Here is a 112,022-nt window from a genome sequence, read left to right as displayed (position 1 = left end):
TGCGCCCCGGCGCGAACAAACGAAGACACATGCTGACACATTGACGAGACGAACCTCATGGGCAGCCCCAGATCACAAGGTTTGGTTGCAGCATAATGCGACCTGCGCCTCTCTGGATAGGCGCGGCGTGACCGATCGGTTCAATGTTGAAGCTTTGACGTTTGGCCGTTCAGCGGCATATAGGGGACCTGCTCAGTGGGGAGACCTCCCCTCAACAGGGACTATCGCAGTATGGCGCAGATGGATTTGTTCGACCGGAACCTGTTCGCACAGCGCCGCCAGCGAGCACTTGCCGCCCGGACACAAGGCGCGGACTTTTTGCTGGCTGCTGTTGCGGAGGAGCTGGGAGACAGACTGCTGGCCGTCAAGCGGCAGTTTGATCTGGCCGTCGACCTCGGTGGACACACCGGGCGCCTGGCTGCGGCACTGGCGGCAAGCGGCCGTGTTGATCATGTCCTGCGCGCAGATCTTTTCACCGCTGATCCGGGCCTGCCTGCGCCAGATCTTGTCTGTGACGATGCCTTGCTCCCGCTGAAGGACGCATCGGTCGGCCTGATTGCCTCCGCCTTGTCGCTGCAACTGGTCAATGATTTGCCTGGCGCGCTCATCCAGATCCGGCGCGCACTTTCGCCCGATGGTCTGTTTCTCGGCGCCGTATTGGGCGGCGAGACCTTGAGCGAACTGCGCGACTGCCTGATGCGGGCTGAACTGGAGCTGACGGGCGGTGCCGGCCCCCGCGTTGCCCCTTTCGCCGACACGCGTGATCTGGGTGCCCTGCTGCAACGAGCTGGATTCGCTCTGCCGGTGACCGATACCGACAAGCTGACGGTTCGCTACGACAATCTGTTTGGATTGATGCGTGATTTGCGGGCGATGGGCGGGACGTCCATTCTCACCGAGCGCAGCCGCAAGCCGTTGTCACGTGCTGTCTTCCTGAAAGCAGCCGAGCTCTACGCCGCCGATCACGCCGATGCGGATGGCCGGATCCGGGCGACATTCCAGGTCGTCTATCTGTCGGGATGGGCTCCGCACGAGAGCCAGCAGAAGCCGCTGAAGCCTGGCTCAGCCAAGATGCGCCTGGCCGACGCGCTCGATCCGATGCGAATGGAACCTGAGAGCTGAGGCAAAACAGCTGCGGCAGGCAGCATTCCAAAAAACGTTCGGATCAACTGCCCCGACGAAATGCTTCGGAGAAGATGGCAAAGTCGGCTTTCATTTCCTCGCCGATGGCCAAAAGAGTCCCCATGATCGCGGCGGAGATCAACGCCACCAGCAGGCCGTATTCGACCATCGTTGCTCCGGAATGATCAGCAACGAAGCGCTTCACCAGCGCCTTTGCGCCCGCCAGAAGGGAATTTTTGCCACCCGTCGGGATCATGCCAAGCTCCTCGCGGCCAGTCCTTGGCCGTTCCGTCATCCGTTTCAGGCACCGACCAGCCCGATGAGATGGGAGATCAGCGGTTCGTCGGCAGGAGGCATCGGGTAGTCCCGCAACTTGCCCGCGCGGACCCATTTCAGGGCCTGTCCTTCCAGCGGCTGCGGTGTGCCTGCCCAGCGACGACACACATAGAGTGGCATGAGGAGATGAAAATCTTCGTAAGCGTGGCTGGCGAACGTTAATGGGGCAAGGCACGCTTCCTTAACGCTGATCCCAAGTTCTTCGGACAGTTCACGGATCAGGCTCGCCTCAGGGCGCTCACCGGGCTCCAGCTTTCCGCCCGGAAACTCCCACAAGCCTGCGAGATTCTTCCCCTCTGGCCGCTGCGCGATCAGGATCCGGCCATCGGTGTCAACTAGAGCACAGGCAACAACCAGCACAATACGCATCAACGAGTGTTCCAATTCTGGACAACACCGGACGTCTCTTTTAGGACGTCCGGCTTTTTTTCGCGAAACTCCGGATCAGCTCCGGTAATCACCATTGATTTCGACGTAAGCCTTCGTCAGGTCGCAGGTCCACACGCGGGACGTGCCTTCGCCAAGGCCCAGGTTAACCCGGATGACGATGTTCTCCTGCTTCATGGCCGCTGAAGCGGCAGCTTCGGAGTAACCAGCGTCACGTTCGCCCTCGACGGCAACGCGCACATCTCCGAACCAGATCGCAAGACGGTCGCGGTCGGCCGGTTCACCGGCCTTGCCAACGGCCATGACGACGCGGCCCCAGTTGGCGTCTTCGCCGGCAATTGCCGTCTTCACCAATGGGGAATTGGCGATCGACAGCGCAATCCGCTTGGCCGATGCGTCATTGACCGCGCCTTCGACGCGAACTTCCACAAACTTGCGCGCGCCTTCGCCATCCCGGACGATATGGTGCGCCAGCTCCAGCATGACTTCGCCAAGTGCGACGCGGAAAGCGGCAAGGCGCGGGTCGGCCGCATCCGTGATGCGCGCAGCGCCGCGCGATGCGGCCTTGCCGGTCGCAAACAGCAGCGCAGTGTCCGAGGTCGACGTGTCACTGTCGACGGTGATGGAATTGAAGCTGCCGCCGACAGCCTCAGAAATTAGCACCTGCAGCACCGGCGCGGCAATCGGGGCGTCGGTGAACAGGAAGGACAGCATGGTCGCCATATCCGGCGCGATCATGCCCGCGCCCTTGGCAATTCCGTTGAGCGTCACCGGAGTGCCGCCAAGGTCTACCGTCCGGGTCGCGACCTTCGGGAAGGTGTCAGTGGTCATGATCGCCTTGGCCGTCTCCAGCCAGGATCCCGCCGCCGCACTGCTGACGAGCTCGCCGATCACGCCGGAAAACTTGTCGGCCGGCAGCGGCTCGCCGATGACACCGGTCGAGGCGAGATAGATTTCAGACGCAGCGCAACCGACGGCCTTGCTGACGATCTCAGCCGACAGCTCGACCGCCGCCTTGCCCTTCTTGCCGGTGAAGGCGTTTGCATTGCCGGAGTTGACCAGCAGCGCCCGCGCGGTGGCATGGGGAAGGTTCGCCCGGCACCAGTCCACCGGTGCCGACGGGCACAGCGAGCGGGTGAAAACGCCGGCAGCTTCCGTGCCTTCGTCCATCAGCACCAGCAGCACATCGGTGCGGCCCTTGTACTTGATCCCGGCGGCGGCCGTGGCAAAGCGCACGCCTTCAATCACCGGCATTTCCGGGTAGGACTTCGGGGCCAGGGGAGAAATCTCGGTGGACATGAATGCCTCGTCAACGGGGAGGAAAGTGCCGCAGACTTGCCCGACTGCCCGGTCGCACGCAACCGGTTTTGCGAGGCGGCCCGAGCCTGCGCACAGGCGCGGTCACAGCTGGGGGCGGAGCGCCGCGGCAGAACCAGAAATCAGGGCTCCGGCGGCAGCGAGCGTGAGCGCCCTGCCACCGCCGGGGCGGTCAGGCTCTTACTGCTGCGCCGGCTTCGCCGGATCGGCGGCCGGAACGTCCGGCTTGACGATCTCGACCTTGTGGGCAGCCTTCAGGTCCGTCATCAGCTTGGTGTACCGGTCACGCATCAGCTTGTTGCGCAGGCCGTCCTGGACATCCTCGAAGGCCGGAGCCGGCTGGATGCGCTTTTCGTCCAGCTTGAGCACGTGCCAGCCGAACTGCGACTGAACCGGCTCCTTGGTGTACTTGCCCGGCTCCAGAGCAAAGGCAGCGGTTTCGAACTCGGGAACCATACGGCCCTTGCCGAAGAAGCCGAGGTCACCGCCGGCGGCGGCGGAACCATCACTGGAGTTCGCCTTTGCCAGCTCGGCAAAGTCTGCACCACCGTCGAGATCCTTGATCAGTTTCTCGGCTTCTTCCTTGGTCTTCACCAGGATGTGCCGCGCACGGACTTCTTCCTCGCCCTTGAAGTTGGCGAGTTCGGCGTCGTAGGCGGCCTTCAGCTCGGCTTCCGTGATGCTGGCTTCCAGCTTTTGCGAGACATAGGCGTTGCGAAGCGCCTGAGTCGTCAGGAACTTCACCTGGCGCTGGAAGTCTTCGTCCTTCTGCAGGCCTTCCTTTTCCGCTTCCTTGGCCAGAAGCGTCATGTCGACCAGAACGTCCGTCAGGATCGAACGCCACTGTGCCGGCGGGAACCGCTGCAGTTCCTGTCCCAGATCACGGGCAGCAAAGGCGATGTCCGCCTCGGTGATGACAGTATCGCCCACCTTGGCGACCACGTCGCCGGGTGCCTGGGCGGAAAGGGACGCTGCGGAAAGCGTCAGCGCGGTTGCTGCAATCAGGGCAGTGCGCAACGGCTGGCGCAGGAAGGAACGGAACATGAGGTGTCCTTGTGTATGAACTCGTAAGCCTGTGCCTCGGGAGAACGAGGTCGACGGCGCTGCAAACTTGCGCAAACCGGCGGCGTTGACAAGCATTCGACCCCCTCTTATCTGTCGAACGGCGCGTCAGTCCCCTGACGCAAAACCCGTGGTCCTGCCCTGTCCATCGCCGCCTCTGGCTGGCGGTTGGATCCTGGATCGCAATTGAGATTTTTTTGAGGGCTGCGCCGGATCACTCTGTTCGCGTCGCCCGGCATCTGGAAGGACCGCCACATGGCCGGCCTTGGCGCACTAGCACGTAAGATTTTTGGCTCCTCGAACGACCGCAAGATCAAGGCCTTGCGGTCAAAGGTTGCCGCCATCAACGCCCTTGAGGGCGAAATGAAGGCGCTCTCCGACGACGCGCTGCGCGCAAGAACCCAGATGTTCCGCGAGGAACTCGCCAAGGGCACTCCGCTCGACGATCTGCTGGTTCCCGCCTTTGCAACGGTGCGCGAAGGCGCGCGCCGCGCTCTGGGACAGCGGCATTACGACGTGCAGCTGATCGGCGGCATGGTGCTCAACTCCGGTGAGATCTCGGAAATGCGCACCGGTGAAGGCAAGACCCTGGTGGCAACCGCCCCGGTTTACCTCAACGCCCTGTCCGGCAAGGGCGTGCATGTGGTGACGGTGAACGACTACCTCGCCCAGCGCGACGCGCACTGGATGGGCAAGGTCTACCGTTTCCTCGGCCTTTCCGTCGGCGTCATCGTGCATGGACTCTCGGACGAAGAACGCCGCGCGGCCTATGCGGCCGACATCACCTACGGCACGAACAACGAATTCGGCTTCGACTATCTGCGCGACAACATGAAGTATGAACGCGCGGCCATGGTCCAGCGCGGACATAACTATGCGATCGTCGACGAAGTGGACTCGATCCTGATCGACGAGGCGCGTACGCCGCTGATCATTTCCGGCCCGCTTGAGGACCGTTCCGAGTTCTACAACACCATCGACGCCTTCATTCCGATGCTGGACGCCGGTGACTACGAGCTCGACGAAAAGCAGCGCAGCACCTCCTTCACGGAATCGGGCAACGAGAAGCTCGAGGCCCTGCTCGGGGCAGCCGGTCTGCTGCGGTCCGAATCCCTTTATGACGTCGAGAACGTCTCCGCCGTGCACCACCTGCAGCAGGCGCTGAAGGCGCACAAGCTGTTCCAGCGTGACCGCGACTATATCGTTCGCGGCGGCGAAGTTGTGATCATCGACGAGTTCACCGGCCGCATGATGCCGGGCCGGCGCTACTCCGAGGGCCTGCACCAGGCGCTTGAAGCCAAGGAAAAGGTGCGGATCCAGCCGGAAAACCAGACGCTGGCCTCGATCACCTTCCAGAACTACTTCCGCATGTACGAGAAGCTGGCCGGCATGACCGGTACGGCCTCGACCGAGGCGGACGAGTTCATGGACATCTATGGCCTCGAAGTGGTCGAGATCCCGACCAACAACCCGGTCAAGCGCATCGACGATGACGACGAGGTCTACCGGACCGTCGACGAGAAGTTCAACGCCATCGTGGAACTGATCGACGATTGCAAGTCGCGCGGGCAGCCGATCCTTGTCGGCACCACGTCGATTGAAAAGTCGGAATTCCTCGCAGAGCGCCTGAAGAAGCACGGCTACCGTCAGGTCGACGTGAACGACCCGAACGCCTTCGTTCCCCTGTTCGACGGCGACGATGGCAGCCCGCAGGACAAGATCTTCGCCGTTCTGAATGCCCGCTACCACGAGCAGGAAGCTTTCATCATCTCGCAGGCCGGCCTGCCCGGCGCGGTGACGATCGCCACCAACATGGCCGGCCGCGGCACCGACATCCAGCTCGGCGGCAACGCCGAGATGCGCATCGAGCGCGAACTGGCTGACATGCCGGAAGGCGAAGAGCGGGCTGCCCGTGAAGCCTCGATCCGCGCCGACGTGGAAATGCTGAAGCAGAAGTCGCTTGCTGCAGGCGGCCTCTATGTGATCGGCACCGAGCGCCACGAAAGCCGCCGCATCGACAACCAGCTGCGCGGCCGCTCCGGCCGTCAGGGTGACCCCGGCCACTCCAAGTTCTTCCTGTCGCTGCAGGACGACCTGATGCGCATCTTCGGCTCCGACCGGATGGATTCGATGCTGCAGAAACTCGGCCTGAAGGATGGCGAGGCGATCATCCATCCCTGGATCAACAAGGCCCTCGCCAAGGCGCAGCAGAAGGTCGAAGCACGCAACTTCGATATCCGCAAGAACCTCCTGAAGTTCGACAACGTGATGAACGACCAGCGCAAGGTGGTGTTCGATCAGCGCGTGGAACTGATGGATGGCGGCGACATCAACCAGACCGTCGCAGACATGCGCCACGACGTGATCGAAGACCTGGTGTCGCGCCATATCCCCGAGCGCGCCTATCCCGAGCAGTGGGACACGGCCGGCCTTCAGGAAGAAGTGCGCAAGCTTCTGGCCCTGGACCTGCCGATCGTGGACTGGGCCAAGGAAGAAGGCATCGCCGAGGACGAGGTCAAGGATCGCCTGCACAAGGCCGCTGACGAGATCATGGAAAACAAGATCGCCCGCTACTCGCCGGAGATCATGACCCAGGTCGAGAAGGCAATCCTGCTGCAGACCCTCGACAACCTCTGGCGCGAGCACCTTGCCAACCTCGACCATCTTCGGTCTGTCGTCGGCTTCCGCGGCTATGCCCAGCGTGATCCGCTGCAGGAATACAAGACCGAGGCCTTCTCGCTGTTCGAGACGATGCTGACCCAGCTGCGTCAGGTCACGACCTCGCAGCTGCTGCGCGTCGAACTGGTGACCCAGCAGGCGCCCGAGATGCCGCATGAGCCGAGCGAGATGCATCCGCATCACATCGACCCGCTGACGGGCGAAGATGAGGAAGCTCCGGTTCGCGGCCGCCCCGCTGTGGGCGCGGCCGCGGGCGGCTTTGCCGCAACGGGCGTTGCCCGCGACCCGAATGACCCCGCCACGTGGGGCCAGGTTGGCCGCAACGAGGCCTGCCCCTGTGGCTCAGGCAAGAAATACAAGCACTGTCACGGCGCCTTCGTCTGACAGATCTGAGCAAAGACAAAAAAGGCCGGCCTTGCGCCGGCCTTTTTTTGACCGCTGACAAACCTTCCTCCGTCATCCCGGCCCAGCTGAGCGGAGATCCGGGACCGCAGAGTCAAGGTCTCTCCGGGTTTAACGAATTGAATTATAGAGGCCTCGACTCTCCGGTCCCGGCTCGGCGCTGACGCTTGGCCGGGATGACGACGGTGAGGTCGAGGTTTGTCAGCATTCTGACGCCGGCCTTTGACTTTTCAGGCTTTGGCAAGCAAGGCTGGTGCCGCCGGTCCGTTCACAGAGAGATTGCGATGCAGACAAATGAAAAGCTCGAGGCAATCGAAGACTGGCTGATCACACTCGCGCTTGGCAGCCCGACGATGAGCGCCATGTTCGATGGTCTGTGCCAGCGCCTGTGCGACATCGGGGTTCCGCTGGACCGCGCCTTGCTCGGATGGACAACGCTGCATCCGTTGATCCACTCTGAGACCGTTTTCTGGCGCCACCAGCAGCCTGTCGAGCATGACCGGTTCCACCATGCCATGGAGGAAACAGAAGCCTGGCAGAAAAGCCCGATGCGCTGGCTTTGGTCGAGCGGGGAATCGATGTTGCGCCGGCAGCTGGAGCGGGCCAATGCGGAGAGCGAGTTCCCGCTTCTCGATCAGCTGAAGGCAGATGGTTTCACCGACTACATGGTGGCATCCACCGCGTTCGAACTGCCAGCAGTCGCGGAGAATCTCGGCCATACAGGCCTGTTGGCCAGTTGGGCCAGCAAGTCACCGGGCGGCTTTTCGGACGAGCACCTGTCCGCCATCACCTACCTGCAGAAGCGGCTCGCCCTGGCCGTGCGTGCCAACGTCCAGGCCCAGATCACACGCACGGTCGCGGAAACCTATCTCGGTCGCTGGGCGGGAAGCCGTGTGCTGAACGGTCAGATCCGCCACGGCGACGGACAGAGCATCGATGCCGTCATCTTCTATTCCGACATGCGCCAGTCGACAGCCCATGCGGAGGCGCTTGGCCCGGACCTCTATCTGCGTCTGCTGAACCGTTACTTTGACGCGACAGCCGGAGCCGTCGAGGCAGAGGGCGGCGAGATCCTCGATTTCATCGGAGACGCCGTGCTGGGCATCTTCCCGATCGAGGCCTCCGATGTGGCCCCTGCGGCCACACGCGCCCTTGCCGCTGCCAGACGCAGCGCCGCACGGCTGAAGGAAACCAGCATCGGCGATCTCATGGATGGCAACGGACCGCTCCAGGCTGGCATCGCCCTGTCGGTCGGACGCGTGATGTTTGGCAATATCGGCATCGCCAACCGTCTGACGTTCTCGGTGATCGGTCAGACCGTGCATGCGGCCGCGCGCATGGAAGCGCTGACCAAGGAACTGGGCCAGGTCGTGCTGCTGACGGAGGACATTGCCGACCACGCCGGCGCCGAGGCCGTTCCCGTCGGCGATTTCCATCTCGCCGGCTTCCGTGAGCCGCGCCCGATCTTCGCGCTCAAGCTGGCCTGAAACCGGACCTGAAATCGGAAATGAATACGGGCCGGTCAATGCTGGCCCGCAGGATGCTCAGCGGATGACGACCTTCGCGCCAACCGGCACCTGACTGTACAGGTGTTCGACGTCCTCGTTCCACATGCGGAAGCAGCCGGAAGAGACGGCCTGGCCGATGCTCCAGTCCTCGTTGGTCCCGTGGATGCGATAGACAGTGTTGCCGAGATAGAGCGCGCGCGCACCCATCGGGTTTTTCGGGCCGCCCGGCATGAAGGCCGGCAGGTTGCGGCCCTTCTTGCGTTCCCGCACGATCATTTCCGGCGGCGGCGTCCAGCCTGGCCATTCCGCCTTGCGGGTCACCTTCTGCTCGCCGCGCCAGGTGAAGCCGTCGCGGCCGACGCCGATGCCATAGCGCATGGCGGTGCCGTCATCGAGCACGTGATAGAGGAAGCGGTCTTCGGTATCGACGATGATCGTACCGGGAGCTTCGCTGCCATTGAAATCGACCACCTTCCGCTTGAACTTGCGCCGGGCAATCTTGCCGGCAACTTCCGGCGTCATCTTCAGCTCGACCCATTCACGGGTCAGCGGATCGTAGAACTTGTTGTCGTCGAAGGCGAGAGCGGGGGCCGAGGCCAGCGGGGGCACGGCAAGGCTCGCGCAGAGCGCAAGAAGAGAAAGGCGAAGTCGCAGCCGCATGAAACGTGCTCGCAAATTGTTTGTCCAAAACCGGATGACCCGGAAGACAGATTAATGGCCACCGTGCTGATTGTACGGTGGCCTGATCTGCCTATCTTTTCTCGGGTTTTATGGTGAACAAACCGTTACGCTTCGTCAACTGCCCGGCAGATAACCCTCTTGTGACCACCTCAAGACTGCAGGAACCGCGCGACATCAGCGCGAGAGGGAAGCGGGGCAACAGCGCCGTAGCCCGTGACCGACAAGGCCGCTGCCGCATTGGCGTGACGGGCTGCGGCGAAGGCATCGCCCGTCATGAGGTACTCAGCCAGGAATGCGCCGTCGAAGGCATCACCTGCTCCGGTCGCATCAACTGCCTTCACCTTGTGGGAGGCGATCCGCTCCCGGCGCTCGCCAGTTGCCACCAGAACGCCGTCGCTGCCCATGGTCAGGGCAACGATCCTCGCGCCAAGACCCAGCAGTTCGTCAACGATCCCGTCCGCATCCTGCGCCTCACACAGTTTCTGCGCATCATCGAGGCCGGGCAGGATGATGTCGCTGAGACCGATGGTGGCGCGGATGACGGCGCGGGCCCGCGCCAGTGGCCACAGCGCGAGACGCAGGTTGGTGTCATAGGAAACAAGCCGGCCAGCCGCACGCGCGGCCTCGACGGCTGCAAACGTGGCATCACAGGCTGACGGCGAGATCGCCTGGCTGATCGCCGAGAAATGCAGGACCTTCGCGCTGGAGATGAGATCCAGCGGCAGGTTGCGCGGGCTCATCCGGCTCGCCGCCGAGCCGGCGCGGCGGTAGGAAAACGTATGGCCGGCAGGGCCATGGGTGACGAAATAGAGCCCGGTTGGCGCGTCCGGATCCGCTGGCACGGCCGAATGATCGATGCCTTCCGCCGTCCAGAGACCGCGCAGGCTGTCGCCGAACACGTCAGCCCCGAGCGCCGTGGCCATGGCAACCTTGAGGCCTTGCCGGGCAGCCGCGACCGCGGTGTTCGACACGTCGCCACCGAAACCGGGGTGGTAGGGGCCACCAGCCTGGTGCTGGTTGAGTTCCACCATGGGCTCGCCAAGGCAGACGAGATCGATCGCAGCGGTCATTTGAGGTTCCAGATCATGACAGGACAACACGGCTCACAGCCGGAATGGCCAGACACAGCCATTTAAATCGATTTAGTCCAGTCCGACCCCGCTGTCCATCCGTCCTTTTGCCGGGCAGGACGCACAGCTTGCGTAAGTCGCCGTGGCTTTTCTTTGCGTGGCGCGGCAGCTATCAGTGTCACCACATGAATGCGACAAGGACCCCGCCATGTCCAGCCCTGCCACGCCTCTCGTTCCTGCAGCCAATGCCCATCTGCCCCATCACGAGCAGGGTGACGGGTCAGGGGCACCCATCGTTCTGCTGCATGGCTTCGGAGGTGATCACCAGACCTGGCTGAACATCCAGACCGGGCTGTCACCGCGCCGGCGCACCATCGCTTTCGATCTGCCCGGTCACGGCAAGGCGCTCGCCTGGCCACGGATCGGCAATGCCGGCGTTTCCGCCAAGGCCGTGGTGCAGTCGCTGGAGGCAATGAACCTCGCCCCCGTGCATCTGGTCGGGCACTCCATGGGCGGCGCAGTGGCCGCGCTGGTCGCCATGCGCGCGCCGGAAAGTGTGGCGAGCCTGACGCTGCTGGCACCGGGCGGCTTTGGCCGCGAGATCAATTACAAGCTGCTGCGCCGCTACGCCCGGACCGACAGCGAGGCAGAACTGGAACCCCTGCTGGAGCAGTTCTTCGGCTTTGGCTTCCGCATGCCGCGCCTGTTCGCCCGCCATGCGGCAGAGCTGCGCCAGAAGCCGGGAGCCGTCGAGGCCCTGACCACCATCGTCGAGGAAATCCTTGATGGCGATGGCCAAAAGACCATCGAGAAGGCGGCACTTGCCGATCTGGGCATGCCGGTGAAGCTCATCTGGGGCCGGCAGGACCGCGTGCTGCCGGTGCATCAGGCTGGCGATCTGCCGGGCACCGTCGCCTGCCACCTGTTCGACGATATGGGCCACATGCCGCATCTGGAAAACCCGCAAGCGGTGATCCGGCTCATTCTCGAAGCCAGCGCGGCGCGATAGGGGCATTGACGATGAGCAACCAATCCGCCCTGCCCGTGCCCACCGTTCCGGGCTGGCACAGCACCCCGGTCGAACCGATCCGCTCCGACTGCCCGCTCGATGCCATCGTCACGGCCGTCTCCGGCTACCGGCCGGCCGACATGGCGGTCTGGTTCAACTCGCTGAAAGCGACCGGGTTCACCGGGCGGGTTTTCGTCGTCGCCTATGACGTGGAGGCCGAGCTGGTGCGCTGGATGGAAGCGCAGGGCGCCGTCGTCTTCACCTATCGCCAGGATGGCACGCGCTACCGTTACAGCCAGCTCGACGAGGAACTCGCCGATCATCTCGACGGCCGCAAGCTCAGGGTCGACAGCCGCTGGACCTGGACGCGCCGCATCCTGCGCTTCCGCGACAAGATCCACGACCGCCGCTTCTTCCACTCGAGCGAGCTCCTGCGCGATCACGCAGAACGCACCGGCGAGACGTTCCGTTTCCTTGCCTTCTCCGACGCGCGCGACGTGGCGTTTCAGGGCAACCCGTTCGACTGGATCGCCGCCAACCTGCCGGCGGACAAGGACCTGATTGCCTCCGTGGAAGGCATCACCCATGCGGACCCGTGGAACCACCGCATGACGATCAAGGCCTTCGGCAAGCACGCGTTGCGCCGCGTCGCGGGAAAGCCGGTGATCTGCTGCGGCTTCTTCGCCGGCCGGTTCGAGGCCATGCTGGAGCTGATGCTGGCGAACTACTACTTCGACCAGAGCAAGCGCATCGGCGACCAGATCGCCTTCAACCAGCTCCTGTCCTTCGGCGCCTTCGGCCGGATTACGCTGCTGACCGACTGGCAGCAGCCGTGGACCCTGCACGCCTGCACGCTGATGGAACCGTCAAAAAGCCCCGGCGCCTTTGCCGATCCAGCGACGCTGCCGCGCTTTGAGGACGGCGTGGTCCTGACTCGCGCCGGCGAGCGCTTCGCCGTGATCCATCACTATGACCGGGCCCCGGCGGTCGAGGCCCGGTTCAAGTCGCTCTACGGCACGCCGTGAGCCGTCAGGCTGCGGCGGGCAGAAGATCGGCGCGCCAGGGCTCGCCGATCGCCTTGCGGGCCATCATGTGCGAGCGGGGCGAGTTGATGCTGTCGACGGCAATCAGCCGGCCCTGCCGCAGGTAGGCGACGTAGAACTTGTCCTCGGCCGGTTCGCCCACGGTGACGACCTCGTCATAGCCTTCCGACAAGCCGGCGATCTGCAGCTTGACGTGGTACTGGTCGGACCAGAACCACGGCAGCGGATCATAGTCCACCTCCTGGCCCAGGATCGACTGGGCGACGACCTTGGCCTGGTCGATGGCGTTCTGCACGCTCTCCAGCCGCACCGAGCGGTCATAGCGCGGCAAGAAAAAGCGGGTGCAGTCGCCGGCGGCATAGATGTCCGGATCGCTCGTCTGCCCGCCGCCATCAACGAGGATGCCGTTGTCGGTTTCAAGTCCGGCCGCTTCGGCCAGCGCGTCATTTGGCTCCGCGCCGACGGCCATCAGCACAAGACCGGCCGGCACCAGACTGTCATCAGCCAGCCGCACGCCGGACACCTGACCATTCACGCCCTCGATTGCCGACAGGCCGGTGCCGAGACGCAGCTCGACGCCCTTGCCGCGATGCAGGGATTCGTAGAAGGCAGAGATGGCCGGGGAGACAACACGTTTCAGCACACGGTCCTGCGCCTCGATCACAGTGACCGTCTTGCCCATGGCCCGCGCAACGGCTGCGACCTCGAGGCCGATGTAACCGGCGCCGATCACCGCCAGGCGATCATGCAGGCCAAGCGCATCCCGGATCCGGTCCACATCAGCGATGGACCGGAGCGTCAAGACACCGGCGAGATCGGCTCCAGGCACGGGAATGCGGCGCGCCCGCGTGCCCGTCGCCAGCACCAGCTTGCCGTAGGAAACCCGCTCACCACTAGCCAGGACGACAACGTGTGCGTCCCTATCGATTGCAGCGACCTCGCTCCCGGTGAGGAGATCAACTGACTGTGTTTCGTAAAAGGCTGAAGGCCGCAGCCAAAGGCCTTCTGCGTCCGTTTCACCGGCCAGAAACTTCTTGGACAGCGGCGGGCGTTGATACGGCGGATGAATTTCCTCTCCGATCAGGCGGATCGAACCGGTGAAGCCACCCTGCCGCAGCGACTGGGCAACCTGGGCGCCAGCCTGACCGGCCCCGACGATAACAATGCTGTCCTGCATGACCACTCCTGTCATGGGTAAGACCAACTCTCGATGAGCCTGACTCACCGAGAGTTGGTCAAGCCCGTGCGGCATTTGAGCATTTTCAAGGCGTGATGCGTCAGCATCTCAGCGCCTTGGTAGAAATTCGACATTCGAAGCCGCAAAGGGATAGCGGAGCCTTGAGCGCATGGCAAAGTCGAAGATGCGCCAGCCAATGATAAGGTCTGCAGTCTGACGCTGCAGCGGCACGAGCAACAGACAAGAAAACGGCGCGCGACGGTTGGTCGCGCGCCGGTCTGCATTCATAAAGCGACGCAATGCTGAAAAGTCCGGCGGCCTCACGCCGCGCGGACGCCCTCCAGGAACCCGCGCACCTCACGGCGCAGCAGGCTCGCCTGTTCGGACAGGACTTTCGACAGCCGATCCACTTCGTCACCGGTCGCGCGGGCATGGCCCGTCGCCGCGACCACGGAGTCCATGCGGCCGGCACCTTCGTCCGAGCGATGCGACGCATCTGCCACGTTGCGGGAGATGCCTGCAACCGCGCGCTCCTGCTGCTCGACCGCCTGGGCAACAGCCGAGGCAAGACCATCCATGTCGGCGATGATGTCGCGCACTTCGGAGATCGCCGAGACCGCGCCGGCAGATGCGCTCTGGATCGCCTCGACCTGCTTGGCGATATCCTCGGTTGCCTTTGCCGTCTGGTCGGCGAGCTGCTTCACCTCCGCCGCGACGACGGCAAAGCCCTTGCCGGACTCACCCGCGCGGGCGGCTTCGATGGTGGCGTTGAGCGCCAGCAGGTTGGTCTGGTTGGCGATGTCGCGGATGAGGCTCATCACCGCGCCGATGCGGTCAGCTGCGCTCGACAGCTCCTGCATCGTCGAGAAGGTGCTGTCCGCGCCGGCAACGGCACGCTTGGCAACCTGGGTCGACCGTCCGGCCTGCGACGCGATTTCCGTGATCGAGCTGGCCAGTTCCTCAGTTGCACCGGCCGCCGATGTCACGTTCTCGGCCGCCACGCGCACGATGCGTCCGGCTTCATCAGCAAGGGTCGCAACCTCGTCGGAGGCGTTTTCCACCGCGCCCGAAGCGTTGCCAAGATCGGCCGAAGCCCGATCAAGGCTATCGAGCGACCGTTGCACCGCCGCTTCGAAGCTCGAGATGATCGCCTCAAGCCGTGCAACCCGGGCGTCGCGTCCCTCGTTCTCGCGCGCCTGCTCGGCTGCAAGACGGTTTCGTTCGGCCGCGTTGTCGCGGAACACGCGCACGGTCCGGACCATTGCCGAAATCTCGTCTCGTCCGCTGGACGCCGGAAGATCAATGTCGGTCTTGCCGGCCGCAAGCACTTCCATCGAGCCCTGCAGCTTGGCCAGCGGACCCGCGATGGAGCGGCCGATCATGATGGCAAGAGCGGACAGAACCACAACCAGCCCCCCGATCACGCCATAAACCACCTTGGACGACACCGAGCGGATGTCTGCCAGCTCGCTTTGCGCGGCAAGATCACCTGCACGCGCCGCATCAAGCAGGGCATCGATGTGTGGCGGCAACAATGTGAACAGGTCGTCGGTGAGCCCGATCTTCGCTGCGCGGGTCTCGAGCGAGCCGGCATACTGGTCAAAGGCGGCCTTGTAGGCCGTCATGCTGGTTTCGATCTCGGCCTTGATTTCGTTCGGGATGTAGACACGCCCGATCAGCTTCTGGAATACGGCATAGGACTTGGTGAAAGCCGCCAGTGTCTCTGCGCTTCCGCCCGACTGGGTAAAGCGGCTCTCCGCGAGCTGAACGTCCATCACGGTCCGCGCGAGCTTCTCGAAGTCGGAAGCACCACCGAATTTCAGCTCGTCGTCAATGCGCCCCTTGGCTTTGCCTGACAGTTCGCCGAGTTGGCCCCGCAGCCCGGAGGTCGGATCGAAACCGATTGCCTTCTGCACGGCATGCAGCTCATTGAAGGATCCGACGATGCCATCCAGTGTGTCGGCAATATCGGCTGTCTGCGCAGACAGGGCCTGGGCGGCTGCATTCTGCTGCAGTGCTTGAAGCAACCTGACTGTTTCCGCGTGACCTTCGAGCAGCGCGGCGTGGGACTGGTCTGACGGCGCAACGAGATACGCTTTCTCCGACAGTCTGAGATTATCTGCTGACTGCATCAACTGATAGGTTTCGCGCGCCAGTGCAGCATTGGCTTCCGATGCCCTGAAGGCCGCATCGACGCTGGACTGGCTCCACCAGAACACGGTTGCAACAGCGATAAGGCCGAGGGTCGAGATCAGACTGAGGACAATGATCCGGAAACGAACCGTCATCCCGGCCAGCAAGCCAGCTCCAGCCGGCGACGAATGGGATTGCAAAGCGTTGCTCATTGGGCGAAACCCTACTGGCCTGCCGTTTTCGGCAAGCGTTCACATGTCCCCGACCATGGCGCGAGACCGGTTAACACCGGATCAACACGCTACGTCAATTTAAAGACCTGAAACGCCCAAATTCTATTCAGTTTGGCTACAACTCAGGCAAGAACGAGCGAACCCGCCCGTGAGCAAACCAATTCTTGCAACAATTGCGCCAGGTCTGTTTGTTTTGCTTTGGTCTACGGGCTTCATTGGCTCCAAACTTGGCGCTCCTTACGCCGATCCATTTGTATTTTTGTCACTCAGATACATTGCTGTTCTTCCATTCCTTCTTCTGATTGCAGTGGCTGCACGAACGCGTTGGCCCTCCAATCCTGCCGCCATCGGGCATTGCATTGTAACGGGCATGCTTGTGCATGGGATTTATCTCGGCGGAGTCTTCTGGGCGATCGATCGCGGCATGCCGGCAGGGGCCAGCGCGCTGATGGTCGGATTGCAGCCGGTCCTCACCGCACTTGCCGCCGGCTGGCTGTTGCGCGAACGCATCGGGCCACGCCATTGGGCGGGAATGGGGGTTGGATCGATAGGCCTCGTTCTGATCCTGGGGCCCAAGCTCGGCCTGGATGGGTCAGGCATCACACTGGCCACAATCGGCGCCATGGCAGCGGCCGTTCTCGCCATGAGTCTCGGCACTGTTTACCAGAAACGGTTCGTGCCGGTGACGGATCACGTGCCGGCAACGGTCTGGCAGTATGTTGGTGCACTGGTCGTCTCCCTGCCTTTCACGCTTGGCGAAAGCTGGAGCATCGAGTGGAGCGCCCAGTTCATCTTCGCCATTGCCTGGCTGGTGCTGGTCCTGTCGATCGGCGCGATCCTGCTGCTGATGTACCTGATCCGCGCCGGGGCAGTCGCAGAGGTCGCTTCGCTGTTCTATCTCGTACCGGTGGCAACCACGATCGAGAGCTACTTCCTCTTCGGGGAGCGGCTGGCGCTGATCCAGATAGCCGGCATGGGCCTCGTGGTTGCGGCGATCCTGCTTATTCGCCGGAAACCGGCAGCCGTTCCGCCAGCCGACGCTGTCTGATCCTGCGTGCCCGCAGAAGCGAGGCGTTCAGTTCGCCGCCAGCGAGCAGCGCAAGAGCAATCATGTAAAGGAACACTAGGGCTGTCATGACGCCCGCGAGCCCGGCATAGGTCGAGACATAATTCGCGTAGCTCGCCAGATAGTAGCCGAAGACGGCACCTGAACCGATCCAGAGCACCAGTGTCAGAAGGACGCCGGGCAGAATGTCGACCAGGCTCCTGCGGCCTGCCGGCAGGACCACATGCACGATCAGCAGCCCGGCAATGCTGAGCACGCCCGCAACGACGTAGCGGGTCAGGTGAAACTCGTCGAACAGCGGCGCCAGCGCCGGGGCAAAGCGCAAGGTGGCCGCGATGACCAGCGGCGCCAGAACGATCAGCAGCGTGAACGCGATCAAGGCAACCGACCCCAGGACCACGACGACCAGCGCCTGCAGCCGCAACAGCAGGAAATTGCGCGTCTCCGTCACCCGATAGGCCCGGTTCAGCGCAACCCGGACGGCACTCACGCCGTTCGAAGCAAACCAGAGCGCGGCAATTACACCAAAGGTCAGCAGGTCGCCGCGCGGAACAGTCAGCACCTTGTTGATCTCACCTGCGACAGGGGCAGCAACCGCATCTGGCCAGGCGTCAAAAATCAGCGCAGAGACTTCCTGCGCCGCATCGCCGAGGCCGAGGAAGCCAGCCAGAGCAGCGATGAAGATCAGGAACGGAAACAGCGCAAGCAATGTCGACAGGGCAACATGGCTCGCCATCGCCCAGCCATCATCGGTATTGAAATGCCCGAAGGCATCTGCAAGCACACGCAGAGCCTCGCGCAATGGGCCGTACAGTCCTGGCATCGACATCATGCCTCGTGTGTCGCCCGTTGCAGACGGCGGCGTCAACCCTGAAACCGCCCGGACTTTGCCGCGTTCGGCCCGTCAGCCGAAAGGCTTACATCCAGAGCCCTCGACAAAGCGTAATGTGCAACGCAACATGCTTGCCGAATTGCGACGCAACAAACAACAAATGCAAAGGGACAAACCATGACGGCAGCCCTGAACCTCGCCGGGATCAAGGCCAGCGCCTCGGACAACCTGACCGCCCTGACGGCGGAGGCCGTGAGCGCGATCAGCACGCTGGTGGACAACGCCACCCGGCATGTCCGCGGCAAGGTCAGCAGCAATGGCCGGATTTCGTCAGAGCTGATGGATAGCGAGCAGCGGGCGACCCACGGCCTTGCCTGGGTTGCCACCTATGGTGAGGCCCTGCGCCAGCTCGACGCCTATGCAGCGCGCCTTTCCACTGAGGGCCGTTACGGCGAGATCGAGGAGCTGATCGTCCGGTTGGGCTTTGCCGAGTATCTGGCCCAGCTTTTTGGCGGCGTGCCGATGAACCAGGGCGAGTTCGTCCGCCTGTCAGACCTCGGGCTCGACGAAGCTGAAATTGCGGCGGCCCGGGTTCCGGCGGTTGAACAGCTCATCCGCGACGGCAACACGCCAGCCATTCGCGCCCGCCTTGCCGAACTGATCCGGCAACAGGCCGGCCGCTCGACCTTCGGCGACTGTGGCCTCGACGAGACGCTGGAACAGATCCGCGGCGAAATGCGCCGCTTCGCCGAAGACAAGGTGACGCCTTTCGCTCATGAATGGCACCTGAAGAATGACTATATCCCGCTGGACGTCGTCGCCCAGATGGCGGAACTCGGCGTCTTCGGCCTGACGATCCCGGAGGAATACGGCGGGCTCGGCCTCGGCAAGGAGAGCATGTGCGTCGTCTCCGAAGAGCTGTCGCGCGCCTATATTGGCGTCGGCTCCCTCGGCACCCGCTCCGAGATTGCAGGCGAACTGATCCTGTGCGGCGGCACGGAAGAGCAGAAGCAGAAGTGGCTGCCGCTGATCGCCTCCGGCGAGATCCTGCCGACGGCCGTCTTCACCGAGCCCAACACCGGATCGGACCTCGCCTCCCTGCGCACCCGCGCGGTGAAGGAGGGGGACGTCTGGAAGGTCTCCGGCAACAAGACCTGGATCACCCATCCGGTGCGCGCAGACATCATGACCCTGCTGGCCCGCACCAACCCGGACGAGGCGGGCTACAAGGGCCTGTCGATGTTCATCGCGGAAAAGCCGCGCGGCACCGACGAGGACCCGTTCCCGGCCGAGGGCATGTCCGGCGGCGAGATCGAGGTGCTCGGCTATCGCGGCATGAAGGAATACGAGATCGCCTTCGACGGCTTCGAGGTGAAGGCGGAAAACCTGCTCGGCGGCGAAACCGGCCAGGGCTTCAAGCAGCTGATGCAGACCTTCGAGGGTGCCCGCATCCAGACGGCGGCCCGTGCCTTGGGTGTCGCGCAGGCCGCCCTCGATCTTGGCCTGCGCTATGCCGAGGAACGTATCCAGTTCGGCAAGGCCCTGATCAATTTCCCGCGCGTCTCGGACAAGCTGGCGCTGATCACGGCCGAGCTGATGATTGCCCGCCAGCTGACTTACTTCTCCGCCTGGGAAAAGGATTCTGGGCGGCGCTGTGACCTCGAAGCCGGCATGGCCAAGCTGCTGGGTGCCCGCGTCGCCTGGGCAGCCGCAGACAACGCACTGCAGATCCACGGCGGCAACGGCTTTGCGCTGGAGTACCAGATCAGCCGCGTGCTGTGCGACGCCCGCATCCTCAACATCTTCGAGGGCGCAGCGGAAATCCAGGCCCAGGTCATCGCCCGCCGCCTGCTCGAAACCCGCGCCCTCGACTGAGGCGTCCCCTTACCCCGCGCCAAGCGCACCTTCGGCCGCCGCAGGACACCCTGCGGCGGCATTTTTACAGCCGTTGCCCTGTCAGAGGAGGCGCGCCAGCAGGCCTTGCATCAGCGCGGTCTGCTGCGCTTCATCGGGAATGTGGCACAGGTTGAACCCGACGATGACGTGGTAATAGAAGGCCATCACACCCTGGGTCAGCAAGGCGACCTCTGTTTCTGGCCGCAGAGCGCCCCGCGCTGCCAGAATGGAGAGTGCCCGGCTGACTTCCGCCTCCATACCCGAACAGGCCTCGATGAACTGCCGCGTGTGCAGGCCATCCTTCAGCGTCGACTGGATCAGGAACAGCCGCGCGAAATCCGGGTCTTCGCGGTAGAGCGCAAGCCAGGGGGCGAGCAATGCCTGCACCTCCCCGAGGGCATCCTTGCGCAAAGGATCAGCGGCCAGCGCATCGACCATCTGTCGCAGACCAACAGACAGTTCTTCCAGCTGGTTCAGGCGAAGAGCGATCAGCAGGCTGGTCTTGTCATCAAAGTGGGCAAAAACCGTAGCCTTGGCAACGCCCGCACGCATGGCGATGGTCTCGACGCTGGTCGCCTCGAAACCCTGTTCCGCGAGCAGCGCCTGTGTCGCCTCGAGGATCCGCCGGCGTGTTTCGAGTGTGCGCTGCTGCGGCCGTCCTGCCATGCCTGTCCTGCCAGTTCGCTTGGGTACAAAAAGTCTGGCCAGATCATTCATTGACCGCGGTCAGAATATCATCTAAATAAATTGACCATGGTCAATAAATGGCAGGCATGACACCTGCGGGCAAGGGAGCGACAGGTGGCAAAGCGGATCTTCATCCTCATCGGACATCCCGGCACGGCCAGCTTCACGGCGGCGCTGGCAGAGGCCTATGCCGAGGGAGCCAGAACAAAGGGCCATGAGGTCCGCGTCCTTGACCTCTCCAGGATGCAGTTCGACCCGAACCTGGCTGAGGGCTACCACACGATCCAGCCGCTGGAGCCCGACCTTGTCGCCTTTCAGGAAGCAGTGACCTGGTGCAATCACTTCGTCCTTGCCCATCCCCTGTGGTGGGGGATGATGCCTGCGAAGCTGAAAGGCCTGTTTGACCGGGCCTTTCTGCCCGGTTTCGCCTTCAAGTACCTCGAAACCAGCCCCTTTCCGGCACAGCTTCTGAAAGGGCGCAGCGCCGAAGTTCTGGTTGCGGCGGACACGCCGGTCTGGTGGCTGTACCTGATCTATCGCGCCGGCGGCTATCGGGCGATGAAGAGCCAGATCCTGGGGTTTTGCGGCTTCAGCCCGGTGACGTTCCGCAGCTTTGCGCCTGTGCGTGGGTCATCGCCGCAAAAGCGCCAGTCCTGGCTCGACAAGGCCCGAAAGCTCGGCGGGACGGCCTGACGCCGTTGCAGGCGTCACGACAGCTTCCCATATGTCTGGCAAGATATGCAGGTCACAAGAGCCGGCAATCGGGCGCAGGACGGGTGAAGTCCCGGACATGCTGGCCAGGCAGGAGGTGCCATCGTGAGTTCACGCGTAAACGACCTCGGTTTTGATCCCGAGATCCTTGGACCGGAGCTTGGCTCCGACGAGAACAAGATCCGTAGCCTGCGGCAGCGGCTGCTGGCGACGGCCCGCAAGGCTGCGCGTCAGGTGCCGTTCCTCGAGGATGTCATCGCCGGTTACTATTGTGCCATGGACCCGGCAACGCCGACCAAGGTGCGCGCAACCACGCTGGCGGCACTCGCCTATTTCGTGCTGCCTGTCGACATGGTGCCTGACTTTCTGCTTGGCATCGGCTTCGGCGACGACGCAACCGTCTTGATGGCCGCCCTTGCGATGATCGGCACGCACATGCGTCCGGAGCACAAGGAAGCGGCGCGCGCAGCGTTGCGCGACAAGGACACGCTCTGAAGGATTGAGACCGGCTCAGGCGTCGCTGCGCCGCCAGGTGCCCGACGACCGGCCTGCGACCAGCCAGTAGATCGCCCCGGCAACAAAACCGGAGGCGAGCGCAACCGTTGTGCCGGGCCGCAGGCTTGAGCCGCCAGACGCATCATCCGGGATCGGCCCGATGTCGCCGAGCCCCCACAGCGCGAAGGCGATCAGTCCGCCCACGGCCACATGGTAGAACAGGCTGCGCCAGCGAAAGGCCTCCGCCAGCACGATGGCCAGCGCGGCCGGAACGAAAGCCAGCGCACCGATGAGCGCGGCCGAGACGACACCGGTGGCGACCACAGCCCCGGCAATGCCCGGCTCGGCCGTCTCCGACAGGCTCTGGAAAAAGCCCCAGGCGAGGAACACACCCGCCCCCATGAGCCCGAAAATGAACCCCAGGACAATCCGAACCGCCTGGAGAGCAAGACCTGCACCGCTGACCATTCCACTGCTTCCTGTTTCAAGCCGGACCTTGCGCCGCTTTGCAGACCACCGTCTAGCCCCTCAGGCCGCAAGCGGAAAGGCTTCCTCGACCAGATAAGGTCCGCCGCCGATGCTGGCGCGGGAGGAATACAGCACGAACCGGCCAGCCTTGAAGGCAGGGGCCTGGAAGTCGCCCCGCTCCATCAGCCAGCGCGCGACCTCCTCATTGCTGGCGGTCTTGCAGCGCGCGATCGTGACGTGGGGCATGTATTTGCGCCGCTCCGGAGCAAGCCCCAGCCGCTGCAGGATGCGCTCCTGCTCGGCTTGCAGCTCGGCCAGTTGCGGCGTCGGCTGCACCCTCGCCCAGACCGCATGCGGCTTGCCGTTGCCGAAAGACCCCAGCCCGCTGAGACGGATCTCGATGGGCTCGCGCCGCACACGCGACAACGCATCGGCGACTTCGTCTGCCGTCCGGTCGTCGATGTCGCCGATGAAGCGCAGGGTGATGTGATAGTTTTCAGGATCGATCCAGCGGCTGCCTTTGAGGCCACCGCGGAGCATCGACAGGTACATGCCCGTCTGGGCGGGTATTTCGAGACCCGTAAACAAGCGCGGCATCGGGCGGATCCTCCGCTGTCGCTGACGGGAACATTCAGCCCGCATCTTGCCGCAGTGCGCAACAAAAATCGCAATGCCTTGAGATCACTCAGACTTTGCAGTCAAAGCCGGCTCTGACGCAGTGGACAGAGCCAGCTGATTCGCGGCAAGCGCATCGGAACAGCCCCCCCCCGAAGACCGGCCTGTGCGCGAAGCGTTACGGGCAGGGATTGCCGTAAAGCTGATGCAGATCGTCAATCCGGCTCAGGACATCAGCCGGCAGGCGCAAGTCCGCCGCGCCCAGTGCAGTCTCGAGCTGGGCAAGGCTGGTCGCGCCGATGATCACGCTGGTGACGAAGCTGCGCGACAAGGCAAAGGCAATCGCCATCTGCGACGGATCAAGGCCAGCGTCGCGGGCAAGGTCCACATAGGCGTTGATCGCCACCTCGGCTCCCGGCTTTTCATAGCGCTGCAGGCGGTTGAACAGCGCCTTGCGCGATCCCCCCGGCAGCGCCCCGTTGCGGTACTTTCCAGTCAGATAGCCCTGGCCGAGGGCGGAATAGACCAGCAGCCCGACCTGTTCGCGCAGCGCCACCTCGGCAAGGCCGGATTCGAACGTCCGGTTGACGAGATTGTAGGCGTTCTGGATCGACACCACCCGTTCCAGCCCGCGCAACTCCGCCGCCTTCAGGTAGGACATCGTCCCCCAGGGGCTTTCGTTCGACAGGCCGAGGTGGCGCACCTTGCCAGCCTTCACCAAGTCCGTCAGCGCCTCAAGCGTCTCCTCGATCGGCGTTTCGTCGCTCAGCGGCTCAGGATCGGCCCAACGGTTCGGGTTGGATCCGAAACCGGAGACGTTCCGGTCCGGCCAATGAACCTGATACAGGTCGATGTAGTCGGTCTGCAGATTGATCAGGCTGCGGTCCACCGCTTCGTTGATCTGGGCTGCGGTCAGCCTGCCTTCAGACCCGTCCTTGCGGAAATGGGTCATGTCCGAGCGGCCAACGACCTTGGTCGCCACGACAACCTTGTCACGCAAGCCCCGCGCCTTCAGCCAGGTGCCAATGATGCGTTCGGTACGTCCCTGCGTTTCCGGACGCGGCGGGATCGGATAAAGCTCTGCTGCATCGAGGAAATTGACGCCAGCGGCAAAGGCACGGTCGAGCTGGGCATGTCCTTCGGCTTCGGTGTTCTGCTCGCCGAAGGTCATGGTTCCAAGGCAGATTTTGCTGACCGCAACATCGGTGCGGCCGAGACGGCGAAGGTCCATCGGTTTGTCCTGGTCAGAGCTGGTGCTGGTCATAGGGATACGGCAGGGCAGAGGCGAGCCGGCCGTGGAAGAGGATGGAACCGCAAGCACACCTCAGCGGGAGCGCCCGATCAGTTCCTCGACAAGCGGTAGCATACCCTTGACGATCACCGAAACCCCCTCACCGGTCGGATGCATTCCATCCGACAGATTGAGTTCCGGCTTCATCGCCACGCCCTCCAGAAAGAACGGATAGAGCAGTGCGCCATGCGCGCTGGCGACATCGGAGAAAATGGGATCGAACCTGGCCGCATAATCTTCACCGAGATTGCGCGGTGCCAGCATGCCGGCCACCAGAACCTTGACCCCGCGTTGCGTCAGGCGGGCAACGATGGAATCGATGTTGCTGCGGGTGGCGGCAGGATCGATGCCCCGCAGCGCGTCATTGGCCCCCAGTTCGACAATCACCGCATCCGCTGTCGGCGGGACCGACCAGTCGAGCCTGGCAAGGCCGCCGCTCGATGTATCGCCGGACACGCCCGCATTGATCACGGAAATGTTATGCCCCTTCTGCTTCAGCTCGCGCTCCAGCTGCGCTGGAAAGGCCTCGTTCGGTGCCAACAGATAACCAGCCGACAGGCTGTCGCCCAGAACGACAATTTCCATGGGTTCCCCGCCACTGGCAGATGCCGGACCGCTCTGCGCTGATGCGGCGACAGGCAGGGCTAGCGTTGCGATTGTCACAAACAGATACAAGAACGAACGCATGGCGGTCTGGATCACTCCCTGATTTGGCCCCATATGCTGGCACAGCATGCCTCTGCAGATCACCTTTATATAGGGATGACCATGACGTCTGGACCAGCCATCGCCCTCAAGGACGTTCACCTGACCCTTGGCGAGGGAGCCGGACGGGTCCACATCCTGAAGGGTATCGACCTGGACATCCAGACCGGATCCTCTGTCGGACTTGTTGGGCCCTCTGGTTCAGGCAAGTCGACGCTGCTGATGGTCATGGCTGGGCTGGAGCGCGCCGACAGCGGGGCGGTGCAGGTCGCCGGGACGGACCTCTCCCCGATGAGCGAGGATCAGCTCGCCCGGTTTCGTGGCCGCAATGTTGGCATCATCTTCCAGTCCTTCCACCTCGTTCCCAACATGACTGCGCTTGAAAATGTCGCGGTGCCGCTGGAACTGGCCGGCGACCGGCGCGCCTTCGAGAAGGCGAAGGCCGAACTGGAGGCCGTCGGCCTTGGCCATCGCCTGTCCCACTACCCGGCGCAGATGTCGGGCGGCGAACAGCAGCGCGTTGCCGTCGGCCGTGCCCTTGTGGTCGAGCCTGCGATCCTGATCGCCGACGAGCCGACCGGCAACCTCGACGCCGCAACCGGCGAACAGATCATCGACCTGATGTTCTCGGCCAGAACCCGCCACAACACCACGCTGGTGCTGGTCACCCATGATCCGGCCCTGGCCGAGCGCTGCGACCGTGTCGTGCGGCTGCGTTCTGGCGAAATCGAAGGCGAGCGTGCCGGCTCGCCGCGCCCCGTGGGACAGGTCGTGGGGCAACCGGCATGAGCGCCTTTGTTCCGGCCCAGGACAGCCTTGGAACCGCAAGGCTGGCGCTTCGCTTTGCCCTTCGCGAGCTGCGCGGCGGACTGAAGGGCTTCTACATCTTCATCGCCTGCATTGCGCTTGGCGTTGCCGCGATCTCCGGCGTGACTTCCGTCTCCCGCGCCCTGACAGAAGGCATCCTCAGCGAGGGCCAGACGATCCTTGGCGGCGATCTGGCGTTCCGCCTTGTTCATCGCGAGGCCAGCGCACAGGAACTGGCCTATATCGAGAGCCTCGGTGAAACGTCCCGCGTGGCAACGCTTCGTGCCATGGCCCGCCGTGCGGACGGCAGCGATCAGGCGCTGGTCGAGCTGAAGGCCGTCGACCAGACCTATCCGCTTGTCGGGCGCTTCACTATTGAGGGAGGCGGCGACGTCGCAACCCGTCTTGCGGCCGGTCCGGATGGCCTGCCCGGCGCCCTGGCGGACGCAACACTGCTCGCACGCCTTGGCCTGTCCGTCGGGGACACGCTGTCGCTGGGGCGCAGCACCGTTCGTCTGACCGGCGTGATTGCCGGCGAACCGGACAAACTGTCCGAAGGGCTGGAATTCGGTCCCCGGCTGCTGCTCTCCGACGCCGCCCTGCCGGCAACCGGGCTGGTACAGCCGGGCAGTCTGGTCAACTGGTCCTACCGCGTGCTGCTCCCGCCCGCCACATCCGATGCCGACGCTCGGGCCGTGATGACTGCCGCTCGCGAAAAGTTTCCGGATGCCGGCTGGCGCATCCAGTCCCGCGCCAATTCCGCCCCCGGACTTCAGCGCAGCATCGGACAATTCGCGCAGTTCCTGACGCTTGTCGGCCTGACCGCGCTTGTGGTCGGCGGCGTCGGCGTGGCCAATGCGGTGCGAGGCTTCCTCGAGACCAAGCGCGAAGTGATTGCCAGCTTCAAGTGCCTTGGCGCGACCGGCAATCTGGTCTTCATGATCTACCTGATCCAGGTGATGCTGATCGCCGCCATCGGCATCGGCATTGGCCTCGTTATCGGCGCGATCCTGCCGTTTGTCGCCGGTGCAGCGCTGGCTGGCGTGCTGCCGATCAAGCTGGCCTTGTCCATCTACCCGCTCGAACTCGGCCTTGGCCTCCTGTACGGACTGCTGACCGCACTGGCCTTTGCCCTGTGGCCGCTGGGCCGGGCGCATGACATTCCGCCAACCGCGCTGTTCCGCGACCAGGTTGATGCACGCCGCAGCAGCCCCCGCCGCCGCTATCTGGTGGCAACCGGCATTGCGGCACTTGCGCTGGCCGGAATTGCGATCTTCCTTGCGCAGGACAAGCGGATCGCCCTGATCTATGTCGGCGCATCGGCCGGCTCGTTCCTGATGCTGCTTGCGGTGGCGCGCGGCATCATGGCGCTCGCCCGGCGCATGCCGATGGTGCGTTCAACCGCCCTGCGTCTCGCCATCGCCAACATCCATCGGCCCGGCGCGCTGACCCCGTCGGTGGTCCTGTCGCTGGGTCTTGGCCTGACGCTGCTGGTCGCCCTTGCCCTGATCGACGGCAATCTGCGCAAGGAGCTGAACGCGACGATTGCCCAGAAGGCACCCAGCTTCTTCTTCATCGACATCCAGAGCGCCGAGCGTGACGCATTCGAAACCCTGCTGAAGCAGGAAGCGTCCGACGCCAAGATCCAGAGCGTGCCGATGCTGCGCGGACGCCTCACCAAGGTCAACGGCGTGCCCTCCGACCAGGTGAAAGTGTCTTCCGATGCGGCCTGGGTGCTGCGCGGTGACCGGGGCATCACCTATGAAGCCAGCCTGCCGGCCAATTCCACGCTGGTTAAGGGCCAGTGGTGGCCCGAAGGCTACAGCGGCGAGCCGTTGGTCTCCTTCGACGACGAACTGGCAACAGGTCTCGGGCTGAACATCGGCGATACCGTCGCCGTCAATGTCCTCGGCCGCGAGATCACGGCGCGCCTCGCCAACACCCGCACGGTGGAATGGGAGAGCCTTGCAATCAACTTCGTCATGGTCTTCTCCCCCAACACCTTCGCCGGCGCGCCCCACGCCCATCTCATGACCGTCACATGGGATCCGGATGTGAGTTCCGAGCGGGAGCTGGCACTGCTCAAGACCGTCTCGACGGCCTTCCCGACGGTGACTTCGATCCGCGTCAAGGATGCCCTGACGCAGGTCAATTCCATCGTCGAGCAGCTCGCGCTGGCCATTCGCTCTGCCTCGTCAATCACGCTGATCGCGAGTGTACTCGTGCTGGCCGGCGCGCTGGCTGCCGGAAACCGCAGCCGCATTTATGATGCCGTGATCCTGAAGACCCTTGGCGCAACCCGGGCGAGGCTAATCCTGGCTTATGCGCTGGAATACGCCATGCTCGGACTGGCCACGGCCATCTTCGCGCTTGCGGCCGGAGCGTCTGCGGCCTGGTTCGTCATCACCGGCATCATGGACGGCAATTTCACCCTGCTTCCGGCCACCGCCATCGGTGCTGTCCTTGGCGCCCTGGTGCTGACGGTCGGGTTCGGGCTTGTCGGAACCTGGCGCGTTCTCGGCAAAAAACCTGCGCCGGTGCTGCGCAATCTCTAGTCACAGGGCTTCGTGGCCACACATGGACAATCTGTAATGGTTTTTTCGTAAGGGGCGTCTTGTTCAGGTAACGTATTTTTCCCATATTCTATGGCAAACGGGTTCGGAAGCCTTCGCTTCCACGTTACCGAAAAGGGGATAACTGACATGTCGTCGTTCGACCGGAACAACCAGACGCCCTACGCGGTCGCCGGCCGCTACGCCGATGCCGGCATTGACCAGGGCCTGCGCTCCTACATGCTGGGCGTGTACAACTACATGACCATTGGCCTGGCCATCACCGGCCTGTTTGCCCTTGGCATCGCGAATTTTGCCGTGGACAGCTCCGGCCAGCTCACCGCGCTTGGCCAGGCGATCTATCTCAGCCCGCTGAAGTGGGTCGTGATGCTCGCCCCGCTGGGTATGGTGATGTTCCTGAGCTTCCGCATTCAGTCGATGAGCGCCGCCACCGCGCAGCTCACCTTCTGGGTCTACGCCGCCGTGATGGGTGTGTCGCTGTCGTCGATCTTCATGGTCTACACCGGCGGCTCCATCGCCCGCGTGTTCTTCATCACCGCCGCTTCCTTCGGTGCGCTGAGCCTTTACGGCTACACCACCAAGAAGGACCTGTCGGCTTGGGGTTCGTTCCTGTTCATGGGTCTGATCGGCATCGTGATCGCCTCGCTCGTGAACATCTTCCTGGCCTCCTCGGCCCTGCAGTTCGCGATCTCGGTGATCGGTGTTCTGGTCTTCTCCGGCCTGACCGCCTATGACACCCAGCAGATCAAGGAAATGTACTACGAAGGCGACGACAGCGAAGTGGCTGCCAAGAAGTCGATCATGGGCGCACTGCGTCTGTACCTCGACTTTATCAACCTCTTCCTCATGCTGCTGCAGCTCTTCGGCAACCGCGAATAAGCGGGACGAACGAACAGAAAAAGGCCCGGGCAATGCCCGGGCCTTTTGCTTTTGGCGAGCCCTTTTCGTCTTCCCGCACGCGACGCGCAGCCGCGGGCGCGGCCATGAACCGCCCGGCAGGCACACTCAGGCGTCCACGAGCCTGAGATGCTTCTTCTTCTCCAGGACCTTCAGCACGGATGTGAGTTCGTGCCCGCGCTTCAGGATCATCCCTCCGGACGCGACCACGCTGTAGGCGCCCTGCTTGCGGGCGAGCTTGGGATCTTTTTCGATGCGGTAGAGGGGCATTTCGCTCGACCGGCGAAACACGGAAAAGACGGCGCGATCCTTCATGAGATCGATGGCGTAGTCTCTCCACTCGCCATCCGCGACCATCCGGCCATACAGCCTGAGGATCTGGTCCAGTTCACGCCGGTCAAAGGCAACGACCGGCCGGGGGGCGGGAACCTGGGACGCGGCGAGCGGAATCGGATCCTGTCGCTCGCCGCCGCGTTCGGATGCTTCCGGGTCACACTCGTTCATGACGCCTCCGGCTGACGGGCTGTCTGCCCTCGGGAAAATCAAGTCCACTCCGGGACCGCAGAACGGCCCCACGTGCTTGTCACGTCACTGTCATGATGCCCCCATCCGCAAGGCCTTGGCAACCCTCGTCATGCCTTGCCGGCAAAGGGCTGGCACTGCGGCAAAGCAGGCCCAAAAACCTTTGTTTTGCCTCAATTGAGCCCTTCACAAGCCAAATTGCACCCCCATATTTCAATCATTCCCCGTCCGGTCCGGACAGGTAAGGCCCTCGGTACGCATCAGCCCCCCAGCCCCCCGGGGACCAGGCCAATCCGGACAAAAGTGCTCGCGTACGCGGGCGGGGCACCTGAAGGGCCGGCCTTGTCGCCGGCCCTTTTCCTATCCGGAAGCCGGATCGCGTACCGCGCCTGCCCCGATTACCGAAAAATCGCCGTCAGGCTGCCTGGCACGCAAGGTTCCTTTTGCCAGCAGCCGCCGCAGCTGTATCATCGCAACATGAACACACAGCTCGTCGAGACCCGTCCGGCACGCCAGGCGGATGCAGCAGCCCTTGCTGACGTCCACGCTGCTGCTTGGCGCGGTGCCTATCGCGGGCTGCTCGATGGCCTCGATCTGGAACGGCTTGTCACCAACCGCACACCGCGCTGGTGGTCTGACGCGCTGGCACGCGGCGTCAACATCGACCTGCTCGAGGTCAGCGGCGAAGTGGCTGGCTATGCCACGTCCGGACCCTGCCGGATGCGCGGCCTTGCGACGGCGGGCGAGATCTACGAGCTCTACCTGCATCCCCACTATCAGGGCCTCGGCTTTGGCCGGCAGCTGTTCGAGGCCGCCAGACGGAACCTCGAAGACCGGCGAATGCCAGGCCTTGCCGTGCGTGTTCTGGGCGACAACACCCCGGCCTGCGGCTTCTACCGTGCCATGGGTGGCCGCCTCAGCAGCCGCAGCTGGCATACGACCGGCGGCAGGAAACTGGAACTGTTGGTGTATTGCTGGCCCGCGCGCCCGTCCTGATCGAGATTTCGCCGTCAGAGACCGGAAAAACTCCTTCAAGCTGCCAACCACATCGGCTTTTCGTTGCAACGCAACACTTGGCGCTTGCGCGGATCTTCGCGGGCTGCAATAGACCTGCGCACCAACTCAAGGAGCAATCCCATGCGTATTGATGCCGTGCCGATTGGCAAGAACCCGCCGGAAGAAATCAACGTCATCATCGAAGTCTCCGTCGGTGGCGAGCCGATCAAGTACGAGATGGATAAGGCCGCTGGCGCGATGTACGTCGACCGGTTCCTGTACACCCCGATGCGTTACCCGGGGAACTACGGCTTCGTTCCGCACACCCTGTGTGGCGACGGCGACCCGATCGACGTGATCGTCGCCAACCAGCGTCCGATCGTGCCGGGCGCGATCATGAGCTGCCGCCCGATCGGCGTGCTGATCATGGAAGACGAAGGCGGCCAGGACGAGAAGATCATCGCCGTGCCCAGCTCCAAGCTGACCAAGCGCTACGAGAAGGTGCAGTCGGTTGACGACCTGCCGGCGATCACCATCGCCCAGATCAAGCACTTCTTCGAGCATTACAAGGATCTCGAGCCCGGCAAGTGGGTCAAGGTCACGGGCATGGAAGGCCCGGACGTCGCCCGCAAGCTCATCGTCGAGGCGATCGAGCGCGCCAAGGCTGAAGAAGCCAAGTAAGCGCTTCCCCTTTTCGAGCTTCATCGAGGCCGCGCGGTCAGTCCGCTGCGGCCTCGATTGTTTCCATGTCCTCGTCGGACAGGCCGAAGTGATGGCCGATCTCGTGCACGAGCACATGGGCAATCACATCGCCAAGGCTTTCCTCGTAGCCTGCCCAGTAGTCGAGAATTGGCCGGCGGAACAGCCAGATACGGTTGGGTTCCTGCCCGGTAAAGAACGCCCCGCCTGTTTGCGGCAGGCCTGCGCCCTGAAACAGCCCCAGAAGGTCGAAGGGATCCTCCAGCTCGACGCTTTCCAGCATCTCGTCCGTCGGGAAATCCTCGATGCTGATGACAAGGTCACGGCAAAGGGCGCGGAACTCGTCCGGCAGACCGGCATAGGCCTCGGCGGCAATCGCCTCGAAGGTGGCCAGATCCGGTGCGCTGAGGCCGGACCAGAGGGAAACGGGATTGGTCACGTCGAATGTCACCTGTGCTGTGGCCAACGGTCACTTCACATAGGTGACGAACAGATAGATGAGAAGCCCCGCAGCAAAGACGAGGCCGAGCGATCGGCCGATGCGTGTGCCCCAGACTTCGATCCTGTCGTCCTGGTCCTTGTCCGCCCCGCCAAGATGGTCCCGCGCGTGCGACGCCATCCGCCGGGTCGCCGACCCGAGCAGGGTCTCGCTTTCCGCTTGCACCCGTGCCAGCGCCTTGCGCGCTTCCTCGGCCTGCGCCTTTTCCCGCCGCTCCCGCTCGCCCATCACGCCTCCTTCTTTGCCTTGCGCGAAAGGACGGCTGCGATGAGCGCCAGAACGGCAACGCCGCCGGATGCCACCACATTCCAGCCGGCAAAGGACAGCCCCAGCAGCCGCCAGCTCGCTTCCGTGCAGGAAACGACACGCGCCGACTGCAGGGCTTGCAGCATGTTGGCCGCCGAGGACGGTGCGCCGGAGCCGCCGCCGCAATCGCTCGGACCGGCCCAGAACTGCCATTCCGCCCCGGCCTGATAGACGCCAAGACCAGCGCCATAGGCAAAGACGAGGGCGACCAGAACCAGGAGCACCGCCGCCAGCCCGTAGCGACGCGTCAGGAGCAGCGCCAGCGCCGCAAGGCCGAGAGGCAGCCCGACATAGTAAGGAACGCGCTGCTCCAGGCAGAGCTTGCAGGGACTGTAGCCGCCGATGAGCTGAAAGCCCCAGGCAACGGCAATCGCCGCGCCGCCTCCGGCCACGATCAGCCCGTTTGCCAGGAGGGCCAGACGGGCAGCAGAGGAGCCGGATGCAGACATGGAAAACTCCTTCAGAGGAACTTGATCAGGGCAAATCCGCCGAACAGCAGCACCACGAACACGGTGAAAACAAGGCCAAGACGCTTTTCGATGAAGTCGCGGATCGCCGGCCCGAACAGGTACAGGAGCCCCGCCACCATGAAGAACCGCAGTCCGCGCGAGACGATGCTCGCCGCCAGGAACACCGGCATGGACAGACCCGTCGCGCCGGCAGAAATCGTGATCACCTTATAGGGAAATGGCGTCAGGCCGGCGAAGAACACGAACCACCAGCCCCACTCGTTGAAGACGGCGCTGAACTCGTCGAACTTGCCCATGTAACCATAGAAGTCGAGGATCGGTCGGGCGATCTGGTCGAACAGGAAGGCTCCGATGAAATAGCCGGCCACGCCGCCCAGCACCGAGGCGATGGTGCAGAGGAAGGCATACCACCAGGCCTTCTCGCGCTTGGCGATGACCATCGGGATCAGGAGAAGATCCGGCGGGATCGGAAAGAACGAGCTTTCGATGAAGGAAACCGTGCTCAGCGCAGCAGGTGCACGTGGGCCGGAGGCAAGCGAAAGGGTCCAGTCGTACAGGCGTCTCAACATCTCAGGTCGCAATCCCCTTTAAACATGGCTGTCTGCATACTGGTCTGCCCATGATTTGTCACGGCTGCAGCAGTGTGGCACGGCCACTTTCACCGGCGTTTGTAGCACTGCAATCCTCACGGGATAGCGACGGCAAAGCGATTGACGCAGGTTCCTTTGTGGCTATAGTCGCCCACCAACGACACAGGCCCCTGTGGCGGAATTGGTAGACGCGGCGGATTCAAAATCCGTTTCCTGTGAAGGAGTGCCCGTTCGAGTCGGGCCAGGGGCACCAAGCCGGCGAACAGTCTCGCCAGGCGTCCAGTGCGGCAAATCTCTATTCCTAAACGTCTGTTTTGCCTGCGAGCTGCTTGAGCTTGTAGCGGAAATCCTCGATTGTCGCGCGACAAGGCAGCCAGCGCACGGGGGAGATGCATGGGGCAGGCTAAACGCAACAAGGACGCTGGTGCGCGCGTATCGTGGTGCCGGACCTGCACCTATTGCTGCGAACTTCCCGAAATCGGCCCCCTCGACAAGCCCATGTACCGGCCTTGCAGTCACATTGAGGGCGGCGGCTGCGCGATCTTCGGTGCGCCGGAGCGCCCCGAGGCGTGCCTCGCCTATCATTGCGCCTACCTGTCTGCGCGCGTCACGAACTCACCCGACCGCAATCGCATCCCGCACCCACTGGATGCCGGCGCCTATTTCCACCGCGATCCGGTCGAGCGGGTCTACGTGATGTTCGTCGATCCGGCTCGTCCGCTGACCTGGAAAACCAGTGACGCGGTCCCCTATCTGCGCGAACGGATTGCCCAGGGCTTCGAGCTGCTCATCTTCGACCGCGGGCGCCGTATGGTCGTCACCTCCCGGCCCCTCTTTGAGGCAATCCTTGCCCGCGACATCGTCGCCTTCGCCGATCAGGAAGGCCGGCCGCATGACATCGAGAGCTGGACTCAAGAAGCTCCAAGGTATAGCCGACAAGTTGATTGAAACTGGCGACCATTGATTAACCGCTTTTGCAATCAGCAGCTTCATCCAGCCTCCGTTAAACCTGACTGAAATCAGGGTTGTGAGACACCTGATGTCACAACAGGCGCCCGCAAGAGGCGCCAAAGGACATAGACGAGGCGAGATCATGACGATTGCTGAAAACGGCAGCTTCAGCTTTGAGACCAGTGACCAAACTGACCCGAGTGGCACGATCAAGATCGTTTCCGAGCCGCCCGCCTTCGCCTATGCCGCCCTGACCAAGACCTCCCTGCGCAGCGCGCCGATTCGCAAGGAATGGATCATCGACGGCACCCCTCAGGCCCGGCTGGACAGCCTGTCGATGGGCACCAACGGCTGGTCATCCACCGACCACTGGGACTGCACCGCCGGCAAGTTCAACTGGTACTTCGAGTGGGATGAAACCGTCCTGTTCCTCGAAGGCGAGGTGCATGTCACCGACGACAGGGGCAACACCTATGTCGGCCGTCCCGGCGTCAGCATGCTGTTTCCCGCCGGCACCCATGCTGTCTGGCATGTCCCGGTCTATGTCCGCAAGATTGCCTTCAATCGCCGCCCGATCCCCTGGATCGTCTCCATGGCCATGAAGGTCGAAGCCAGGCTCCGGCGGCTGTTCCGTCGCTGACCGCCCCGGAGCGATTTTCTGCCAAACAAAGGTGCACCTGTTGCATCTTTCTGGACAGCGAATGCATGCTTCGCTAAAACCTCCGCATGGTTACGACGAACAGGGAAATCGAGCTGAAGCTCGAACTGGCGCCGGAAGATGCTGCCGCGATCGCTTCGGTCGCGCTGCCATTCGGCTTTGAGGCTGGCAAAAGCAAGACGCAGACCCTGCGGTCTATCTATTACGACACACCGGACACGGCGCTCGCCAAGGCGCGCATTGCCGCTCGGGTACGCCTCAAGGGCAAACAGTGGATCCAGACCGTCAAGCTGCCCGGTGACAGCACCGGCAGCGGCCTGCATTCCCCCCGCGAGTATGAGGTAACGGTCAGCTCGTCACAGTTCGATCTCGCTGCCGTGCCCGATGAAGCCGCACGGGCCGAAATCGAGGCCGTGCTGGCTGATCAGCCGCTCGCACCGCGGTTCGAAACTATCATCAACCGCAACTTGCGGATGGTGAAGACGGCCGATGGCAGCAGCGTTGAAGTTGCGGTCGATCAGGGCGAAGTCGTCGCCGGAGCCTTGAGACAGCCCCTCACCGAGCTGGAACTGGAACTGAAGTCCGGTTCGATCGCTGCCCTTTATGCTGTGGCCCGCCAGCTGGTCGGCCCGCGCCCGTTCCGCTTCTCCAGCCTGAGCAAGGCCGAGCGCGGCGACCGGCTGGCCAAGGGTCTGCCAATCAGGGCAGATGACACCCCCGCGCTGGCTGAAGATGTCACGCTCTCGGCGTCCATCTCGGCTGAGCGCGCCTATCACGCCATCCTGCGGTCCTGCCTGCACCAGATTGCGCAGAACCGCAGCGCCATCCTGTCGGGTCTCGATCCGGAAGGCCCGCATCAGCTACGGGTCGGGCTGCGGCGCCTCCGCACGGCCCTGCGCCTGTTCCGTCCCATCATCAATCCACGCAGCACAGGTCCGCTGGATGATGCGGCGCAGCGTCTTGCCCTTGCCGTCGGCCGCTTGCGCGATCTCGACGTCCTCGCAGCCGATATTGTCGCCCCGCTTCTGGCAGCGGCACCGGCGCGGATCGATCTGGCCCAGCTGGAGCGGTATCTCGAAACACTGCGCTCGGAACGCCGCGAAGAGATCGCAGCGCTCCTCGCCAGCCAGACCTTCAACGACTTCCTGTTCGACCTTGCGACCTACACCGAGACGCGCGGCTGGAATTGCTCCGGAAGACATCAGCCAGAGCGAAAGGCTCGCCGTTCCGGTGACCGACTTCTGCGGTGTGGCGCTGGACGGCCAGTGGCACCGGCTGCAAAAATACGGCAGCCGTCTGTCGAGCCTGACGATCCCCGAACGGCACGACATGCGCAAGGCACTGAAGAAATTCCGCTATGGCCTCGAGTTCTTCGCAGGTCTTTCGCAGAAGACCGAACGGCGGGCCTATCTCAAACGCCTGAAGTCCTTGCAGGATGTGTTCGGCTATCTCAATGACGTCGCCATGGCCGAGCTTCTGCTCGATCTGCCCTTGCCGGCAGGCCAGACCGGGACGGATCTTGCCCAGAGCTGCGGCTTCGTCATTGGCTGGCATGAAGCCGAGGCGCGCCATGCCTGGCGGCTCGCTCAGAAGTCCTGGGAAGAGGCCAGCAAGGCACCGAAATACTGGCGCTGAAAGCCAGATTTCGGGCGCCAGCCTGATCAGTTCGGAACGACGATCTGGATCCGCTCGGCGGCAACCCGAGCGCGGCCATACTGGATGCGGCGGCCGTCCGGATCGAGATTGACGCTTTCCATGATCAGCACGGGCGTGCCCAAGGGAACTTCCAGCAGGCGCGCATCTTCCGGGTCGACCAGTTCGGCACTGATGCGGGTTTCCTTGCGCGTATAATCCTCGATGCCGGCGCGTTTCAGCGCCGCCGTCAACGAATTGGTCTCGGCATAGTCGCGCAGCAGGCTCGGAAACCGGGCCTGCTCCAGCCAGGCGGCGCCAACCATCAACGGCACCCCGTCGACAACGCTTAGCGTATCCATGCGGATCAGCAAGGTTCCGACCGGAACCTCGAGCCATCCGGCCAGCAGCGCATCTGCCTCCTCGACGGCCGAACCGATCAGGCTGCCGCCGGGCTCCCGCGACTGGCTGGTGATGATCTCGGAAAACCGCGTCCGTGACGTGATCGGATAGGAAATCGGCTGGCCGGTCACGAAGGTCCCGCGCCCCTGATCAGCGCGCAGGATGCCCTCCGCCGTCAACGCCGCGATGGCACGGCGAACCGTGTGCCGGTTCACGCCGAAACGGTCCGCAATCTCCGTTTCAGTCGGCAGGCGGCTGCCTTGCTCGAAAGTGCCGGCATTCACCTCTGCCCGCACCCATTCTGCAATCTGCCGCCAGACGGCAATGCCCGCGCCCCGGTCGATGTTCACTCGCTGCGTCATGGGTTCGTCATCAATTTTCGCTATCAGTCAGTCAATCAAAAAATTCGTCTATACAAATAGACAAATCAAGTCTAGAACGATGCCTGCCTGATCCAAGACGCTGAGGAGCATGGCCATGCCTGCTGAAGCCCCGCCGCAATCCGCATCCTCCGACCTTTCCGCTGACGCCCGCCGCCGCATGATGGCCGCGCTGGCTTCCGCCTCTCCCGAAGACCTTGCCACCGCCCTGAACGCCTTGTTGCCCCTGCCCGCCCACGAGATGGTGCGGGCTCCGGAGACCGGCCTCGTCATGGTGCGCGGCCGCATGGGTGGCACCGGTGCCCCCTTCAACCTTGGCGAAGTCACAGTGACCCGCTGCGTCGTCCGGCTCGAGAACGGCGTCGCCGGATCGTCCTATGTCATGGGCCGCTCCAAGCAGAAGGCCCTGCACGCCGCCCTCGTCGATGCCCTCTGGCAGTTGCCGGACATGACCGGCAAGGTCGAAGAGGCCATCGTCGCCCCCCTGGCCGCCAGGGCCGCTGCTGCCGATGCCACCGTCCGCGCCGAAACGGCGGCAACGAAGGTCGATTTCTTCACCATGGTTCGCGGAGACGATTGATGACTGCCCGCCCGCTATCCGCCGCCGCCCTCAGCCCGGGTTTCTCCGATCCGGTGCACCAGGGTCAGCAGGTTTTCCGTTCGGTCATGATGGCGCTGTCGCGCCCTGGCCGCCTGACGGCCATCGACGCCGCCGGCATCCAGCCGCCCGCTCCGCTGACGCCAGCGCTCGCCGCTATGGCTCTGGCCCTCGCCGATTATGACACGCCGCTGTGGCTCGATCCGGCGCTCGCCCGGGTGGACGCCGTCGGCCAGTTCCTCAAGTTCCACACCGGCGCGCCGGTCGTGACCTCCCCGCTGGAGGCGACCTTTGCCCTCGTCAGCGACGCCAGGACGCTGCCGGCCCTGTCTAGCTTCGCGCTTGGCACGCTGGAATATCCGGATCGCTCGACGACGCTGCTGATCGGCGTCGACAGCTTTACGGGCGGCAAGGCCGTCACACTGACCGGTCCGGGCATCGAGACGACGCAGCCGCTGCGCGTCTCGCCCGTGCCCGTCACCTTCTGGGACCAGGCTGAGGACAACACCCGCCTGTTCCCGCGCGGGGTCGACATGGTCTTTGCCGCGGGCAACGAGATCGTCGGCCTGCCCCGTTCCACCAGCATCACCCGGTCGGAGGCCTGAACCATGTATGTTGCCGTCAAGGGTGGCGAGAAGGCCATCCGCAACGCCCATCGCCTCATGGCCACCAAGCGCCGGGGCGACCGGTCGGTCCCCGGCCTGACGCTGGAACAGATCGCCGGTCAGCTCGCCATCGCCGTGGCCCGTGTCATGGGCGAAGGTTCGCTTTACGATGAGGGTCTGGCAGCGCTGGCCATCAAGCAGGCGCGCGGCGACCTGATCGAGGCCGTGTTCCTGCTGCGCGCCTACCGCACCACGCTGCCGCGCTTCGGCTACAGCGAGCCGGTCGACACTGGCGCAATGCTGGTCGAACGCCGCATCTCGGCCACCTTCAAGGACCTGCCGGGCGGCCAGCTGCTCGGCCCCACGTTCGACTACACCCACCGTCTGCTCGACTTCAAGCTCGCCGCCGATGGCGAACTGGACGCGCCGCTGACGGCCGAGGTGACCGAGACCGCCATGCCGCGCGTCACGGATCTCCTCAGCGGTGAAGGCCTGATCGAGGAAGACGTGCAGCCGGAAGAGACCGCCGCAGTTGGCGACCTGACGCGCGAACCGCTGTCCTTCCCTGCGGGCCGTGACCTGCGGCTGCAGAATCTTGCCCGAGGCGACGAGGGCTTCCTGCTGGCGCTGGCCTATTCCACCCAGCGCGGCTACGGCCGCACCCATCCCTTCGCCGGCGAGATCCGCTATGGCGCGGTGGAGGTGGAGTTCTTCGCCGAGGAACTGGGCTTTGCCGTGCCGCTCGGCCGTATCAACGTGACCGAGTGCCAGATGGTCAACCAGTTCAAGGGCTCGGCCAAGGTCCCGCCGCAGTTCACCCGCGGCTACGGCCTCGTCTTCGGCCAGGTCGAGCGCAAGGCCATGTCCATGGCCATGGTCGACCGGTCGCTGCGCTGCGAGGAGCTGGGCGAGGAACGCACCGCCCCGGCGCAGGACGAGGAATTCGTCATGTCCCATTCGGACAACGTCCAGGCAACCGGCTTTGTCGAACACCTGAAACTGCCTCACTACGTCGACTTCCAGGCCGAGCTGGATCTGGTTCGGCGCATGCGCGGGGAGTGGTTCGACCGGCAAGCCGCAGACCAGGCCGCAGCCAGCGAAGCCATCGGATCCGGACCGACGGGCACAAGCGAGAAGGAGGCAGCAGAATGACCGCAGTTGCCATCACCGAGACCGAGGGCGAGTACAACTTCGCCTATCTGGACGAGCAGACCAAGCGGATGATCCGCCGTGCCATCCTCAAGGGCATTGCCATCCCCGGCTACCAGGTTCCCTTCGCGGCCCGCGAGATGCCCATGCCCTACGGCTGGGGCACCGGCGGCGTGCAGGTGACCGCCGCCGTGCTGGGCCGCGAGGACACGCTGAAGGTCATCGACCAGGGCTCCGACGACACCACCAATGCGGTCGCGATCCGTGGCTTCTTTGAAAAGACGGCCCAGGTGAAGACCACCTCGGCGACGAAGGACGCCACGATCATCCAGACCCGGCACCGCATCCCGGAGAAGGAGCTGACCGAGGACCAGATCCTCGTCTTCCAGGTTCCGATCCCCGAGCCGTTGCGTTTCCTGGAGCCGCGCGAGACCGAGACCCGCAAGATGCACGCGCTTGAGGAATACGGCCTCATGCATGTGAAGCTCTACGAGGACATCGCCCACCACGGCCGCATCGCCACGACCTATGCCTATCCGGTGAAGGTCGCCGACCGCTACGTGATGGATCCATCGCCGACGCCGAAGTTCGACAATCCGAAGATCGACAACATGAAGGCGCTGCAGCTCTACGGCGCTGGCCGCGAGAAGCGCATCTACGCCATCCCGCCTTACACCAAGGTCAAGAGCCTCGACTTCGACGACCATCCCTTCGAGGTGCAGAAGTTCGACAAGCCCTGCGGCCTTTGCGGCGCGCGGCATGTCTATCTCGATGAAGTGGTGCTCGATGACCAGGGCGGGCGCATGTTCGTCTGTTCCGACAGCGACTATTGCGAGGAACGCCGCGCCGAGGGGCATGTCGGCGACATGGCCGCCAATCCGGCAGCATCGCATTTAGCCGGCAAATCATCCGGCGCAGCCAAGACGGAGGCGGGCGAATGACCGACTTTCTGAGCGAAGAGCCCCTGCTGCGGGCCAGCGGCGTCACCCGCTTCTACGGCGACCGGATCGGCTGCCGCGATGTCTCCTTCGAACTGTGGCCGGGCGAGGTTCTGGCCATCGTTGGCGAGAGCGGCTCTGGCAAGACCACCCTCCTGAACTGCCTCGCCACCCGCCTCGCCCCGACCGCCGGTGCCATCGAGTACCGCATGCGCGACGGCGCGATGCGCGACCTGTTCCAGCTGACCGAGGCCGAACGCCGCTTCCTGATGCGCACCGACTGGGGCTTCGTGCACCAGAACGCCGCCGATGGCCTGCGCATGACCGTGTCGGCTGGCGCCAATGTCGGCGAGCGGCTGATGGCTGTCGGCAACCGCCACTATGGCAACATCCGTGGCACGGCGCTTGACTGGCTCGAGCGCGTCGAGATCGACGGCACCCGCATCGATGACGACCCGCGCGCCTTCTCCGGCGGCATGCGCCAGCGCCTGCAGATCGCCCGCAATCTCGTCACCGGTCCGCGCCTTGTGTTCATGGACGAGCCCACCGGCGGTCTCGACGTGTCGGTGCAGGCGCGCCTTCTGGACTTGCTGCGCGGCCTCGTGGCCGATCTCGGCCTGTCGGTGGTCATCGTCACGCATGATCTCGCCGTCGCCCGCCTGCTCTCGCATCGCATGATCGTCATGCGCAATGGCGAGGTGATCGAGACCGGCCTGACCGATCAGGTGCTGGACGACCCGCAGGCGCCCTACACCCAGCTTCTCGTCTCTTCCATTCTCCAGGTCTGAGGTCTCCCATGCGCACCCGTCTTTGTCTCAATGACGTCGGCAAGACCTTCACCATGCATTTGCAGGGCGGTCTGGCCATTCCCGTGGTGGCTGGTGTCAGCTTTGCGGTGGATGCCGGCGAATGCGTCGTGCTTGGCGGCCCCTCCGGCGCCGGCAAGAGCTCGATCCTGAAGATGATCTACGGCAACTACCGCTGCGAACGCGGTCAGATCCTGGTCACCGAAGACGAGAAGATCGTCAACATCGCCACTGCCGCCCCGCGTCAGGTGCTTGCCCTGCGGCAGAAGACCATCGGCTACGTCAGCCAGTTCCTGCGCGTCATCCCGCGCGTGTCGGCCGAGAACGTCGTCGCCGAACCGCTGATCGCCCAAGGAACCGGCGAGGCCGCCGCCCGCAAGGTCGCCCGCGACCTGCTGGCCCGTCTGAACGTGCCGGAAACCCTGTGGACCCTGCCGCCCGCCACCTTCTCCGGCGGCGAACAGCAGCGCGTCAACATCGCCCGCGGCTTCATTGCCCATTACCCGCTGCTGCTGCTGGACGAGCCGACGGCCTCGCTGGACGCCGCCAACCGCGCGGTGGTGATCGACCTCGTCAATGAAAAGAAGCAGCAGGGCGTCGCCATGCTCGGCATCCTGCATGACCTCGACGTGCGCGAGGTCATCGCCGACCGCGTCGTCGACGTCTCGGGCTTCTCGGCCCGGGCAGCCTGATCGGACAGGGGAACTGGCGATGGACAGCGTCAAGGCACAGGCAAAGCTGGCGGAAACGGTGGTCCATGCCACCGTGCGCCAGCGCGAGGTGACGATCGGCCGGCACTGCGAGGTGCTGGCCCACTCCCGGCTGGAATATTCCAGCATCGGCGACTTCAGCTATCTGGGCGAATATTGCGAGGCGGCGGATACGGTGATCGGCAAGTTCACAGCCATCGCCAATTCGGTGCGGATCGGCGCGCCGAACCACCCGATGGACCGGCCTTCGCAGCACCGATTCACCTATTGCCCGGAATACTATGACCCGGCCGCCACCCGCGACGCCGGCTTCTTCGCCGACCGCCGCGCCGCCCGTGTCCTCATCGGCAATGATGTCTGGATCGGCCACGGCGCCATCCTCCTGCCCGGAGTGACCGTGGGCGACGGCGCCGTGATCGCAGCCGGCGCCGTCGTCAGCCGCGATGTGGCGCCCTACACCATCGTCGGCGGTGTACCCGCGCGGCGGATCCGTGACCGCTTCGCACCCGGGATCGCGGCACGGCTTGGCCGCATCCGCTGGTGGGACTGGCCGGATGAGCTGATTTTTTCCCGGCTCAGTGATTTTCAACAGGCGGACATAGCCGCCTTTTGCGATAGCTACGATCCGGAGCGCTGATCGCCGCAAAACTGTCATCGAACCGACACGCTCGCCCTCTAAGCGCTCTGCCATTATCAGGAAGTCGTCCGAAAGTTAGCCATCCATGCGTTACGCCATCTATTACACCGCCCCCGTCGATGCGGAGCTGACCCGCTTGGGCGCCACATGGCTCGGCCGCGATGCCGTGACGGACACCCCGCTGACGCAGCCGGAGGTAGACGGGCTGACGGCGGACGAGGTGGCAAGCCTGACGACCGATCCACGCCGCTACGGCTTCCACGCTACGCTGAAGGCGCCGTTCTCGCTGAAGGATGGGATCAGCGAGGCCGAGCTAGTCGACGGCTTCCGCCGTTTCTGCGCCCGCGCGGCCGTCTTCGAGATCCCGGCGCTGGACGTGACCCTTCTCGGCCGCTTCCTCGCCCTGACGCCGCAGCCGGCAAGCGCCGAGCTGAACGCCTTTGCCGCCGCCTGCGTCACCGCCTTCGAGCCGTTCCGCGCTCCCCTCAGCGAGGCCGACATTGCCCGGCGCATGGCCTCCGGCCTCAACGCCCGCCAGCAGGAGCTGCTCGCCGCCTGGGGCTATCCTTACATCTTCGAGGACTTCCGCTTTCACATGACGCTGTCGGTGAAGCTGGATGACGACGTCGCGCGCGCGGCGCTGCAGCAGGCGGCAGAGACGTATTTCGCCTCTGTCATCCGCCGCCCGCACGCCATCGCCAGCCTTGGCCTTTTCTGCGAACCCGAGCGCAACGCCCCCTTCAAGATGGTGGATGTGCTGCCATTGACCGGCGCCCTTGCGCCGACTGAGCCGGCCCTTGGCCAGGCTCTGTGACTTTTCAGGATGATCCGTTCATGACCGAAATGACCCACAGCTTCCGCAACGCCCGCCTCGTACTTCCCGATGAAGTGATCGACGGCAGCCTCGACATCCGCGCCGGCCTGATTTCCGGCATTGCCAGCGGCGCTGCCTCGCATGGCCATGATTGCGAGGGTGACTATCTCATCCCCGGGCTGGTCGAGCTGCACACCGACCACCTCGAGGTGCATTACGCCCCGCGTCCGAAGGTGCGCTGGAACCCGGTTTCCTCCGTCCAGGCCCATGACGCGCAGATTGCCTGCGCCGGCATCACCACCGTGTTCGACGCGCTGCGCCTCGGCATGGATGAGGACGCGGATCTCAAGGCCGACGACATGCGCCTGCTGGCCGATGCCATCGAGACCGCCCGGGCAGAAAATCGCCTCCGCGCAGACCACTTCATCCACCTGCGCTGCGAAGTGTCGGCGCCGGACGTGATGGATGGCTTCGAGATCTTCGGCCATGATCCGCTCGTCAAGCTGATCTCGCTGATGGACCATACCCCCGGTCAGCGCCAGTTCGTCTCCCTCGACGCCTACAAGCTCTACTACAAGTCCAAGAAGGGCTTCACCGACGAGCAGATGGCCGAGTTCATCGAGAAGCGCCGCGCCCGTGCCGATGACATCGCTCCGCGCAACCGCAAGCTCCTGTCTGCCATCGCCGCCGAACATGGCGTGATCATCGCCAGCCATGACGATGCCACGGTTGCGCATGTGGACGAGGCGATCAGCCTCAACACCCGCATCGCCGAATTCCCGACCACCCTGGAAGCGGCCCGCGCCTCCCATGCCGCCGGCATGGGCGTGCTGATGGGCGGCCCGAACGTGGTGCGCGGTGGCTCCCACTCCGGCAACGTTTCGGCCAAGGCCCTGGCGGAAGACGGCTGTCTCGACATTCTTTCGTCGGACTATGTTCCGGCCTCCCTGCTGCAGGCCGCGTTCCAGCTGGCCGACGAGATCGACAGCCTGACGCTGCCCAAGGCCATGGCCATGGTCACCTCGACCCCGGCGGAAATGGCTGGCCTGCATGACCGCGGCCGCCTCGTCGAAGGCCGGCGCGCCGATCTGGTGCAGGTGCGCATGGTCGGATCCGTGCCGGTGGTGCGCGGTGTCTGGCGCGAAGGCCGCCGCGTCGCCTGAAGCCGAAAATCGCCGGAAGGCGGACGTCCAGACGGAGCCGGACATGACCGACATCGCAGCAATGGACAGTCTCGAGACTGGGCGCACGGCTCCGGTCGGTCCCGGTCGGCTTGTTCTGGTTGTCGGGCCGAGCGGAGCGGGCAAGGACACGCTGATGAACGCGCTGCGGGCCGATCTCAGCGCTGATCCCCGCTTCGTCTTCGCCCGCCGCCAGATCACCCGCGCCGCTGACGGGGCAACGGAGGACCACGACGTCATCGACCGGGCCGAGTATGACCGCCGCTGCGCCTGCGGCGAGGTCGCTCTGGCCTGGGAAGCGCATGGTCTCGGCTACATCCTGCCGCCGAACGTCGATACGGCCGTGCGGCAGGGTCTGACAGTCATCGCCAACGGTGCCCGCCGCGCGCTGCCGTTGGCTCAGGCCAAGTACGCCCATGTCCGGGTGCTGCTGATCACCGCCCCGCGCGAAATCCTCGCAGAGCGCCTTGCTGCCCGTGGCCGCGAAACCCGCGAGCAGATCGAGGCCCGTCTTGATCAGGCCGATCTCGACATGCCAGGGATCGACGGCCTCATCCGCATCGACAACACCGGCTCCATTGCCGACAGCCTTGCCCTGATGCGGGCCGCCATCTCCGCGCCGGACTGACGGTTCGACAACCGCGCTTACGGCGGCGGCGGCGCAGCCGGCTGGTCCGGGATCACAACGGGGCCAGCCTCGCCCTGGGTTTCCTGACCGGGTTGCAGGCCCTTCACGCCCAGAGACCCGAGGAACCCGCTTGGCAGGCCGAAGCCCTGCTCGACGGCCTTCAGCACTTCCTGGTCGTTCACCTCGCCATCGAGCACCTTCTGCACGTCGATCTGTGTCTTGCCGCCCGTCGCCTGTTCGATCAGCTTGCCAGCAGCCGTGTTGAGCACATCTTCCGGCTTGGTACGCAGCAGCTTGACGAAGCCACCGCCATCCTCCTCCAGCTGCTTGTAGGCAGCAGCTGGGTTTTCCAGGATCCCCTGGATGTCCGGATAGATCTGCGGCTGGGACCAGGGGCCGCGAATGACAATCGGCACGCCAAGGCCGCCCATCACCTTGTCCGCGCCCTTCTTGCGCGGCTGCGGTGCGATGCCTTCAAGGCTCGGCACGATCTGCGGTTCCACGCGCCAGTCCAGCGTCATCGCCGGCATGTCCGTCGTGCCGCCGCCGGTCATCTGCAGAAGGGGCCCGTTCATCGCCAGATCGCTACTGACCGCGACGCCGTTCTGAAGCGAGAACGAGGCGCTGAGGCTGGTAAAGTCCGTCTGGTTGTCCTTCGCCGTCTGCCAGCCCAGCAGGGTTTCAACCGCAAGGCCGCGCACCATCTTTGGAATGTTGACGCCGAGGATGGCGCCATCGGCAAACGCAACCCGCGCCGTGCCGCCAAGGTTACCGACCAGCTCCGCCTCGCTGCCACCTTGCGTCGTCACATCAAAGGACAGTCCAGCCTGCCCCTGCAGCCAGGAGATCCCGGCCGCATCGCGCAGGAAGTCGCGTCCATTCAGCCCGGCAAGCTCCAGCGCTGCGCTGATCCGGGGCTGCCGCGCGCCGCCCTCGACCGAGAGGTTACCCTTGCCGCTGCCACCGTACAGCGCCATGCGCTCCAGACTGGCGGCGAGCGTGCCATTGGTGATCAACACAGCGACCTTGCTTTCGCCGATGCTGATCTTGTCCCAGGTGATCGCCCCTGCAGTCAATGACAAGTCGGCATCGAGCGCGGCAAGCCCGCCAAAGTCGACCGGAGCGTTGCTCCATCCGGCGGGTGCTGCGGTCTTCGGCGTCTTGCCGCCCGACTGCTTGCCACCGGCCGCCGTCGATGTCGCGCGGCCAAGATAGGGATCAAGCGGTAGGCTCTCCAGCGCGAGTTTCGCCGTCAGCTTCGGCGTTCCGGAAAGGCGCAGGCTGCCCTCGCCCGTTCCCTTGATGCCGTCGAGCGTGAAGCGCGCCTGCGAGAAGCTGACCGCATCAGGTGCCGCTGCCAGCTGCCCGGCCAGCGACAGGTTCTTCAGTCCGTCGCCCTTCGGCAGGGGGCGCCCGAGCCAGGACAGCAGGCCGCGCAGGTCTGCGGTGTCCAGGACAACATCGCCGTCGAGCCCCTTGGCTCCGGCGACGCGCCCGTCAAATCCGATCGTCACGCGCTGGCCTTGCGCCTTCACTTCGAGCGGTGCGGGCAGACCGGCCAGAAGCGGCGCGGGTGTCGCCTTGCCGCGAATGGCAAAGGGTTCGTCGCGCCATTTCACCTGACCGGTGACGGCAATCGGCTTGTCCAACCCGTCGAATTTCGCCGTCATGTTGAGGCCGGTGAGGCGGTCCGCTTGCGGGTCACCGCCAGCCAGGCCCGCAAGCCCGAGCCCCGAGACTGTGCCATCGCTCAGCGTGACACTGCCCGACAAGGCAAGGCTTGCCAGAAGTTCCGGCGTCGACTGGCCCTGGGCCGAGAAGGCCAGATCGGTTGCAAAGGCTCCTTCCGCCGGCAGGCTGCGGCCTGTCAGGGTCAAGACGTCGGCCAGCGTGCCGCCGGTCGACTGCACACGGCCAGTGATCCGGGGCGCCTTGCCGCCAAGCTCGGCTTGCGCAGCCCCGGCCAGCGTCATCGCGCCAACGCTGAAGGACGCCTCGTGCACCAGCACCTCGGCCGGGCTCGCCGCGACGCGGCCGGACAGGCTGACCGCCCCGGCCAGCGCCGGCAATTCAGCCGGAGAGGAGCCGGTCAGGGCAAGTGCCTCCGCAAGCGAAGCCGCCTTGCCGTCGAGACGCAGGTCAAGCGCAAGCGGCGCAAGGCCGAGGCTTCCCTTGGCCGACAGGCTTGTTGCCCCCGATGACAGGGTCGCGGAAACGGCTGCCGCCGCACCGCCCGCAAGCTTCACCGGAGAATCCGCTTCCGCCTCAAGCTTGACCGGCAGGCCCTGCCAGGTGGCGGTTCCGGACAGGCGGGCCGGACCGGCGAGATCCGGCACGGCCAACCGCGCATCCACGCCGGTCAGGAGAAGGTCCCTGCCGCTGCGGGCATCAGCATAGGCAATCTGCCCGCGTACGATCTCGACATCGTCGAAACCGACACGGGTCAGGCCGGAGAGTTCGCGCACGGCGCCCTGATCGCCGCCCGTGACGGCGGCAGGCGGCTCGCTGGCCGGCTGCGCTGGCTGGTCTGGCGCCGGGGTTGCGCCATCAAACTGGGTGAAGACGCCTTCGATCCGCTTCATCGGCTGGCGCGGGGCCCAGCTGGTCTGGCCGTCGGCGGCAATTTCAAGCTGCAGGCGCGGCGCGTCGAGCCGCACACCGGTCACCTGAACCGCGCCGCCAAACAGCGCGCCCCAGGCGAGCGAGAACTCCACCGCCTCCGCCTTGGCAAATTCCAGCCCGCGTGTGCCCGCCTCACCGGACAGGCCAACGTCCTTCGCAGTCAGATGCAGGCCGGGAAACAGCGACACCTCGACGCCGCCATCGACCCTGAGGTACCAGCCTGTGGCCGCTTCCAGCTCCTGCACCACCCGCGCCTTGATCGCCTCGCGCGGAAGGAACATGGGCACAACGAACACAGCCGTCCCGACGACGAGGCCCGTTCCGGCCAGTGCGATCAGCGCGCGCTTCATCCCGTCTCTCCGCAATCGAATCGCGGCTAGTCTAAGGCAAAGCGTGTCAACAGCGTGACCATTGATCGCCCGGTGACCTCAGGGATCGTCTAAACTGTCAGGTGGCGGCGGACTTCCTGCTCGTCCAGCTCGGCGCGCGCGCCGGCCATGACCACCTCGCCGCGGTCCATGACCGCGAATGTGTCAGCCAGATCGCGGGCAAATTCGAAGTATTGCTCCACCAGAACGATGGCCATCGTGCCTTGCTGCCGCAACCAGTCGATGGCCCGGCCGATATCCTTGATGATCGACGGCTGGATGCCTTCGGTCGGCTCGTCAAGGATCAGCAGGCGCGGCCGGGTGACGAGGGCGCGGGCAATGGCGAGCTGCTGCTGCTGGCCGCCCGAAAGGTCGCCGCCGCGACGCGACAGCATCGCCTTCAGCACCGGAAACAGCTCGAAGATCTCGGCCGGGAGCTTGCGGTCGCGCCAGGGCAGAGGTGCAAAACCGGTTTCGAGGTTTTCCTTCACGCTCAGGAGCGGGAATATCTCGCGCCCTTGCGGCACCACCGCAATGCCGAGCTTTGCCCGCTGATGCGGCGCCAGCTTCGAAATGTCTTGCCCATTCCACAGGATGCGTCCGGCACTGATGTCTTGTTGCCCTGCAATCGCGCGCAAGGTCGACGTCTTCCCCACCCCGTTGCGTCCCATGACGCAGGTCACTTCGCCCACCTTCGCCTCCAGCGACACCGCCTTCAGCGCCTGCGCGGCCCCGTAATGCAGATCAATCTTCTCAACGCTCAGCATGGTCTGCTCCGAATTCGCCATCAAACGCCACCGCCTGTTTTCGCCCCCCGTGGAGGGAGGTCCGAAACAGACCAACCGTCGCGCATTGCCTTCCAACTTGCCGCGGCTTCCTCTCCCCCCTTGAGGGGGAGATGTCTGCATCAGCAGACAGAGGGGGGTGGCGGCGCCCAAACACGTTCCTGCCGCTCTCATGGTCTGAGAGGCTGACACCCCCCTCTGCCCCCTGAAGGGGGCATCTCCCCCTCAAGGGGGGAGAGGGCGGCCAGACAAGCCGGGCGGGCTATTGCTTCACCGCCCGAGATAAACCTCCACCACCCGCTCGTCCGACGACACGTGGTCGATCGAGCCCTCGGCCAGCACCGATCCCTCGTGCAGAACCGTCACCTTGACGCCCAGCGCGCGGATGAAGGTCATGTCGTGTTCCACCACCACGACCGAGCGGGTCTTGTTGATGTCGCGCAGGAGATCGGCCGTCTCGGCAGTCTCCGCGTCGGTCATGCCGGCTGCCGGCTCGTCGACCAGAAGCAGCTGCGGTTCCTGCGCCAGCAGCATGCCGATCTCCAGCCATTGCTTCTGGCCGTGGCTGAGGTTGGCCGCCAGATCGTCCCGCCGGCTGCCGAGCCGGATCAGCTCCAGCAAGTCCTCGATGCGGGCTCTTTCTGCAGGGCGCAGCACATGGAACAACGTCGAGAACGGCCCGCGCGGCGCTTTCAGCGCCAGCTCCAGATTGTCCCAGACGGTATGGCTCTCGAACACGGTCGGCTTCTGGAACTTGCGGCCAATGCCGAGTTCCGCAATCGCCGCTTCATCCATGCGGGTAAGGTCCGTGGCGCCGCCAAAGAACACTTCGCCGCTGTCGGGCCGGGTCTTGCCGGTGATGACATCCATCATCGTCGTCTTGCCGGCGCCATTGGGGCCAATGATCGCCCGCATTTCCCCCGGCTCGATCACCAGCGAGAGCGAATTGAGCGCGCGGAACCCGTCGAAGGAAACACTGACGCCGTCGAAATAGAGAAGGCTGGACTGGCGCATGGCTTACTCCGCCGGTTGGGGTTCGCCCGTGGAGGGCGTTGCGGGTTCGGATTTCAGCGTCCGGTGCCGGGGCAGCCGGGCCCGCACCATGGCGGCCAGACCGACCAGCCCTTTCGGCAGGAACAGGGTGACGACGACGAACAGGGCACCAAGGGCAAACAGCCAGACCTCCGGCAGCACCGCCGTGAACCAGGTCTTGCCATAGTTGACCAGCACCGCGCCAAAGATCGGGCCGAACAGCGTGCCCCGCCCGCCGACGGCCACCCAGATGACGGCCTCGATGGAATTGGCCGGCTCGAACTCGCCCGGGTTGATGATGCCGACCTGCGGCACGTAGAGCGCCCCTGCAAGCCCGGCCATCATCGCCGACAGGGTCCAGACGAACAGCTTGTAATGCTCCACCCGGTAGCCGAGGAAGCGCGTGCGGCTTTCCGCATCGCGCACCGCCACCAGCACCTTGCCGAGCTTGGACCGGGTGACCGAGCGGGCCAGCAGGAAGCACAGCACCAGGGCCAGCCCGGAGGCCACGAACAGCGCCGCGCGGGTTCCGTCCGCCTGGACCGGGAAGCCGAGGATGTCCTTGAAGTCGGTGAGGCCATTGTTGCCGCCAAAGCCCATGTCATTGCGGAAGAAGGCGAGCAGCAGCGCATAGGTGAGCGCCTGGGTGATGATCGACAGATAAACCCCGGACACACGCGAGCGGAAGGCAAACCAGCCGAAGATGAAGGCCAGCACGCCCGGCACCAAGAGCACCATCATCAACGCATAGGGGAACATGTCGAAGCCGGTCCAATACCAGGGCAGCTCCTTCCAGTTCAGGAACACCATGAAGTCCGGCAGCACCGGGTCACCATAAACGCCGCGCGGTCCGATCTGGCGCATCAGGTACATGCCCATGGCATAGCCGCCGAGGGCAAAGAAGGCACCGTGTCCGAGCGAGAGGATGCCGCAGTAACCCCAGACCAGATCCACCGACAGCGCCAGCAGCGCATAGGTCAGATACTTGCCCATCAGGCTGACCGCATAGGTCGGCACATGCAGCGGATGGTCAGGCGGTAGCAGCAGGTTGAGCGCCGGCACCGCAACAATGACAAGACCGAGGATGGCCAGGAACAGCGCCGCCTGGCGGTCGAAGGCGCGAACGAGAAACGACGTAATCATGCTTCGACTGCCCGGCCCTTGAGGGCGAACAGCCCCCGCGGACGCTTCTGGATGAAGAGGATGATGAAGACGAGCATGAGGATCTTGGCGAGCACTGCCCCGGCATAGGGTTCCAGGAACTTGTTCACCACACCAAGCGTCAGCGCGCCGACAAGCGTGCCCCAGAGATTGCCGACCCCGCCGAACACCACGACCATGAAGCTGTCGATGATGTAACCCTGACCGAGGTTGGGCGACACGTTGTCGATCTGCGACAGCGCCACCCCGGCAATGCCAGCAATGCCCGACCCAAGCCCGAAGGTCAGCGCGTCGATCCAGGGTGTGCGGATGCCCATCGAGGCTGCCATGCGCCGGTTCTGGGTCACAGCCCGCGTATAGAGGCCAAAGGGCGTCTTCTTCAGCACCAGCATCAGCCCAGCAAAGACCAGCAGCGAGAACACCACGATCCAGAGGCGGTTGTAGGTGATCGTCATCTCGCCGAGCTGGAAGGCACCGGACATCCAGTCCGGATTGCCGACTTCCCGATTGGTCGGGCCGAAGATGGAACGCACGGCCTGCTGCAGGATCAGCGACAGGCCCCAGGTGGCCAGCAGTGTCTCCAGCGGCCGGCCATAGAGGAAGCGGATGATCCCGCGCTCGATGGCAATGCCGATCAGCGCGGTCACGAGAAAGGCAAGCGGCAGGGCGATGGCGAGCGAGCCGCCGAACAGTCCCGGCGCGGTGGTGCGGATCACCTCCTGCACCATGAAGGTGACATAGGCCCCGATCATTACCATCTCGCCATGCGCCATGTTGATGACGCCCATTACACCGAAGGTGATGGCAAGGCCGATGGCGGCCAGCAACAGCACAGACCCCAGCGAAATGCCGTACCAGACATTCTGGCCAACATCCCAGAGCGCCAAGTTCTGGTTGATGCCGGTGATGGCGCGGGTCGCGGCATCGCGCAGGGCAACCGGCGTCCCGGCGTTTCCGGCTACGCCCGTCAGGATCGACAGGGCATCCCGGTCACCGCGGCCCGCCAGCACGCGAACGGCCTCGATCTTGGTTGTTTCGGGCGCATCGACCGCGAGGAGAACGGCAGCCCGCGCCTCCTGCATTACGGTCAGAACGCGAGCGTCGGTCTCGGCCGCAATCGCCGCATCCAGCAGCGCCAATCCTTCGACGTCGACCGATTTGAACATCGCACCCGCCGCAGCCATCCGCACCTGCGGATCCGGCGCCATCAGCGTCAGGCCGCCCAGCGCGCTGCGGATGGTGCGGCGCAAGCCATTGTTGACCTTGATCTTTGTCAGCGCCGCCGGCGACGTGGTGCCGAGCGCCTCGCCTGTTAGCGGATCGGTCAGGGCGAGATCCGCGCCAGCCTTGGTCCCGATAACGACCAGCTTGTCGCTCTTGCGCTCATAAAGGTCACCGTTGGACAGCGCCTCAAGCGCGGGTGCCACAGCCGGGTTTGCCGTCGCAGCCAGCGCACCGACCTGCGCCTCCGTTTCCTTGAAGCCGCCCTTAGCCAGCGCATTGACCAGTGGCCGAAGCACCTCAACGCCCTCTGCATGACCGGTTGTCTGGACCATGCAGCCCATCACCAGCGCCAGCAGGCAGATCATCAGATTTTTCAGAGACATATGCGCCACCAGGCTGGAAGAATTTGGGATTGGGCCAACATGCAAACCATTTTCCGCACCCGCTCCGTGTCACCCCGGCCGAGCAACGCGAGAGCCGGGGTGACGCGGAGAGCTTGTCAGCGTCTCGAAAGCCCCCTTCCCGGACATCCGGAAAGGAGACCTCGCTTACGCTCACATCAGCTGCCGGAGCCGCCGCACTTGCCGGTCTTGACGTTGAAGTTTCCGCAGGACAGCGGCGCGCGCCAGTCGGCGATCAGGTCCTTGGAGCCTTCGAGGTAGTCAGACCACTCGTCGCCCACCACGAGGCCCGGGGTTTCCCATACGGTCTCGAACTGGCCGTCGGCCTGGATCTCGCCGATGAGCACCGGCTTGGTGATGTGGTGGTTCGGCATCATGGCCGAGTAGCCGCCGGAGAGGTTCGGCACGGACACGCCGACGAGGGAGTCGATCACGGCATCCGGATCGACGGTGCCAGCCTTCTCGACCGCCTTCACCCACATGTTGAAGCCGATGTAATGCGCTTCCATCGGGTCATTGGTCACGCGCTTGTCGTTGCCGGTGAACGCACGCCAGCTGGAGATGAACTCGGCATTGACCGGGTTGTCGACGGACTGGAAGTAGTTCCAGGCGGCCAGGTGACCAACCAGCGGCGCGGTGTCGAGGCCGGCGAGCTCTTCCTCACCCACCGAGAAGGCGACGACGGGGATGTCTTCGGCTTTGATGCCGGCGTTGCCCAGTTCCTTGTAGAACGGCACGTTGGCGTCGCCGTTGATCGTCGAGACCACCGCGGTCTTCTTGCCAGCCGAGCCGAAAGCCTTGATGTCGGACACGATCGTCTGCCAGTCGGAATGACCGAACGGCGTGTAGTTGATCATGATGTCCTCGTCCTTGACGCCCTTCGACTTCAGGTAGGCTTCAAGGATCTTGTTGGTCGTGCGCGGATAGACATAGTCGGTGCCGGCCAGAACCCAGCGCTCGACGCCTTCGTCCTTCATCAGGTAATCCACCGCCGGGATCGCCTGCTGGTTGGGGGCAGCGCCGGTGTAGAAGACGTTGCGCTGGCTTTCCTCGCCTTCATACTGGACGGGGTAGAACAGGATCGAGTTCAGCTCCTCGAACACCGGCAGAACCGACTTGCGCGACACCGAGGTCCAGCAGCCGAACACGGCCGAGACCTTGTTGACCGAGATCAGCTCGCGCGCCTTTTCGGCAAACAGCGGCCAGTCTGAGGCCGGGTCAACGACCACGGCTTCCAGCTTCTTGCCGAGCACGCCGCCCTTCTTGTTCTGCTCCTCGATGAGGAACAGCATCGTGTCCTTCAGCGTGGTCTCGGAAATCGCCATCGTGCCCGAGAGCGAGTGCAGGATGCCGATCTTGATGGTCTCCTCGGCCATCGCACCGCCCATCATGGTCGATGCCATCAGACCTGCGAGCGTCAGCCCTGCCATGCGGCTTTTCAGTTTCATCATCTGTTTGTCCCCTTCTGTCCCCGACTGCCTTGACCTTGGCCATTCTTGCGGCCGGCTGGTTCCCTCAGCCGTCGAAGGGGATCGTGCGCTGCGATATCGCGGCGCAACATACGTCGATTGACGTAAGCGCCCTGCGTCATCCGCGCCGTCGCCCGTGCGATAGGCAGGCAAAGCGGCACGAACCCTGCAAAGCCGAGCGAGACGACGCGAGACCCGGCAGAAATGACGGCTCTGGCCGGGCCGAACCTGCCGTTGCGGCTCAAAATTTCGGCAAATGCCCAGAAGGGAGGCGGATTGCATGACCGCGCGCCAGCGCATCCTGCCGGTGCGGCGGCATTACAACCAATGGGTCAACAACCAGACCCTGGAAGACTATGCCCTGCGCTTCACGGCCAAGAGCGCCCGTCGCCTCTCCAGCCGCGCGATCTCGCATACGGCCGGCGGCGCAATCGCCTTTCTGGCGCTGGAGGCCATCGGCGGCGCCATCACCCTGTCCTACGGCACGGCCAATGCCTTTGCCGCGATCCTGGTCGGCTGTCTCGTGCTTCTGCTGGTCGGCTGGCCGATTGCCCGCTCGGCCATGCGCCATGGCGTCGACATCGACCTGCTGACCCGCGGCGCCGGTTTCGGCTACATCGGCTCGACGCTGACCTCGCTGATCTACGCCAGCTTCACCTTCATCCTGTTCGCCATCGAAGCCTCGATCATGTCGAGCGCGCTCGACTACGCCTTCGGCCTGCCGCTTTGGATCGGCTACATCGTCAGCGCGCTGGTGGTGATCCCGCTGGTCACCCATGGCATCACGCTCATCAGCCGCTTCCAGATCCTGACGCAGCCTTTCTGGCTGGTGCTCAACATCCTGCCTTTTGTCTTCATCGCCTTCGCAGACTGGGGTGCCGTGGCGGACTGGCTCAGCTTTTCCGGCATTGATCCGGCGACAGGAGCCCCCCGCGCGCCGGACTCCAATCCGGTTGACCTGATGCAGTTCGGCGCGGCCTCGGCGGTGATCCTGGCGCTGATGGCCCAGATCGGCGAGCAGGTCGACTTCCTGCGCTTCCTTCCTCCGGGGGAAAAGCCCGGGATCCTGCGCCGCCTTGCCCTGTTTCTGGCCGGCCCCGGCTGGGTCATCATCGGTCTGCCGAAGCTGATCGCCGGGTCATTCCTGGCCGTGCTCGTCCTCTCCGCCGGCGTTCCGGTGGCGGAGGCAGACGAGCCTTCGCGCATGTATGCGGTCGCCTTCGGCTACATGCTGCCGTCCGAGCAGGCCGCCGTGCTGCTGATGGCTGCCTTCGTCGTGGTGGCGCAGCTGAAGATCAACGTGATGAATGCCTATGCAGGGTCGCTGGCCTGGTCGAACTTCTTCTCCCGGCTCACCCATTCCCATCCGGGCCGCGTGGTCTGGCTGGTCTTCAACGTCGGCATCGCGCTCCTCCTGATGGAACTCGGCATCTACGGCCTCCTGGAGGAAACGCTTGGCGTGTTCTCGATCATCGCCATGGCCTGGCTGTCGGCGATCTCGGCGGACCTGTTCGTGAACAAGCCGCTCGGCCTGTCACCCCCCGGCATCGAGTTCAAGCGCGCGCATCTTTATGACATCAATCCGGTCGGCACCGGCGCCATGAGCCTTGCCGCCATCGTCGCGCTGCTCGCCCATTATGGCACCTTCGGGCAACTGGCAGCGTCCCTCGCCACCTTCATCGCGCTTGGCCTTGCCTTCGTGCTCGCCCCGGCCATCGCCTTCGCCACGGGCGGCAAGTACTATCTGGCGCGCAAGCCGCGCCGGCACTGGCAGACAAAGACGGCCATCACCTGCTCGATCTGCGAGAACCCCTTCGAGCCCGAGGACATGGCCTATTGCCCAGCCTATCAGGTGCCGATCTGCTCGCTCTGCTGCACGCTGGATGCCCGTTGTCATGACAGCTGCAAGCCGAAGGCCCGGCTGAAATATCAGACCCGCAGCGTCGCCGAGACCGCCCTGCCCGCCTGGGTCCTGGAACATCTCTCCACCCGGCTCGGCCGCTATCTCATGACCGCCGTTCCGGTCATCGCCGGCATCGCCCTGATCCTCACCGTGATCACCCACCAGGCCGCCACCAGCCTTCCACCGGGCGCCGATGTGGTCGGACGGACGGTGGCGCTGATCTTCGTCGTCTTCGCCATCTCGGCAGGCATTGGCGTCTGGTTCCTGGTGCTGGCGCATGACACGCGCCACGTTGCAGAAGAGGAATCCCTGCGCCAGAACTCGCTGTTGCTGAAGGAGATCGAGGCGCACCGCAAGACAGACGCCGCGCTGCAGAAGGCCAAGGAAGCCGCCGAGGCCGCCAACCTTGCCAAGAGCCGCTATGTCATTGGCCTCAGTCACGAGCTGCGCACGCCACTCAACGCGGTTCTAGGCTATGCCCAGGTGCTGGAACGGGACGAGGCCATCCCGCGCGAACGCAAGGCCTCGATTCGCGTCATCCGCCGCAGCGCCGAGCACCTCTCCGGACTGATCGATGGCTTGCTGGACATCTCCCGCATCGAGGCCGGCCGGCTGCAGGTGGACATGGCCACGGTCAACATCCACGAGTTCCTCGACCAGATCGTCGCCATGGTGCGGCTGCAGACCCAGGCGGCCGGCCTTGCCTTCGCGTTCCGCAAGGCACCCAACCTGCCGACGCTGGTGCGCACCGATGAAAAGCGCCTGCGGCAGATCCTCGTCAACCTGTTGTCGAATGCAGTGAAATTCACCAGCGCCGGCACCATCACGCTGGAGGTCGGCTATCGATCGCAGGTCGCCACCTTCCGCATTTCCGACACCGGCACCGGCATCGGCGAGGAAGACATGACCCGCATCTTCGAGCCCTTCGGGCGCGGCAGCGGCGAGAGTGTCGCCCGCACGCCCGGTCTGGGACTGGGCCTGACGATCACCAAGCTGATGGCGCAGACCCTCGGTGGCTCGCTGGCCGTCACGAGCCGCCCCGGCGAGGGCAGCACCTTCGAGGTCCGGCTGATGCTGGCCGCCCTTGCCGACCAGCAGCCGCTGGTCTCGCCCGAACGCCCCGTCACCGGCTACACCGGCCCGCGCCGCCGGATCCTCGTCATCGACGACAATGCAGATCACCGGGCGCTGATGGTCGAAATCCTCGCCCCGCTCGGCTTTGAAGTGGAGCTGGCCGCCGACGGGCCGCAGGGCATCGACAGCGCCTTCCGCACCAGGCCGGACCTGCTGCTGCTCGACATTTCCATGCCCGGCATGAACGGCTGGCAGGTGGCAACCCTCTTGCGCCAGCGCGGCCTCACCGCGCCCATCGTCATGCTCTCGGCCAACATCGGCGACACGGCCCTGCGCCCGGCCGGCGAACCGGCGCATGACGACGCCCTGTCGAAACCCGTCGATCTCGCCCAGCTCCTGGACCGGATCGGCCGCCTGCTGGGCCTGAGCTGGACCCGGGCCGGCGATGCCCCGTCCATCGTCCCGGCCCCTGTGACGCCAGCCCCTGCCGTGGTCGGCGAGACCGACAAGGTTCCAGTTGCAGCCGCCTCCCTGTCATCGCGGCACATCCGCGACCTGATCAGCCTCGGCGACATAGGCTACGTCCATGGCATCGAGGCCAAGCTCAGCGAGCTGGACAGCGCGGGCGCGGATGCCGCTCTCATCGCCCGTCTTCGCACAAGCATCGAACAGTTCGACTTTGCCGGCTATCGCAAGATCCTCGAGGACACAGCCCCCCATGACTGACGCCGCCGGTTCCCCCGCCGCCTCGCGCGACATCGTCCTCGTGGTGGATGATTCCCCCGAGACCCTCGGCTTCCTGACAAAGGCTCTGGAGACCTCCGGCGTTACCGTGCTGGTCGCCACCTCCGGCACCGCCGCGCTGGCCATCTGCGACCGCATCACGCCGGACATGGTGCTGATGGACGCGGTGATGCCCGCACCCGACGGCTTCGAGACCTGCCGGCTGCTCAAGGCCCGGCGCGGGCTGGAGCATGTGCCGGTGATCTTCATGACCGGCCTCAGCGAGACGGAGCATGTGGTGCATGCGCTGGAAAGCGGCGGCGTCGACTTTCTCACCAAGCCGATCAATCTCGACGAGCTGCAGGCCCGCATCCGGGTGCACCTTGCCAATGCGCGTCAGGTCCAGAGCGCCCGCATCGCGCTGGATGCCGCAGGCCGGCACCTGATCGCCGTCAGCGCGGACGGCAACATCAAGTGGTCCACACCGCAGACCAGCCAGGTTCTCGAAGCCCTGGACCGAGGCAACGTTGCTGCGGGCGAAACCGCGCTGGACCGTATCCGAACCGCGCTGGCCGGCTGGATCGCAGCCGCCAGCCGACAGGCGACGGGGCGGCCAGACCCGCTTGTGCTCGACCTCGGGGCCGCCGGCCAGTATGAATTCGCCCCCATCGGCTCGATCAGCGCTGACGAGCACCTGTTCCGCCTCACCAGCGCCAGCCACCCCGGCCAGACGGACGCACTGCGCCAACGCTTCGGTCTCACCCCGCGCGAGGCGGATGTCCTGACCTGGATCTCGCGCGGCAAGTCCAACAAGGACATCGGCGACATTCTCGGCCTCAGCCCGCGCACGGTGAACAAGCACCTCGAGCAGATCTACGTCAAACTCGGCGTCGAGAACCGCGCCTCCGCCGCCGTCCGGGCCAGCGAGGTGCTTCGGGACCTCTAACCGGATCATTTGACCTTGTTTTTTGGTCCATATGATCTATTTTTAGGGTATCGACCCTCATTGGCACGGTGACCGCATGGAAGCTGCTCTCAAGCCCCGGCCCGTCGACGACCTTCAGGCCGTCGGCCTCAAGGCCTACAGCCGCGTCGCCGACGCATGGTCGTTGACGGTTCGCGAGGCCGCAGGTCTGTGCGACATGTCGGACTCCTCCTGGAAACGCGCCAAGACCGCAAGCTTCCGGGGCGAGCTGACCCGCGATCAGCTGTTGCGCCTCAGCGCCCTCATCGGCATCTACAAGTCGCTGCAGCTCTACTTCAGTCCGGATCTTGCCGACCGCTGGATCAAGCTGCCCAACACCGGGCCAGAATTTGACGGCCAGCGCCCGGTCGACGCGATGATCGACGGCGGCCTGCCGAAGATCCTCAGTGTCCGGACCTATCTCGATGCCCTCCGAGGTGGCGCGTGAAGCTGACCGCGATCGCCGACCGCGCCCTGATCCGGCTGATCTCGAAAACGCACCACAAGCCGCCCGTGCTGCGCGGTCTTGTCGACAGCGACCGGGAAGCGGAAGTCCTGGCCGAGCTGGAAGGCCTGACCAATGCGCGGCTGAAAGCCGAGCGGGAGGGCAGCCCCGGTATCGACAGGCGGGAGCTGGCGTTCTTCCGCCGCAAGGCCGATCTCGCCCTCTATGGCGAGACCCACATCAACGCCGCGTTTGTCTACACGCGGCCGACCGGCAACCGCTTCAACGGCGGCGACCGCGGCGCGTGGTACTGTGCCTATGATCCATTGACCTCCGCCGCCGAGGTGGGGTTTCACCGCACGCGGGAGCTCTCCTACATCGGCCATTTCCACGCGGAGGCCGCCTATGTGGAACTCCTCGCCGACTTCATCGGCGACTTCCCGGACCTGACGGACACACCTGATCACCCGGCGCTGGCGGCGGAACCGGCGGCCGGCTATCCGGCTGGCCAGGCGCTCGCGGCCGATCTGCGCCGTCAGGGACATCGCGGCCTGCTCTACCCGTCCGTGCGCCAGCCCGGCGGCCGCTGCTTCGTCGCCTTCGATCCCGGGATCATCCAGAACGTGCGGCCGGGGGCCAGCTGGACGTTGCGCTGGTCGGGCACGCCGTACTTCTCCGTCGAGATGGACGCCGGCTAGGCAGTCTCTACTTGTAACGTAATTACATTACATATACACACCGGGTAGTCTCGTCCATACCCGGTGGCATCGCCTTGACAACACACGCCTCTGCCCTGATCATTCGCCGTGATGGTTCCCGGCGAACAAGCGCTTTGCCGGGTGAAAAGGGAACACGGTACGGTGTAGCCAACAGGCGCCAAGTCCGTGACTGCCCCCGCAACTGTAGGCGGCGAGCCGACCCCAGACAGCCACTGTCCCAAGTGCCACACGACCGGCGCGGGATGGGAAGGCAGGGCAAGGCGACGACCCGCAAGTCAGGAGACCTGCCATCACCGACCCACAACAGCCACCGGGCGGGGTGCCCCGGAAGGAGAAATTCGGTGACCATTCAGCGGCCGGTTACGGCCCATTCCCCTATTCCCGGCGACGACCGGACCTTATCCAACGAGCCGACGCACGAGCTCGTCGTCTGCGTGACATGCCGCCCGCGCGGCAGTGAAGACCGTCCCGGCAAGGCACTTCTGGCAGAGCTAACTGCACAGATGGCTGCAGACGCAGCGTGGCGCGTCGGCGGCATCGAGTGCATGGCCGCCTGCGGCCGTCCCTGCGCCATCGCCCTCCAGTCGCAGGACAAGACCACCTGGCTCTTCGGCGACATGGACCTCACCGATGCCGAGGACATTGCCCGCTTTGCCCGCCAGTACGAGGCGCTGCCGGACGGCTGGTGCAAGGCCTCGGAGCGGCCCGGCAAGCTCGCCCGGACCGCCCTCGCGCGCATCCCCGCCTCCGGCCGGGTGCTGCCCCCGGATGCCGATGCCTGCACATGAGCGCGCCCTTTTTCGAGGCGGAAGGCCTCTGCTGGGGACCGCGCGGCCGGCCTGACCTCCTGGCCGACATCAACCTCACGCTCAATCAGGGCGAGGTGCTGGCGATCTGCGGTGCCAACGGAGCCGGCAAGTCGTCGCTGCTGCGGCTGCTCTACCGCTTCCATCGTCCCCGCCGCGGGCATGTCCGGCTGGAAGGCACCGATATCTGGAGCCTGCCCGCCCGCGATGTCGCCTGCCGGATTGCTGCCGTGCTGCAGGAACAGCCGACGGACTTTGCCCTGACCGTGCGCCAGATCGTGGCACTCGGACGCCTGCCGCATCAACGCGGTCTCAGCGCGGCCGGCTCGGCCGACCGCGATGCGATTGCCCATGCGCTCGCCCGCCTGCATCTCAACGCTCTGGCCGAGCGGCCCTTCGGCACCCTGTCGGGCGGCGAGCGCCAGCGCGTGATGGTGGCCCGGGCGCTGGCCCAGGCGCCCAAGCTGCTGATTCTGGACGAGCCGACAAACCACCTCGACATCCGCCACCAGCTCGAGCTGATGGCGCTGCTGCGGGGCCTCGGCCTCACGGTGATCACCACCCTGCACGACCTGACACTCGCCGCCGAATACGCCGACCGGGTGCTGCTGCTCGCTGGCGGCCGCGTCCTGACCGAAGGCGCCCCGGCCGAGGTCTTCACGGAAACCCACATCGCGGGCGCCTTTGCCGTGCGCTCGCGAATCGATCTCAGCGGGCAACATCCCCGCTTCTCCTTTCACCTCTGACTGAAGAGACCCTGACATGCGTCTGAAACTTGCCGTCGCCGCCTTCCTGCTCTCCACCGTGGCCGCCGCGGCCTATCCGGTGACCGTGAAAAGCTGCAACCGCGACGTGACCTTCGAGGCCGCACCGAAGCGCGCCATTTCCAACGACGTCAACCTCACCGAGATGATGCTGGTGCTCGGCCTGACCGACCGCATGGCCGGCTACACCGGCGTGTCCGGCTGGAAGACGCTGGATCCGGAAATGCGCGAAGGCGTCAAGGAACTGCCTGAGCTTGCGGAAAAGTACCCGACCAAGGAAGTGCTGCTCGGCGCGGAAGCCGACTTCTTCTTCGCCGGCTGGAACTACGGCATGAAGGTCGGCGGCGAGGTCACCCCCGAGACCCTTGCCCCCTTCGGCATCCAGGTCTACGAGCTGACCGAAAGCTGCATCCACATCGGCCCCAAGGAGAAAATCTCCATGGGCGACATGTACAACGACCTGATCAACCTCGGCCGCATCTTCGGCGTCGAGGACAAGGCAAAGGCGCTGGTCGCCGGCTATGAGGCCCGGCTCGCCGAGGCAACCGCCAAGGTCGACAAGTCCAATCCCTTGCGAGTCTTCGTCTATGACAGCGGCGAGGACACCCCCTTCACCTCCGGCCGCTACGCCATGCCGACCGCGCTGATCGAGGCTGCCGGCGGCAAGAACATCATGGATGACCTGGACAAGAGCTGGGCCACCGTCGCCTGGGAGCCCGTGGTCGACCGCAACCCGGAAGTGATCGTGATCGTGAACTACGGCAAGGTCACCGCCGAGCAGAAGATCGCCTTCCTCAAGGCCAACCCGGCCTTCGCCAATGTCGATGCCGTGAAGAACGACCGCTTCGTGGTGCTCGAATATGTCGAGGCAACGCCTGGCCCCCGCAACATCCGCGCCGTGGAGAAGCTCGTTGACGGTTTCGCTGGAAAGTGAGGCTGCGGCCGCCGTCCCGGGCGAGCAACACCGGCTCTGGCCGGTGCTGCTCACCGGCGTGGTCGGCCTTGGCCTCCTCGTCCTTGCCATCCTGACCGCCGTCGCCGTGGGGGCCATTTCCGTGCCCCTCGGCGATGTCGCCGGGATTGTCGCCAACAAGCTGCTGCCCGGGTCCGTGACCGAGACCTGGACGCCAGCGCGCGAGGCCATCGTGTGGGACATCCGCTTCCCCCGGGCGCTGCTCGCCGCACTCGTCGGAGCCGGACTTGCGGTCACCGGCGCGGTGCTGCAGTCGGTCACCCGCAACCCTCTGGCTGATCCGCACCTGCTCGGCATTTCCTCGGGCGCGGCCTTCGGCGCCATCCTGGCGCTGCTGCACACGGGGCTGTTCCTCGGTCTCCTGACCGTGCCGCTGCTGGCCTTTGCCGGCGCGCTTGGCGCCACGGCTGTGGTGCTGGGCGTGGTGAAGGTCGCCCGCGCCGGCTCGCCCGACCGGCTGGTGCTGGCCGGCGTTGCCGTCTCCTTCATCATCATGGCGCTGGCCAACATCCTGATATTCCTGGCCGATCCGAAGGCCACCCACACGGTGGTGTTCTGGATGCTGGGCGGGCTCGGCCTCGCGCAATGGAACCACCTGATCTATCCGCTTGCGGTGCTGGTGCCCTGTGGCCTGTGGCTGTGGTTCAAGGCCGGCGCGCTCAACGCCGTCACCCTCGGAGACGAGACAGCCTCGACACTCGGCGTGCCTGTCACGCGGCTGCGCTTGTCGGTGTTTGTCGCCGGCGCCCTTGTCACCGGGGTCTGCGTTGCCTTCTCCGGCATCATCGGCTTTGTCGGCCTCATGATGCCGCATCTGGTGCGTCTGATTGCCGGCGGCGACAATGCCCGCGTCATCCCGCTATCCGCGCTGGCCGGAGCCCTGTTCCTGATCCTAGCCGACATCTGCGCGCGTGTGATCATGGCGCCAGAGGACATGCCCATCGGCATCGTCACCGGCCTCGTCGGCGGGGTGTTCTTCATCTGGCTGATGGCGCGCGAGCGGTAAGGCACCAGAACTGGTCAGCGGCCCGATAGGGGCGTCTGCGGCAATGGCCAGCCTTGCCGGACCGCAAGACCCCGATAGGCCTGTTCGAGCCACTCCGCCCGCACGGAGTGGCCGCCATCATGGAGACAGAGCTGCAGGGGACCACCCTCGCTCCGTTGCCCGTTTCCCTGACCGGTCCCCGTTCTGGATCCGATCCGCCAGGTCCGGCAGGCCAGACCGCCCTCCTGCGTTTCCTCAGCGCCCTCCCGCGAGAGACCGGCCTGACGCAGCCAGACATCGAAACTGTCGTTGACATCCCCCTGCCGCCAGCGCCCGCCTCCAAGCGCGCGGCCAGCCATTGGCACGACGGGATCGGTGGTTCCGTGCACATGCCGCAGATCGGGAATGGACGTCGCACAAGCCTCCGGCAACGGCATCCAGAACGCGCCGGCCACAGGTGCAAAGCCAGCGAATAAACTGCTGTCATGACAGGCGGTGTACCAGGTCATGAAGCCGCCCGACGAAAACCCGGACAGCATCATGCGTTCGCGCGGAACGGAGAAGCGGCGCGCCACGTCCTCTGCCACGCCAGCCAGAAAGGCAAATTCGTCCCGCTGTGCCTGCGGAGCGCCGGGAAACGACCACGTTCCGTCCAATCCATCTGGGGCGACAAAGGCAACACCCAGCCGGTCCGCCATGGCGAGCATGGCCTGATTGCCGATTTCATTCAGCCCACTGCCCCTGTGGCCATGCAGGAACAGGATCGCCCCGCGCGGCGCCCCCTCTGGCAGGTGGATGTAATAGCTACCCCGGTCAGTCCGGCAGGCGAGCACCTCGCCGCAAGCTACCTCGGCCAGGGCTTGCGCTGCCGCCGAGGGCGCCGCAGCGAGACTGGGCGCATCGGCCCAGGCAACACCAAGGCCGGATCCAGTGGCCAGCACTGTGCAGACCATTCCGGCCAAAGCGGTGGCCCGCCAGGGCCCGACCCATTGAACCAACACCATCTGCCCTCACGCTCCGGAACAGCCGAACCAGTCCGGCCGCCTCACCACAACGCGCCTAGTGTCGGGCAAACGCTGCAACTGGCAACTCACGGGGCGATCACATTGCCGCCAGATGATTGTCCCAGGACACACCCGCCGGCCGGGCATAGGGCTCAGCCGCGGGCTCGCGGCCCGACCCAAAGGCAAGGCCACCCGCACCATCGGAAACCAGGAACCCGCCGTCGAGCGGGGCCAGCCCGCAGACATCGGCAATGGGATGGCTACCGACCGGCGTTCCGTCAGCGGCCGACAGATAGAGCACATAGCCGCCGCGCGGACTGGACAGGGCGACGAGCCCGGCCGGCGCATTCACCGCCACCGAGCCCACATAATTGCCGAGCCGCTTCAGCAGCCCCTCGGGCACATCGACCACCGACAGGCCGCCTTCCCTGGACAGTCTGGCGACCAGGGGCGGGGTCAATCCCGCGTCGCCCTCGAACTGTCCGCCGATCCACACCGCCCCGGCCGCATCGAGCGCCATGTGGCGCAGTGACACTTGAGACAGGTCCGGCGGCAGCCTGAAGAGCCCAAGCAGATCCCCGCTCGCAGCATCGATGCGGGCGATCGACGGCTGCATCCGGTCGAGATTGAGCATGTCGCGCCCCGTGACCGGATGCGTGTCGATGCCGCCATTGGCGACCACCAGCACCCGGCCCTGCTCGGCCAGCAGAATGTCATGCGGCCCGACGCCATGGGTGTCGAACTCGCCGATCCGGATGAGGCGCTCGCCGCTTGCATCATAGACGCCGACGCGGCCGCGCGTTTCCTCGCCCACGGGCCCGAATGCGTTCTCGACCGCATAGACCAGCCGGCCGTCGGCGGAAAACACCCCGTGGCCATAGTAGTGACGCCCCGGTTCAGCACTCGTCACCTGTGGCGCCTGCCGTTCTTCGCGATCGGCAAGCATCAGGAACTGGCCCGGCCGGCGCGCGAAGGTGACGAAGCGGCTACGGTCTGGCGACAGGGCAATGCCGTGGCCCCGGTCAGGCAGCGGCACGTCCAGAACGTCCCGCCCGTCAGCCGTCAGGATCGCGACGGCATGGCGTCCGTCTGCATTGCGCCGCGCGCTGGCAAAAAGCGGTTCATCCGGATCTCCCGCCCCGAGAGCCGCCGCCGCGCTATGCGGCAACAGCGGCAGGAGACCGGCTGCGGCAAGGCCAGAGAGAAAGCTGCGGCGGTTCAGGACCGCCGCCTCAGTCCCCGTCCAGCGCATTGAAGCCTCCGGAAAGGTTCAGCGACCCGGCGAGATTGAGCGCCACCGTGTCGCGCAGGCCTTTCAGCACGAGCGCAACATAGGACAGTCCGGCATGCGTTTCCGGCTCGGCAAGGGTCATTCGCATCGGCTCGCGCAGGCGTGCCAGCATCTTCAGCGCATTGCCGAACTCGAACTCGAGCGAAGCCGGGATCCAGACACCCTCGCTGTCGAGCCCGCGCTCATAGCCGCCCGCTTCCAGCGCCTCCGCCAGCCCGCCGATCTCCGCCGACAGATAAGCGAGCGTGAAGCCGGAGCGGGCAAAGGGCAGCCGTCCGGGCTTAGCACTGTCCGGACCAGAGCCCAGCGCCGGCAACAGATCCTGATCGCGGACGATGACGAAGCCGGTGACCAGTGCGTTGAAGATCAGCTCCGCCGCTTCCTTCTCGCTCTTCAGACGTGGCCGTTCAGGCCCGGGGCCAAGCAGTTCCCCGGAAAAACCGGCCGGGTCAGCCCAGTCCCGGGTCAGCTCGCCGGCGATGGCTGAGACATTCGTGGCAATGGCGAGGGAATAGGCACAGGCAAAACCCGCATCCTCTCCCTGCCCGCCCAGCATTACGGAACCTGCCTCATCAAAGGCAACGAGCTGAAGGGCCGTCAGCCCCTGAACGGCCACGCTCTTGCCCGCCAGCTGCTCAGCGGTCGCAGCGGTCGGATCCCTGTCGGCCAGGATCTTGCGCACCTGCCGCTGGGCAACACCGCGCGCATCCGGCATGAAGGCCAGCCGCTCCAGCCGGTTGCCTTCCGCGAGAGGGCCGAACCGCAGAAAGCTGATACGGGCGAAGGACGCCAGCGTCGCCCCGTACACCGCGCGGAATTCCTCGCGGGCACTGTCATCGCCGGCCGCACAGGCGCCTTGCACGGCACCGGGAAGCCGCGCCGCATCAGTGGCAAACCGGCCCATCGCTGGACGGATGTAGCCCTCAAGGCTGGCGCGCACATAATCCCCGTAGGTGGCCGCAACCTGAGCCGGCTGCCCAGCCTGAACAGGCTGAACAGCCGTTTCACCACGCGCCACTCCTGCTGCCAGCAGGGACAGGGCTACAAGCGCGGCGGGGATTTTCAGCATGTTACAGCGACTCCAGGAAGCGGATCAGCGCCGCGCGGTCATCGGGCGCAAGGGCAACGACGCCGTCGCGCGCGGCCTGCGCCTCGCCGCCATGCCACAGCACGGCTTCCAGTAGAGACCTTGCGCGGCCGTCATGGAGGAAACGCGTATGCCCGCTCACCGTTTCCGTCAAGCCGATGCCCCACAGTGGCGGCGTCTTCCATTCCCGGCCATCCGCGTCGCCGTCCGGCCGGTTGTCCGCCAGCCCCTCGCCCATGTCATGCAGCAACAGGTCGGTGTAGGGCCAGATCAGCTGGAACCGGTGCGCCGGATTGGCCGCCTCGCGCGAGGTGACATATTTCGGCGTATGGCAGGAGGCACAACTCAGCGTGCTGAACAGCGCCTTGCCGCGCAGCACTTGCGGGTCATCCACCTTGCGCCGCGCCGGCACCGCAAGGTTTTCCGAGTAGAAGGTCACCAGATCCATCACCGGATCGGGCGCTTCCGTCGGCCCCAGCCGCTCCTGTTCGCCAGTCGGCTGGGCACGGCAGGCGGTCTGCGCGGTCGTGCAATCGCCATGTGGATCGGGATGATCCGGCGTTGAAATGCCGATGTCGCCGGCAAAGGCCCCCGCACTCTGGACGCGGACGTTGGGCGTCGTCGCCTTCCAGCCAAACCGGCCAAGCACCGTCTCGCCGGTTTGCGGATCAAGCACAAGGTTCGGCCGGCCGGATATCCCGTCGCCATCCCGGTCCTCCGGGTCGGCTTTTGCCAGGACATCGCCTGGATGGATCGCCTCCAGCAGACCCAGGCCGATCATCTGCGGCGCCACACGCGGCGAGATCATCGTGTCCGGCTGCATCGGGCCATAGTTGAGATCAACGGCGGCATAGACCGGCTTCTGCAGCGTCACGACCTCGCCGCCGGTCAGCGTCACCGGGATGTCTTCGTGCGTGATCGACATCCGGCCTTCGCCAGGCAGGCCGGTCACGGCGAAAGTCTGGAACTGGCCGCCATAGGTTGGTTCCGGCACAGACTGGATCTTGCGCGCCGCCAGCGCCTCCCGCTCGGTGTCGGTGCGCGGCGGAACGGAGAGGCGCAGGAACAGCGACACGGCCTCGTCACCCGGCAGCGGCGGCTGGCCCCGGCCATCCTTCAGGTGGCACCCCTGACAGGAACGGGCGTTGTAGAGCGGCCCCAGCCCGTCGGAGGCCTGTGTTGACGAGGGTGCTGCCACCCAGAGCTTGCGGAAGATACCGTTGCCGATCCGGAACGTCTGCTGCTCTTCGAAACTCAGATTGGCCGTGGGATGCGAGAAGGAGTCGCGGTTGATGCGCTTCTTCGACGTCGCCGCTCCGGCGCTCATGGCCTCGAATGCCTCAGCCCTGGAGAAATCCTCCGGAGCCTTCAGGATCTCGCCAACCCGCGCCCTGTCCGCTTCCGTCAGGTCGGTGCGGTAGGACAGGTCGATTGCCTGTCCAGGCGCAATCATCAAAGAGGCGACTGCAAGGCCTGCGGCTACCATGGTCACCCGAGCCAGTCGTCGCGCAGCAAGCCCACCCAGAACATCATGTGTCATTTTCAGGACCACCCCGGTCGCATCCGTGGCCAGCCGGGATCCCTCTCACCACCGGCAGCATCCCGGGCGGCCGTCCGCCGCCCGGAAATTTCATACCGACTTACTGGAACACTGCCGTCGGATTGTCGAGGCTGTCGGAGCCTTCAAATGCAATCGCTTCCAGACCAAGTGTCGCAACCACGCGTTCAATCGACTTTGTCTGGTCCACCAGCGCGTCGACTGCGGCCTGAACCACGGCATTGCCGTCCTTGTTGCCTTCACCGATCATCTGGTCATAGGCCTCGACCGTTTCCGCACGCGTCTTCAAGGCTTCGAAGGCAGCGAGCGTCTTGTCCAGCTTGGCCTGCATCTCCTCGGCAAGCTTCGGGTCCTTTGCCTTGACCATGTCCGCCAGCGACGCACCGACGACCTTGCCGCCATAGGTTCCGAAATAGACGTTCCGGATGCCGACGACGTCGTTGTAATGCGACATGTGGGTGTTGTCGGAGAAGCAGTCATGCTCCTCTTCCGGGTCGTTGAGCATCAGGCCGAGCTTCATGCGCTCACCGGCCAGTTCGCCATAGGACAGCGATCCCATTCCGGTCAGGATCGTCGCCAGACCGCCGGCCTCGCCCTTCGCCTTCAGCTCCGTGCGGGCTGCGCCGCCAGGAGCCCACGCCTTGGCCATTTCCTCCAGATCGGAAATCAGCAGATCCGTCGCCGCCTTCAGATAGGCGATGCGGCGCTCGCAATTACCGCCCGTGCATTTGGCAACATCGAAGTCCGTCGCCGGGCGATTGCCGGCACCGGCCTTGGTGCCGTTCAGGTCCTGACCCCAGAGCAGGAACTCGATGGCGTGATAGCCGGTGGCCACATTCGCCTCGACCTCGCCGGCCTCCTGCAGCTTCTCGGCCAGCAGCGCCGGAGTGATCTCCTTGGCGTCGATCTCGACACCGCCAACCTTCAGGGTCGGATTGGCAATCACATTGGCAACAAAGAAAGCGTTCTCTTCCGAACTGTCGCCATAGGACGCGGTATCGACGTAGTCGATCAGGCCTTCATCCAGCGGCCAGGCATTCACCTTGCCTTCCCAGTCATCAACGATGGCATTGCCGAAACGCAGGGCTTCCGTCTGCTGGTACGGGTTGCGCGCCGCGATCCAGGCCTTGCGCGCCGCAGCCAGCGTCGCGTCCGACGGCTTGGCGACAAGGGCATCAACCGCCACCTTCAGCGCCTTGGCACCGGCCAGCGAGTCCGCATAGGCGGCGGCGGCGACGTCCTGATAGGTCGCAAGCACATCGGCCGGAGCGACATCCTTGGCAACGGCCGGGAAAGCACTCAACGCAGTGGCCGCAACGAGGGCGAGGCGAAGCGAGCGGAACATGGATTGGTCTCCATTTGAGGGGAACAGCTCCGGTCAACCTCCGCAGGGCACGATGCTGCAGAGGTTGGTTGCCGAAACCTAGTGCGGGATCCAAACAATTCCTGAGATGCAGTGTCAAGTTAATAGGATCGAAAAATCAATAGTTTAGAACACATCTAAACGGACCCATGATCTTGCACTGTGTCCTAAGTGCCGCAAGTCATTCGCAAACTGCCTCCAAAGCGCCATATATGAAGGCTCCGTAAGGATTATGCCTTATGCTGCAACTCTGAAGGCCATTTACCCGGATTCCGGCGGCAACAGAGTTGGTTTTCAAGGACGGACGGAACGAATGCTCTCATCGATCAAGCGCTTCATCAGGGAAGTCACCTTCGGAGAAACCGAAGCGCTGACCTTTGCCGACGACGACCAGCGCCTCGCCGCTGCCGCGTTGCTGATCCACGTCATCAGCGTCGATGGCGACATGGATCCGGCCGAGCAGACGAAGCTGACCAACATCCTGAAGCAGCATTACGAGCTGACCGACGAAGACACCGAGGAGCTGATCAAGCTCGCGACCGATCGGGACAACGAGGCCGTTGATCTCTACGGCTTTACCTCGATCCTCAAGCGCAAGACGGATGAGGTCGAACGCCATGCCATCATCGAGATGATGTGGCAGATCGCTTACGCCGACGGCCATGTGCACGAGTTCGAGGACAACACCGTCTGGCGTGTGGCAGAACTGCTGGGCGTATCGTCGCGTGACCGGATTGCCTTGCGCCAGAAGGTCGCCCGGGAGCAGGATCACACCGACGCAACCGACACCAGCAACAGCTGATCCGCGTCCCTCCCCGGGACCGCAGCCGGATCCGCCGTTCCAGCGGCCAGACATGACAGACAAGCGCGTATTGATTGTCCTGCATCAGGAAACGTCGACACCGGGGCGAGTCGGCCAGGAACTTGTCCGGCGCGGGTTCAGCCTCGATATCCGCCGCCCGCGCTTCGGCGATCCCTTGCCGGCCGACATGCAGCACCATGCCGGTGCCGTGGTGTTCGGCGGTCCGATGAGCGCGAACGACCCGGACGCCTACATCAGCAGGGAAATCGACTGGATCGGAGTGCCTCTAAAGGAGCAGAAGCCGTTTCTCGGCATCTGTCTTGGCGCGCAGATGATGGTCCGCCATCTCGGTGGCAAGGTCGCTTCGCATCCCCGCGAGGAAGTGGAAATCGGCTACTACCCGCTGCACCCGACCGAGACAGGCAAGTCGCTGATGTCCTGGCCCGGCAAGGTCTATCAATGGCACAATGAGGGCTTTGACCTGCCGCGCGGTGCCGATCTGCTGGCAACCGGCGACACCTATCCCAACCAGGCCATCCGCGTCGGCCCCAAGGCCTATGGCATCCAGTTCCATCCCGAACTGACCCACGCCATGATGGTGCGCTGGACCACGAAGGGTGCGCCGCGCATGACGCAGCCCGGCGCACAGGGCCGCCAGGACCATTTCGCCGGCCGCTTCGTCTTCGATGGCGCCGTGCGCAAGTGGCTGGATGATTTTCTCGATCTGTGGATCGGCCGGGCGGACAAGGCCTGACCAGTCCGTCTTTCGTGCAGGCCCTCAGGCTGGCCACATCCGGATCAGCACCCGGATGCTCATGGCAAAGCACATGATCACGGTGATCGGCCGGATGATCTTGGCGCCGCCCTTGAAGGCAAAATGCGCGCCGAGATAGGCCCCGCCAATCTGGCCGAGGATCATGACGCCGCCGGCGATCCAGGCAATGTTCCCGAACAGCACGAAATAGGCGAGCGCCGCCAGATTGCTGGTGACGTTGAACAGCTTGGCATGGGCCGTTGCAACACGGATCGGCATGCCGCGCAGGATGACCAGGGACGTCGCCATGAACGATCCCGTGCCCGGCCCGAAGAAGCCATCATAGAACCCCAGCGCTGGCGCAACAGTTGCGGCATAGCGGCCTTCACCGATCCGGGGCTCCCGTTCCTCGTCAAGATTGCGGGCAAAGAACAGGAAATAGAGGCCGATCGAGACCAGCAGCAGCGGAATGAAGAGAACGAGAATATCCGCATTGATCTGCTGCAGCACGAAGCCACCGAACATCGAGCCGATGGCAATGGCGGCAATGGCGCCAAGGTTGCCGCGCACCGACACCATCTTGCGCCGGATGAAATAGACCGCTGCAGTCAGCGCACCAAAGCTGCCCTGCAGCTTGTTGGTCGCCAGCGCCGTGGCGGGCGGCACACCAACCAGCAACAGGGCCGGAATGGTCAACAGCCCTCCGCCCCCGGCAATCGCATCCACCCACCCGGCAAGCAGTGCGACGGCAAACAGGATAGCGAGAATTTCGTAGGAGAATTCCATCGACGACGCCTCAAGCCGCTTGGTCCCGGCAGCGCTGGGACAGGGCAATGTTCAAAATTGCGGTTCCACCCGGTCACGTCCTGGCTGACTTGGACCTGTCGATCCGGCCCGACCCCAAATGCAGCGGTCATCCCCGCCTTGCGCGGGGATCCACACAGCATTGAACCAGCAGCAGAACGTCGCGAAAGCCCGGGAGTAGCCAAAAAGATCCCCGCACAAGGCGGGGATGACCGCTAAAGCTGTAGCAGTCTCAGGGCAGTCCGGCCATCTGATTCAGAAGCCTCCATACTCCGCCGCCCCCTCCTCGGTCACCCCCGGGCGAAGCGCAGCGCGAGACCCGCGGTGACAACACGAGCGCTTCGAAACTGAAGCAGAGCCAACAAAAGGGAGAGACTTATATACGTGATTGACCTAAATCAGATTTGGCGCTATGGTGTCTCCAGAATCGGAGACCCGCAATGATTGCGCAGATTGACAGCCTTTTTGATATGATGGCGGCATTCCCAGACGAACAGTCTTGCCTTGACCATCTTCAGGCGATCCGTTGGCAAGATGGAGAGTTCTGCCCTCATTGCGGTGGAATGCGCGTTTATCATTTCTCCGACCGCAAGACATTCAAGTGTGGTGATTGCCGCCAGCGTTTCTCGATAAAGGTTGGCACTATATTCGAGGACACCAAGCTCCCGCTCCGTAAATGGTTCATGGCGATCTGGATGATTACGAACCATCCGAAGGGCATCGCGTCAACGACACTGGCAAAGGACCTTAAAGTCACTCAGAAGACTGCTTGGTTTATCCTTCATCGCCTCCGCCACGCCTCAACTACTAAGTCCTTCAATGCACCCTTGAAGGGCACAGTTGAGGCGGACACGACTTTTGTTGGTGGCAAGGAAAAGAATAAGCATTCTAATGACGGGACAGGTGGCACCCAAGGCGGTGCGGGCAAGGAAGTCGTGCTTGGCATTCTTGAGCGCGAAGGCGAGCTTCGCGCTTCGCATGTTCCTGACCACAAGGGGGGCACGCTCAAGGGCGCTGTTCGTGAGAATGTTGCCGCCGGTTCAACCGTGATGACCGATGAAGACCGCTCATTCAAAGGTCTGGACAAGGACATCTATCACCACGCCGTGAATCATTCGGCTGGTGAGTATGTCCATCATTACACGATCCACACGAACGGGATTGAGAGCATCTGGGCGCTTTTGAAGCGTCAGATCATAGGCGTCCATCACTGGGTTTCGCCAAAGCACCTTGATCGATACGTGCAGGAAATGACTTGGCGTTTTAATCGCCGGGACATGCGTGTTGGGGCGAGGTTGAACGACATGTTTTCGTGCGTTGAGGGCCGTCTTACCTATAAGGAACTGATCGCATGAGCGACAAACTGACGGGAATGAATTTTGATGAGGCATTGAAACGACTGGCAAAGACAGACCCAAAAGAACTGTCCGCTGTCACACAGTCAGCGATGCCAGATGGAGAAATTGAAAAGCTAATCGCTGCCTTTGAGGCAGCGGTTCAATTTGATCAAAGCGGGGTTGAATTCTGGAGCGCCCGCGACCTCCAAGCTCTTTTTGAATATGCTAAATGGGAGAATTTCGAGACAGCGCTACGGCGGGCTATGATCTCGTGCCAACAAAGCGGGCAACCCATTGCGGCCCATTGGCTTCCTGACGTCAGGAAGTCAATATCAGGGAAAGGCAGGATGGAAGACGTCACCGATTATAAAATGACGCGCTACGCCTGCTATCTTACAGCCCAAAATTCAGACGCCAAAAAGAAGCCGGTCGCATTCGCGCAGAGCTATTTTGCAATCCAAACGCGGAAGCAGGAGTTAGCCGACCAAGCGGTGGCGGTTCCTCAGTCGGAAGACGAGAAGAGGGTCTTCCTTCGTCAACAGATCAAACAGCATAATATCAAGCTATCGAGCGCTGCGAAAGACGCGGGCGTTGTAACGTCTCAGGAATTCGCCATTTTCCACGGACAGGGCTGGCAGGGCATGTATGCGATGAATGTAGCGCAAATCCGGGCCTACAAAGGGCTTCCGGCTAGCGCTGATATTCTTGACCGCATGGGAAGCACAGAACTCGCGGCAAATTTCTTTCGCGTAACTCAAACTGAGGAGCGGCTTCGAAAGGAAGGGGTCAAGGGCAAACAAAAGGCGTACTCAGTCCACTTTGAAGTGGGACGCCAAGTCCGAGACGCAATGCTAAAAATCAGCAAAATTGCGCCGGAGGACCTCCCGGCAGTTGAGAATATCAGCCAAGCTGAAAAGCGGATAAAAGGCGCCGCCCCAAAATCCATCCGCGCCCCCGAAGCGAAACCTTCGAGCGACGCTCAGGCTGAGACGCCGCGCCCAATCGATTTGCGGCTAGATCTCTGGAAATATGCGCTTCTTGTGATGGCCACAAAGCCAAATGGCCAGATATCTACGTCCGATTTAATCGGAGAAATTCCGAATTACATCAGCGTCCCGGATGACAGCCAAGAGGTTTTAACGGGTCGGAAAGACTCGAAATTCTCGCAACTTGTTCGCAACCTGAAATCTCACAAAACGGCCAAGACCAACTTCATCTATCAGGGTTACGCGGAAGATGTGGCAGGCGGTTTCAGGATCACGCCGAAAGGCCGTGATTTCGTGGCAACCTACTTTTCTTAAAGTGCTCAAGATTGGAATATCTCAATGGGAAGAGCGAGAAGCATTGTCCTTGAAACGCGCACATTCGCAAAAGCGGGCGACGCTTCTGCATTTTTTAGCGCCATGTTGAACCGATACTCTATCGGGGATCGCGTCTCAAACGCCGACGCTGATGATTTGGCCGCCTTGCTCAAGCGCCATGATGAACTGGCAGAGAAAATTGGGCCGGGAATTGCCTATTTTGAGGTGGGGTTTCCGCCGGATGATTATCCAGGCCAGTGTTTCTGGATCGTCTGGGCCGATGGCGGAAAAATAGACTTTTCCATCAAACACTGTCTGAAACGCAAGCCATACGACTGAGGTCAGCCCAGAAGGTCAATCACGTATATAGGTCCCAAAAAAGGGGAGACCACCGGCCTCCCCTGAGGTTGATGACAAACCTCTACCTCACCGAAGTCATCCCGGCCAAGCGTAGCGCCGAGCCGGGACCGGAGAGTCGAGGCCTCAATGTTTCAATGAGTTTACCCCGGAGAGACTTTGGCTCTCCGGTCCCGGATCTCCGCTTCGCTGCGTCCGGGATGACGATGGAGGATTTGTCAGCAGTCTGAGGGGAGACCAGCGGCCTCCCCTATCGTCTTGTTACGGTCAGACCAGAATTACATCCAGATCAGGCCTTGTAGACGACCAGCAGGTCCTTCGCGTCGATCTGGCTGCCCGGCGTCACCAGCACTTCCGAAATGGTGCCATCGCGCTCTGCATGCAGGGCGGTTTCCATCTTCATGGCCTCGATCGACAGCAGCACGTCGCCGGCCTTGACGGCCTGCCCAGCGGCAATGGCAACGGTCGACACGACGCCCGGCATCGGCGCCCCCACATGCGCCTCGTTGCCGGCCTCCGCCTTGCGGCGCAGCGCGGCGCCAGCGGCGCCATGGGCACGATCCGGCACCTTGACGATGCGCGGCTGGCCGTTCAGCTCGAAGAACACCTTCTTCTCGCCCTGCTCGTCGGTCTCACCAAACGCCTGGCAGCGGACCACAAGGGTCTTGCCCGGCTCCAGCTCGATGAACAGCTCGTCGCCAGCTTCCAGCCCGTAGAAATAGGCCGGCGTCGGCAGCACCGAGGTCGGGCCATACTGGCTCTGTGCCTTGGCGAAGTCGGTGAAAACCTTCGGATACATGAGGTAAGACGCCAGTGCATGGTCGTCGATGTCCATGCCGGTCTTCTCGGCCGCTTCCTTGCGCCGTGCTTCCAGGTCTTCCGTCTTGAGCAGCGAGCCCGGCCGCGCGGTGATCGGGGCATCGCCCTTCAGCACCTTGGCCTGCAGCGCCTGCGGCCAGCCGGCAGGCGGCTGACCGAGATCGCCGCGCAGCATCTGCACGACGGAATCCGGGAAGGCCACGTCCTTGTCCGGGTTTTCGACATCGGCAACGGTCAAGCCCTGGCTGACCATCATCAGCGCCATATCACCGACCACCTTGGACGACGGCGTCACCTTGACGATGTCGCCGAACATCATGTTGGCGTCGGCATAGGCCTGCGCCACCTCGTGCCAGCGGGTCTCGAGGCCGAGCGAGCGGGCCTGTTCCTTCAGGTTGGTGAACTGTCCGCCGGGCATTTCATGCAGGTAGACCTCCGAAGCCGGGCCCTTCAGGTCGCTCTCGAAGGCCGCATACTGGTTGCGCACGGCCTCCCAGTAGAACGAAATGCGGCGGATCGCTTCGGCCGACAGGCCGGGATCGCGGTCCGAGCCCTTCAGCGCCTCGACGATGGAGCCGAGGCACGGCTGCGACGTGTTGCCGGAGAAGGCATCCATCGCCCCGTCCACCGCATCGACGCCGGCCTCGACTGCCGCCAGAACGGTGGCCGCCGCGATGCCCGAGGTGTCGTGGGTGTGGAAGTGGATCGGCAGGCCAACCTCTTCCTTCAGGGCCTTGAACAGCACCCGTGCAGCGGCCGGCTTCAGGAGGCCCGCCATGTCCTTCACGCCGAGGATATGCGCCCCGGCCTTCTCGAGGTCCTTCGCCAGATTGACGTAGTACTTCAGGTCATACTTCGGCCGCGCGCTGTCCAGGAGGTCGCCGGTGTAGCACAGCGCACCTTCGCAGAGCTTGTCGGTCTCCAGCACCGCGTCGATGGAAACACGCATGTTCTCCACCCAGTTCAGGCAGTCGAACACGCGGAATACATCGACACCGGCGCTGGCCGCCTGATGCACGAAGAAGCGCACCACGTTGTCGGGATAATTGGTGTAGCCGACGCCATTGGAGCCGCGCAGCAGCATCTGCAGCAGGATGTTCGGCGCCTTCTGGCGGATGAGACGCAGACGCTCCCACGGATCTTCCGTCAGGAAGCGCATGGCCACGTCAAAGGTCGCCCCGCCCCAGCACTCCAGCGAGAACAGCTGCGGCAGGCCGGTGGCATAGGCATCCGTGATGGCAACGATGTCGTGGGTGCGCATGCGGGTGGCCAGCAGCGACTGATGGCCGTCGCGCATGGTCGTGTCCGTCACCAGCACCTGCGGCTGCGCCTTCATCCAGGCGGCAAAGCCCTTCGGGCCCAGCTGTTCCAGCAGCTGCCGTGTGCCCTCAGGCTTGACGCTGCCGAAGTCCGGCACCACCGGATCGGCAACATCCTTGCCCGGACGCGGCCGGCCGCGTGTTTCCGGATGGCCGTTCACCGACACATCGGCGATGTAGGTCAGGAGCTTGGTGGCACGGTCCTGCCGCTTGACCTGGGCAAACAGCTCCGGCGTGTCATCGATGAAGCGCGTGGTGTAGTCATTGGCGCGGAAGGCCGGGTGACCAATGATGTTCTCCAGGAACACCAGGTTGGTGGCAACGCCGCGGATGCGGAACTCGCGCAAAGCGCGGTCCATGCGCAGGCAGGCTTCCTCGGCACTCGGCGCCCAGGCGGTGACCTTTTCCAGCAGCGGATCATAGAAACGGGTGATCACCGCGCCGGAATAGGCGGTGCCACCGTCCAGACGAATGCCAAAGCCGGTCGCGCCGCGATAGGCGGTGATGCGGCCGTAATCCGGGATGAAGTTCTGTTCCGGATCTTCCGTGGTGATGCGGCACTGCAAGGCATGGCCATTGAGGCGCACATCCGCCTGCACCGGCACGCCGCTGGCCTCGGTCCCAATGGCAGCGCCTCCGGCGATCCGGATCTGTGCCTTGACGATATCGATGCCGGTCACCTGTTCGGTCACCGTGTGCTCGACCTGCACGCGCGGGTTCACTTCGATGAAGTAGATCGCGCCCGTGTCGGCATCCATCAGGAATTCGACCGTGCCCGCGCCGCAATAGTCCACCGCACGGCCAATCTTCAGGCCGTAGTCGCACAGTTCCTTGCGGCGGTCTTCGGCGAGATAAGGCGCCGGCGCGCGCTCGACGACTTTCTGGTGCCGCCGCTGGATCGAGCAGTCGCGCTCGAACAGGTGGACGAGGTTGCCGTGGCTGTCGCCCAGGATCTGCACCTCGACGTGGCGCGCCCGCTGGACCAGCTTCTCCAGATAGATTTCGTCCTTGCCGAAGGCCGCCTTGGCCTCTCGCTTGGCGGCAACGACTTCGCGCACCAGCGTCGCCTCGTCGCGGATGACGCGCATGCCGCGGCCGCCGCCGCCCCAGGATGCCTTCAGCATCACCGGATAGCCGATGCCGGCAGCAAGCTTCTTGATCTCTTCGATGTCGTCCGGCAGCGGATCGGTCGCCGGCATCACCGGCACGCCAGCTTCGATGGCGAGGTTGCGCGCGGCCACCTTGTTGCCGAGCCTGCGCATGGTGTCCGGCTTCGGGCCGATGAAGATGATGCCGTTCTGGGCACAGGCTTCGGCGAATTCCGGGCTTTCGGACAGGAAGCCGTAGCCGGGATGGATTGCATCGGCGCCGGACAGCTTGGCTACGCGGATAATCTCGTCAATCGACAGATAGGCCTCGATGGGACCGAGGCCTTTGCCTACTTGATAGGCTTCGTCTGCCTTAAATCTGTGCAGGGCGAGTTTGTCCTGCTCCGCAAAGATAGCCACGGTTTTCAGGCCAAGTTCATTGGCCGCACGGAATACACGAATTGCGATTTCAGACCGATTGGCGACAAGTATCTTGCGGATGCTCAAGCTCGTACCCTCCCTTGGATCGATGGCGACGACTCATACAAAGGGATGATGTGCAAGGAAAGGGCCAGTATCGCTGACCTAACGGTCAATGATGCATCAGAACAGCCTGTCGGCCAGAAATGGGACACTTCCCTTAACATCTGGAACCGGCAAATTGGTTACATCAAAAACCATCGCGACCGCTTCTGGCTCATCTGGTGGATGGAATTCATCTCGACACAAGATGCAGGAAGAACAGGTCCGGAACATCGTATTGTCAGCGATTCGTCCGCGCTGTGTTCCCGAAGTGTGCAACAGGTTGCAGCAACGGGTTGTAAAATTCCTGTTCCAATTTACCGGATGTTGACACTTGACGTGATCTGGACCGATTCACCCACAACGCCCGAAAACCCTGCCAAATCCTTGGGCAGATTCATGATTTCGTATCAGCATACCCCGCCAATGCTACATGTCGTAGGGAACAAATCCTGAATCAACGAATGTCAGCGATTCGGGCGCGCTTTGTTCCAGACTCGTTCCGCGTGTGGTCAAACACCTCTCCCAAGGGCAGCAAAATGAAGGGGGGACAGAGCCGTCAGGCCTGTGCTAGACAGCCGTCAACTTGGCTCCCCGCCTGACGATACCGCCTGCGGGACAGCCTCTTCAGCGGACCGCTCGCCCCTTCCGGGACCGGATGGACCATCAACCTGCAAGGCCGCAACAAAGCACCCGCCGCGATGCCTCCGATCAAGACCCTGCCGTTGCCGCCGGCCGCCCGCTCCAGAACCGTGACCGCGGTGCTCGGCCCGACCAACACTGGCAAGACGCATCTGGCCATCGAGCGGATGCTCGCCCAGCCGTCCGGCCTTATCGGCCTGCCGCTTCGCCTTCTTGCGCGAGAGGTCTACACCCGGCTTGTGTCCCGCGCGGGCGAGGCAGCCGTCGCCCTTATCACGGGCGAGGAAAAGATCATCCCGAAGTCGCCGCGCTTCTGGGTCTCCACGGTCGAGGCGATGCCGCTCGACCTCAACACCGAATTTGTCGCCATCGACGAGGTGCAGCTCGCCGCCGATCTGGATCGCGGCCACGTCTTCACCAATCGCATTCTCAACCTGCGTGGACGCTCCGAGACGCTGCTGCTGGGCGCGGCAACTGTCCGCCCGCTCCTCGAAAAGCTGATCCCAGGCCTGAACGTGGTCACGCGGCCGCGCATGTCGGTGCTCACCTACGCCGGCTCGAAGAAGATCACGCGCCTGCCGGGCCGGTCGGCTGCGGTCGCCTTCTCTGCCTCTGAAGTCTACGCCATCGCCGAGCTGATCCGCCGCCAGCGCGGCGGTGCGGCCGTGGTGCTGGGCTCGCTCAGCCCGCGCACACGCAATGCCCAGGTCGAACTGTTCCAGAACGGCGATGTCGACTATCTCGTGGCCACCGATGCCATCGGCATGGGCCTTAATCTGGATGTCGACCACATCGCCTTTGCCGGCAACCGCAAATACGACGGCTACCAGTACCGGGCGCTCAATCCGTCCGAGATGGCCCAGATTGCAGGCCGCGCGGGCCGGCACATGCGGGATGGCACCTTTGGCGTCACGGGCCGCGTCGATCCCTTCGACGATGACCTCGTCGAGGCCATCGAAAGCCACCGGTTCGATTCGCTGAAGGTCCTGCAGTGGCGTAACAGCCAGCTCGACTTTTCCTCGCTGACCGCCCTGCGCGAGAGCCTTGACCTGCCGCCGCGCGAGGAAGGACTGACGCGTGCGCCGGTCGGCGATGACATTCTTGCCCTTGAACACGCCGCCCGCGATGCCGACATCCGCGACATGGCGCGTGCACAGGCACGCATCGAACTGCTATGGGATGTATGCCAGGTTCCGGACTACCGGAAGATAGCGCCCGCCAACCATGCGGACCTCTTGACGCAGCTTTACACGTTGCTCGTGCGCAACGGCCACGTCGACGATGACTGGTTTCAGCGTCAAGTGGCTTTCGCAGACAGGGTGGATGGTGATATCGACACACTGGCGAACCGGATTGCGCACATCCGCACCTGGACTTTCGTTGCCAACCGTGTCGACTGGCTGAAAGACCCCGCCTACTGGCAGGGCATCACCCGCGGCATAGAAGACAGACTGTCGGACGCCTTGCACGAACGCTTGACCCAGCGTTTCGTTGACAGGCGGACAAGCGTATTGATGAGACGTTTGAGAGAGAACGCCATGCTGGAAGCGGAAATCACGCCGAGCGGAGACGTGCTTGTGGAGGGCCAGCATATTGGCCGCCTGCAGGGCTTCCGCTTCGCACCCGACGCGGTAGCGGACAGCCCGGAGGGCAAAGCCGTTCGCGCCGCAGCCCAGAAGGCGCTGGCGAGCGAGATCGAAACCCGGGCTGATCGCCTGGGTCGTGCCCCGAACGAGGATTTTGTCCTGTCGAGCGAAGGCACCATTCGCTGGCAGGGTGAACCGGTTGCCAAGCTGACGGCTGGCGAGGATGCCCTCGCCCCCGGCTTCGTTCTGCTCGCGGACGAACACCTGACCGGCCCGGCCCGGGACAAGGTGCAGGAACGCGTCAATCTCTGGCTCAAGGCGCACATCGGCACGCTGCTGAAGCCGCTCACCGACCTGAAGGACGCTGAAGGGCTTGAGGGTCTGGCCCGTGGCATCGCCTTCCGCATCTACGAAAGCCTCGGCATTCTCGAGCGTCAGGACGCTGCCAACGAGATCCGTCAGCTCGACCAGGACATGCGCGCTTCCATGCGCAAGCTGGGCGTGCGTTTTGGCGCCTACAACATCTATGTGCCTGCGCTGCTGAAGCCGGCACCGAGCCAGTTGCTCGCCCAGCTCTGGGCTTTGAAGCATGGCACCCCGGACATGCCGGGCCTCGCGGAACTGCCGCAGCTTTCCGCCTCTGGCCGGACCTCGATCACGGTGGACACCTCGATCGACAAGTCGCTCTACAAGGTCGTCGGCTTCCGCGTCTGCGGCCCGCGCGCCGTGCGCGTCGACATCCTGGAGCGTCTGGCCGACCTGATCCGTCCGCTCATCGCCTGGAAGCCGCTCGATCCGACCATCACGCCGCCTGACGGTGCCATCGCCCAGGGCGGTGCCTTCACCGTCACCGTGGCGATGACGTCGCTGCTCGGCTGCGCCGGCGAGGACTTCGCCGAGATCCTGAAGTCGCTCGGCTACCGCGCCGAAAAGCGCGAGATCCAGCGCCCGGTCAGCGCCAAGGCGAAGGCCGCCGAAGCCGTTGCCGAGGCCGCACCGGTCGAGACGGAAGCCTCGGCCGAACAGACCGCCGAAGTTGCAGACGTCGCGGCTGAAATCCCGGCAACCGACGCGGTTTCGCAGGACGCCCCGGCTGCCGAGGCGACGCCGGTCGAACCGGCTGCCGCTGATGCGGGTGCCGAGGCTTCTGCCGACGCACCCGAGCTGGAAACCGTCACCATCGACATCTGGCGCCCGGGCCGTGGCGAACGCCGTGGCTAAGCCCGAAGGCGAAGCCCGCCGTGGTGGCGATCGCAATCGCGGCCAGGGTCAAGGTCAGGGCCAGGGCGAAGGCCGTGGCCAGGGCCGTGGCGACCGCCGTCCGCATCAGGGCAAGCGCGAAGGTGGCCCGGAAGGGTCCCGCGATGGTGCTCGTCCCGAAGGCCGCCGTGGCGATGGCAACCGTCCCGAGGGGGCTTCGCGCGGCGAAGACCGTCGTGGCGGCCCGCGCCGGGATGACCGCAAGGGTGGCAAGCCGCAGGGCCAGGGTGGCCGTGACCAGGGCAACCGCGATCAGGGCAACCGTGATCGTGCCCCGCGTGCCGACAAGCCGATTGATCCGAACTCGCCCTTCGCCGCCCTGATGGCGCTGAAGGCCAGCATGGAAAAAGGCAAGTCCTGAGCCAGGCATCTCCGGCAGGCCCGCAGCCCTCACAGCGGATCGACAAGTGGCTCTGGTTCGCCAGGGTCACGAAGTCGCGCACGCTGGCGCAGAAGCTGGCCACCGGAGGTCATGTCCGGGTCAACCGCGACAAGATCGACAGCGCCAGCAAGGCCGTCCGCGTCGGCGACGTGCTGACCATCGCTCTTGAGCGGCGGGTTCTGGTGCTGGAGATCCTGGGCCTCGGCACACGCCGCGGCCCCGCTCCCGAAGCGCAACTGCTTTACAAGGACCTGACGCCGCCACCCGCGCCGGCAGACCAGGGCGCAAAACCTCAGCGCGTTGCCGCCCGTGATCCTGGTTCCGGACGCCCGACCAAACGCGATCGCCGGCGCATGGATGCTTTCACCGAATTCGGCGGCAGCACGCTGATGGATGGTTTGGGGCCCGAAATGGACGATCCGGAGTAAGTTGATCCCCGGAGAGGCAACGAGACGCATCACCTTTTCTTTCCCAGCGCCCCGTCTCGCCTTAGTTTGCTTGCCAGGAAAAGCCAAACGAGATACCCAAGCGGCCCAGAAACGGTGCCTTGGCCAAAGCCTGCGACCAACGGGCGGGCGAACCGGTCCCATGGGACGGCCATCAGCAAGAGGATCGCGATGACCTACGTCGTCACTGACAACTGCATCAAGTGCAAGTACACGGACTGCGTCGAAGTCTGCCCGGTGGATTGCTTCTACGAGGGCGAGAACATGCTCGTCATCAACCCGGACGAGTGCATCGACTGCGGCGTCTGTGAGCCGGAATGCCCGGCCGAGGCGATCCTGCCGGACACCGAGCCCGGCCTCGAGAAGTGGATCGAGCTGAACGCCGAATATGCGGCAAAATGGCCCAATATCACCGAGAAGAAGGATGCGCTGCCCGAGGCGCCCGAGTTCGACGGCATCAAGAACAAGCTTGAGAACCACTTCTCTCCGAAGGGGCCGACGGGCGCCTGACATGGCTGCCGGTTACCGTGAATCCTGCAAACTTGCCCTTGCGTAACGGGGGTGGGCGCATGGGCTGGACTCAGCCTGTGCGCTTTCTGCTTTGGAATTCATGGTTTTTGTGCTAGCTTACTGAAGTTGTCGTCGCAGTCTTTGGCTCCCCCCTCCCACTGGAGGTTTTTTTATGGTCGCAGTCCAGCACTGGATTGTGTGTGAGGCATTGCTTCGCGCCACAGTAAACCAGGTGAAAAGCGACCCGCTGGGGCATGCAGTCTCCGACGACTGATCATCCATAGACGTAAAGACTGGTGCGGCGCTTTCTCTTGCTTCCGCGCGCCCGGCTTTCGTTTCAACACAAACACGTGCCGCCTCCAAGGCGGCATGATACGGCCCCAAGGGCCGGCAACTGCGCAGGAGTTACAAGGCGTATGGCAACCATGACTAAGAAGACCGCGCAGCGTCAGGGTTTCAAGACTGGTGAGCACATCGTTTATCCGGCACATGGTGTCGGCCAGATCATGGCCATCGAAGAACAGAGCGTCGCCGGCCACACGCTGGAACTGCTGGTGATCAGCTTTGAAAAGGACAAGATGACCTTGCGCGTTCCGGTCGCCAAGATCGCGACCGTGGGCATGCGCAAGCTCGCCGACGCTCCGGCGATCAAGAAGGCCCTGGAAACCGTCCGCGGCCGTCCGCGCGTCAAGCGCACCATGTGGAGCCGCCGCGCGCAGGAATACGAAGCCAAGATCAACTCTGGCGACCTGCTGGCCATTTCCGAAGTCGTGCGCGATCTGTATCGCTCCGACACCCAGCCGGAACAGTCCTACTCCGAACGCCAGCTCTATGAAGCTGCCCTCGACCGCATGGCCCGCGAAATCGCGGCCGTGAACAAGTGCACCGAGACGGAAGCCGTCAAGCAGATCGAGCAGAACCTCGCCAAGACCCCGGCCCGCGCCAAGGCGCTCGATGGCGTCGACGACGAGACCGATGGCGACCAGGAAGAGGCCGCCTGATCCACCGGTCAGCGCACCTTTCCTATCTTTCGGAGGCCCGGCAGACCCCTGCCGGGCCTTTTTGCTTTCTGACGGACCCCATTCGTCATCCCGGACGAGAGCGAAGCGGAGATCCGGGACCGGAGAGCCAAAGCGTTTCCGCATCCAGCTCTTTGAAAAAAGCAGACCTCAACTCTCCGGTCCCGGCTCGGCGCTTCGTTTGGCCGGGATGACGGCGATGCAGGCACGATCAGTCTGGCAACCCGGGCGCCAGCCCCCGCCGCGGTTCCATCCTGTCAGCCTGCGACGTCCCGCCACGGCTGAAGTGCCGGAAATGTGAGGCCGTGGAGGCCAGATTCATCGCGTGCGATTGATCTACTGTCGATGAGACGGCGTACATGGATCAGCAAACGATGAGGAGCGATGCCATCATGTCTGCATCGATCAGCGACCGGCGGCACCTGGTCAAGGCCGCAATGTCCGCGCCCTATCTGACCCGCGAGGAAGAACACGAGCTGGCGGTGAAATGGCGCTCGGAGGGCGATCAAAAGGCCCTTGAACGCCTGTCGCTGTCGCACATGCGCCTGGTCATTGCGGTGGCGTCGCGCTTCCGCAGCTTCGGCCTGTCGATGAGCGATCTCATTCAGGAAGGCCACGTCGGCCTGCTGGAAGCCGCCTCACGGTTCGAGCCGGAGCGCGAGGTCCGCTTCTCGACCTATGCCACCTGGTGGATCCGCGCTTCGATCCAGGACTACATCCTGCGCAACTGGTCCATCGTCCGTGGTGGCACATCCTCGACCCAGAAGGCCCTGTTCTTCAACCTGCGGCGCCTGCGCGCCAAGCTTGCGGCAGAAAACGAGGGCATCGGCGACAACGAGATGCACCGCAAGATCGCCGAGACCCTCGGCGTGCGCACCTCCGATGTCGACATGATGGCCGCGCGCCTGTCCGGCCCCGATACCTCGCTCAACGCGCCGCTGAACGAGGCCGAAGGCGGCACCGCTGATCGGCAGGATTTCCTGGTCTCCGACGCTCCCCTTCCGGAGGAGCTGGTCAGCGACAACATCGACGGTGAACGCCAGCGCCACTGGCTCCGCTCCGCCATGAGCGTGCTCACCGAGCGCGAACGCCGTGTGCTCGAGGAACGCAGGCTGAAGGACGACAGCGCAACGCTGGAGGCCATCGGCCAGACCATGGGCATTTCCAAGGAACGTGTCCGGCAGATCGAAAACCGCGCGCTGGAAAAGCTGCGCGCCGCGCTCCTGAAGATCCAGCCGGACCGGCTCGCCTTCATGCGCTGAGGCGGGCGCTTTACAAGACGAAAAGAAAAAGCCGGACCCAGTGGTCCGGCTCAGACTGGTGACAAACCTGAAACCTCTCCCTCGTCATCCTCGGCCTTGTGCCGAGGATCTATGCAAATCAATGGCTTGCAGATGGTCGGGACAAGCCCGACCATGACGAACGAGAAAAATGCCCGCTATCACATCAAACTGAAGCCGGACCCAGGGTCCGGCTTTTTGTTTTACCTTCAGTCGACCACCAGCTTCACAGCCGTGCCGGCCGGGATTTCCTCATCCGGGCCAAAGCCGTTCAGCACCGAGAAGAACTCCAGCCGCCGCGACGGTTCGATGCCGCCCATGCCGATGGCGAGCTGACGCGCCGTGTCGCCGGGCTGGCTCTTCACCACCTTGATGCGCAGCGACTGCAGCCGCGCCCGCTCGGTCGGCGTCAGCTGGCGGAAACTCTGGATCGTTGTCTCGTATTCGGCATTGAAAGCCGCATTGGGGTCGCGGCTGGCGAAGATGAAGCGATAGCCGTTGCGGCCGATGCGGACGACCGCAATCCGGAACGACCAGCCTTGCGTGATCGCCGAGCCGACCACTCCGGGCAGCCCGTTGATCGTCGTCTCGCGCACGCTTTCCGGGATCAGGCCGTTGATCCAGCCGGCGGTCATGTATTTGCGCAGGTCGTCGTAACCGGTGAGGTCAGCGCCATCAAAGCGCATCGCCGTGCCCGCGCCGTTGCTGGCCAGCACCGCCTCGGGCGAATTCTCCAACACATAGCCCGCCGGAACCGAGAAGCCGATTCCAAGCGCCTTGTGCAGGAAGTCGCGGCCACGCACGAAGCCTTCCAGCGGATCATCGCCAAACAGCATGCCGTCGATGCTCGACAGATAGGCTGTGCGGTCCCGCTCGCCGATGCCCGGCGCGCCGACCTGCCGCGCCGCCTGCACGGCCAGCGTCACGCGTTCCGGTGTTGTCGGATGCGAGGACAGGAAGTCCGGCGCGCTGGAGCCATCCTTGCGCGCATTCTGCAAGGCCGCAAACTGCGACATGGACGACAGGAACCGGGCCGCGGCAAAGGGATCAAAGCCCGCGCCAGCCAGGGTCTTCACGCCCACCACGTCGGCCTGCAGTTCCTGCACCTGCGAGAACCGCGCGAAGGACAGCTGCGACGACAGCACAGCCTCGCGGGCGCGCTCAGGGTCGCGCACCACGTTGGAGACAACGCGGTTGGCGAGTTCCGCCGCTTCTGCCTTCTGCTGGCGTTCGATGGCGTGATTGGCGGTCACATGCGCCATTTCATGCGCCAGCACCGCCGCCACTTCCGATGTGTCGGTCGCCAGCGCCAGCAGGCCGCGCGTGACGTAGAGATAGCCACCCGGCAGCGCGAAGGCGTTGACGGCCGGCGAATTCAGGATGGTGATGCGGTAGCTTTGGCTGGGGTCATCCGATGCGGCCACCAGCCGGCCGACGACGGAGGCAATGGCGCGCTCCGCGCCAGCGTCTTCATAGACGCCGCCATAGGTCGCCACGACGCGCGGATGTTCGCGCTCGCCGATGTCGGCGGCCAGCCCCGGACGCAACGTGCCCGGCGTCACCACGCCAACCGACGCAGACTTGCCGCCCAGCATCTGGCATCCGGACAGAAGCACAAGGCCAAGCGCCAGCGTCAGCCCGCGCGAAAGGCGGCGCACAACCGGTCCGGTCTTACACTTGGGCTCGTCCAGGGCATTCGTCTCAACGGGCAACTTAACTCACCGCCTGTCGCTTCATTTCAATCAGCCCATTCAATCTGGGCCGGATCAGTCACTTCGATATGGGGCCCGTTCTTCATGAGCACAACGCCCCGCACACGCACCCGGGAGCCGTCTATCCGCGCCAGATCAAACCCGGCTGCGGCCAACTGGCCCTCGATGCTGCTGTTGAATGTAACGGTAAAGTCGGTGGCCCAGTGACGTCCAAAATTCAAATACCGGGTATCGCGGGTTTTTCCAAGCGATTCAACACGTCCCTCGACGATTGCGAACCGTCCGGCGCGGGACTGCAACACCTCAGGGCGAGCCGCCGTAAAGCGCAGGCCGGCCCCTGCCGCAAAGCCTCCCCAGAGACCGTTTCGCTGCGCCCGGGCCGCGCTTTCTGCCGTCAGCAATGCCTCGGCACACCCGTCAGGAACGCCCTCGCCCCAGACGGCCGCAAGACCTTCGCTGACGAGGCTCTGTTGCACGAGCGCCTCCCCCTCCCCGGACCAGCCCAGCACAGTCCGCCGCCCCCACCGGTCCGCCTGCCCCAGGGGCGCGATCTCCAGTGGCTTGCCGACCAGCTGGCTTTCAGCCTCGCCGCTGACATGAACGCCGGCCAGCATCACCTGCCGGCCATCCGCCAGCCTCAGCGTGCCATCGGGCATCACGGCCTCGACACGCACGCTCTCCCGCGCACCAGCGCCAGCGGCACAGTCCCCCTCCCCGGCGCCAGCGCTGCCAAGGGTTGCCCCCAGCAGAACGAGCCCCGCCAGGACCGGTCCCACAGCACCTGCAAGATGACAGCGCCTGCGCATGCCAGCCTGACGCCGCCACACCCCATCACGCATTCGGCCATCACGCATCCGGCCTGCAATCCTGCGGACATGAAACATCAGCCCATCAACCATCCAGAAAGCACGCAGAGCCAACCGCGCGAGGCCCTTCACCCGCGCCCCTGGCGGCCAACCTCCCGGACCGAGGGCATGTCTCAACCGTCCACACGTCATCCCCAGCCCCCACGGTGTCGCGCGCCTTTTCATTTTGCACAGAGTGGCGCGCAGGATTGCACAAATGATTGTTCACCGTGCGGGCATTTTGTTCGTTCGCGTTTTGGTGCCGCCTTCGAAACAAAAACGGCGACCCGTTGAGCCGCCGTTTGAGGATCGCAGTTTGTGGTTCGGGCTGTCACCCGTAGACGTTCCAGAACAACCGTTGCCCTGACGGCTGTGCCCCTTGCATGATTTCCCAGGCCTTTGCCTCGTAGTTGGGATGCGTCGGGAACGGCGCATCCGGCTTCACCGCCCGCTCGAACGGATGGCCGGTCTCATGCACGGTCGCGCCTTGGATATGCGGCAGCTCTCGCCCGACGCGTACCACATGCAGTTGGGCTTCCGGCCAGGCGACTTTCAGGGCTCGCGCCAATGTGCCGCTTCCGCCCGCACACCACACTTCATCGGGTTCGATCGGCAGGGATTGTGCCGCCTCGGTAATGGCCTCGGTCCGGCATCCGCCGCCGAACGGCACCATCATGGCCCCCCGTTCGGCCGCCCAGGCTTCTGCCCTGCAACGGACATTGGAGAGGTACCCAGGCCGAACCTCGATGATCCTTGCGCCGTAGCTTTCTGCTTCGATCGTGTAGCGGGTGCGCGTCTTGCGGGCCGGAACGAACAATGTGGCCTGCCGGCACATCTGGTAGGCAACGGCCGCCAATGCGACCTGCGCCGCCCCGAACGCCGGCCCGGCGTAGACAAACTCCGTTGCCGGTGACGCCTCCATAAGGGAGCGGAAGATCCGGGCCTTGGTTCCGCCCGGCAAGAGGTCGTCGCGGACCACCGCGACGCCTTGATGGGTTTCAACGATCGGGGAAGTTAAAAGGCGTGACATTGCCGACTTGCTCCGTTGCGCGTTTGGCGTCGCCCTTTACGAAAACGAGGACGTTCTGGTGGGTCTTGCCGAGTTTGCGCGACCCTTCGAACTGTCCTCGAACCCGCATCGGAAGCGATGCTGCGGTCGTCACCAGAACCCCGTCGTTATAGAACTGCAACTGCGCATCTTTACAGGCGGCGATCGTATCCGCGACGAAGCCGCGATTGATCCCCTGCTTGTCGCGGAAGTCGCCGACCACAAAGACCGCGAAGCGATCCTGGGCGAGGCGCGCGGCCGCGTTCTTTACCGCCTGGCGGAACCCGCCCAGGAACAGGTCATAGGGCATGGTCGAAAGATCGGCCGGATCGTCCGAGTAGCGCTCAAGATCCCCGTAAGGCGGACAGGTCAGGATCATGTCAAAGGCCCCGCGCACGCCGGCCTTGTAGAGATGGACGGCGTCGCCCTGTTTCCATTGGGCGGCGGCGGCGACATTGAGCGCGGCCGCCTGTTCCCGGTTGGCGGCAATCTGCTCGCTGCTGATGTCGATGCCGAGATAGGACCGGCCGAGCAGTGCAGAAATGATGCCCCGCACCGATCCGCCTGCAAACGGGTCCAGGATCCGGCCGCCTGCCGGGGAGAACCAGGCAACAAGCAGTTCGGTCAGGACCGGATCAAAGATCGATTTTGATGTCCATCCGGCCTCGGACGGCTCGCGCCCCTGCATTCGGTCGAAACGGGCCATCGCGTCGGCATAGCCGGTCAGAAGGTTTTCGCGCCGGCCTTTGCCGCTATCGATGCCGAGGGCAATCCAGCGGCGTTTGCGCTCCTGCCACCAGCGCGACCGCGCATCGAGGACCGAGAACGGCGGATAGATGAAACTCTCATAAAGAGCCCCTGACGACATGTTGAGCCTCATGCTCTGCGCGCTCTTGGCGCTCAGGTGCGGGCTCGGGCGGCCTCAGGTGATTGATCGTGCCGCAGCGGCGGCACTTGATCTCGATGGCGGGTGCGGATGGCGCGGCCGCCATCCGGAACAGCAGGGCGCGGCAACAGCCGCAACGAATGTCTTTCATAGTCTGGACCGACTCAGCCACAGTGCCGGCGCTCGCGCGAGCAGCGGGTGCGGCGGTGATCCTTCGCGGTCTGCCGGGCGGAGCCTGCGAATGGTCCCCGCCGTTCGGGCCGTTGGCGCGGCCCGGACCGCCCGTCCTGGGCGGATCAGTTCGAAATGACTTCCGCTTCGGTCAATGCCTGCAGATCGTAATCCGTGCCCATCCACATGGGCGTGATGCGTTTTCGCAGGCTTTCGAGGGGATAGTCCGGATTGATGTAGAGCACGAAGGGCTGGCCGGCCTTTCTGCGTTCGGCATCCGATGCTGCAACCAGCCCCGGCAGGTTGGCAAGAAATGCGGTGGACCGGACAGCCAGCCAGACGCCCGGCGCTTCGACCCTCGGTTCCACTTCCTTGCCATCGGCGTCATGCACCGCATCGGCCGCGATCACGTAGACGCGGCGTGCGGCAACTGCCGAACCCTCAAACACGCCAGCCTCCGCCCGGTTCTGGAGATCAGCCAATGTAACAGGCGGCTCCCCCTCGCTTGCAACGACCCCAAGAGCGGCAAGGTCGACCGCTTCGGGACCGGCGAAATGCAGGATATGGTCAATCGTGCCTGTCATCGAGCCACCACATCATAAAGGGCCTGCGCATCTGCCGTCGAAAAGCTGTCAAACGCTCCGATCGCGGCCAGCTTGTGCGTGCCGTTGACCCGGCCCCGGCCATCCGTCGCAGAACAGCCAACGGAAATGCCGTCGAGGACGCCATTGAACATCGGGCGGGAGCCCGTGAAGATGCCCGTTGCATCGACCGTGAGCCATGTGCCGTCCGGCCTCCAGGCCACCACGAAGGCCTGCTCGGATCCAAGCGCACCGGCCAGACCGCGCGTGCTGGTCCCGCTGCCGCTGTTCAGGTCGAGACGGTAGTTCTGATCCTTGCGATACTGCAAAAAGAGGTTGCCGGCACTGCTTCGAGCCTGCAGCAAATGGGCGAAGGTGACGGAACTTTCAGTCGCCGTGCCGCGCCAAACCATGACAAGGGTCTTTGCGTCGGCAACCGGGTTGAAAACCAGGCCAGCGTCCGCCGCAGAGATCACCAGACTGTCGCCATCAACACTGCCTGCCCCCCACGGCATCTGGTACGGCGTGGGCGTAACCTGTCCGGCGATCGCCACGACGTCCTGGCCAGGCGTGCCGATGTTCGGGCCGATCTCGAACGTCACATTGATCGGCTCATGGGCGGTGAACGTGTACTGAACTTCGTACAGGCCTGCCCCGTAACTGATGTTCCTGACCGCGTTGATGGTCACCATCGTTGTGGCTCCAGCTATGGCAGCTGCCCCGACCGGGCCAGTTACCAGCGACGCCCGATTGGACTCGGCCGCAGAGCGAATGCCGGAGCGCATCTGAGGTGACGAGCCGGCCGCGTAGAGGGCTCGCGCCGAATACACCTGACCGACAACAAGTGGTACATCCAGCAGGGACTGCACCCGCCCGTAAGTCAGTCCCTGCGAAGCCACACGGACCGCGCTCGACATGCCGAGAAAGTTTCCGGCTTCGGCGGTATTGTTCGTGTTGACGATGGTCCAGGCGCGCGGATTGAACGGGTTGGGGACAAGGTTCGTCCAAGGTTCCCGGCTGTCAAAGCCTCTATCCGTCAAGGCCATTGCGCCATCACTGAACTCGCGTGACACGCCGGATGTGTCTGCGGCGCGGCGAACCGAAAGACGCGTGTGTCTGGCGTCGATCTCAGCCATCGTCACGCGCCGCCCGCCGATCAGCGCATGCCCCTTGATGAAGTCTGCCGCGAACTGGAACCGGCGCATCCAGAATGGATACTGTGTTGCGATGGCTCGGGCCGAACAATCGCAACTGATCAATGGCCTGATCCCGAAGTCAGACGTTCCGGCGGACATGATTGCAAGCGGTCTCGGGACGCCCATCGTCAGTCGCTCCAGACCCTGACCGGCAACCCGGTCGGATTTCGGCTCAGGATCTTCACTTCGGTGACCGCATCCATGCGCAGGATGCGGGCGCCACCCTCCCGGATAGCGCCCATGATGACCCATGGCGCATCAGTTGCGAGCCGGGCATGGATTTCGACGGTCGTCCGATCCGGCTGGTCAACCTGCAACAGGAAGTCGCCGAGCGGGGCCCACGGGGCACTTTCGGCAAGACTCGCAGAACTGTTCAATCTCAGCATGCCCATGTCTCCCGCTGTCACACCCGTTCGCGCCGTCTCAGGGCGCTGTTGCCACCTTCGTCAGGCTCGATCGAGGCCAGCCAGTGCCGCCGCACCATCGCCGGCCACGGCACACGGGCGGCCCAGCCTCCGGCATCGATGGACTTGCCGATCCGGCCCGACAAGCTCTCGTCCGGATCCCCGCCGAGCAGCGTGTTCGCCAGCTGCGACAGCGCCACGTGCAGATTGTAGATGTAGTTGAGCAAGGTCCTCACAGCGGCGCTCCCAGTGCGATTTCTGCCGCCCGCGCCTGGGTGATCAGGCCTTTGGAGGCAAGGTAGGCAAGGCCGTCCAGAGTGGCCGGGCGCGAGACGTCGACTTCGGAAAGACGCGGATCCTCAAGGATCGCCAGCCAGTCCGCGACGACAGGATCGCTTGCCCTGGCTGTGCGAATAGCGATGCGTTCTGACGCGGTGAACAGCAGAAGAAACTCCGGAGGCGTCACGACGGTCTTGCGGGGGATGGTTGCCGCCGCAGGTGTTGCCGCTGTCGCCGGAGCAGCCCAGACGGTCCCGGTCCGGTGCCATCCCCGTTCAACATTGTCCGGAACTGGCTCGAACTGGGCAGCAATTTCCGGATGGAACAACGCAGTCGGGTCCTGGGTCACCACATCCACGGCGACCGCCTCAATGATCCGTGCAAATCTGGTCATCTTTCCGTTCTCCGTTTCACCATTCGACAATCACGAAGCCGTTGCCGCCGCTTCCGCCGTCACCGCCGTTGGATGATTGCGAAGAACCGCCGCCGCCCCCGCCGTGACCAAACAAAGCGTTGCCTCCGGCCGCGCCGACATAGGTCGCGCCGCCAGCGCCGCCGCCGCCTGCGCCCCCGCCACGGCCTTGACCGCCGGATGTAGGAGGATTGCCGTCCGCGCCGCGGCCGCCGCCCGATCCGCCACCCGCGTCCGCAGTTGCACCCGCTGTCCCCGGCGCGGCTGAGCCATAGCCACCTGAGCTGCTTTCAAGGTCGGTCTCAAAGCGGGGAACGTAGCCCCGGGCAGCACTGACGCCAGCGCCTGTTGCCTGGACGATGCCGTCGGCATTCGGACCGGGTTGAGGTGAAGGCAATCCAGGTCCGCCAACACCGCCCCCTGCCGGCCCCGCTGGTGCCGGATGTGGCATTGACGCTGCCGCCGGCGTTTGCGGCCGCGCCGCCGCCACCGCCGCCGCCGCGCGTGTTTGTATCTGCAGCGCCATTGCCGCCAATGCCCCCGGCGCCAAGCGGACTTCCTGCCGCGCCGCCACCGGCACCGGATCCGCCAGCTGCCGAACCGCCGTTGCCACCTGCGCCGCCTGGAACATTGACCTGGCCGCCGACAGAGGCGCCGCCCGCGCCGCCAGCCCCCGTTGTTGCCCCGCCTGTGCCCCCGGCGCCGCCGGTGACTGAGAGCATTGCACCAAAGCTCGTCGTGCCCCCGGCCGTGCCATTGCCACCGGTTGCCCCTGCGCCCCCGGCGCCGCCCGCGCCGATGGTGACGGTGATCGACTGCCCCGGCACAACGGTGAAGACGCCCGTACCAAATCCGCCGCCGCCGCCACCGCCACCGCCGCGCGTGTTGTTCCCGGTCTTGCCGCCGGCACCACCGCCGCCGCCTGCGCCCCTTGCCCGGACCCGCAAGCTGGTCACTCCCTCAGGAACAACAAATGCGCTGGTCCCAGCGATGACGCGATACTGACCGATACCGAACACGTCCTGGCCAAGCCCGGCAGACCTGGTGAGTGTCAAAAGCGAAATGCTACCGTTGCTGCCACCAGCAAGGAAACCAGGCGCGCCCTCTGCTGCCTGACCGGCGGCCTTGCGAAGAAAGCTGCCACGCGGAAAGCCGTTCAAACCGAAGTTCGCCATCAGAATGCCCCCCCAAACGCCGTCAGATGGAACACTTCCGCCAGATGGGTGGATGCTCTCAACGAGTGACCAGCCGGCAGAACCAGGCCATAGGCGCTGGCCGATGAGGTCGAGAAATCGACAACGCATTCAAACGAGGCAACCGTCGCACTCACCGCAATTGCCGGAACCGGGATCTCGGCGATGCAGCGGGCGGATGTGCCGTCGTGCACGAACAGGCGAACCATTCCGGCCGTGGTGTTGCCTGTCGCCTTGATGACAGCGCGATCGATGCGGCCACCGGATACCGGCATGGTCAGGATGGTCGCGAGTGTACCGCTACCGTCACGGTTGGTGTTTGCGGTCGACACGACGGCCGCACCGTACAAGGGCACACCGGTAAACTGGGGGGATGTGGCCATGAAGGGCTCCTCAAGCCAGAGGGAAACAAGGACTGAAACAGGGGGTTAAGCCAGGGTCTCGAAGCGGTAGAGCGCGTCGCCCGGGTCCGGCAGCGCGGCAAGCGCTGCCGCAATCATCTGTTTGACACCGGCCGGATGCGCCGCCTTGGTCGCAATCTCGCCCGCGCTGTGTTCGGGCAGGGTTGCAAACTCCAGCACGGTGTCGTCGGGTAAGGCGCTGATCGCATCCGCGATACGCTCATCAATCTGCAGGGCAGCGGACAGGGCTGCCGGTGTCAGCTTTCGCGGGGCAGCGGCGGACGTGTCATGCAGGATCAGAAGATCAGCTGCCAGGTCAACATTTGCGCCCGTGATTGACGGCAGTCCAGGGACGTCCAGTTCATGCGTGCGATCCTGCGACAGATCACCGCCACCCTTCAGGCCTGTGCCCGTATCGACGCGGCGTTCGGCCGCCACAAAGGCGTTGATCGCGTTGATCCGGATCACCAGATTGGCAAGGTCGGAAAACACCACATGCGCCCGCATCAGGGCTTCGACGGTCTGGCCCGATGCCGGCACCGGCTTGTTCACCGGCGGATCGTATTTGATGATGGCAATCAGGTCGCCATCCTGGTCGAACAATCCCCCTTCGCGGATGGTGTAGGGACCGTCTTCCGCCTCCAGCAGGCAATCAAAGAACGCCGTGTTCGGCGCACCATTGACGGTCCCGGAGGCCTGCACCGGCTTGCGCACGACCTCGCTCTGCAGGCTGGTTTCACCGCCGGTCGGGGCGTAGTCGCCATTGCCAAACGCCAGATGCGTGACGACCAGCGCCGTGCCGGTCGCCAGCGCCTGCGCCTCCTTGTTTTTGCCCCTGGTGGTCAGAATGGAATAGGTCGGCATGTTGCGTCCTCAGGCAGCGCGGGCGATGATGGAAAGGCGGGTCAGTGGCGAGACGCCGGCGCGCAGGTGCCCGGAGGCAACCGGCGGATCGAAAACAAACGGCAGGGCCACGACATTGATCCGCGTCATGGGAAAGACGGCGGCATAGGCGGGTGCCCGTGCTGTGGCTGCCATCTGCAAGCCGGTTTCCTGGCTCCAGCGTTTCATGGCATCGACAACCCGCCAGACCTGGCGAAACACCCGTCCTGCCCACAGATCACCGTCGCCGAAAATGTCCTGGCTGGCATCGACCGTGATCGTATGCGTGTCATGCGGTCCGGCCGGGGTCCGGTCGAACCATTGCAGGATTTCGGCATCGAGGCCGAACGCTGCCAGTGCAGCCAGAACGCCCGCATCCGTGCCCTTGGTTTCGTGCAGCACAAAGGCCAGATCGATCAGCTTGCGGACAGCCGGTTCCGGACTGCCGTCCGGGTCAAGGAACTCTTCGAGCGACCGTTCGGCGATCGCCAGGGGCAGGACCTCTGCCGGCATTTCTCGGGACTGACGCATCAACAGGCGAGCGAAATCAAACTCGCCGGCCATGGTCTCGAAAGCGCCAAGGATCGCGCGCGAGCGCTCGTCATTGATGCCCGGCGGGATCAGGCTCTCGGGAAAACGGCGCTCTGTCATGGCGAGCCTCCGCCCGCCTACCCGGCTGCCTGCATCGTCAGGCTGACACCGGTCAGAACGGCAAACTGATGTTCGGCCAGTTGGCGGGCTGCCGGGCCGGTGCCCGGCAAGCCTGCGAAATCGAGGTCCACATCGGTGATGCCCTCAACGGCACGCGCGGCACAGGTCAGCGCGGACAGGGCCATGTAATCGCCGAGCTTGCGTGACCAGATGGCGGCGGCTTCCGTGAGCCTGGCTTCCAGCCGGCTTCGCGCCTCGCTCAGCTCGCCAGCGGCCCGGCCCGTCCCGGAGATCGAAAAGGTGACAGCCTCGGCGGCAAAGACAGACAGGGCATCGCCCTGCGGCCGCTTTTGCAGCGGATCGAGCCAGTTCTTCAGCCCGTCCAGAAAGGCCGGCGCCGGCACGCCATCACTCATCAGCACGTAAAGGTGGATCTGGCCCGGCGCTGGACGGATCACGGCAACATCTGCAATCGCGGGCGAATAGGCCCGGGCCTGCTGACGATAGCTTTCACGGGGGCCGGCCTTGGAGATCCGCTCATGTGCGTTCATGGCACGTTCGCGCAAGGCCTCGTCGCCTTCCTCCTCTGTCCCGCCAGCTGTTTCACTGATGTTGACCAGGTCGGCATTGCCGAGCCCGCTTGCCGCAGCACCACCGGTTGCACCGCTACCCGGAAGCCGGATCTGGCCACGCACCTGGCCGGGCAGGAACCCGTTTCCGGTAACGCCGGGAACCTGCGCCGTGGCGATGGCTTCCCCCGCAGTCTGGCCGGCTGCAATGACGATCGCGCTGTCGAGCCTGAAGACGACAGTGCCGGCGGCAAGCGTGTCGCCGGCCTTGCCAATCAGGGTCTGGGCCAAGGCAGGGGCGCTGAGCGTGGCGCGAACACGGCAGGTCGCCGGCTGGGCCTTCAGCCTGAACGTCGAGTTGTTCGCCGCAGCCACGTCCAGATGTTGGCCGACTGCGAACAGCAGCCACCGTTGTTCGGATGCAAACTGCGCCTCGCGTCCCAGAAGGGAGAAGCCGTATGACAAAAGATCGATCAGCACCTGCTCGACCTGGGCAGGATAAAGCTTGCGCCGGGGTCCTTGCGGATCGGTCTCGAACCAGGCGACCAGCTTTTCCTTCCAGTCCTTTGCAGACGTCAGAAACAGCTTGGGCGCACCCCGGGCAATCAGTTCGCGCGGCGATGTGCTTTTGACCAGGTCCACCATCACGCCGCCTCCCGCAGGATAACGTCCGTGCGCCGAAGGTCTGCCAGCACGTCTTCACGCGGCCGCCAGAACACGGGAACCTTGAAATGATGAAATGCCACCGCCTCGACCTCGACACGCTCGACCTTGAGGCGCGGCTCCCAGCGGGTCAGGCTGTCGAAGATTTCCTGTGCGATGCGCGGAATGGCAATCGCCGGCGGGCGGTCGATGAAGGCCAGCGCATCGCAGAACTTGTCCGGCTCTGTTGGCACCGAAAGTCTCGGCGTCAGCGTGATGATGCGGATGGCCTGTTCGAGATCATCAATCCCGGTGACCACTGTTCCCCATGCCCCGGCCGGTCCAGGTTGCACCCGGTGCTGCCAGTGAAGGTCATTTGGGCGAAGGGGAGCGTTTGAAACAAACATGCCGACATGAGCCCGCGCAGGAACTGATGTCGGCATAATAGAGAAGACGGATGAGTGAAGTTACGGAACAGTTCCGTGTCAAAGGTTAGTCGCCTGTACGAGGAAAATCAAAAATCCCACCAAAAGTCGACGACGAGTTCACAAGCTTAGATGTATTTACATAATCAATGAATTTCTTCTTTGTTATTATCCCGACTTCAAAAAAGAAATCATTATGCGTAGATGCTATTTTCATCGCATCGACTGCATTTTGAATCGTCGATCCAGTGAATAGGTGATGGTAAAATGTTATAAATCCAACAAGGGCGTCGTGCCAATGCACGTCAGATAGTGACCCCCCGCACGCAAAGAACGGCCTCTCTGCCTCTAACGTCATAGATAGGGCGACGCTGCGCCCTCCCTTACATGACGAAAAGCAAACAAGTAGTCCATTCGGCATTGCATCATTAATTGGCTTAAGCAATAATCGCAAATCAGCCCAGCTGACATGATGGCCGCATGATAAAACTATACCATCCTCGGTCCCGTGCGCGCTAATATGAACTATTGGAACGAACTTATCTCGTGTATCCGATTTTTGATGTCTAAGAAATTCACTTAAAAATCTTGAATCTGCCCCGATTTGAAATGCTTTCATTAAATTTTCATAATCTAAACAGACTGTGTAGCTATGTTTTATTTCCGATAAAGAAAAGGCCTCGCAGAGCGCTCGTCCTTCGGTTCTGCCATCAAACAAATCATCTGGGCTTGGACTTTCAACGACATAAACATATGCGCGCGTCATGAACAAAACCTCGGCTCACAATAAATACGCTTGTAGATCAGCATATCATCCAAGACATGTCACGCAGAAATCGGGAGTTTTCAAACCGGCGGCCCCGGAGGACCGGGAGGGGCGGTGACATGCCCATGGGTGTCGCCAACATTCTTGCCATTGTGCGTTAGGCTGTCGCCCTCGATCGCCACCGGCCCTTTCAGCGTAATGCTTGCTGCCTCCAGCGTGATGCTGGTGGCGACAACGCTGACGGTCTTGGCGCCCTTGACCGCAATGTCGCCGCTGGCCTGGTTGACAGAGACCGACAGGCCGCTGGCAAAGGCCATGTACATCGTCTCGCCGTCGCCGGTCGGCGTGCCGTCCTTGTCGGACCAGATGGCGCCCAGAACTGCCCCGTCCTCACCGTCCCAGTCCATCAGGCAGACCACCTGGCTTGCCTCGTCCGGCATGCGGTAAAACTTGTTGGCGCCGGTGCCAGGCTGGCAGACATGGATCCAGCCGCTTTCGTCACCTTGCTCGTCATCGAAGCGCACGCGCACCCGTCCTTTTGCCGGATCCCGTTCGATCACCGTGCCCCGGCGGTAGGGTGAATTCTGGCCGCTGTCGAGCAGCCTGCGGGAAGACCTGTCAGACACCTTTCAGCTCCAGTGCTGTCGTGTAGCTGCCGCGCTTCAGCACATGGCGCGCGCTGTGAATGAGATATCGGCCGGCGAACTTGCCAAAGCCGCCGCCGAGGGCGACCACTTGGCCAGCAATCAGCAGCGGGTCACCGATGACGGTGAGGCTTGCCGTCCGCCGGTCTTCGTTGGCCTTGGCAAGACGGCTCTTGGCGAGTTTCTGTGCGGTTTGCTCATCCTCGACCCTTTCGTCGATTTCCAGCACATCGCCTGTTCTGGCGGCCAGATCCTGTACCTCGCCCTGGATCAGCCGCTTTTCCTCGCCCTTGAGATATGTCACCCGGGCCTTCGAAAAGGTCCTGTCCGTCTTTTCGCGGGCAGACCAGTCCGTCACGGGCGTACCGCTCGCCAGGTCAAAGCTGCGCACCGGGGCCTGTGCCTCGATCATTGCCCGCTGGAAGAACACCAGCGCCTGATCCTTGATCGAGACGAAGTGGCCAAAATCCTCGGCAAGCCGCTTGATGAACTCAAGGTCGCGCTCGCGTCGTTGCCGCTTGTAGGCAAAGGGCACATCGTCGATTTCGCCCCGGACTGCCAGTCCGTGACGGCCTGCCACATCTGTCACGATGTCCTTCAGCGTGGTGTCGGCAAAGCCTTTCGACTTCTTGCTGCGCTGGTCGGTTTCGGCAAATGCAGAGGTCGCGCGGAAGCTCAAGGTGTCATTCGCCCGCGATCCACTGGCTTCCGGTATGTCCACCTGGAAGACACCGGCGGCAACAGTCATCCCGCCCTTGTACCCGAGTGCCGGGACCGCAACGATGTCCCCCTGTTCCGGCCGCCAGGCGCCGCGCCACAGCCCGGCATCGTCGCGCAGCTTGACCGCAATCTCGTCCGCCTTGCCATGCAGGTTGTCGGTAAATGTGAAGTCCAGGAGATAGGGGGCCAGATCGCTGCCGACATCGACACCGTTGACGAACAGGGACACGAAGGGTTCGGGCAGGCTTGTCATGATAATCCTTGCTCACGGCCGTTTCGGGCGCGCTGCGCCCTGGCCTGCGCTGGCGCGGGCTGATCGCCCGACGGCCATTCGGCCTTGCGGCGCGCCGCGCCGGGATCGACACCGTTGACGAACATGGACACGAAGGGTTCGGGCAGGCTTGTCATGACTGCCTGCGCTTCCAGGGCGGCAACAGGGTCTCGTCAACTGCAGCCTGCTCACTGACCGGGATCCGCAGAACGACGCCTACGGCAGGACTGTCGGCAGCGGGGTCAACCCTTCCAGGAACACCCCTTGTTGGCGTCGATGATCAGGCCCATGCCTTCCGGATCCCGGTAATATCGCGTGGCGATGGTGTCCCAACGCTCGCCGGACCCGGTCCGGTGTTCAAGAAACTCTCCTGTCTTGACAGCCGTTGCCATAAGACGTGCCCTTCCTCATGTTCGTTTCGCCGCGCCACCTTCGATAGGCCCCTGTCTTCTAGGTTCCTGTCTTCTTGGTCCCTGTCTTCAGGGGCGCTTCGTGAGGGGATTGAGGATCGCCCGCGCCAGACTTGCGGCGCCAGAGCCCAGAAGACCTATGCCCGAGGCCGCCCCCGGACCGGCGCCAGAGCCCAGGCTCGTCGCGCCATCCGCCACCTCGATCAGTTCAAGTGTTGCCTCCAGCCGGACGATGCGGCCGCCGGCGGTCGTCTTCTGCAACGTGACGGACACCGATTTCGGCCAGTATTTCTTGCCGTCATAGCCGGATGTTCCGAACACCAGCGCCGCTGCCTTGCGCTCCCGGACAACCGATTTCAGCGTTTCGTAGGCGTCTTGCGGATCGCAAAAGCTTTCGTCGAAGAAAAAGGAGAAGCTGCGCTTGTCCAGATCCTCGCCGCCGTCTTGCAAGATAGGCTTGCCGCGCAAGACCTTGTGCTCATGCGCCGTGTTTTCGAGGGCCTCTGTTGCTGCGGATGGTCCCGTCATCACATTGGGAACGCCCATCGCAAGTTCGCCAAAATAGGCAAAGGCAGTCATCAGAACTCAAGCCTCCCGTCTTCGTCCAGCCGGCGCCGGATGAGCGCGACCAGGTCATCAGCATGGTCGTTGAGAACGGCAAGCAACGCGTCCCGGTCCGCAGCAGCGCCGCCGGCGATCGTCACCTGCGGGCTGTAGGTGATCTGGATTGAAGATCCGCCCCCGCTCTGGCTGGCGCCAGGCCCGCTAAAGCCAGAGCCAGAGCCGCGCACGACCGCGCTCTGGCTTGTGGCCAGCGGCTGTGGCGAAGCGCTTGCCATGGCAGGCAGGGCCGGGGCGCCCAGAGTTGCAGCCGCAAGCGTGGCGGCAGCTGTGCGGCGCATGGCATCGACCATCGGTCCGGGCCGGATCGATTGGGCCATCGTTTCAGAGAACTTCAGCCGGTGGATGTCAGACAGCGGCCCGACCTTGGCTGGCGAGGACGGCAGGTGATCACGCAAAGCCTGGGTCATGGCCCGCATTTCGGTAACGACCACATGTGCCCTGGCTCGCATGCCCGCCGCGATCGTGTCCATCATGCGCGCGCCGTGAACAGAAAAATCCAGCGCTTCGAGATGTGTTCGCGCGGCCGATACTGCCGTTGCAACAATGCCTGGCAGCGCAGCTGCCGCCACCTTGATGGCCGTGATCATCGCTTCGGTTGCAGCCATTGCGGATGGATCGGGCACACCAGGTCCGGCAGGCTGTGCCGTTGACCCAGGCGCGGAAAACGCATCAAGCCGGGCTGCCGCATCCAGCATCTTTTGCGCGGTCTCGGCAAAGGGTCCGCCGCCGGCCACGACCTTGGCCAGTTCCTCGCGGTAGGTTGCAAGGCTCATCTGGCCTACTTGCAGGGCTTCCGTCAGCGCATAGCCCTGGTCGAAGTCCGATCCGAACGGATTGAGGGCCGAACTGGTGTTGGCCAGCGCCGACAGTTCGCCGTAAATCCGGTCAACGCCACGCGCGCCTTTTAACGCGTCGAAGGCGGAACGGGCCGCGTCGACGGCCCCGCCGACCACGTCGCTGAGCGCTGCGCCAAGACCTGCTGCCGCCTCCTGCATGGCTGTGAAGATCGCTTTCAGCCGGGACCAGCCGTCCTCGGCGACGCCCACCAGCCGGTCGAACGCCGATGCGACCCAGTCGGAAAAGCCATCGGGAAGGCGCGGAATAGGCAAGGTCAGATCTGGCCACTTGAATTCTGGCCACTTGAAATCGGGCCACTCAAAGACAAACAGCGCCTTGATGCCGGCACAGGCCTCGGCAGCACGGGCCTTGATGCCAGCCCACAGCTCACTGAAATAGCCTGACAGCTGATCCCAGTTGTTCGCAATCAGTGCCAGCGGGTGCCAGGAAAGGTTCTCCTTGAACCAGGACCAGGCGCCGGCGGCCGCCGCCAAGATCCCGTCAAAGGCGGCCATCACCCGCGACTTGACCCAGTCCCAGGCCGCGCCGAACCAGGCGGTCACCTGATCCCAGTTCTGATAGACATACCAGGCGCCGGCGGCGCGAAGGGCGACCCCGGCAAGGACGGCGACAAGGGGAAGCGACAGGGCGGCAATGCCGCTGGCCAGCAGCATAAAGCCGGAGACGAGCTGGACCACGCCGGTGACGACACCCATGATCGTGCTGGCCAGTGGCAGGGCAATCAGCACCATGGCGAGGTTGTTCCATCCGCCCAGCATGTCGGCGGCATAGGAGAGCCACTCGGCGAGGATCAGGAACGTGTTCCACAGTCCCGTGCCGAAGGTCCAGATGGCTTCCAGCGTCGCGATGATGTTGCGGGAAATATCTTCCGCCCAGGCCTGAAGCGTTCCGTCCGCTTCCATCTGGTTGAAGGTTGTCAGCAGGCCTTGCAGCTTGTCCTTGGCCCAGTCGAACAACCCGGCATCGGCGATCATCAGACGGAACTTGAACCACATGTCCGACATGTTCGAGACCATGCCGTCCCAGGTTCGGGACAGCTTTTCAGAGGCTCCGGTTGCCCGTTCGCCCATCAGTTCGACCAGCTTGGCAATGACATCGCGGCCAAGCTTGCCCTTCGACGCAAGGTCCTGCAGCTCCGCTGCCGATTTGCCCGTCGCTTTCGACAGGAGATCCCAGACCGGAACGCCGCGTTCGAGCAGTTGAAGCGCTTCTTCGCCCTGGAGCTTTCCTTTGGTCCAGGCTTGCCCGACCGCCAGGACAATACCTGACAGGTTTTCCGCTCCGCCGCCGGACATGGCCATTGTATCAACCATCGCCTGAAGGGATCCGTTGGTCGGATCGATACCGAAGGTCTTGAGCTGGCGATAGGCTTCGACCACTTGCGGCAGCTCCAACGGGGTTTTTGCTGCAAAGTCGGTGATCCATCCCATCGCAGTCTTTGCCCGTTCGCCCGAGCCTTCAAGGCTTTCGAGCTGGACCATATAGGCTTCCATCTGCGCTGCCGGGCCGATCACCATATTGGCAGCACCTGCCGCCAGGCCACCGGCTCCCAGAGCCAGGCCGCCGCTGCAACGGTTGCCCCTGTTGCGATCCGTCCCAGGCCCTGACCCATCAGCGAAGCGCCCTGGCGCGCCCGGTCCAGCGCCGCGCGCAAGGAGAACGCCTTGCGGATGGCTGTTGCGATCTGGCCGGAAAAACGGGCCATAGCGGCACCCGCCTGGATGATCGGCGCCGAGATGCCTACCGCCGACGTGCGGACCTGGACCATCAGCCGCGCCATCCGGTCTGTCGCAGCGGCCAGGCGTGTCTGGGCGGCAAGTTGCGGCCGGGCGAGATTTGCACTGGCCCGGCTGGCCTGTTCCAGTCGCTGGTTGGCACGCAGCAGTTTCGTCAGCCGCTGCGACGCCCGGTCGGTGAATTCGGCAACAATGCCAAGGCGCATGTCCGCCATTCAACGCGCTCCCTTGAGCCCCCTGGATCCGGCTGCGGACCGTTCTGCCGCGCGGCGCTCAGCCTCCGCGCGCGCCTCGTCAAAGGCGATCTGGTCTTCGTAAATTGCGAGGAACTCGTCCTCGGACAGATCGTCGAGGTAGCCCGGCGGCCAGCCCCGGTTGACGAGGTAGGTCTGGCATTCCAGCGAAGACAGCCTCAGGCCGTCTTCGCCGTCCGCTTTCCCTCGCCCTGGGGCTCACCCGCCTCATCGTCATCTTCGGCAGAGGCACCGCCAAAGACTTCCGCCAGCAGTTCGTTGGCATCCTGCATCGGGATGTAGGCACTGAAGTCAGCCTCGGTGATGGTCTCGCCATCGAAGCGCGACACACGGCAGATGTAGAGGATCTGCGCTTTGGCCAGATTGTTGCGGGCGAGCCGAAGGCAGCTGACCCAGGTGCCATGCTTGCGAAACTTCGGGAAAGACACCGTGACGCCGGTTTCGGGCAAAACGAAACGCTCATCGCCCTCATGAGCTGCCCGATAGGCTTTGAGGCGGTCAATGACGCCCGGGGCGGCCGGACCACCTTCGCCGGAGAAATGGTGCGGGCTGGCAGGAACGGCAGAATGGGTATGCGAGGGGGAAAAATCGTGATCGGACATGCTGGCCTCCGTGGCGCGGATTGCGGGTCCGGAGGGTCAGCCAGTCCGGACAGGTCAGGCAGATCGGTTCTGCCGGGCCTGTCCGGGTAAAGAGGGGGCGGCTCCAGACCGCCCCACAGTCACATCATGCGGTCCAGATATCGCCGGAACTGTTCCGGGCGGTGTTCGCGAAAACATCGATCTCGAGCAACGTCCGGTCACTGTCGTGGACACGCTGCGCCAGGCGAGAGCACGTGAACTCATAATCGATCTCGTCAAGGTCGCCGAGCTTGGCACCGCTTGCATCGGTCTTGAAGAAGCGTGCACTGACGATTGTAATGAGGGTGCAGGAGCGTTCCCGGTCGTGACCATCCGGACCGTTGACATCAAGACGCTGGTGCAGTTGCAGCTTGTGCGAGATCGTCGGATTGTAGAATTCCTCGGCAAGTTCCGGCTCCAGGGCCTGGAACTTCATCGATCCGGTCAGGGCTTCCAGGACCCGGGTGGGTGTCTTGTAGACCGCGACCTGTCCAAGGGTTTCGATGTCGACCGTCTTCCATTCGATGGACGGGATCTTGAACTCGCGCGCGATGCCGAGAAGGGAATTGTCTTCCTTGTAGACCTCGGCGTTGACGATTGAGGCGAACCGGCGGTAATCGGCCATTTTCTGTGTTCCTCGTTCCTGGAACCGGCCTGACAGACCGGCATCAGTTGAGCATTTTCATCCCCTGCCTGCGGGCCGCAGACGCACATGCGCGCCGTCAGGCCACCTGCGGGTCTGTCGTCGTGGCAAGGCCAAGCGCGTTGCGGATCAGGTCGATGTTGATCGACCGCTCGACCGTCAGCCGCTCCATCAGGCCAACCGGCGCATAGTCCTGGCGCCAGTACAGCCAGCCATCTGCGATGCTGGCGGGCGTGGTCTTCTTGCGGTCAAAGGAAAACCGGAAATCATAGAGCGCCGGATCCTTGCCGACCGTCTTGGACAGGCCGTAGGCGTTGATCCGGTCCTCGACCTTTTCCAGCGAAGCCGGGTTTGCGTTGCGGTCCTTCCACTCGTCGAGGAAATGAAGGATCGCCTCGTCCATCACGTCCTCAATGAATTGCACATGGATGAAGTTGCGCATGTCCGTGACGGTCGGATAGGCAGCGGACCTGTTGCCGGAAACATGGGGCCCTTTGCCCCAACGCTCCTCGACCGTGACGATGCCCGCACCGCGCAGTTCCTGGACGTCCGACGTCTTGTCTCCGGGAATGTACAGCACCTGCTGCGCGGCCTCCTCAATGCCGGCAATCGGCCTGTTCGAAGGGGAATGGTGGTAGCCATATTCCATGACACTCGACAGCATGACGCCGGCCAGATGTGCGGAATAGGCGTCAGCAATCGGCTTGCCGGCGGTTGACGAAGCCGGATCAAGGTTCACGACCTTCATATGCGGCCAGCACAGGATCGCGCGGCGATCGCTGGTCTGCCAGTCAAAGCTCCCCGACGGCCCGCGGGCTTCGATGACATGCTGCACGGTGACGCCGAGCGGCGCGTCCAGAAGATAGCGCGCCCGGATCCGTCCGGCGATCACACCAAGTTCTGCCCGCACACCGCTCAATCCGTCGAAGCCTGTTGCCAGCAGGATTTTGGGGAACCAGCCATAGGCCTGATAGCACGAATAGGCGAGCTTCAGGCCGGACGGATTGCCGGCCGCGTCGAAGGTCCCGATGATGTCGAGGGCAGTTACTCGCGAGGGATCGGGCGTGTTGGCTCCGTCCTTGTGCACCGCAGGATCAAAGACGTTGACCACACAGATCGTGCCGATGCCGGCGGTTCTCGCCTTGGAGAACATGGCGTTCAGCTTCTGCGGGATCGTGTAGCCGTCCCGCACCGGGCCGAAATGCCGGGTGATGTCGGACTGGCGCCGGATCAGGATCGGCTTGTTGATATAGGCCGCGCGCGCCGCCGGGGTTACGTGGACTTCATGGATCGGTGCTGTACCGATCAGAAACGCGGTCGCCGCTTTCAGTTCGCGGACGAGAAGGCCGCCTTCGTCGACATCGACGACTTCAGGTCCGAAGTAGCGTTCCGAGCTTGCCATGTTACGCGTCTCCGTTGCTTGCCTGGTGGGCCGGCATGATGAGGTTCAGGGCTTTCCAGCCGGCGACAGCCGCATGCCCCTCCGGCAGCAGGTAGTCCCGTCCAGGGCACAGCGTTTCTTCAAAGAATGTGACGGTGTTTCCGTCCGTATCCTTGCCCCGCAGGGAGACGGACTGGACCGGACCAAGATACGTGTAGGTGGCAAAGCTGTGGGTCGGTTTGGCAGGCATGGCCTAACCCTCCTCCTGAAAGCGGGTGAGCGGGATACGGGGGCGCGCCGGCGATTGCTCGGCGGCAACGGATGCGACAACGCAGGAGACGTCCACCTGCCATTCCCATTGGCCGGCGGCCTGGTCGGTAAGCCGTTCGCTCATCATCTTGAGCGGCGTTGCCCCTTCCAGGGCCGTGTTCTGCAACCACTGGCGCATCGTATCGAGAATGGGATAGGCGGCAGCGCCGCCATTCAGGTCGCCGAGGTAAAGGACGATGGTGAACCTGAGTTCGCGCGATTGACGGGCAAGGTCCATGCCATTGCCCTCGCCATAACGTGCGCCGGAATAATGGACCAACGCAGCCGCGCGCATCTTCGCCGGGTCGAAGGCTTCCGGGTTACCCGGAAAGCCGGCAACGTAGAACTTCGATGGCAGGCACCGTTTCAGCCGGGCGATCAGCTGCGTTTCGATGGACTGGATCACGCTCACCGCCAGCCCTCCAGCATGGACGGGGCGCGGGCAGCGGGGAAACTGCCGGCGATCCGGTCTGTCTGTCCCGCGCCGCCGCCAGGCAAGCCGCCAAGCCCGTCGCGCCCGGGCCCGAGGTCCGTCTTGCCGTCGCGGATGCCTTTCAGGAAGTCCATCACGTCCAGGTAGCGGGCACGCGTCACGTCATCCACTGCGCCTCGATCGGCAACACGGTCGCGCAGCCAGTAGACGACGAGATCCGCCGCCGCACCTTTCAGGCTCGCGGGCATATCCGCGCAAGGCACCGCGCCAAGCGCTGGGAAGCGGTTCAGCACATGTCCGTCTATCAGGCTCTGGGCACGCCGGATCTGCGCGGACAGGCGGTCCCGGTCGAGGGTCCGGCCACCTGCGGAGTTGAACCCGCCAATGCCGGCCAGGGCGATGAGATCTTCCTCGCTGTTGAGCGCGATCAGCTCGTCCACCGTTAGATAGCTGCCTGTCGTCATCGCTTTTAACGCTCCCAGGTCCCTGGACCGGACGCCTGATTGTCCGGATCAATCCGGCTTCTGTGCTTTTGCCGTACGCTTGCCGGATTTCGTCAGCGCGTCAGCTGCGCGCGCCGGTCCATCGTGATCCGGTCCGGCTTCATCATCGCCAGCTTCATCAGGGCCAGCTTCATCAGGGCCAGCATCAACAGGGCCAGTTGCATCGCCAGCCGGGACATCATCGGCAGGGACATCATTGACCTGGACAGGTGTGACGGGCTCCCCGATCACCTTGAGCATCAGCAGCGGTCTGGCCTCTCCAGGTGCCAGGTCGATGGTGTTGTGATCGGGATCATCCGGCGCATAGCGGACCCGGTTGTGCCGGACAGCAGCCAGGACGGGATAGGTCAGCGTATCGGTCATGGTCTCAGCTCCTGGTTTGAGGGATCAGGCCGCATTGCGGATCAGGAAACCGGCCCGGTTGGCCACGATCAGCTCGCGCACTTCCTCGCCGGAACGGACGAGCTTGCCGCCCCGCAAGCCCATGTTGGCCGGAAGCGTGCCGGCGATCTTGGTACCCAGCTGAGCGGTGTAGCCGAAGGTCAGTCCACCGGTGGTGTCAGCCGTCCGGTTGATGAACTGGCCTGCAACGATATTGTCCCAGACCCGGGCCAGAACCGGCGCCTCGCCCGGACGCTTGATGTTGACGCGGCTTTCGCCCACCAGAACACGCTGGACCTCCAGGAGTTCGGCAATCTGCTGCCGCGTTGCCCGGCCCTGGTCGCCGGAGTTTCCGTGCACGGCCTTGACGACCTTCGGGTGCTTGCGCAGGGCACGCCAGGCGCTGAAGCCCAGTGTCAGCTGGTTCGGCCGCTGCCAGCAGGTCGCCATCAGATCTTCGATCACCGTGATCGGATCGCTCGCAGGGTCCGTGAAGATGTCGGCACCGGCCAGGGTCTCGACGTGGTCGGGGTGATAGTTGGCCGGATCCTTGACCAGACTTGCCGTACGCACTTCCCGGTCGAGAAGGACAATGTCCGCCGCCCGTTCGGTCGCCCGCCTGTCCGGGTCCCACTTGTTGCGCTGAGCCTCGGCGATGGTCTTGTTGTCGAGCGGGATGTCGATGCCATACTCCTCGGTACTGGCCTCCCGCTCGCTGCCGGAAATCTCCACCTGGTTCGGCGCCGAGCGGCGTCCGACGCGGGTGTCGGGCAGCGTGAAGGCTTCCGCCTCGTCGTAGACCTGATACTTGAAGGTTGCGGCCGGCGCGGGCACCCGGGGCAAGACCTGGTCGGCGATCAGGTTGTAGTCCGGGTTGGAATAGGCGATGGCAATCGCGGTCAGGACCGCGCTTTCGGTAAACTGGTCAGTGGCGCTGGACATGGCTGCTTTCTTTCAAAGAAGGTTTGGGACTGCAGGGATCGCTGCGGCCAGCGCGGTCAGGACCGCGCTTTCGGTAAACTGGTCAGCCGCGCAGCGTTGCGGGCTGGATCAGGACATGACCGATGACGCCGAGACCACCGGCGCTCATCGCGCGGCCAATGATTGGCAATGAAGCGCCAGCCCCAGGCGCAGCCTTGATCGCGCGGCCGTTCGCATCACTGGTGAGCGGGTCGCCATAAGCCACCGTGCCTCCGAACTCGACTTCACGGATGTGATCGAGACAGACGTCAATCCGCTCGCCGGTGCCAGCCGCGCCCCTGATTGCGGTCGTGCCGAGCAGCACCGCCCCGATGCCGGCGAGGGCAACGCGGCCTTCCGCGCTGCCGAAAGTCACAAGACGCCGCTTGCCGATCGGGCCGTCTGCGGTGAAATTCTTGATCAGACCAACATGCATGCTGGTGGCTCCTCATTGACAACAGAGCGGCTGGACATCAGCCGGATATCAGACAGGGTGGGCCTCAGGTCCTGAGGCCTCGCGTCTTCTCGACATGGGTGACGGCATCGGCTGCCGAGACGGTGATGCCGGCGGCCCGCTGCGTTGCCTGGAAGGCAATTGCTTCGCGGGCGAGGTTTTCTGCGTCATTCGCAGACGCTTCCGGGGCATCCCCAATGTCCGTCTCGCCGAACTCGACGATCTTCGGAGCGGTCTCGAAAAGCGACTTCGCCAGATCAACGAGACCCGTGGTGACTTCGGATCCGTTTTCGGAAAAGGAGATTGCAGCGGACGACGCACCGGCGAGGCCATCCAGAAGCGCCACCAGCTTGGCCTTGTGGCCAGTGGCAAGCTGCCCTGAGGCGATCAGGCCCTCGGCAAAGCTGACATTTGCGCCGTGACGCTGTTCGGTTTCGCGGGCATTGAGCGCATCTTCCCTAGCCCGGAGGGCGGCTTCGCGGGCAGCCAGATCCGCATCGGGGGCGGGAGCGGATGAATGAGCGGGCGGTGTGGTGGTGGACATGATCGGTTCCTGTGAGATCGAAACGGTTTCAGGACTTGCGGCAAAGGCGGCTGGCTGCGGCGCCGGCAGCGTGCCGGCCTCGTCGATCCAGCGGATCGTGTAGTCCGGCATGACCTTGTCGGCGGTCTCTGCATCGCGTGTCTCGATCAGCCATTCCCTGAAGCGGCGAAAGAGGCTCGCCACATCGCGGAAGGCTGGATCAGCAAAGGAGACCACCTCGACCGTGATGATGTCAGCGGCATCTGTGAAGGACACCGGCTTAAGGCCCGGCACGGCGGGGGCGGCCCCCCCTAGAAACCCGACATGTTTGGGGTAAAGCGCATCGCTTACCGGGTGGGACGGAGCCCTGGCACATGGAACGAGGCATCAGAGATTTTCTTGTAGCGGCCGTCGGACACTGCCGAGGCAAATCCGGGTTCCAGTTCGCCGACTTCTGCGATCAGCCGCTCCAGCGTCCGCGTCATAGGTGAAACTCTTTACCAGCCATAGGCAGGCGCATCCATCTGGGATGGCCAACGACCACCGGGACTGGATTGTTCTCGGCATCATACCGGTCTGCCAGCGCCGCCAGGTCGCTGGCACAGCGGCAAGGACGCACCGGACATGGCCGTGAACGTTCCTGGACGGAACACTTCGATCTTGCGGGTTGGTCGCCTGCGGCACGGGCCGTCGCTCCGGTTTTGGTCAACTGGAGCGACATTGTCGTGGCGGGAGGGATATGCGCCGGAACTGTTCGAGGGCATCAGGGACGTCTGATGCTGAACATACCGGTCAGGCAAGCGGCACCCTATCCGGGAGCCAATTGATGCGCAACCGGCCGGAGCCTGGCAGGTGCCATCTGAGGACCGCCATTCTGCAAAGGCAGGACAGAAAGCCAAAGGCCTTTTCCCGG

At 64.0% G+C, this 112,022-nt stretch carries 114 protein-coding genes, 1 tRNA gene, 3 pseudogenes and 1 riboswitch (1 of these 119 running past the window's edge); of the genes and pseudogenes, 49 read left to right on the top strand and 69 right to left on the bottom strand.

The annotated features are described in order from the left end of the window. Positions 1-29 carry the 5' end (the start) of a ComF family protein gene (locus OVA12_RS01150; RefSeq protein WP_268133803.1) on the bottom strand. It extends 718 nt beyond the left edge of the window, so 29 of the gene's 747 nt are visible here — the first part of the coding sequence; the start codon lies at positions 27-29; the stop codon falls past the left edge of the window. A 202-nt stretch (positions 30-231) separates the two neighbouring features. Here OVA12_RS01150 and OVA12_RS01145 point away from each other — a divergent pair, with 202 nt between their 5' ends. Further along, entirely contained in the window at positions 232-1,122 is an 891-nt protein-coding gene (locus OVA12_RS01145; RefSeq protein ID WP_268133802.1) for a class I SAM-dependent methyltransferase, read from the top strand. A 43-nt stretch (positions 1,123-1,165) separates the two neighbouring features. Here the strand turns inward: OVA12_RS01145 and OVA12_RS01140 are convergent, their stop codons facing one another. The 4 genes from OVA12_RS01140 to OVA12_RS01125 all read right to left on the bottom strand — a co-directional run bounded on the left by OVA12_RS01140 (position 1,166) and on the right by OVA12_RS01125 (position 4,206). Next, complete coding sequence (locus tag OVA12_RS01140; RefSeq protein ID WP_268133801.1) at positions 1,166-1,378, bottom strand: Flp family type IVb pilin; 213 nt, start codon at positions 1,376-1,378, stop codon at positions 1,166-1,168. A 44-nt stretch (positions 1,379-1,422) separates the two neighbouring features. Beyond that, a complete protein-coding gene (locus OVA12_RS01135; RefSeq protein WP_268133800.1) occupies positions 1,423-1,827 on the bottom strand; it encodes a (deoxy)nucleoside triphosphate pyrophosphohydrolase in 405 nt (134 codons plus the stop codon). Positions 1,828-1,902: 75 nt separating this feature from the next. Further along, positions 1,903-3,144, bottom strand: a complete 1,242-nt coding sequence (gene argJ / locus OVA12_RS01130; protein ID WP_268133799.1) for a bifunctional glutamate N-acetyltransferase/amino-acid acetyltransferase ArgJ — start codon at positions 3,142-3,144, stop codon at positions 1,903-1,905. Positions 3,145-3,342: 198 nt separating this feature from the next. Continuing rightward, the gene (locus OVA12_RS01125) at positions 3,343-4,206 is read right to left on the bottom strand and encodes a peptidylprolyl isomerase (RefSeq protein ID WP_268133798.1); all 864 of its coding nucleotides are present in this window, start codon (positions 4,204-4,206) and stop codon (positions 3,343-3,345) included. A gap of 273 nt (positions 4,207-4,479) precedes the next feature. On the opposite strand from OVA12_RS01125, the gene secA reads away from it, so the two are divergent. Both secA and OVA12_RS01115 read left to right on the top strand, forming a co-directional pair. Continuing rightward, positions 4,480-7,287 carry a preprotein translocase subunit SecA gene (gene secA / locus OVA12_RS01120; protein WP_268133797.1) on the top strand — a complete coding sequence of 936 codons (2,808 nt, stop codon included), beginning with the start codon at positions 4,480-4,482 and terminating at the stop codon, positions 7,285-7,287. Between the two features lie 302 nt (positions 7,288-7,589). Continuing rightward, positions 7,590-8,792 carry an adenylate/guanylate cyclase domain-containing protein gene (locus OVA12_RS01115; RefSeq protein ID WP_268133796.1) on the top strand — a complete coding sequence of 401 codons (1,203 nt, stop codon included), beginning with the start codon at positions 7,590-7,592 and terminating at the stop codon, positions 8,790-8,792. A gap of 57 nt (positions 8,793-8,849) precedes the next feature. Here the strand turns inward: OVA12_RS01115 and OVA12_RS01110 are convergent, their stop codons facing one another. Together OVA12_RS01110 and OVA12_RS01105 are read right to left on the bottom strand one after the other, a co-directional pair. Continuing rightward, a complete protein-coding gene (locus OVA12_RS01110) occupies positions 8,850-9,473 on the bottom strand; it encodes a L,D-transpeptidase (RefSeq protein ID WP_268133795.1) in 624 nt (207 codons plus the stop codon). Between the two features lie 170 nt (positions 9,474-9,643). Then, positions 9,644-10,564 carry a sugar kinase gene (locus OVA12_RS01105; protein WP_268133794.1) on the bottom strand — a complete coding sequence of 307 codons (921 nt, stop codon included), beginning with the start codon at positions 10,562-10,564 and terminating at the stop codon, positions 9,644-9,646. A gap of 208 nt (positions 10,565-10,772) precedes the next feature. On the opposite strand from OVA12_RS01105, the gene OVA12_RS01100 reads away from it, so the two are divergent. Next, the gene (locus OVA12_RS01100) at positions 10,773-11,573 is read left to right on the top strand and encodes an alpha/beta fold hydrolase (protein WP_268133793.1); all 801 of its coding nucleotides are present in this window, start codon (positions 10,773-10,775) and stop codon (positions 11,571-11,573) included. 11 nt (positions 11,574-11,584) lie between these two features. Beyond that, positions 11,585-12,598 carry a hypothetical protein gene (locus OVA12_RS01095; protein ID WP_268133792.1) on the top strand — a complete coding sequence of 338 codons (1,014 nt, stop codon included), beginning with the start codon at positions 11,585-11,587 and terminating at the stop codon, positions 12,596-12,598. A gap of 4 nt (positions 12,599-12,602) precedes the next feature. Here the strand turns inward: OVA12_RS01095 and OVA12_RS01090 are convergent, their stop codons facing one another. Together OVA12_RS01090 and OVA12_RS01085 are read right to left on the bottom strand one after the other, a co-directional pair. Continuing rightward, positions 12,603-13,793 (bottom strand): NAD(P)/FAD-dependent oxidoreductase, encoded by a 1,191-nt coding sequence (locus OVA12_RS01090; protein ID WP_268133791.1) that lies wholly within the window; start codon positions 13,791-13,793, stop codon positions 12,603-12,605. A 320-nt stretch (positions 13,794-14,113) separates the two neighbouring features. Further along, entirely contained in the window at positions 14,114-16,093 is a 1,980-nt protein-coding gene (locus OVA12_RS01085; RefSeq protein WP_268133790.1) for a methyl-accepting chemotaxis protein, read from the bottom strand. 214 nt (positions 16,094-16,307) lie between these two features. On the opposite strand from OVA12_RS01085, the gene OVA12_RS01080 reads away from it, so the two are divergent. Next, on the top strand, positions 16,308-17,207 hold the full coding sequence (locus OVA12_RS01080; RefSeq protein WP_268133789.1) for a DMT family transporter: 900 nt from the start codon (positions 16,308-16,310) through the stop codon (positions 17,205-17,207). On the opposite strand, the gene OVA12_RS01075 is transcribed toward OVA12_RS01080, so the two are convergent. Next, positions 17,161-18,054 (bottom strand): YihY/virulence factor BrkB family protein, encoded by an 894-nt coding sequence (locus OVA12_RS01075; protein WP_268133788.1) that lies wholly within the window; start codon positions 18,052-18,054, stop codon positions 17,161-17,163. The two genes, OVA12_RS01080 and OVA12_RS01075, sit on opposite strands and share 47 nt — an antisense overlap. A 180-nt stretch (positions 18,055-18,234) precedes the next feature. On the opposite strand from OVA12_RS01075, the gene OVA12_RS01070 reads away from it, so the two are divergent. After that, positions 18,235-19,932: an acyl-CoA dehydrogenase family protein gene (locus OVA12_RS01070; protein ID WP_268133787.1), complete on the top strand. Its 1,698-nt coding sequence runs from the start codon at positions 18,235-18,237 to the stop codon at positions 19,930-19,932. An 81-nt stretch (positions 19,933-20,013) separates the two neighbouring features. On the opposite strand, the gene OVA12_RS01065 is transcribed toward OVA12_RS01070, so the two are convergent. Next, positions 20,014-20,619: a TetR/AcrR family transcriptional regulator gene (locus OVA12_RS01065; protein ID WP_268133786.1), complete on the bottom strand. Its 606-nt coding sequence runs from the start codon at positions 20,617-20,619 to the stop codon at positions 20,014-20,016. 135 nt (positions 20,620-20,754) lie between these two features. Here OVA12_RS01065 and OVA12_RS01060 point away from each other — a divergent pair, with 135 nt between their 5' ends. Both OVA12_RS01060 and OVA12_RS01055 read left to right on the top strand, forming a co-directional pair. Further along, on the top strand, positions 20,755-21,333 hold the full coding sequence (locus OVA12_RS01060) for an NAD(P)H-dependent oxidoreductase (protein ID WP_268133785.1): 579 nt from the start codon (positions 20,755-20,757) through the stop codon (positions 21,331-21,333). A gap of 123 nt (positions 21,334-21,456) precedes the next feature. Beyond that, a complete protein-coding gene (locus tag OVA12_RS01055; protein ID WP_268133784.1) occupies positions 21,457-21,846 on the top strand; it encodes a YkvA family protein in 390 nt (129 codons plus the stop codon). A 15-nt stretch (positions 21,847-21,861) separates the two neighbouring features. On the opposite strand, the gene OVA12_RS01050 is transcribed toward OVA12_RS01055, so the two are convergent. The 4 genes from OVA12_RS01050 to OVA12_RS01035 form a co-directional block, all read right to left on the bottom strand. Next, on the bottom strand, positions 21,862-22,314 hold the full coding sequence (locus OVA12_RS01050) for a translation initiation factor IF-3 (RefSeq protein ID WP_268133783.1): 453 nt from the start codon (positions 22,312-22,314) through the stop codon (positions 21,862-21,864). 60 nt (positions 22,315-22,374) lie between these two features. Further along, complete coding sequence (gene thpR, locus OVA12_RS01045) at positions 22,375-22,911, bottom strand: RNA 2',3'-cyclic phosphodiesterase (RefSeq protein ID WP_268133782.1); 537 nt, start codon at positions 22,909-22,911, stop codon at positions 22,375-22,377. Positions 22,912-23,107: 196 nt separating this feature from the next. Beyond that, positions 23,108-24,160, bottom strand: a complete 1,053-nt coding sequence (locus OVA12_RS01040) for an aldo/keto reductase (protein ID WP_268133781.1) — start codon at positions 24,158-24,160, stop codon at positions 23,108-23,110. A gap of 93 nt (positions 24,161-24,253) precedes the next feature. Beyond that, positions 24,254-24,907: an arylesterase gene (locus tag OVA12_RS01035; protein WP_268133780.1), complete on the bottom strand. Its 654-nt coding sequence runs from the start codon at positions 24,905-24,907 to the stop codon at positions 24,254-24,256. Positions 24,908-24,988: 81 nt separating this feature from the next. Here OVA12_RS01035 and OVA12_RS01030 point away from each other — a divergent pair, with 81 nt between their 5' ends. From OVA12_RS01030 to OVA12_RS01020, 3 genes are all read left to right on the top strand, one after another. Then, positions 24,989-25,714 (top strand): ABC transporter ATP-binding protein, encoded by a 726-nt coding sequence (locus OVA12_RS01030; RefSeq protein ID WP_268133779.1) that lies wholly within the window; start codon positions 24,989-24,991, stop codon positions 25,712-25,714. Beyond that, entirely contained in the window at positions 25,711-28,287 is a 2,577-nt protein-coding gene (locus tag OVA12_RS01025; RefSeq protein ID WP_268133778.1) for an ABC transporter permease, read from the top strand. Before OVA12_RS01030 ends, OVA12_RS01025 begins: the two co-directional genes overlap by 4 nt. Positions 28,288-28,434: 147 nt before the next feature. Continuing rightward, positions 28,435-29,184 (top strand): Bax inhibitor-1/YccA family protein, encoded by a 750-nt coding sequence (locus OVA12_RS01020; protein WP_268133777.1) that lies wholly within the window; start codon positions 28,435-28,437, stop codon positions 29,182-29,184. Between the two features lie 126 nt (positions 29,185-29,310). Here the strand turns inward: OVA12_RS01020 and OVA12_RS01015 are convergent, their stop codons facing one another. Further along, positions 29,311-29,706: a DUF2794 domain-containing protein gene (locus tag OVA12_RS01015; protein WP_268133776.1), complete on the bottom strand. Its 396-nt coding sequence runs from the start codon at positions 29,704-29,706 to the stop codon at positions 29,311-29,313. 495 nt (positions 29,707-30,201) lie between these two features. Here OVA12_RS01015 and OVA12_RS01010 point away from each other — a divergent pair, with 495 nt between their 5' ends. Then, positions 30,202-30,720, top strand: coding sequence for a GNAT family N-acetyltransferase (locus OVA12_RS01010; protein ID WP_268133775.1), 519 nt, complete (start codon positions 30,202-30,204; stop codon positions 30,718-30,720). 141 nt (positions 30,721-30,861) lie between these two features. Continuing rightward, the gene (gene ppa / locus OVA12_RS01005; RefSeq protein ID WP_268133774.1) at positions 30,862-31,401 is read left to right on the top strand and encodes an inorganic diphosphatase; all 540 of its coding nucleotides are present in this window, start codon (positions 30,862-30,864) and stop codon (positions 31,399-31,401) included. Positions 31,402-31,438: 37 nt separating this feature from the next. Here the strand turns inward: ppa and OVA12_RS01000 are convergent, their stop codons facing one another. The 4 genes from OVA12_RS01000 to OVA12_RS00985 are packed head-to-tail and all read right to left on the bottom strand — an operon-like array spanning position 31,439 to position 33,263. Next, positions 31,439-31,858 (bottom strand): metallopeptidase family protein, encoded by a 420-nt coding sequence (locus OVA12_RS01000; protein WP_268133773.1) that lies wholly within the window; start codon positions 31,856-31,858, stop codon positions 31,439-31,441. Between the two features lie 30 nt (positions 31,859-31,888). Next, positions 31,889-32,146 carry a hypothetical protein gene (locus tag OVA12_RS00995; RefSeq protein ID WP_268133772.1) on the bottom strand — a complete coding sequence of 86 codons (258 nt, stop codon included), beginning with the start codon at positions 32,144-32,146 and terminating at the stop codon, positions 31,889-31,891. Beyond that, complete coding sequence (locus OVA12_RS00990) at positions 32,146-32,673, bottom strand: disulfide bond formation protein B (RefSeq protein ID WP_268133771.1); 528 nt, start codon at positions 32,671-32,673, stop codon at positions 32,146-32,148. The genes OVA12_RS00995 and OVA12_RS00990 overlap by 1 nt, the downstream gene beginning before the upstream one ends. Positions 32,674-32,684: 11 nt before the next feature. Further along, a complete protein-coding gene (locus OVA12_RS00985; protein ID WP_268133770.1) occupies positions 32,685-33,263 on the bottom strand; it encodes a YqaA family protein in 579 nt (192 codons plus the stop codon). A 187-nt stretch (positions 33,264-33,450) separates the two neighbouring features. On the opposite strand from OVA12_RS00985, the gene OVA12_RS00980 reads away from it, so the two are divergent. The 6 genes and pseudogenes from OVA12_RS00980 to OVA12_RS00960 all read left to right on the top strand — a co-directional run bounded on the left by OVA12_RS00980 (position 33,451) and on the right by OVA12_RS00960 (position 36,528). Further along, positions 33,451-33,537, top strand: a tRNA-Leu gene (locus OVA12_RS00980). A gap of 101 nt (positions 33,538-33,638) precedes the next feature. Further along, positions 33,639-34,232, top strand: a complete 594-nt coding sequence (locus tag OVA12_RS00975) for a hypothetical protein (protein ID WP_268133769.1) — start codon at positions 33,639-33,641, stop codon at positions 34,230-34,232. A 145-nt stretch (positions 34,233-34,377) separates the two neighbouring features. Then, a complete protein-coding gene (locus OVA12_RS00970; protein WP_268133768.1) occupies positions 34,378-34,875 on the top strand; it encodes a cupin domain-containing protein in 498 nt (165 codons plus the stop codon). Positions 34,876-34,961: 86 nt separating this feature from the next. After that, positions 34,962-36,128: pseudogene (locus OVA12_RS00965) on the top strand (CYTH and CHAD domain-containing protein); the annotation flags it as partial. Continuing rightward, positions 36,124-36,315, top strand: a pseudogene (locus OVA12_RS23930) (CHAD domain-containing protein); the annotation flags it as partial. The pseudogenes OVA12_RS00965 and OVA12_RS23930, both read left to right, overlap by 5 nt. Before the next feature lie 42 nt (positions 36,316-36,357). Continuing rightward, positions 36,358-36,528 (top strand): hypothetical protein, encoded by a 171-nt coding sequence (locus OVA12_RS00960; protein WP_268133766.1) that lies wholly within the window; start codon positions 36,358-36,360, stop codon positions 36,526-36,528. Between the two features lie 26 nt (positions 36,529-36,554). On the opposite strand, the gene phnF is transcribed toward OVA12_RS00960, so the two are convergent. After that, positions 36,555-37,289, bottom strand: coding sequence for a phosphonate metabolism transcriptional regulator PhnF (gene phnF, locus OVA12_RS00955; RefSeq protein WP_268133765.1), 735 nt, complete (start codon positions 37,287-37,289; stop codon positions 36,555-36,557). Positions 37,290-37,404: 115 nt separating this feature from the next. Between phnF and phnG the strand changes: the two genes are divergently transcribed. The 10 genes from phnG to phnN all read left to right on the top strand — a co-directional run bounded on the left by phnG (position 37,405) and on the right by phnN (position 45,373). Further along, entirely contained in the window at positions 37,405-37,887 is a 483-nt protein-coding gene (gene phnG, locus OVA12_RS00950; RefSeq protein ID WP_268133764.1) for a phosphonate C-P lyase system protein PhnG, read from the top strand. Beyond that, positions 37,887-38,510 carry a phosphonate C-P lyase system protein PhnH gene (gene phnH, locus OVA12_RS00945; RefSeq protein WP_268133763.1) on the top strand — a complete coding sequence of 208 codons (624 nt, stop codon included), beginning with the start codon at positions 37,887-37,889 and terminating at the stop codon, positions 38,508-38,510. The genes phnG and phnH overlap by 1 nt, the downstream gene beginning before the upstream one ends. A 3-nt stretch (positions 38,511-38,513) precedes the next feature. Next, on the top strand, positions 38,514-39,662 hold the full coding sequence (locus OVA12_RS00940; RefSeq protein ID WP_268133762.1) for a carbon-phosphorus lyase complex subunit PhnI: 1,149 nt from the start codon (positions 38,514-38,516) through the stop codon (positions 39,660-39,662). Further along, positions 39,659-40,600 (top strand): alpha-D-ribose 1-methylphosphonate 5-phosphate C-P-lyase PhnJ, encoded by a 942-nt coding sequence (locus tag OVA12_RS00935; RefSeq protein WP_268133761.1) that lies wholly within the window; start codon positions 39,659-39,661, stop codon positions 40,598-40,600. The genes OVA12_RS00940 and OVA12_RS00935 overlap by 4 nt, the downstream gene beginning before the upstream one ends. Before the next feature lie 8 nt (positions 40,601-40,608). Then, entirely contained in the window at positions 40,609-41,385 is a 777-nt protein-coding gene (phnK, locus tag OVA12_RS00930; RefSeq protein ID WP_106753847.1) for a phosphonate C-P lyase system protein PhnK, read from the top strand. An 8-nt stretch (positions 41,386-41,393) separates the two neighbouring features. Further along, positions 41,394-42,095 (top strand): phosphonate C-P lyase system protein PhnL, encoded by a 702-nt coding sequence (gene phnL / locus OVA12_RS00925; protein ID WP_268133760.1) that lies wholly within the window; start codon positions 41,394-41,396, stop codon positions 42,093-42,095. Between the two features lie 19 nt (positions 42,096-42,114). Beyond that, the gene (locus tag OVA12_RS00920; RefSeq protein ID WP_268133759.1) at positions 42,115-42,750 is read left to right on the top strand and encodes a DapH/DapD/GlmU-related protein; all 636 of its coding nucleotides are present in this window, start codon (positions 42,115-42,117) and stop codon (positions 42,748-42,750) included. Between the two features lie 85 nt (positions 42,751-42,835). After that, positions 42,836-43,564, top strand: a complete 729-nt coding sequence (locus OVA12_RS00915) for a DUF1045 domain-containing protein (RefSeq protein WP_268133758.1) — start codon at positions 42,836-42,838, stop codon at positions 43,562-43,564. A gap of 20 nt (positions 43,565-43,584) precedes the next feature. After that, complete coding sequence (locus OVA12_RS00910) at positions 43,585-44,727, top strand: alpha-D-ribose 1-methylphosphonate 5-triphosphate diphosphatase (RefSeq protein ID WP_268133757.1); 1,143 nt, start codon at positions 43,585-43,587, stop codon at positions 44,725-44,727. A 43-nt stretch (positions 44,728-44,770) separates the two neighbouring features. Continuing rightward, positions 44,771-45,373 carry a phosphonate metabolism protein/1,5-bisphosphokinase (PRPP-forming) PhnN gene (phnN, locus tag OVA12_RS00905; RefSeq protein WP_268133756.1) on the top strand — a complete coding sequence of 201 codons (603 nt, stop codon included), beginning with the start codon at positions 44,771-44,773 and terminating at the stop codon, positions 45,371-45,373. Between the two features lie 17 nt (positions 45,374-45,390). Here the strand turns inward: phnN and OVA12_RS00900 are convergent, their stop codons facing one another. From OVA12_RS00900 to urtA, 6 genes are all read right to left on the bottom strand, one after another. Continuing rightward, positions 45,391-48,345, bottom strand: a complete 2,955-nt coding sequence (locus OVA12_RS00900) for an AsmA family protein (protein WP_268133755.1) — start codon at positions 48,343-48,345, stop codon at positions 45,391-45,393. 89 nt (positions 48,346-48,434) lie between these two features. Further along, positions 48,435-49,130: an urea ABC transporter ATP-binding subunit UrtE gene (gene urtE / locus OVA12_RS00895; RefSeq protein ID WP_268133754.1), complete on the bottom strand. Its 696-nt coding sequence runs from the start codon at positions 49,128-49,130 to the stop codon at positions 48,435-48,437. A 288-nt stretch (positions 49,131-49,418) separates the two neighbouring features. After that, entirely contained in the window at positions 49,419-50,162 is a 744-nt protein-coding gene (gene urtD / locus OVA12_RS00890; protein ID WP_268133753.1) for an urea ABC transporter ATP-binding protein UrtD, read from the bottom strand. 3 nt (positions 50,163-50,165) lie between these two features. Beyond that, a complete protein-coding gene (gene urtC / locus OVA12_RS00885; protein ID WP_326493876.1) occupies positions 50,166-51,323 on the bottom strand; it encodes an urea ABC transporter permease subunit UrtC in 1,158 nt (385 codons plus the stop codon). Further along, positions 51,320-52,948, bottom strand: coding sequence for an urea ABC transporter permease subunit UrtB (gene urtB / locus OVA12_RS00880; protein ID WP_268133752.1), 1,629 nt, complete (start codon positions 52,946-52,948; stop codon positions 51,320-51,322). The genes urtC and urtB overlap by 4 nt, the downstream gene beginning before the upstream one ends. Positions 52,949-53,124: 176 nt before the next feature. Further along, the gene (gene urtA, locus OVA12_RS00875) at positions 53,125-54,396 is read right to left on the bottom strand and encodes an urea ABC transporter substrate-binding protein (RefSeq protein ID WP_442793836.1); all 1,272 of its coding nucleotides are present in this window, start codon (positions 54,394-54,396) and stop codon (positions 53,125-53,127) included. A 319-nt stretch (positions 54,397-54,715) separates the two neighbouring features. On the opposite strand from urtA, the gene OVA12_RS00870 reads away from it, so the two are divergent. The 8 genes from OVA12_RS00870 to OVA12_RS00835 all read left to right on the top strand — a co-directional run bounded on the left by OVA12_RS00870 (position 54,716) and on the right by OVA12_RS00835 (position 63,812). After that, positions 54,716-58,138: a hybrid sensor histidine kinase/response regulator gene (locus OVA12_RS00870; protein ID WP_268133751.1), complete on the top strand. Its 3,423-nt coding sequence runs from the start codon at positions 54,716-54,718 to the stop codon at positions 58,136-58,138. Next, entirely contained in the window at positions 58,131-59,081 is a 951-nt protein-coding gene (locus tag OVA12_RS00865; protein WP_268133750.1) for a response regulator transcription factor, read from the top strand. The genes OVA12_RS00870 and OVA12_RS00865 overlap by 8 nt, the downstream gene beginning before the upstream one ends. A 76-nt stretch (positions 59,082-59,157) precedes the next feature. Then, positions 59,158-59,547, top strand: coding sequence for an MbcA/ParS/Xre antitoxin family protein (locus OVA12_RS00860; protein WP_268133749.1), 390 nt, complete (start codon positions 59,158-59,160; stop codon positions 59,545-59,547). Continuing rightward, a complete protein-coding gene (locus OVA12_RS00855) occupies positions 59,544-60,242 on the top strand; it encodes an RES family NAD+ phosphorylase (RefSeq protein WP_268133748.1) in 699 nt (232 codons plus the stop codon). Before OVA12_RS00860 ends, OVA12_RS00855 begins: the two co-directional genes overlap by 4 nt. A 95-nt stretch (positions 60,243-60,337) precedes the next feature. Next, a riboswitch (cobalamin riboswitch) is annotated at positions 60,338-60,569 on the top strand. Positions 60,570-60,604: 35 nt separating this feature from the next. After that, the gene (locus OVA12_RS00850; protein WP_268133747.1) at positions 60,605-61,051 is read left to right on the top strand and encodes a DUF1636 domain-containing protein; all 447 of its coding nucleotides are present in this window, start codon (positions 60,605-60,607) and stop codon (positions 61,049-61,051) included. Then, positions 61,048-61,815 carry an ABC transporter ATP-binding protein gene (locus OVA12_RS00845; protein ID WP_268133746.1) on the top strand — a complete coding sequence of 256 codons (768 nt, stop codon included), beginning with the start codon at positions 61,048-61,050 and terminating at the stop codon, positions 61,813-61,815. The genes OVA12_RS00850 and OVA12_RS00845 overlap by 4 nt, the downstream gene beginning before the upstream one ends. Positions 61,816-61,831: 16 nt before the next feature. Then, a complete protein-coding gene (locus OVA12_RS00840; RefSeq protein ID WP_268133745.1) occupies positions 61,832-62,767 on the top strand; it encodes an ABC transporter substrate-binding protein in 936 nt (311 codons plus the stop codon). 43 nt (positions 62,768-62,810) lie between these two features. Then, positions 62,811-63,812, top strand: coding sequence for a FecCD family ABC transporter permease (locus OVA12_RS00835; protein WP_442793835.1), 1,002 nt, complete (start codon positions 62,811-62,813; stop codon positions 63,810-63,812). Positions 63,813-63,826: 14 nt separating this feature from the next. On the opposite strand, the gene OVA12_RS00830 is transcribed toward OVA12_RS00835, so the two are convergent. The 5 genes from OVA12_RS00830 to OVA12_RS00810 all read right to left on the bottom strand — a co-directional run bounded on the left by OVA12_RS00830 (position 63,827) and on the right by OVA12_RS00810 (position 70,076). Continuing rightward, positions 63,827-64,795, bottom strand: a complete 969-nt coding sequence (locus OVA12_RS00830; RefSeq protein WP_268133743.1) for an alpha/beta hydrolase family esterase — start codon at positions 64,793-64,795, stop codon at positions 63,827-63,829. A 97-nt stretch (positions 64,796-64,892) separates the two neighbouring features. Beyond that, positions 64,893-66,047, bottom strand: coding sequence for a DUF1513 domain-containing protein (locus OVA12_RS00825; RefSeq protein ID WP_268133742.1), 1,155 nt, complete (start codon positions 66,045-66,047; stop codon positions 64,893-64,895). Further along, complete coding sequence (locus OVA12_RS00820) at positions 66,028-67,155, bottom strand: imelysin family protein (RefSeq protein ID WP_268133741.1); 1,128 nt, start codon at positions 67,153-67,155, stop codon at positions 66,028-66,030. The genes OVA12_RS00825 and OVA12_RS00820 overlap by 20 nt, the downstream gene beginning before the upstream one ends. 1 nt (position 67,156) lies before the next feature. Further along, positions 67,157-68,713: a di-heme oxidoreductase family protein gene (locus OVA12_RS00815; protein ID WP_442793796.1), complete on the bottom strand. Its 1,557-nt coding sequence runs from the start codon at positions 68,711-68,713 to the stop codon at positions 67,157-67,159. A 100-nt stretch (positions 68,714-68,813) separates the two neighbouring features. Next, on the bottom strand, positions 68,814-70,076 hold the full coding sequence (locus tag OVA12_RS00810) for an imelysin family protein (protein WP_268133740.1): 1,263 nt from the start codon (positions 70,074-70,076) through the stop codon (positions 68,814-68,816). A 331-nt stretch (positions 70,077-70,407) separates the two neighbouring features. Here OVA12_RS00810 and OVA12_RS00805 point away from each other — a divergent pair, with 331 nt between their 5' ends. Further along, positions 70,408-70,896, top strand: a complete 489-nt coding sequence (locus OVA12_RS00805) for a tellurite resistance TerB family protein (protein WP_268133739.1) — start codon at positions 70,408-70,410, stop codon at positions 70,894-70,896. 52 nt (positions 70,897-70,948) lie between these two features. Beyond that, complete coding sequence (locus OVA12_RS00800; RefSeq protein ID WP_268133738.1) at positions 70,949-71,650, top strand: glutamine amidotransferase; 702 nt, start codon at positions 70,949-70,951, stop codon at positions 71,648-71,650. A gap of 24 nt (positions 71,651-71,674) precedes the next feature. On the opposite strand, the gene OVA12_RS00795 is transcribed toward OVA12_RS00800, so the two are convergent. After that, entirely contained in the window at positions 71,675-72,436 is a 762-nt protein-coding gene (locus OVA12_RS00795) for a TSUP family transporter (protein ID WP_268133737.1), read from the bottom strand. A 458-nt stretch (positions 72,437-72,894) separates the two neighbouring features. Here OVA12_RS00795 and OVA12_RS00790 point away from each other — a divergent pair, with 458 nt between their 5' ends. From OVA12_RS00790 to OVA12_RS00780, 3 genes are read left to right on the top strand one after another with little or no spacing between them, the layout of a single operon-like run. Beyond that, entirely contained in the window at positions 72,895-73,809 is a 915-nt protein-coding gene (locus OVA12_RS00790; protein ID WP_268133736.1) for an IS1595 family transposase, read from the top strand. Continuing rightward, entirely contained in the window at positions 73,806-75,092 is a 1,287-nt protein-coding gene (dinD, locus tag OVA12_RS00785) for a DNA damage-inducible protein D (protein WP_268133735.1), read from the top strand. The genes OVA12_RS00790 and dinD overlap by 4 nt, the downstream gene beginning before the upstream one ends. Before the next feature lie 24 nt (positions 75,093-75,116). After that, positions 75,117-75,431, top strand: coding sequence for a DCL family protein (locus OVA12_RS00780; protein ID WP_268133734.1), 315 nt, complete (start codon positions 75,117-75,119; stop codon positions 75,429-75,431). Between the two features lie 307 nt (positions 75,432-75,738). On the opposite strand, the gene pyc is transcribed toward OVA12_RS00780, so the two are convergent. After that, positions 75,739-79,143, bottom strand: a complete 3,405-nt coding sequence (gene pyc / locus OVA12_RS00775; protein ID WP_268136942.1) for a pyruvate carboxylase — start codon at positions 79,141-79,143, stop codon at positions 75,739-75,741. Between pyc and OVA12_RS00770 the strand changes: the two genes are divergently transcribed. The 6 genes and pseudogenes from OVA12_RS00770 (at position 79,030) to OVA12_RS00745 (ending at position 86,304) form a co-directional block, all read left to right on the top strand. Next, on the top strand, positions 79,030-79,653 hold the full coding sequence (locus tag OVA12_RS00770) for a hypothetical protein (RefSeq protein ID WP_268137087.1): 624 nt from the start codon (positions 79,030-79,032) through the stop codon (positions 79,651-79,653). The genes pyc and OVA12_RS00770 overlap by 114 nt on opposite strands. Before the next feature lie 245 nt (positions 79,654-79,898). Further along, positions 79,899-83,046, top strand: a pseudogene (locus OVA12_RS00765) (helicase-related protein). 38 nt (positions 83,047-83,084) lie between these two features. Further along, positions 83,085-83,495 carry an RNA-binding S4 domain-containing protein gene (locus tag OVA12_RS00760; RefSeq protein WP_442793834.1) on the top strand — a complete coding sequence of 137 codons (411 nt, stop codon included), beginning with the start codon at positions 83,085-83,087 and terminating at the stop codon, positions 83,493-83,495. Positions 83,496-83,684: 189 nt separating this feature from the next. Then, complete coding sequence (gene fdxA / locus OVA12_RS00755) at positions 83,685-84,023, top strand: ferredoxin FdxA (protein WP_268133733.1); 339 nt, start codon at positions 83,685-83,687, stop codon at positions 84,021-84,023. A gap of 416 nt (positions 84,024-84,439) precedes the next feature. Beyond that, positions 84,440-85,024 carry a CarD family transcriptional regulator gene (locus OVA12_RS00750; RefSeq protein WP_268133732.1) on the top strand — a complete coding sequence of 195 codons (585 nt, stop codon included), beginning with the start codon at positions 84,440-84,442 and terminating at the stop codon, positions 85,022-85,024. Positions 85,025-85,434: 410 nt separating this feature from the next. Beyond that, the gene (locus OVA12_RS00745) at positions 85,435-86,304 is read left to right on the top strand and encodes an RNA polymerase factor sigma-32 (RefSeq protein ID WP_268133731.1); all 870 of its coding nucleotides are present in this window, start codon (positions 85,435-85,437) and stop codon (positions 86,302-86,304) included. Between the two features lie 227 nt (positions 86,305-86,531). Here the strand turns inward: OVA12_RS00745 and OVA12_RS00740 are convergent, their stop codons facing one another. The 35 genes from OVA12_RS00740 to OVA12_RS00575 form a co-directional block, all read right to left on the bottom strand. Next, positions 86,532-87,980, bottom strand: a complete 1,449-nt coding sequence (locus tag OVA12_RS00740; RefSeq protein ID WP_326493875.1) for a M48 family metalloprotease — start codon at positions 87,978-87,980, stop codon at positions 86,532-86,534. 80 nt (positions 87,981-88,060) lie between these two features. Further along, positions 88,061-88,873, bottom strand: a complete 813-nt coding sequence (locus tag OVA12_RS00735) for a thermonuclease family protein (protein WP_268133730.1) — start codon at positions 88,871-88,873, stop codon at positions 88,061-88,063. A gap of 337 nt (positions 88,874-89,210) precedes the next feature. Continuing rightward, on the bottom strand, positions 89,211-89,858 hold the full coding sequence (locus OVA12_RS00730) for a hypothetical protein (RefSeq protein ID WP_268133729.1): 648 nt from the start codon (positions 89,856-89,858) through the stop codon (positions 89,211-89,213). A gap of 19 nt (positions 89,859-89,877) precedes the next feature. Beyond that, positions 89,878-90,795: a DNA methyltransferase gene (locus OVA12_RS00725; protein ID WP_268133728.1), complete on the bottom strand. Its 918-nt coding sequence runs from the start codon at positions 90,793-90,795 to the stop codon at positions 89,878-89,880. Continuing rightward, complete coding sequence (locus tag OVA12_RS23925; protein ID WP_442793795.1) at positions 90,773-90,964, bottom strand: Com family DNA-binding transcriptional regulator; 192 nt, start codon at positions 90,962-90,964, stop codon at positions 90,773-90,775. The genes OVA12_RS00725 and OVA12_RS23925 overlap by 23 nt, the downstream gene beginning before the upstream one ends. Positions 90,965-91,109: 145 nt before the next feature. Beyond that, positions 91,110-91,568 (bottom strand): hypothetical protein, encoded by a 459-nt coding sequence (locus OVA12_RS00720; RefSeq protein ID WP_268133727.1) that lies wholly within the window; start codon positions 91,566-91,568, stop codon positions 91,110-91,112. Continuing rightward, positions 91,565-92,824, bottom strand: a complete 1,260-nt coding sequence (locus OVA12_RS00715) for a hypothetical protein (RefSeq protein ID WP_268133726.1) — start codon at positions 92,822-92,824, stop codon at positions 91,565-91,567. Before OVA12_RS00715 ends, OVA12_RS00720 begins: the two co-directional genes overlap by 4 nt. Before the next feature lie 65 nt (positions 92,825-92,889). After that, complete coding sequence (locus OVA12_RS00710; RefSeq protein WP_268133653.1) at positions 92,890-93,147, bottom strand: hypothetical protein; 258 nt, start codon at positions 93,145-93,147, stop codon at positions 92,890-92,892. Between the two features lie 17 nt (positions 93,148-93,164). Further along, positions 93,165-93,401 (bottom strand): hypothetical protein, encoded by a 237-nt coding sequence (locus OVA12_RS00705; protein ID WP_268133725.1) that lies wholly within the window; start codon positions 93,399-93,401, stop codon positions 93,165-93,167. Beyond that, positions 93,398-93,838 carry a hypothetical protein gene (locus tag OVA12_RS00700; protein WP_268133651.1) on the bottom strand — a complete coding sequence of 147 codons (441 nt, stop codon included), beginning with the start codon at positions 93,836-93,838 and terminating at the stop codon, positions 93,398-93,400. Before OVA12_RS00700 ends, OVA12_RS00705 begins: the two co-directional genes overlap by 4 nt. A gap of 320 nt (positions 93,839-94,158) precedes the next feature. Continuing rightward, entirely contained in the window at positions 94,159-95,031 is an 873-nt protein-coding gene (locus tag OVA12_RS00695) for a glycine-rich domain-containing protein (RefSeq protein ID WP_268133724.1), read from the bottom strand. After that, entirely contained in the window at positions 95,031-95,432 is a 402-nt protein-coding gene (locus OVA12_RS00690) for a hypothetical protein (protein WP_268133723.1), read from the bottom strand. The genes OVA12_RS00695 and OVA12_RS00690 overlap by 1 nt, the downstream gene beginning before the upstream one ends. Before the next feature lie 45 nt (positions 95,433-95,477). Then, complete coding sequence (locus OVA12_RS00685; RefSeq protein WP_268133649.1) at positions 95,478-96,314, bottom strand: phage tail-collar fiber domain-containing protein; 837 nt, start codon at positions 96,312-96,314, stop codon at positions 95,478-95,480. A gap of 9 nt (positions 96,315-96,323) precedes the next feature. Next, positions 96,324-96,983: a phage tail protein gene (locus OVA12_RS00680; RefSeq protein ID WP_268133648.1), complete on the bottom strand. Its 660-nt coding sequence runs from the start codon at positions 96,981-96,983 to the stop codon at positions 96,324-96,326. A gap of 17 nt (positions 96,984-97,000) precedes the next feature. After that, positions 97,001-98,197, bottom strand: a complete 1,197-nt coding sequence (locus tag OVA12_RS00675) for a baseplate J/gp47 family protein (protein WP_268133722.1) — start codon at positions 98,195-98,197, stop codon at positions 97,001-97,003. Beyond that, positions 98,197-98,514 carry a phage baseplate protein gene (locus tag OVA12_RS00670; RefSeq protein WP_268133645.1) on the bottom strand — a complete coding sequence of 106 codons (318 nt, stop codon included), beginning with the start codon at positions 98,512-98,514 and terminating at the stop codon, positions 98,197-98,199. Before OVA12_RS00670 ends, OVA12_RS00675 begins: the two co-directional genes overlap by 1 nt. A gap of 172 nt (positions 98,515-98,686) precedes the next feature. After that, on the bottom strand, positions 98,687-99,385 hold the full coding sequence (locus OVA12_RS00665; protein ID WP_268133721.1) for a hypothetical protein: 699 nt from the start codon (positions 99,383-99,385) through the stop codon (positions 98,687-98,689). An 80-nt stretch (positions 99,386-99,465) separates the two neighbouring features. After that, entirely contained in the window at positions 99,466-100,011 is a 546-nt protein-coding gene (locus OVA12_RS00660) for a phage baseplate assembly protein V (protein WP_268133643.1), read from the bottom strand. After that, positions 100,004-101,002 carry a phage late control D family protein gene (locus OVA12_RS00655; RefSeq protein WP_268133642.1) on the bottom strand — a complete coding sequence of 333 codons (999 nt, stop codon included), beginning with the start codon at positions 101,000-101,002 and terminating at the stop codon, positions 100,004-100,006. The genes OVA12_RS00660 and OVA12_RS00655 overlap by 8 nt, the downstream gene beginning before the upstream one ends. Next, entirely contained in the window at positions 100,999-101,157 is a 159-nt protein-coding gene (locus OVA12_RS00650) for a hypothetical protein (protein ID WP_268133641.1), read from the bottom strand. The genes OVA12_RS00655 and OVA12_RS00650 overlap by 4 nt, the downstream gene beginning before the upstream one ends. Before the next feature lie 105 nt (positions 101,158-101,262). Then, a complete protein-coding gene (locus OVA12_RS00645; protein ID WP_268133720.1) occupies positions 101,263-101,412 on the bottom strand; it encodes a hypothetical protein in 150 nt (49 codons plus the stop codon). Between the two features lie 87 nt (positions 101,413-101,499). After that, positions 101,500-102,009, bottom strand: a complete 510-nt coding sequence (locus OVA12_RS00640; RefSeq protein WP_268133639.1) for a phage tail protein — start codon at positions 102,007-102,009, stop codon at positions 101,500-101,502. After that, entirely contained in the window at positions 102,009-104,429 is a 2,421-nt protein-coding gene (locus OVA12_RS00635) for a tape measure protein (protein ID WP_268133719.1), read from the bottom strand. Before OVA12_RS00635 ends, OVA12_RS00640 begins: the two co-directional genes overlap by 1 nt. Then, positions 104,423-104,863, bottom strand: coding sequence for a hypothetical protein (locus OVA12_RS00630; protein ID WP_268133718.1), 441 nt, complete (start codon positions 104,861-104,863; stop codon positions 104,423-104,425). The genes OVA12_RS00635 and OVA12_RS00630 overlap by 7 nt, the downstream gene beginning before the upstream one ends. Positions 104,864-105,060: 197 nt before the next feature. Further along, positions 105,061-105,504 (bottom strand): hypothetical protein, encoded by a 444-nt coding sequence (locus OVA12_RS00625; RefSeq protein WP_268133637.1) that lies wholly within the window; start codon positions 105,502-105,504, stop codon positions 105,061-105,063. Between the two features lie 124 nt (positions 105,505-105,628). After that, complete coding sequence (locus OVA12_RS00620; protein WP_268133635.1) at positions 105,629-106,147, bottom strand: phage major tail tube protein; 519 nt, start codon at positions 106,145-106,147, stop codon at positions 105,629-105,631. 97 nt (positions 106,148-106,244) lie between these two features. Beyond that, on the bottom strand, positions 106,245-107,567 hold the full coding sequence (locus OVA12_RS00615) for a phage tail protein (RefSeq protein WP_268133717.1): 1,323 nt from the start codon (positions 107,565-107,567) through the stop codon (positions 106,245-106,247). A gap of 1 nt (position 107,568) precedes the next feature. Continuing rightward, a complete protein-coding gene (locus OVA12_RS00610; protein WP_268133632.1) occupies positions 107,569-107,796 on the bottom strand; it encodes a hypothetical protein in 228 nt (75 codons plus the stop codon). Positions 107,797-107,799: 3 nt separating this feature from the next. Then, positions 107,800-108,267: a Gp37 family protein gene (locus OVA12_RS00605; protein WP_268133716.1), complete on the bottom strand. Its 468-nt coding sequence runs from the start codon at positions 108,265-108,267 to the stop codon at positions 107,800-107,802. Then, a complete protein-coding gene (locus OVA12_RS00600) occupies positions 108,264-108,752 on the bottom strand; it encodes a DUF1320 domain-containing protein (protein WP_268133715.1) in 489 nt (162 codons plus the stop codon). The genes OVA12_RS00605 and OVA12_RS00600 overlap by 4 nt, the downstream gene beginning before the upstream one ends. A 48-nt stretch (positions 108,753-108,800) precedes the next feature. Next, a complete protein-coding gene (locus tag OVA12_RS00595; protein WP_268133630.1) occupies positions 108,801-109,154 on the bottom strand; it encodes a hypothetical protein in 354 nt (117 codons plus the stop codon). A 24-nt stretch (positions 109,155-109,178) separates the two neighbouring features. Then, on the bottom strand, positions 109,179-110,114 hold the full coding sequence (locus OVA12_RS00590) for a capsid protein (RefSeq protein ID WP_268133629.1): 936 nt from the start codon (positions 110,112-110,114) through the stop codon (positions 109,179-109,181). An 82-nt stretch (positions 110,115-110,196) separates the two neighbouring features. Further along, entirely contained in the window at positions 110,197-110,568 is a 372-nt protein-coding gene (locus OVA12_RS00585) for a hypothetical protein (protein WP_268133628.1), read from the bottom strand. 64 nt (positions 110,569-110,632) lie between these two features. Next, the gene (locus OVA12_RS00580) at positions 110,633-111,403 is read right to left on the bottom strand and encodes a hypothetical protein (protein ID WP_268133714.1); all 771 of its coding nucleotides are present in this window, start codon (positions 111,401-111,403) and stop codon (positions 110,633-110,635) included. A gap of 53 nt (positions 111,404-111,456) precedes the next feature. Beyond that, complete coding sequence (locus OVA12_RS00575; protein ID WP_268133713.1) at positions 111,457-111,594, bottom strand: hypothetical protein; 138 nt, start codon at positions 111,592-111,594, stop codon at positions 111,457-111,459. Positions 111,595-112,022 lie beyond the last annotated feature (428 nt).

The sequence above is a fragment of the Pannonibacter sp. SL95 genome, assembly GCF_026672425.1.
GTDB lineage: Bacteria > Pseudomonadota > Alphaproteobacteria > Rhizobiales > Stappiaceae > Pannonibacter.
The sequence above is the reverse complement of the archived record's forward strand: the minus strand, read 5'-3'. Positions and strand labels throughout refer to the sequence as shown.

Bases quoted from the DNA above. Each gene is read 5' to 3' on its own strand.
- OVA12_RS00750 (WP_268133732.1), top strand. From the start codon at position 84,440: ATGGCAACCATGACTAAGAAGACCGCGCAGCGTCAGGGTTTCAAGACT.
- OVA12_RS00985 (WP_268133770.1), bottom strand. From the start codon at position 33,263: ATGTTGAGACGCCTGTACGACTGGACCCTTTCGCTTGCCTCCGGCCCA.
- OVA12_RS00745 (WP_268133731.1), top strand. From the start codon at position 85,435: ATGTCTGCATCGATCAGCGACCGGCGGCACCTGGTCAAGGCCGCAATG.
- OVA12_RS00575 (WP_268133713.1), bottom strand. From the start codon at position 111,594: ATGACGCGGACGCTGGAGCGGCTGATCGCAGAAGTCGGCGAACTGGAA.
- OVA12_RS01035 (WP_268133780.1), bottom strand. From the start codon at position 24,907: ATGCGTTCGTTCTTGTATCTGTTTGTGACAATCGCAACGCTAGCCCTG.
- OVA12_RS00645 (WP_268133720.1), bottom strand. From the start codon at position 101,412: ATGGCAACGGCTGTCAAGACAGGAGAGTTTCTTGAACACCGGACCGGG.
- OVA12_RS00820 (WP_268133741.1), bottom strand. From the start codon at position 67,155: ATGCTGAAAATCCCCGCCGCGCTTGTAGCCCTGTCCCTGCTGGCAGCA.
- OVA12_RS00640 (WP_268133639.1), bottom strand. From the start codon at position 102,009: ATGACTGCCTTTGCCTATTTTGGCGAACTTGCGATGGGCGTTCCCAAT.
- OVA12_RS00590 (WP_268133629.1), bottom strand. From the start codon at position 110,114: ATGTCCAGCGCCACTGACCAGTTTACCGAAAGCGCGGTCCTGACCGCG.
- OVA12_RS00610 (WP_268133632.1), bottom strand. From the start codon at position 107,796: ATGCCTGCCAAACCGACCCACAGCTTTGCCACCTACACGTATCTTGGT.
- OVA12_RS01100 (WP_268133793.1), top strand. From the start codon at position 10,773: ATGTCCAGCCCTGCCACGCCTCTCGTTCCTGCAGCCAATGCCCATCTG.
- OVA12_RS01090 (WP_268133791.1), bottom strand. From the start codon at position 13,793: ATGCAGGACAGCATTGTTATCGTCGGGGCCGGTCAGGCTGGCGCCCAG.
- OVA12_RS00960 (WP_268133766.1), top strand. From the start codon at position 36,358: ATGGCCGAGCTTCTGCTCGATCTGCCCTTGCCGGCAGGCCAGACCGGG.
- OVA12_RS00780 (WP_268133734.1), top strand. From the start codon at position 75,117: ATGGGAAGAGCGAGAAGCATTGTCCTTGAAACGCGCACATTCGCAAAA.
- OVA12_RS23925 (WP_442793795.1), bottom strand. From the start codon at position 90,964: ATGAAAGACATTCGTTGCGGCTGTTGCCGCGCCCTGCTGTTCCGGATG.
- OVA12_RS01070 (WP_268133787.1), top strand. From the start codon at position 18,235: ATGACGGCAGCCCTGAACCTCGCCGGGATCAAGGCCAGCGCCTCGGAC.
- OVA12_RS01115 (WP_268133796.1), top strand. From the start codon at position 7,590: ATGCAGACAAATGAAAAGCTCGAGGCAATCGAAGACTGGCTGATCACA.
- phnN (WP_268133756.1), top strand. From the start codon at position 44,771: ATGACCGACATCGCAGCAATGGACAGTCTCGAGACTGGGCGCACGGCT.
- OVA12_RS00720 (WP_268133727.1), bottom strand. From the start codon at position 91,568: ATGACAGGCACGATTGACCATATCCTGCATTTCGCCGGTCCCGAAGCG.
- OVA12_RS00790 (WP_268133736.1), top strand. From the start codon at position 72,895: ATGATTGCGCAGATTGACAGCCTTTTTGATATGATGGCGGCATTCCCA.
- OVA12_RS00870 (WP_268133751.1), top strand. From the start codon at position 54,716: ATGACCGCGCGCCAGCGCATCCTGCCGGTGCGGCGGCATTACAACCAA.
- OVA12_RS00995 (WP_268133772.1), bottom strand. From the start codon at position 32,146: ATGGGCGAGCGGGAGCGGCGGGAAAAGGCGCAGGCCGAGGAAGCGCGC.
- OVA12_RS00935 (WP_268133761.1), top strand. From the start codon at position 39,659: ATGACCGCAGTTGCCATCACCGAGACCGAGGGCGAGTACAACTTCGCC.
- OVA12_RS00620 (WP_268133635.1), bottom strand. From the start codon at position 106,147: ATGGCCGATTACCGCCGGTTCGCCTCAATCGTCAACGCCGAGGTCTAC.
- OVA12_RS01075 (WP_268133788.1), bottom strand. From the start codon at position 18,054: ATGTCGATGCCAGGACTGTACGGCCCATTGCGCGAGGCTCTGCGTGTG.
- OVA12_RS00680 (WP_268133648.1), bottom strand. From the start codon at position 96,983: ATGACAGAGCGCCGTTTTCCCGAGAGCCTGATCCCGCCGGGCATCAAT.
- phnF (WP_268133765.1), bottom strand. From the start codon at position 37,289: ATGACGCAGCGAGTGAACATCGACCGGGGCGCGGGCATTGCCGTCTGG.
- OVA12_RS00970 (WP_268133768.1), top strand. From the start codon at position 34,378: ATGACGATTGCTGAAAACGGCAGCTTCAGCTTTGAGACCAGTGACCAA.
- OVA12_RS01110 (WP_268133795.1), bottom strand. From the start codon at position 9,473: ATGCGGCTGCGACTTCGCCTTTCTCTTCTTGCGCTCTGCGCGAGCCTT.
- OVA12_RS00900 (WP_268133755.1), bottom strand. From the start codon at position 48,345: ATGAAGCGCGCGCTGATCGCACTGGCCGGAACGGGCCTCGTCGTCGGG.
- OVA12_RS00600 (WP_268133715.1), bottom strand. From the start codon at position 108,752: ATGACGACAGGCAGCTATCTAACGGTGGACGAGCTGATCGCGCTCAAC.
- OVA12_RS01040 (WP_268133781.1), bottom strand. From the start codon at position 24,160: ATGGACCTTCGCCGTCTCGGCCGCACCGATGTTGCGGTCAGCAAAATC.
- OVA12_RS00700 (WP_268133651.1), bottom strand. From the start codon at position 93,838: ATGACCAGATTTGCACGGATCATTGAGGCGGTCGCCGTGGATGTGGTG.
- phnH (WP_268133763.1), top strand. From the start codon at position 37,887: ATGACTGCCCGCCCGCTATCCGCCGCCGCCCTCAGCCCGGGTTTCTCC.
- OVA12_RS00685 (WP_268133649.1), bottom strand. From the start codon at position 96,314: ATGCCGACCTATTCCATTCTGACCACCAGGGGCAAAAACAAGGAGGCG.
- OVA12_RS01020 (WP_268133777.1), top strand. From the start codon at position 28,435: ATGTCGTCGTTCGACCGGAACAACCAGACGCCCTACGCGGTCGCCGGC.
- OVA12_RS01145 (WP_268133802.1), top strand. From the start codon at position 232: ATGGCGCAGATGGATTTGTTCGACCGGAACCTGTTCGCACAGCGCCGC.
- OVA12_RS00675 (WP_268133722.1), bottom strand. From the start codon at position 98,197: ATGGTGGACCTGGTCAAAAGCACATCGCCGCGCGAACTGATTGCCCGG.
- OVA12_RS00695 (WP_268133724.1), bottom strand. From the start codon at position 95,031: ATGGCGAACTTCGGTTTGAACGGCTTTCCGCGTGGCAGCTTTCTTCGC.
- OVA12_RS00735 (WP_268133730.1), bottom strand. From the start codon at position 88,873: ATGCGTGATGGGGTGTGGCGGCGTCAGGCTGGCATGCGCAGGCGCTGT.
- thpR (WP_268133782.1), bottom strand. From the start codon at position 22,911: ATGCCGCGCTTGTTTACGGGTCTCGAAATACCCGCCCAGACGGGCATG.
- urtB (WP_268133752.1), bottom strand. From the start codon at position 52,948: ATGTCTCTGAAAAATCTGATGATCTGCCTGCTGGCGCTGGTGATGGGC.
- OVA12_RS00690 (WP_268133723.1), bottom strand. From the start codon at position 95,432: ATGGCCACATCCCCCCAGTTTACCGGTGTGCCCTTGTACGGTGCGGCC.
- OVA12_RS01025 (WP_268133778.1), top strand. From the start codon at position 25,711: ATGAGCGCCTTTGTTCCGGCCCAGGACAGCCTTGGAACCGCAAGGCTG.
- OVA12_RS01095 (WP_268133792.1), top strand. From the start codon at position 11,585: ATGAGCAACCAATCCGCCCTGCCCGTGCCCACCGTTCCGGGCTGGCAC.
- OVA12_RS00625 (WP_268133637.1), bottom strand. From the start codon at position 105,504: ATGTCCGATCACGATTTTTCCCCCTCGCATACCCATTCTGCCGTTCCT.
- OVA12_RS00630 (WP_268133718.1), bottom strand. From the start codon at position 104,863: ATGGCGGACATGCGCCTTGGCATTGTTGCCGAATTCACCGACCGGGCG.
- urtE (WP_268133754.1), bottom strand. From the start codon at position 49,130: ATGCTGAGCGTTGAGAAGATTGATCTGCATTACGGGGCCGCGCAGGCG.
- OVA12_RS00635 (WP_268133719.1), bottom strand. From the start codon at position 104,429: ATGGTGATCGGCCCGGCAGCGCAGATGGAAGCCTATATGGTCCAGCTC.
- OVA12_RS01015 (WP_268133776.1), bottom strand. From the start codon at position 29,706: ATGAACGAGTGTGACCCGGAAGCATCCGAACGCGGCGGCGAGCGACAG.
- OVA12_RS00725 (WP_268133728.1), bottom strand. From the start codon at position 90,795: ATGTCGTCAGGGGCTCTTTATGAGAGTTTCATCTATCCGCCGTTCTCG.
- OVA12_RS00940 (WP_268133762.1), top strand. From the start codon at position 38,514: ATGTATGTTGCCGTCAAGGGTGGCGAGAAGGCCATCCGCAACGCCCAT.
- urtD (WP_268133753.1), bottom strand. From the start codon at position 50,162: ATGCGCCAGTCCAGCCTTCTCTATTTCGACGGCGTCAGTGTTTCCTTC.
- OVA12_RS01140 (WP_268133801.1), bottom strand. From the start codon at position 1,378: ATGATCCCGACGGGTGGCAAAAATTCCCTTCTGGCGGGCGCAAAGGCG.
- argJ (WP_268133799.1), bottom strand. From the start codon at position 3,144: ATGTCCACCGAGATTTCTCCCCTGGCCCCGAAGTCCTACCCGGAAATG.
- OVA12_RS00810 (WP_268133740.1), bottom strand. From the start codon at position 70,076: ATGTTCCGCTCGCTTCGCCTCGCCCTCGTTGCGGCCACTGCGTTGAGT.
- OVA12_RS00615 (WP_268133717.1), bottom strand. From the start codon at position 107,567: ATGGCAAGCTCGGAACGCTACTTCGGACCTGAAGTCGTCGATGTCGAC.
- OVA12_RS01010 (WP_268133775.1), top strand. From the start codon at position 30,202: ATGAACACACAGCTCGTCGAGACCCGTCCGGCACGCCAGGCGGATGCA.
- OVA12_RS00805 (WP_268133739.1), top strand. From the start codon at position 70,408: ATGCTCTCATCGATCAAGCGCTTCATCAGGGAAGTCACCTTCGGAGAA.
- OVA12_RS00650 (WP_268133641.1), bottom strand. From the start codon at position 101,157: ATGACAAGCCTGCCCGAACCCTTCGTGTCCATGTTCGTCAACGGTGTC.
- OVA12_RS00830 (WP_268133743.1), bottom strand. From the start codon at position 64,795: ATGGTGTTGGTTCAATGGGTCGGGCCCTGGCGGGCCACCGCTTTGGCC.
- OVA12_RS01065 (WP_268133786.1), bottom strand. From the start codon at position 20,619: ATGGCAGGACGGCCGCAGCAGCGCACACTCGAAACACGCCGGCGGATC.
- secA (WP_268133797.1), top strand. From the start codon at position 4,480: ATGGCCGGCCTTGGCGCACTAGCACGTAAGATTTTTGGCTCCTCGAAC.
- urtA (WP_442793836.1), bottom strand. From the start codon at position 54,396: ATGGCAGGGCTGACGCTCGCAGGTCTGATGGCATCGACCATGATGGGC.
- phnL (WP_268133760.1), top strand. From the start codon at position 41,394: ATGCGCACCCGTCTTTGTCTCAATGACGTCGGCAAGACCTTCACCATG.
- OVA12_RS00860 (WP_268133749.1), top strand. From the start codon at position 59,158: ATGGAAGCTGCTCTCAAGCCCCGGCCCGTCGACGACCTTCAGGCCGTC.
- OVA12_RS00585 (WP_268133628.1), bottom strand. From the start codon at position 110,568: ATGCATGTTGGTCTGATCAAGAATTTCACCGCAGACGGCCCGATCGGC.
- OVA12_RS00710 (WP_268133653.1), bottom strand. From the start codon at position 93,147: ATGCTGAGATTGAACAGTTCTGCGAGTCTTGCCGAAAGTGCCCCGTGG.
- urtC (WP_326493876.1), bottom strand. From the start codon at position 51,323: ATGATTACGTCGTTTCTCGTTCGCGCCTTCGACCGCCAGGCGGCGCTG.
- OVA12_RS00800 (WP_268133738.1), top strand. From the start codon at position 70,949: ATGACAGACAAGCGCGTATTGATTGTCCTGCATCAGGAAACGTCGACA.
- OVA12_RS00915 (WP_268133758.1), top strand. From the start codon at position 42,836: ATGCGTTACGCCATCTATTACACCGCCCCCGTCGATGCGGAGCTGACC.
- fdxA (WP_268133733.1), top strand. From the start codon at position 83,685: ATGACCTACGTCGTCACTGACAACTGCATCAAGTGCAAGTACACGGAC.
- OVA12_RS00840 (WP_268133745.1), top strand. From the start codon at position 61,832: ATGCGTCTGAAACTTGCCGTCGCCGCCTTCCTGCTCTCCACCGTGGCC.
- OVA12_RS00920 (WP_268133759.1), top strand. From the start codon at position 42,115: ATGGACAGCGTCAAGGCACAGGCAAAGCTGGCGGAAACGGTGGTCCAT.
- OVA12_RS01105 (WP_268133794.1), bottom strand. From the start codon at position 10,564: ATGACCGCTGCGATCGATCTCGTCTGCCTTGGCGAGCCCATGGTGGAA.
- OVA12_RS00845 (WP_268133746.1), top strand. From the start codon at position 61,048: ATGAGCGCGCCCTTTTTCGAGGCGGAAGGCCTCTGCTGGGGACCGCGC.
- phnG (WP_268133764.1), top strand. From the start codon at position 37,405: ATGCCTGCTGAAGCCCCGCCGCAATCCGCATCCTCCGACCTTTCCGCT.
- ppa (WP_268133774.1), top strand. From the start codon at position 30,862: ATGCGTATTGATGCCGTGCCGATTGGCAAGAACCCGCCGGAAGAAATC.
- OVA12_RS01135 (WP_268133800.1), bottom strand. From the start codon at position 1,827: ATGCGTATTGTGCTGGTTGTTGCCTGTGCTCTAGTTGACACCGATGGC.
- OVA12_RS00595 (WP_268133630.1), bottom strand. From the start codon at position 109,154: ATGACCGATACGCTGACCTATCCCGTCCTGGCTGCTGTCCGGCACAAC.
- OVA12_RS00990 (WP_268133771.1), bottom strand. From the start codon at position 32,673: ATGTCTGCATCCGGCTCCTCTGCTGCCCGTCTGGCCCTCCTGGCAAAC.
- OVA12_RS00910 (WP_268133757.1), top strand. From the start codon at position 43,585: ATGACCGAAATGACCCACAGCTTCCGCAACGCCCGCCTCGTACTTCCC.
- OVA12_RS00655 (WP_268133642.1), bottom strand. From the start codon at position 101,002: ATGACAAGCCTGCCCGAACCCTTCGTGTCCCTGTTCGTCAACGGTGTC.
- OVA12_RS00825 (WP_268133742.1), bottom strand. From the start codon at position 66,047: ATGCGCTGGACGGGGACTGAGGCGGCGGTCCTGAACCGCCGCAGCTTT.
- dinD (WP_268133735.1), top strand. From the start codon at position 73,806: ATGAGCGACAAACTGACGGGAATGAATTTTGATGAGGCATTGAAACGA.
- OVA12_RS01030 (WP_268133779.1), top strand. From the start codon at position 24,989: ATGACGTCTGGACCAGCCATCGCCCTCAAGGACGTTCACCTGACCCTT.
- OVA12_RS01125 (WP_268133798.1), bottom strand. From the start codon at position 4,206: ATGTTCCGTTCCTTCCTGCGCCAGCCGTTGCGCACTGCCCTGATTGCA.
- OVA12_RS01050 (WP_268133783.1), bottom strand. From the start codon at position 22,314: ATGGTCAGCGGTGCAGGTCTTGCTCTCCAGGCGGTTCGGATTGTCCTG.
- OVA12_RS00815 (WP_442793796.1), bottom strand. From the start codon at position 68,713: ATGACACATGATGTTCTGGGTGGGCTTGCTGCGCGACGACTGGCTCGG.
- OVA12_RS00665 (WP_268133721.1), bottom strand. From the start codon at position 99,385: ATGACGCGCGCATATGTTTATGTCGTTGAAAGTCCAAGCCCAGATGAT.
- OVA12_RS00795 (WP_268133737.1), bottom strand. From the start codon at position 72,436: ATGGAATTCTCCTACGAAATTCTCGCTATCCTGTTTGCCGTCGCACTG.
- OVA12_RS00865 (WP_268133750.1), top strand. From the start codon at position 58,131: ATGACTGACGCCGCCGGTTCCCCCGCCGCCTCGCGCGACATCGTCCTC.